This is a genomic window from Azonexus hydrophilus (genome assembly GCF_001956855.1).
In the GTDB taxonomy this organism is placed as follows: domain Bacteria; phylum Pseudomonadota; class Gammaproteobacteria; order Burkholderiales; family Rhodocyclaceae; genus Azonexus; species Azonexus hydrophilus_A.
The window spans coordinates 734790-848722 of the sequence record NZ_MTHD01000002.1 but is presented as its reverse complement, the minus strand read 5'-3'; the positions used below and the strand labels follow the sequence as shown (position 1 = coordinate 848722).

The 113933-nt window shown below is 60.0% G+C and carries 101 protein-coding genes, 4 tRNA genes and 1 pseudogene (2 of these 106 cut by a window edge); 62 read left to right on the top strand and 44 right to left on the bottom strand.

The features are described 5' to 3' along the window. The 3 genes from BJN45_RS17880 to BJN45_RS08595 form a co-directional block, all read right to left on the bottom strand. A protein-coding gene (locus BJN45_RS17880) for a hybrid sensor histidine kinase/response regulator (RefSeq protein ID WP_076094014.1) crosses the window boundary here: on the bottom strand, nt 1-1245 show its 5' portion. The gene continues 1131 nt to the left of window position 1, outside the view; only the first 1245 of its 2376 coding nucleotides appear in the window; the start codon lies at nt 1243-1245; the stop codon falls past the left edge of the window. A gap of 5 nt (nt 1246-1250) precedes the next feature. Beyond that, on the bottom strand, nt 1251-2009 hold the full coding sequence (locus BJN45_RS08600) for a substrate-binding periplasmic protein (RefSeq protein ID WP_170873054.1): 759 nt from the start codon (nt 2007-2009) through the stop codon (nt 1251-1253). Nucleotides 2010-2122: 113 nt separating this feature from the next. Then, a complete protein-coding gene (locus BJN45_RS08595) occupies nt 2123-2968 on the bottom strand; it encodes a 23S rRNA (adenine(2030)-N(6))-methyltransferase RlmJ (protein ID WP_076094009.1) in 846 nt (281 codons plus the stop codon). A 23-nt stretch (nt 2969-2991) separates the two neighbouring features. Here BJN45_RS08595 and BJN45_RS08590 point away from each other — a divergent pair, with 23 nt between their 5' ends. From BJN45_RS08590 to cowN, 4 genes are all read left to right on the top strand, one after another. Beyond that, nucleotides 2992-3342 carry a DUF3301 domain-containing protein gene (locus BJN45_RS08590; protein ID WP_076094006.1) on the top strand — a complete coding sequence of 117 codons (351 nt, stop codon included), beginning with the start codon at nt 2992-2994 and terminating at the stop codon, nt 3340-3342. Then, entirely contained in the window at nt 3326-4174 is an 849-nt protein-coding gene (locus BJN45_RS08585; RefSeq protein WP_076094004.1) for a D-hexose-6-phosphate mutarotase, read from the top strand. Before BJN45_RS08590 ends, BJN45_RS08585 begins: the two co-directional genes overlap by 17 nt. Before the next feature lie 91 nt (nt 4175-4265). Next, nucleotides 4266-4928 (top strand): Crp/Fnr family transcriptional regulator, encoded by a 663-nt coding sequence (locus tag BJN45_RS08580; protein ID WP_076094002.1) that lies wholly within the window; start codon nt 4266-4268, stop codon nt 4926-4928. A gap of 78 nt (nt 4929-5006) precedes the next feature. Beyond that, nucleotides 5007-5324: a N(2)-fixation sustaining protein CowN gene (cowN, locus tag BJN45_RS08575; protein WP_076094001.1), complete on the top strand. Its 318-nt coding sequence runs from the start codon at nt 5007-5009 to the stop codon at nt 5322-5324. Between the two features lie 25 nt (nt 5325-5349). On the opposite strand, the gene BJN45_RS08570 is transcribed toward cowN, so the two are convergent. Continuing rightward, complete coding sequence (locus BJN45_RS08570) at nt 5350-8334, bottom strand: bifunctional diguanylate cyclase/phosphodiesterase (protein WP_076093999.1); 2985 nt, start codon at nt 8332-8334, stop codon at nt 5350-5352. A 135-nt stretch (nt 8335-8469) separates the two neighbouring features. Here BJN45_RS08570 and BJN45_RS08565 point away from each other — a divergent pair, with 135 nt between their 5' ends. The 7 genes from BJN45_RS08565 (at nt 8470) to BJN45_RS08535 (ending at nt 15775) form a co-directional block, all read left to right on the top strand. Next, nucleotides 8470-8850: a hypothetical protein gene (locus tag BJN45_RS08565; RefSeq protein WP_139326324.1), complete on the top strand. Its 381-nt coding sequence runs from the start codon at nt 8470-8472 to the stop codon at nt 8848-8850. A 95-nt stretch (nt 8851-8945) separates the two neighbouring features. Continuing rightward, on the top strand, nt 8946-10169 hold the full coding sequence (locus BJN45_RS08560) for a TolC family protein (protein WP_076093995.1): 1224 nt from the start codon (nt 8946-8948) through the stop codon (nt 10167-10169). A gap of 5 nt (nt 10170-10174) precedes the next feature. Next, a complete protein-coding gene (locus BJN45_RS08555; RefSeq protein WP_139326323.1) occupies nt 10175-10681 on the top strand; it encodes a hypothetical protein in 507 nt (168 codons plus the stop codon). After that, the gene (locus BJN45_RS08550; RefSeq protein ID WP_076093991.1) at nt 10678-11787 is read left to right on the top strand and encodes an efflux RND transporter periplasmic adaptor subunit; all 1110 of its coding nucleotides are present in this window, start codon (nt 10678-10680) and stop codon (nt 11785-11787) included. Before BJN45_RS08555 ends, BJN45_RS08550 begins: the two co-directional genes overlap by 4 nt. 13 nt (nt 11788-11800) lie before the next feature. Next, entirely contained in the window at nt 11801-14905 is a 3105-nt protein-coding gene (locus tag BJN45_RS08545) for an efflux RND transporter permease subunit (protein ID WP_076093989.1), read from the top strand. Nucleotides 14906-14928: 23 nt separating this feature from the next. Further along, nucleotides 14929-15300, top strand: coding sequence for a hypothetical protein (locus BJN45_RS18010; RefSeq protein WP_076093987.1), 372 nt, complete (start codon nt 14929-14931; stop codon nt 15298-15300). A gap of 10 nt (nt 15301-15310) precedes the next feature. Then, a complete protein-coding gene (locus tag BJN45_RS08535; protein ID WP_076093985.1) occupies nt 15311-15775 on the top strand; it encodes a DUF411 domain-containing protein in 465 nt (154 codons plus the stop codon). Here the strand turns inward: BJN45_RS08535 and BJN45_RS08530 are convergent. Beyond that, nucleotides 15766-17715 (bottom strand): response regulator, encoded by a 1950-nt coding sequence (locus tag BJN45_RS08530; protein ID WP_076093983.1) that lies wholly within the window; start codon nt 17713-17715, stop codon nt 15766-15768. The genes BJN45_RS08535 and BJN45_RS08530 overlap by 10 nt on opposite strands. 75 nt (nt 17716-17790) lie before the next feature. After that, on the bottom strand, nt 17791-20031 hold the full coding sequence (locus BJN45_RS08525; protein WP_170873053.1) for a hybrid sensor histidine kinase/response regulator: 2241 nt from the start codon (nt 20029-20031) through the stop codon (nt 17791-17793). A 220-nt stretch (nt 20032-20251) separates the two neighbouring features. Between BJN45_RS08525 and BJN45_RS08520 the strand changes: the two genes are divergently transcribed. After that, nucleotides 20252-21826, top strand: coding sequence for a peptide chain release factor 3 (locus tag BJN45_RS08520; protein WP_076093978.1), 1575 nt, complete (start codon nt 20252-20254; stop codon nt 21824-21826). 2 nt (nt 21827-21828) lie between these two features. Beyond that, complete coding sequence (moaE, locus tag BJN45_RS08515) at nt 21829-22281, top strand: molybdopterin synthase catalytic subunit MoaE (protein WP_076093975.1); 453 nt, start codon at nt 21829-21831, stop codon at nt 22279-22281. Nucleotides 22282-22356: 75 nt separating this feature from the next. Here the strand turns inward: moaE and BJN45_RS08510 are convergent, their stop codons facing one another. After that, complete coding sequence (locus BJN45_RS08510) at nt 22357-23985, bottom strand: methyl-accepting chemotaxis protein (protein WP_076093973.1); 1629 nt, start codon at nt 23983-23985, stop codon at nt 22357-22359. Between the two features lie 175 nt (nt 23986-24160). On the opposite strand from BJN45_RS08510, the gene clpB reads away from it, so the two are divergent. Then, nucleotides 24161-26752, top strand: a complete 2592-nt coding sequence (clpB, locus tag BJN45_RS08505; protein WP_076093971.1) for an ATP-dependent chaperone ClpB — start codon at nt 24161-24163, stop codon at nt 26750-26752. Nucleotides 26753-26799: 47 nt separating this feature from the next. On the opposite strand, the gene BJN45_RS08500 is transcribed toward clpB, so the two are convergent. After that, a complete protein-coding gene (locus BJN45_RS08500; protein WP_076093968.1) occupies nt 26800-27096 on the bottom strand; it encodes a DUF2502 domain-containing protein in 297 nt (98 codons plus the stop codon). 80 nt (nt 27097-27176) lie between these two features. Between BJN45_RS08500 and BJN45_RS08495 the strand changes: the two genes are divergently transcribed. Next, on the top strand, nt 27177-27956 hold the full coding sequence (locus BJN45_RS08495) for a DUF1684 domain-containing protein (protein WP_076093966.1): 780 nt from the start codon (nt 27177-27179) through the stop codon (nt 27954-27956). A 68-nt stretch (nt 27957-28024) separates the two neighbouring features. Then, complete coding sequence (locus BJN45_RS08490; protein ID WP_076093964.1) at nt 28025-28444, top strand: DUF4395 family protein; 420 nt, start codon at nt 28025-28027, stop codon at nt 28442-28444. Between the two features lie 56 nt (nt 28445-28500). Here BJN45_RS08490 and narL read toward each other — a convergent pair whose 3' ends face one another. Together narL and BJN45_RS08480 are read right to left on the bottom strand one after the other, a co-directional pair. Further along, on the bottom strand, nt 28501-29145 hold the full coding sequence (narL, locus tag BJN45_RS08485) for a two-component system response regulator NarL (protein ID WP_076093962.1): 645 nt from the start codon (nt 29143-29145) through the stop codon (nt 28501-28503). Between the two features lie 10 nt (nt 29146-29155). Next, the gene (locus tag BJN45_RS08480; RefSeq protein WP_076093959.1) at nt 29156-31009 is read right to left on the bottom strand and encodes a HAMP domain-containing protein; all 1854 of its coding nucleotides are present in this window, start codon (nt 31007-31009) and stop codon (nt 29156-29158) included. A gap of 288 nt (nt 31010-31297) precedes the next feature. Here BJN45_RS08480 and napF point away from each other — a divergent pair, with 288 nt between their 5' ends. From napF to BJN45_RS18155, 10 genes are all read left to right on the top strand, one after another. Beyond that, on the top strand, nt 31298-31768 hold the full coding sequence (gene napF, locus BJN45_RS08475) for a ferredoxin-type protein NapF (RefSeq protein WP_076093957.1): 471 nt from the start codon (nt 31298-31300) through the stop codon (nt 31766-31768). Further along, complete coding sequence (locus tag BJN45_RS08470; RefSeq protein ID WP_076093954.1) at nt 31765-32016, top strand: chaperone NapD; 252 nt, start codon at nt 31765-31767, stop codon at nt 32014-32016. The genes napF and BJN45_RS08470 overlap by 4 nt, the downstream gene beginning before the upstream one ends. Before the next feature lie 2 nt (nt 32017-32018). Beyond that, nucleotides 32019-34592, top strand: a complete 2574-nt coding sequence (gene napA, locus BJN45_RS08465) for a nitrate reductase catalytic subunit NapA (RefSeq protein ID WP_076093951.1) — start codon at nt 32019-32021, stop codon at nt 34590-34592. Between the two features lie 62 nt (nt 34593-34654). Beyond that, nucleotides 34655-35455: a ferredoxin-type protein NapG gene (napG, locus tag BJN45_RS08460; protein WP_088179052.1), complete on the top strand. Its 801-nt coding sequence runs from the start codon at nt 34655-34657 to the stop codon at nt 35453-35455. Continuing rightward, the gene (gene napH, locus BJN45_RS08455; protein ID WP_076093946.1) at nt 35452-36324 is read left to right on the top strand and encodes a quinol dehydrogenase ferredoxin subunit NapH; all 873 of its coding nucleotides are present in this window, start codon (nt 35452-35454) and stop codon (nt 36322-36324) included. The genes napG and napH overlap by 4 nt, the downstream gene beginning before the upstream one ends. After that, nucleotides 36321-36782, top strand: coding sequence for a nitrate reductase cytochrome c-type subunit (locus BJN45_RS08450; protein WP_076093944.1), 462 nt, complete (start codon nt 36321-36323; stop codon nt 36780-36782). The genes napH and BJN45_RS08450 overlap by 4 nt, the downstream gene beginning before the upstream one ends. Before the next feature lie 22 nt (nt 36783-36804). Beyond that, complete coding sequence (locus tag BJN45_RS08445) at nt 36805-37440, top strand: NapC/NirT family cytochrome c (protein ID WP_076093942.1); 636 nt, start codon at nt 36805-36807, stop codon at nt 37438-37440. 203 nt (nt 37441-37643) lie between these two features. Beyond that, nucleotides 37644-38000, top strand: a complete 357-nt coding sequence (locus BJN45_RS08440; protein WP_076093939.1) for a c-type cytochrome — start codon at nt 37644-37646, stop codon at nt 37998-38000. 49 nt (nt 38001-38049) lie between these two features. Continuing rightward, nucleotides 38050-38652, top strand: a complete 603-nt coding sequence (locus tag BJN45_RS08435; RefSeq protein WP_088179056.1) for a NapC/NirT family cytochrome c — start codon at nt 38050-38052, stop codon at nt 38650-38652. A 159-nt stretch (nt 38653-38811) separates the two neighbouring features. Beyond that, nucleotides 38812-39933 carry a methyl-accepting chemotaxis protein gene (locus BJN45_RS18155; RefSeq protein WP_076093935.1) on the top strand — a complete coding sequence of 374 codons (1122 nt, stop codon included), beginning with the start codon at nt 38812-38814 and terminating at the stop codon, nt 39931-39933. Between the two features lie 28 nt (nt 39934-39961). Here the strand turns inward: BJN45_RS18155 and ilvN are convergent, their stop codons facing one another. From ilvN to BJN45_RS08415, 3 genes are all read right to left on the bottom strand, one after another. Continuing rightward, complete coding sequence (ilvN, locus tag BJN45_RS08425; protein WP_076093932.1) at nt 39962-40273, bottom strand: acetolactate synthase small subunit; 312 nt, start codon at nt 40271-40273, stop codon at nt 39962-39964. Between the two features lie 2 nt (nt 40274-40275). After that, on the bottom strand, nt 40276-41958 hold the full coding sequence (gene ilvB / locus BJN45_RS08420; protein ID WP_076093930.1) for an acetolactate synthase large subunit: 1683 nt from the start codon (nt 41956-41958) through the stop codon (nt 40276-40278). Nucleotides 41959-42264: 306 nt separating this feature from the next. Next, nucleotides 42265-42708, bottom strand: a complete 444-nt coding sequence (locus BJN45_RS08415; RefSeq protein ID WP_076093927.1) for a rhodanese-like domain-containing protein — start codon at nt 42706-42708, stop codon at nt 42265-42267. A gap of 141 nt (nt 42709-42849) precedes the next feature. Here BJN45_RS08415 and BJN45_RS08410 point away from each other — a divergent pair, with 141 nt between their 5' ends. Both BJN45_RS08410 and BJN45_RS08405 read left to right on the top strand, forming a co-directional pair. Beyond that, nucleotides 42850-43176 carry a hypothetical protein gene (locus tag BJN45_RS08410; RefSeq protein ID WP_139326321.1) on the top strand — a complete coding sequence of 109 codons (327 nt, stop codon included), beginning with the start codon at nt 42850-42852 and terminating at the stop codon, nt 43174-43176. Continuing rightward, nucleotides 43176-44015, top strand: coding sequence for an HDOD domain-containing protein (locus BJN45_RS08405; RefSeq protein WP_076093922.1), 840 nt, complete (start codon nt 43176-43178; stop codon nt 44013-44015). The genes BJN45_RS08410 and BJN45_RS08405 overlap by 1 nt, the downstream gene beginning before the upstream one ends. On the opposite strand, the gene BJN45_RS08400 is transcribed toward BJN45_RS08405, so the two are convergent. Further along, nucleotides 44008-44211 carry a hypothetical protein gene (locus BJN45_RS08400; RefSeq protein WP_076093920.1) on the bottom strand — a complete coding sequence of 68 codons (204 nt, stop codon included), beginning with the start codon at nt 44209-44211 and terminating at the stop codon, nt 44008-44010. The two genes, BJN45_RS08405 and BJN45_RS08400, sit on opposite strands and share 8 nt — an antisense overlap. An 11-nt stretch (nt 44212-44222) precedes the next feature. Beyond that, entirely contained in the window at nt 44223-44774 is a 552-nt protein-coding gene (locus BJN45_RS08395) for a DUF3617 domain-containing protein (protein ID WP_076093917.1), read from the bottom strand. 90 nt (nt 44775-44864) lie between these two features. On the opposite strand from BJN45_RS08395, the gene BJN45_RS08390 reads away from it, so the two are divergent. Together BJN45_RS08390 and BJN45_RS08385 are read left to right on the top strand one after the other, a co-directional pair. After that, a complete protein-coding gene (locus tag BJN45_RS08390) occupies nt 44865-45416 on the top strand; it encodes a YaeQ family protein (protein WP_076093914.1) in 552 nt (183 codons plus the stop codon). Between the two features lie 47 nt (nt 45417-45463). After that, nucleotides 45464-45949 carry an OmpA family protein gene (locus BJN45_RS08385; protein WP_076093912.1) on the top strand — a complete coding sequence of 162 codons (486 nt, stop codon included), beginning with the start codon at nt 45464-45466 and terminating at the stop codon, nt 45947-45949. 49 nt (nt 45950-45998) lie between these two features. Here BJN45_RS08385 and BJN45_RS08380 read toward each other — a convergent pair whose 3' ends face one another. The 3 genes from BJN45_RS08380 to BJN45_RS08370 are packed head-to-tail and all read right to left on the bottom strand — an operon-like array spanning nt 45999 to nt 49438. Beyond that, on the bottom strand, nt 45999-46712 hold the full coding sequence (locus tag BJN45_RS08380; protein WP_076093910.1) for a zf-TFIIB domain-containing protein: 714 nt from the start codon (nt 46710-46712) through the stop codon (nt 45999-46001). A 7-nt stretch (nt 46713-46719) separates the two neighbouring features. Then, nucleotides 46720-48609 carry a peptidase U32 family protein gene (locus tag BJN45_RS08375; protein ID WP_076093908.1) on the bottom strand — a complete coding sequence of 630 codons (1890 nt, stop codon included), beginning with the start codon at nt 48607-48609 and terminating at the stop codon, nt 46720-46722. A 7-nt stretch (nt 48610-48616) separates the two neighbouring features. Continuing rightward, complete coding sequence (locus BJN45_RS08370; RefSeq protein ID WP_076093906.1) at nt 48617-49438, bottom strand: class I SAM-dependent methyltransferase; 822 nt, start codon at nt 49436-49438, stop codon at nt 48617-48619. 120 nt (nt 49439-49558) lie between these two features. Between BJN45_RS08370 and BJN45_RS08365 the strand changes: the two genes are divergently transcribed. Next, nucleotides 49559-49837: a hypothetical protein gene (locus BJN45_RS08365; RefSeq protein WP_076093904.1), complete on the top strand. Its 279-nt coding sequence runs from the start codon at nt 49559-49561 to the stop codon at nt 49835-49837. A gap of 197 nt (nt 49838-50034) precedes the next feature. On the opposite strand, the gene ettA is transcribed toward BJN45_RS08365, so the two are convergent. Beyond that, complete coding sequence (gene ettA / locus BJN45_RS08360) at nt 50035-51699, bottom strand: energy-dependent translational throttle protein EttA (RefSeq protein ID WP_076093902.1); 1665 nt, start codon at nt 51697-51699, stop codon at nt 50035-50037. Between the two features lie 73 nt (nt 51700-51772). Then, nucleotides 51773-52354, bottom strand: coding sequence for a bactofilin family protein (locus tag BJN45_RS08355; RefSeq protein ID WP_430793415.1), 582 nt, complete (start codon nt 52352-52354; stop codon nt 51773-51775). Between the two features lie 251 nt (nt 52355-52605). Here BJN45_RS08355 and BJN45_RS08350 point away from each other — a divergent pair, with 251 nt between their 5' ends. The 3 genes from BJN45_RS08350 to BJN45_RS08340 are packed head-to-tail and all read left to right on the top strand — an operon-like array spanning nt 52606 to nt 55896. Beyond that, nucleotides 52606-54009, top strand: a complete 1404-nt coding sequence (locus BJN45_RS08350) for a sensor histidine kinase (protein WP_076093900.1) — start codon at nt 52606-52608, stop codon at nt 54007-54009. Next, nucleotides 53999-54517: a hypothetical protein gene (locus BJN45_RS08345; protein WP_076093898.1), complete on the top strand. Its 519-nt coding sequence runs from the start codon at nt 53999-54001 to the stop codon at nt 54515-54517. The genes BJN45_RS08350 and BJN45_RS08345 overlap by 11 nt, the downstream gene beginning before the upstream one ends. After that, complete coding sequence (locus tag BJN45_RS08340; RefSeq protein ID WP_076093896.1) at nt 54514-55896, top strand: sigma 54-interacting transcriptional regulator; 1383 nt, start codon at nt 54514-54516, stop codon at nt 55894-55896. Before BJN45_RS08345 ends, BJN45_RS08340 begins: the two co-directional genes overlap by 4 nt. A gap of 60 nt (nt 55897-55956) precedes the next feature. On the opposite strand, the gene BJN45_RS08335 is transcribed toward BJN45_RS08340, so the two are convergent. The 8 genes from BJN45_RS08335 to tig form a co-directional block, all read right to left on the bottom strand. After that, nucleotides 55957-56033: transfer RNA gene (locus tag BJN45_RS08335), tRNA-Arg, on the bottom strand. Nucleotides 56034-56084: 51 nt separating this feature from the next. After that, nucleotides 56085-56161: transfer RNA gene (locus BJN45_RS08330), tRNA-Arg, on the bottom strand. A 112-nt stretch (nt 56162-56273) separates the two neighbouring features. Next, nucleotides 56274-56349: transfer RNA gene (locus tag BJN45_RS08325), tRNA-Val, on the bottom strand. Nucleotides 56350-56382: 33 nt separating this feature from the next. Next, the gene (locus BJN45_RS08320) at nt 56383-56655 is read right to left on the bottom strand and encodes an HU family DNA-binding protein (RefSeq protein WP_076093894.1); all 273 of its coding nucleotides are present in this window, start codon (nt 56653-56655) and stop codon (nt 56383-56385) included. A 161-nt stretch (nt 56656-56816) separates the two neighbouring features. Beyond that, nucleotides 56817-59231: an endopeptidase La gene (gene lon / locus BJN45_RS08315; protein WP_076093892.1), complete on the bottom strand. Its 2415-nt coding sequence runs from the start codon at nt 59229-59231 to the stop codon at nt 56817-56819. A gap of 70 nt (nt 59232-59301) precedes the next feature. After that, nucleotides 59302-60564 (bottom strand): ATP-dependent Clp protease ATP-binding subunit ClpX, encoded by a 1263-nt coding sequence (gene clpX, locus BJN45_RS08310; protein WP_076094240.1) that lies wholly within the window; start codon nt 60562-60564, stop codon nt 59302-59304. Nucleotides 60565-60578: 14 nt separating this feature from the next. Next, entirely contained in the window at nt 60579-61208 is a 630-nt protein-coding gene (gene clpP, locus BJN45_RS08305) for an ATP-dependent Clp endopeptidase proteolytic subunit ClpP (protein ID WP_076093890.1), read from the bottom strand. A gap of 56 nt (nt 61209-61264) precedes the next feature. Then, nucleotides 61265-62569, bottom strand: a complete 1305-nt coding sequence (gene tig / locus BJN45_RS08300; protein WP_076093888.1) for a trigger factor — start codon at nt 62567-62569, stop codon at nt 61265-61267. A 164-nt stretch (nt 62570-62733) separates the two neighbouring features. Between tig and BJN45_RS08295 the strand changes: the two genes are divergently transcribed. Next, nucleotides 62734-62809, top strand: a tRNA-His gene (locus BJN45_RS08295). Nucleotides 62810-62862: 53 nt separating this feature from the next. Here the strand turns inward: BJN45_RS08295 and pelG are convergent. The 8 genes from pelG to BJN45_RS08255 form a co-directional block, all read right to left on the bottom strand. Further along, nucleotides 62863-64236 carry an exopolysaccharide Pel transporter PelG gene (gene pelG, locus BJN45_RS08290; protein WP_076093886.1) on the bottom strand — a complete coding sequence of 458 codons (1374 nt, stop codon included), beginning with the start codon at nt 64234-64236 and terminating at the stop codon, nt 62863-62865. Next, on the bottom strand, nt 64236-65768 hold the full coding sequence (pelF, locus tag BJN45_RS08285; protein WP_076093884.1) for a GT4 family glycosyltransferase PelF: 1533 nt from the start codon (nt 65766-65768) through the stop codon (nt 64236-64238). The genes pelG and pelF overlap by 1 nt, the downstream gene beginning before the upstream one ends. Next, complete coding sequence (locus BJN45_RS08280) at nt 65765-66766, bottom strand: tetratricopeptide repeat protein (RefSeq protein WP_076093882.1); 1002 nt, start codon at nt 66764-66766, stop codon at nt 65765-65767. Before BJN45_RS08280 ends, pelF begins: the two co-directional genes overlap by 4 nt. Next, nucleotides 66759-68156, bottom strand: coding sequence for a PelD GGDEF domain-containing protein (locus BJN45_RS08275; protein WP_076094238.1), 1398 nt, complete (start codon nt 68154-68156; stop codon nt 66759-66761). Before BJN45_RS08275 ends, BJN45_RS08280 begins: the two co-directional genes overlap by 8 nt. 16 nt (nt 68157-68172) lie before the next feature. Then, on the bottom strand, nt 68173-68724 hold the full coding sequence (locus BJN45_RS08270) for a penicillin-binding protein activator LpoB (protein WP_076093880.1): 552 nt from the start codon (nt 68722-68724) through the stop codon (nt 68173-68175). Nucleotides 68725-68751: 27 nt separating this feature from the next. Then, nucleotides 68752-72573, bottom strand: coding sequence for a tetratricopeptide repeat protein (locus BJN45_RS08265; protein ID WP_083651067.1), 3822 nt, complete (start codon nt 72571-72573; stop codon nt 68752-68754). Next, on the bottom strand, nt 72533-75313 hold the full coding sequence (locus BJN45_RS08260; protein WP_076093877.1) for a bifunctional glycoside hydrolase 114/ polysaccharide deacetylase family protein: 2781 nt from the start codon (nt 75311-75313) through the stop codon (nt 72533-72535). The genes BJN45_RS08265 and BJN45_RS08260 overlap by 41 nt, the downstream gene beginning before the upstream one ends. Before the next feature lie 200 nt (nt 75314-75513). Beyond that, complete coding sequence (locus BJN45_RS08255) at nt 75514-76239, bottom strand: class I SAM-dependent methyltransferase (RefSeq protein ID WP_076093874.1); 726 nt, start codon at nt 76237-76239, stop codon at nt 75514-75516. Nucleotides 76240-76485: 246 nt separating this feature from the next. Between BJN45_RS08255 and BJN45_RS08250 the strand changes: the two genes are divergently transcribed. Further along, on the top strand, nt 76486-77667 hold the full coding sequence (locus BJN45_RS08250) for a nucleotide sugar dehydrogenase (RefSeq protein WP_076093871.1): 1182 nt from the start codon (nt 76486-76488) through the stop codon (nt 77665-77667). 619 nt (nt 77668-78286) lie between these two features. Here the strand turns inward: BJN45_RS08250 and BJN45_RS08245 are convergent. Further along, complete coding sequence (locus BJN45_RS08245; RefSeq protein WP_076093869.1) at nt 78287-78784, bottom strand: serine O-acetyltransferase; 498 nt, start codon at nt 78782-78784, stop codon at nt 78287-78289. Nucleotides 78785-78814: 30 nt separating this feature from the next. Here BJN45_RS08245 and BJN45_RS08240 point away from each other — a divergent pair, with 30 nt between their 5' ends. From BJN45_RS08240 to BJN45_RS08150, 21 genes and pseudogenes are all read left to right on the top strand, one after another. Beyond that, nucleotides 78815-80104, top strand: a complete 1290-nt coding sequence (locus BJN45_RS08240) for an O-antigen ligase family protein (protein WP_083651064.1) — start codon at nt 78815-78817, stop codon at nt 80102-80104. Beyond that, nucleotides 80076-81308, top strand: a complete 1233-nt coding sequence (locus BJN45_RS08235) for a lipopolysaccharide biosynthesis protein (RefSeq protein WP_083651061.1) — start codon at nt 80076-80078, stop codon at nt 81306-81308. Before BJN45_RS08240 ends, BJN45_RS08235 begins: the two co-directional genes overlap by 29 nt. 5 nt (nt 81309-81313) lie before the next feature. Next, nucleotides 81314-81970, top strand: coding sequence for an acyltransferase (locus BJN45_RS17640; RefSeq protein ID WP_139326320.1), 657 nt, complete (start codon nt 81314-81316; stop codon nt 81968-81970). Continuing rightward, complete coding sequence (locus BJN45_RS08230) at nt 81930-82868, top strand: glycosyltransferase (protein ID WP_083651058.1); 939 nt, start codon at nt 81930-81932, stop codon at nt 82866-82868. Before BJN45_RS17640 ends, BJN45_RS08230 begins: the two co-directional genes overlap by 41 nt. Further along, nucleotides 82819-84069: a glycoside hydrolase family 5 protein gene (locus tag BJN45_RS08225; RefSeq protein ID WP_083651051.1), complete on the top strand. Its 1251-nt coding sequence runs from the start codon at nt 82819-82821 to the stop codon at nt 84067-84069. Before BJN45_RS08230 ends, BJN45_RS08225 begins: the two co-directional genes overlap by 50 nt. Before the next feature lie 2 nt (nt 84070-84071). After that, the gene (locus BJN45_RS08220; protein WP_076093856.1) at nt 84072-84809 is read left to right on the top strand and encodes a WecB/TagA/CpsF family glycosyltransferase; all 738 of its coding nucleotides are present in this window, start codon (nt 84072-84074) and stop codon (nt 84807-84809) included. Continuing rightward, entirely contained in the window at nt 84799-85740 is a 942-nt protein-coding gene (locus BJN45_RS08215; protein ID WP_076093854.1) for a glycosyltransferase, read from the top strand. The genes BJN45_RS08220 and BJN45_RS08215 overlap by 11 nt, the downstream gene beginning before the upstream one ends. Before the next feature lie 16 nt (nt 85741-85756). Then, nucleotides 85757-86797, top strand: a complete 1041-nt coding sequence (locus BJN45_RS17635; protein WP_139326319.1) for a hypothetical protein — start codon at nt 85757-85759, stop codon at nt 86795-86797. A 2-nt stretch (nt 86798-86799) separates the two neighbouring features. Next, the gene (locus tag BJN45_RS17510; protein ID WP_083651049.1) at nt 86800-88047 is read left to right on the top strand and encodes a polysaccharide deacetylase family protein; all 1248 of its coding nucleotides are present in this window, start codon (nt 86800-86802) and stop codon (nt 88045-88047) included. Nucleotides 88048-88105: 58 nt separating this feature from the next. Next, nucleotides 88106-88219 (top strand): annotated as a pseudogene (locus tag BJN45_RS08205) (cupin domain-containing protein); the annotation flags it as partial. A 33-nt stretch (nt 88220-88252) separates the two neighbouring features. After that, nucleotides 88253-89290: a hypothetical protein gene (locus tag BJN45_RS17780; RefSeq protein WP_170873052.1), complete on the top strand. Its 1038-nt coding sequence runs from the start codon at nt 88253-88255 to the stop codon at nt 89288-89290. Next, nucleotides 89290-89703, top strand: a complete 414-nt coding sequence (locus BJN45_RS08195; protein ID WP_076093846.1) for a 3-phosphoshikimate 1-carboxyvinyltransferase — start codon at nt 89290-89292, stop codon at nt 89701-89703. Before BJN45_RS17780 ends, BJN45_RS08195 begins: the two co-directional genes overlap by 1 nt. Nucleotides 89704-89834: 131 nt before the next feature. After that, complete coding sequence (locus BJN45_RS08190; protein ID WP_083651046.1) at nt 89835-91250, top strand: undecaprenyl-phosphate glucose phosphotransferase; 1416 nt, start codon at nt 89835-89837, stop codon at nt 91248-91250. Between the two features lie 24 nt (nt 91251-91274). Continuing rightward, on the top strand, nt 91275-92378 hold the full coding sequence (locus BJN45_RS08185) for a sugar phosphate nucleotidyltransferase (RefSeq protein WP_076093842.1): 1104 nt from the start codon (nt 91275-91277) through the stop codon (nt 92376-92378). Between the two features lie 112 nt (nt 92379-92490). Next, nucleotides 92491-95361, top strand: coding sequence for a type VI secretion system Vgr family protein (locus BJN45_RS08180; protein WP_076093839.1), 2871 nt, complete (start codon nt 92491-92493; stop codon nt 95359-95361). 4 nt (nt 95362-95365) lie between these two features. Further along, the gene (locus BJN45_RS08175) at nt 95366-96265 is read left to right on the top strand and encodes a DUF4123 domain-containing protein (protein ID WP_076093836.1); all 900 of its coding nucleotides are present in this window, start codon (nt 95366-95368) and stop codon (nt 96263-96265) included. Further along, nucleotides 96262-96789, top strand: a complete 528-nt coding sequence (locus BJN45_RS08170) for a DUF3304 domain-containing protein (RefSeq protein ID WP_083651043.1) — start codon at nt 96262-96264, stop codon at nt 96787-96789. The genes BJN45_RS08175 and BJN45_RS08170 overlap by 4 nt, the downstream gene beginning before the upstream one ends. A gap of 72 nt (nt 96790-96861) precedes the next feature. After that, nucleotides 96862-98475: a T6SS phospholipase effector Tle1-like catalytic domain-containing protein gene (locus tag BJN45_RS08165; RefSeq protein WP_083651040.1), complete on the top strand. Its 1614-nt coding sequence runs from the start codon at nt 96862-96864 to the stop codon at nt 98473-98475. 77 nt (nt 98476-98552) lie between these two features. Continuing rightward, on the top strand, nt 98553-99965 hold the full coding sequence (locus BJN45_RS08160) for an MBL fold metallo-hydrolase RNA specificity domain-containing protein (protein ID WP_076093832.1): 1413 nt from the start codon (nt 98553-98555) through the stop codon (nt 99963-99965). A 73-nt stretch (nt 99966-100038) separates the two neighbouring features. Then, nucleotides 100039-101499 carry an O-antigen ligase family protein gene (locus tag BJN45_RS08155; RefSeq protein ID WP_076093830.1) on the top strand — a complete coding sequence of 487 codons (1461 nt, stop codon included), beginning with the start codon at nt 100039-100041 and terminating at the stop codon, nt 101497-101499. 60 nt (nt 101500-101559) lie between these two features. Continuing rightward, nucleotides 101560-103014, top strand: coding sequence for an aminoacyl-histidine dipeptidase (locus BJN45_RS08150; RefSeq protein ID WP_076093828.1), 1455 nt, complete (start codon nt 101560-101562; stop codon nt 103012-103014). 198 nt (nt 103015-103212) lie between these two features. Here BJN45_RS08150 and BJN45_RS08145 read toward each other — a convergent pair whose 3' ends face one another. From BJN45_RS08145 to dapC, 6 genes are read right to left on the bottom strand one after another with little or no spacing between them, the layout of a single operon-like run. Then, a complete protein-coding gene (locus BJN45_RS08145) occupies nt 103213-104079 on the bottom strand; it encodes a hypothetical protein (RefSeq protein WP_083651037.1) in 867 nt (288 codons plus the stop codon). Beyond that, a complete protein-coding gene (prmB, locus tag BJN45_RS08140; protein WP_076093825.1) occupies nt 104076-104972 on the bottom strand; it encodes a 50S ribosomal protein L3 N(5)-glutamine methyltransferase in 897 nt (298 codons plus the stop codon). The genes BJN45_RS08145 and prmB overlap by 4 nt, the downstream gene beginning before the upstream one ends. Continuing rightward, nucleotides 104969-106102 carry a succinyl-diaminopimelate desuccinylase gene (gene dapE / locus BJN45_RS08135; protein ID WP_076093823.1) on the bottom strand — a complete coding sequence of 378 codons (1134 nt, stop codon included), beginning with the start codon at nt 106100-106102 and terminating at the stop codon, nt 104969-104971. Before dapE ends, prmB begins: the two co-directional genes overlap by 4 nt. Then, complete coding sequence (locus BJN45_RS08130; RefSeq protein ID WP_076093821.1) at nt 106099-107286, bottom strand: PilT/PilU family type 4a pilus ATPase; 1188 nt, start codon at nt 107284-107286, stop codon at nt 106099-106101. Before BJN45_RS08130 ends, dapE begins: the two co-directional genes overlap by 4 nt. Nucleotides 107287-107313: 27 nt before the next feature. After that, the gene (gene dapD, locus BJN45_RS08125) at nt 107314-108129 is read right to left on the bottom strand and encodes a 2,3,4,5-tetrahydropyridine-2,6-dicarboxylate N-succinyltransferase (RefSeq protein WP_076093819.1); all 816 of its coding nucleotides are present in this window, start codon (nt 108127-108129) and stop codon (nt 107314-107316) included. An 18-nt stretch (nt 108130-108147) separates the two neighbouring features. After that, the gene (gene dapC, locus BJN45_RS08120; protein ID WP_076093817.1) at nt 108148-109338 is read right to left on the bottom strand and encodes a succinyldiaminopimelate transaminase; all 1191 of its coding nucleotides are present in this window, start codon (nt 109336-109338) and stop codon (nt 108148-108150) included. A gap of 140 nt (nt 109339-109478) precedes the next feature. On the opposite strand from dapC, the gene BJN45_RS08115 reads away from it, so the two are divergent. Both BJN45_RS08115 and BJN45_RS17870 read left to right on the top strand, forming a co-directional pair. Next, a complete protein-coding gene (locus BJN45_RS08115) occupies nt 109479-110531 on the top strand; it encodes a lipid A deacylase LpxR family protein (protein WP_076093815.1) in 1053 nt (350 codons plus the stop codon). A gap of 62 nt (nt 110532-110593) precedes the next feature. Next, nucleotides 110594-110812: a type II toxin-antitoxin system HicB family antitoxin gene (locus tag BJN45_RS17870; protein WP_076093813.1), complete on the top strand. Its 219-nt coding sequence runs from the start codon at nt 110594-110596 to the stop codon at nt 110810-110812. On the opposite strand, the gene BJN45_RS08105 is transcribed toward BJN45_RS17870, so the two are convergent. Continuing rightward, nucleotides 110809-111672 (bottom strand): ParB/RepB/Spo0J family partition protein, encoded by an 864-nt coding sequence (locus BJN45_RS08105; RefSeq protein ID WP_076093811.1) that lies wholly within the window; start codon nt 111670-111672, stop codon nt 110809-110811. The genes BJN45_RS17870 and BJN45_RS08105 overlap by 4 nt on opposite strands. Nucleotides 111673-111831: 159 nt before the next feature. Here BJN45_RS08105 and BJN45_RS08100 point away from each other — a divergent pair, with 159 nt between their 5' ends. The 3 genes from BJN45_RS08100 to smc all read left to right on the top strand — a co-directional run. Further along, on the top strand, nt 111832-112686 hold the full coding sequence (locus BJN45_RS08100) for a hypothetical protein (protein ID WP_076093809.1): 855 nt from the start codon (nt 111832-111834) through the stop codon (nt 112684-112686). Nucleotides 112687-112775: 89 nt separating this feature from the next. Continuing rightward, entirely contained in the window at nt 112776-113804 is a 1029-nt protein-coding gene (locus tag BJN45_RS08095) for an amidohydrolase family protein (protein ID WP_170873051.1), read from the top strand. An 85-nt stretch (nt 113805-113889) separates the two neighbouring features. Next, nucleotides 113890-113933 carry the start of a chromosome segregation protein SMC gene (gene smc / locus BJN45_RS08090; RefSeq protein WP_076093805.1) on the top strand. 3466 nt of this gene lie beyond the right edge of the window, so 44 of the gene's 3510 nt are visible here — the first part of the coding sequence; the start codon lies at nt 113890-113892; the stop codon falls past the right edge of the window.

Sequence of the window (113933 nt, the reverse complement as noted above, 5' to 3'; positions counted from 1 at the left end):
GAAAGCGCTCTTCGCCAGCGTCGCGAGTTCGGCCTGGCGCTTGGCATTTTCCAGCTCGGCGGTGCGTTGGGCGACGCGCGCTTCCAGTTCACCGTTCAGCGCGCGGATTTCCGCTTCGGCGGCTTTCAATGCGGAGATGTCGGTATGCGTGCCGAGCATCCGTATCGGCTTGCCGGTGGTGTCACGCGACTGGATGCTGGCTTTGGATAGCAGCCATTTCCACCGGCCGTCGTGGGTACGCATGCGGAATTCGATCTGGTATTCCGGAATGCGGCCGGCGACGTAATCTTCGTAATTACGCAGGGTTGCCGGCAGATCGTCCGGGTGGAGGAGGGTTTCCCAGCGGGCGAAGTTGAGTTCGGCAAACTCTTCCGGCGGATAACCCAGCATTTCGGCGTATTCCGGGCTGACGCGGACGCGCCCGCTCAGCATGTCGAGATCGAACAAGCCCTGGTTGGCGCCGGCCAGGGCCAGGCGCTGGCGTTCCTCGCTGTCCTTCAGTGCTGCCTGCGTGTCCTGCAGCGCCTGCAGTGCATTGAATACTTCGGAGACTTCAAGATTGCGTGCCGACGGCAGTTTGTGCGGCGTGCCGGCCCCCGAGCGCATTGCGGCCAGTTGTCGGGAAACAGCCAGCAAGGGATCGATCAATTGCACTTTCAGGATGCGCAGCAGCGCCACCAGACTGAGTAGCAGCAGGACCGAGAAGGCCAGCGCCAGCAGCAGCATTTGCCGGGCCGAACGGGCAGCGGTGTCAGCCAGTTGTGTGGTGTGGGCGATCATGCCGCCCGAGGTTTCCTCGGCAATTCGGGTCAGTTGTTCGCGCTGGCTTTCCCATAGATCCATGATCGCGGACTCCGTTGCATTGCTTTCACGTAGCGCGAGCAGTTCCTCGGCTACCGAAAAGCCAGTGCGGATAACGGCTTCACGGCCATCCAGTTCCTGCAGCGACGGATGGTAGGTCAGGGCCTGGAAGGCACGGCCTGCGGCCTGCCAGCTATCCCGCCCGGGGGCGCTGCTCAACTGGTCGCCGAGCAGGATCAGGCGCTCGATATTGGTCACCGCCCGGACTTTTTCGCTCAGGCTCGAAGCCGCCTGCTGGCGGTGGGTCTCGGCCAGTGCCTGTAGATCGAGCATCTGCCGTGTCAACAGGAAACCGGCAGCCGACAGAATGATCAGCAGAACGGCCAGCACGACCGTCGATACCTGCCGCAGGCTGGGCGGTGCTCCGGTTTTCCGTTCGGCCATCGTGCTTACAGGATGCTATAGGGGAAGTGGCGACGCGAAAGACGTTCGTGAGTGCCGTCGCGGATCAGTGATTCAAGGGCGGCATCGACCTCGTCTTTCAGGTTGTCGTTACCGGGGCGCAGCGCGATATGGACATCGCCGCCGAGGCCGTTGTCGTCGAGCGGTGCGCCAATGTAGCCAAAACGCTGACCATCCTTGCCCTGCAGGAAGGACAGGGCCTGCTGTGTCGGCAACAGTGCGAGGGCGCATTGTTCCCGGGTGAGCTGCGCCAGCAACTCGCCGTTGCTGGCGGCCGGGATGGGCGCCCGGGCGGCATTTTCGCCAAGCCAGCCGAGCTGGCGCGAGCCCGAAATGGCGCAGGTCTGCTCGCGTGCCAGCAGTGTTGTCCGCTGGGCGCCGCCGAGTTCGCGCAGGCCAATCAGGCTGGAGGTCGAGCGCCAGATGACGCGGGTGAAACGGACCAGTTTTTCGCGTTCCGGCGTGCGCAGGGTGTTGGCGACGCCGAGATCGAAACGGCCGGCATTGACGGCCGGAATGACTTCGGGAAAGCGCAGTACTTCCAGGCGGCATTCGCGTTGCAAGCGCTGACAAAGCGCGTGTACGAGATCAACGTTGAAACCTTTGAGTTTGCCGTTTTCGTCACGGTAGGCGAAGGGCGGGGCGGAGTCGGTGATGGCAACGGCAAGAGCCTGATGTTGCGCAATCGCGCCCGGCGGAAACAACGCAAGCAGCAAGGCCGGCAGGCAGGCAAACAATCTGAACACCGTGATCCCTTCAGGTAGTGGTAGTCGGTGCTTTCCCCAGTGAACGTCTATTACGTTCGCTATATTTTTTTGCGACTATAGCATGGGGAGGCCGCCGGCTTCCGGCGGGGATTTCAGGTCGTCTGACTTTCCAGCGTATGTTTCGCGCCGGGCCCCTGGGCGAGCAGTGTCGCCAGCGCCGGCAGTGTCTCGTGCAGTGTCTTTTCCAGCGTCCACGGCGGGTTGATGATGAACATGCCGCTGCCGTACATGCCGAAACCGTCGTGCGGCGGGGCTTTGACTTCGAGTGTCGCGTTCAGCCAGTTGGCCGCCCCCAGGCGTTTCAGGCGATCCGGCAACTGGCGCGATTCGGGCTTCAGCAGCATCGGGTACCACAGCGCGTAGGTGCCGGTCGGAAAGCGTTTCATCGCTTCCTGCAGCGCCTTGATCACGCCGCCGTAGTCGGCCCGGGTCTCGTAGGACGGATCGATCAGCACCAGCGCCCGCCGCGGTGGCGGTGGCAGGATGGCCTTCAGGCCGGTAAAGCCATCGCCTTCGGTGATCGTCACCTGACGGCCGGCGCCGCGGAAACATTCCTGCAGCAGCTTGCTGTCGCTGCTGTGCAACTCATACAGGCGCAGGCGGTCGGATTCGCGCAGCAGCTGGCGGGCCAGCCAGGGCGAGCCCGGGTAGTGCTGCAACTGGCCGTGCGGGTTGAGCATTTTGACGAAATCGAGGTAGTCGACCGCAGCAGGCGGCAGGCTGGTCGCGTTCCACAGGCGGCCGACGCCGTCGCGCCATTCGGCGAGCTTGCTGGCGTGGGCCGAGTCGAGCGCGTAGCGGCCGGCGCCGGCATGGGTGTCGATGATCCAGAAGGGCGCAGGTTTTTCGCCCATGTACTGGGCGATCTGCAACAGGATCAGGTGTTTGAGCACATCGGCGTGATTGCCGGCGTGATAAGCGTGGCGGTAACTGAGCATGGCAGGCAGTATACTTCGGCCCCATGCCTATTTACGAAAGCATTTTCATCCTCGTCGCTGCAGCCGGTGTCTGGTTCTGGCTGGATACGCTGAAGGCCCGCGAAATCGGGATACTGGCCGCGCAGAACGCCTGCGCCGACGAGGGGCTGCAATTTCTTGACGAGACCGTCATCGGTCGCGTCAACGCGCTGGCGCGTGACGACGACGGCCGCCTGCGCCTGCGTCGTACGCTGACTTTCGAATACAGCGATACCGGCAACAACCGCCGCAACGGCAGCGTGACCCTGCTCGGTCATCAGGTCGAGTACCTGCATCTGCGTCCCCAACTCTACGTCGTCCCCAACTCCAAAGATTCCCATGAAAACCGGCATTGAAGACATCGAATTCCACGGCATCCCTGCCTTGCGCCTGCTCGGTCCGCAAGGCAGCAGCGCCGTCATCAGCAAACTTGGCGCCCAGGTGCTGTCCTGGATCACCCCGGATGGCCGCGAGCGCCTCTATCTCTCCGACAAGGCGGTGTTCGATGGCAGCGTCGCCATCCGCGGCGGCGTGCCGGTCTGCTTCCCGCAGTTTTCCGACCGGGGCGACCTGCCCAAACACGGTCTCGTGCGCACGCGGGTGTGGAGCGAGAGCGCGCGGCGCAGCGGCGACGACTACGCGCTGGTGACGCTGGAAACCGGTGACGATGACACGACGCGGGCGTTGTGGCCGCATGCCTTCCGTCTCGAACTGACGGCAATGATCGAAGCCGACCGGCTCGACCTGGAGTTGTGCGTGGTCAATACCGGTACCGCCGCCTTCGAATTCACCGGTGCCTTGCACACCTACGTGCGCGTCGTCCAGGTCGAGGATGCAGCGCTCGAAGGGTTGTACGGCCACGATTACCGCGATGCCGCCAACGGCAACCGGGTGGTCAACGAAAGCGGTACCGAACTTGCGGTCGACAGCGAAACCGACCGTGTTTACCGGCGCGTCCGGCGCCCGCAACTGCTGCGCGCCGGCAACCTCAGCCTGGGTATCCAGCAACAGGGATTCCCCGATGTCGTGGTGTGGAACCCGTGGGTCGAAAAGTGCGCAGCACTGGCCGACATGCCGGCCGACGGCTGGCGTCACATGCTCTGCATCGAGGCGGCGGCTGCCGATGACCGGCAGGAAGTGGCGGCCGGCGACGAGTGGTACGGGCGGCAGACACTGGTGGTTGTGTAGCCGATTGTCGCATTGTTGACGCAATGTAAATTTCCAGACGACTGATTTAACAGCGATTTTTCATGGTCCCTGTCTTGCTTTCAGACGGGGTATGGAAATCGATGCCTGCCCGCCGGCAACTGCTGCCAACCCCTTTCACCAGATCCCGGCCGGGTTGCTGGACGGCTTCGTCCGCCACGATCTGGCCCGTGGCTGCCTGTTCGCCGCGCCGGGAGATGTCCGCAACCAGGTCCTGATCATCGAAAGCGGTCGTCTGCGCGTTTACCTGGCGGGTGAAAGTCGCGAACTGAGCCTGAGTTTTCTCGAACCCGGCGACATCTACACGACGCACACGCCGACCTACGTCGAGGCGGTGTCTGCGACGACGTTGTGGTTGATGGATACCCGGGCCTTTGCCCGCAAGCTGGCGAGCGATCCGTCGGTGACGCCGGTGATGATGCGGGTGCTCGGGCGACTGCTGGCCAATGCCGTCAACCTGATCGAAGATCTGGCCTTCCGCGAGGTGCCGGCACGCCTGGCGCGTTTCCTCACCGGCATGGCCGAACGCCGCGGGCGTCCGCTCGACGGCGGCATCTGGCTGGTGCCGCTCGACCTCGGTACCGAAGATATCGCCAGCCTGCTTGGTTCAACGCGGCAGACCGTCTCGTCACTGCTCAACCAGTGGGAGCGCGACGGCATCCTGCAACGGCAGGGCCGCCGCGTGCTCTACATCCATTCGCTGGATTCGCTGCGGCGACTGGGCGCCGAAGCCTGAGACAAACTGTCGGCCAGCCGACGGACAGTTTTTGCCCCGGGCGTTACAGTTGGCCTCGTTGCGTACAGGGAACTTGAGATGGAACTCAATCAGGAAAAAACAGCGGATTGCGGCTGCCGGATGGGGACGGACCGCTACGTCAGCTTCGACGGCATCGACTGCGCCGGCAATGCGCGGCGGATCATGGACTGCATTGCCCTGAACATGCAGATCAGCGAGCAGGATCATCCGTTCTGGCAATACTTCATGGCCAAACGCACGCCGCGCAGCGGGCCGGCGCCGGACGACCTGTTCCTGGTGCATGCGCACATCAACCAGATCCGCGAATTTTTCGAGGAATGCGGCGATCAGGCCGCGCTCGACCTGCTGTTTCAGGTTGAGGAAGAGTGCTGCTGAGTTTTTCGCTCGCTTTCCCGTTGTTTCAGCCCAGCCAGCGTCTGGCGAAGGCTTCGGCAGTCTCGGGGCGGCCGAGCAGGTAACCCTGTCCTTCCTGGCAGCCGAGTTCGAGTAAGGCGCTGGCCTGTTCCGCTGTTTCGATGCCTTCGGCGATGGTGTGCAGACCGAGGGTTCGCCCCATGCCGATGATGGTGGCGACGATGGCGTGGTCGTTGCTGTTGTCGATCATGTCGCGGACAAAGGACTGGTCGATTTTCAGCTTGTCGGCCGGCAGTCGCTTGAGATAGGCGAGCGACGAGTAGCCGGTGCCGAAGTCGTCGATCGCCAGCGTGAAACCGGCGGTGCTTAGTTGCCCGGCCAGTTCGATGGCCAGGTCGATGTTGCGCATCATGCCGCTCTCGGTCAGTTCGAGCTCGAACAATGCTGGGTCCAGACCGTAACTGCGTACCCGCTCGGCGGCATGCTGCGGGAACGAGGCATCCTCGATCTGCTGGGCGGCAATGTTGATCGCGATCCGCCCCCTGAAGGCAACACCCGCTGCCTGCCAGGCCAGCAACTGGCGACAGCTGGCATCGAATACCCAGTTGCTGATCATCAGCATCATGCCGCGCTCCTCGGCAATCGGGATGAAGACACCGGGGCTGATGCCGCCGTGGCGCGGATGTTGCCAGCGCAACAGCGCCTCGGCGCCGACCAGTTCGCTGGTCGCGAGGTCGAATTGCGGCTGGAAGACCAGCGACAACTGATCGTCATCGCTGTTCAGCGCCGCTTTCAGGTCGCGGGCCAGCGCGATACGCTCACTGAGGCCGCTGCTCATTTCCCGGTTGTAGAACATGTAGTGCTGGGGGCCGCCCTTGGCGCGATACATCGCGATGTCGGCATTGCGCAGGAGATCGTCCGGCGTCATGCCGTCATTCGGGTAAATGGCGATGCCGATGCTGACGCCGAGCGAAAACACGTGCCCGCCGGTGACGATCTGCGCCTGCAGCGACTGGCCCAGGCGTTCGGCGATGTAGGCTGCACCGGCGTGGTCGGTGGCCGAGGCGACCACGGCGAATTCGTCGCCACCGAGGCGGGCCAGCAATTCGTTGTGGCGCAGCACTTCGCGGAAACGGCGGGCGACTTCGCGCAACACGGCATCACCGACTTCATGGCCCTGGGTGTCGTTGACTTCCTTGAAACGGTCGAGATCGAGGAACAGCACGGCTACTGTGTCGTCGTCACGGCCTGCCTGGCCGATGGCCTGTTGCAGGCGGTCAAGGAAGAGGGCGCGATTGGGCAGTTCAGTCAGCGTATCGTAGAGCGCCAGATGCTCAAGCGCCTGGGCCGCGCGTTTGCGGTCGGTGATGTCCTGCAGGCTGAATTGCAGCAGCAGGCGGTTGCCATGGCGAAAGGCCATGAGGTGTACTTCCGCATCCCAGCGCTCGCCGTCGGGCCGGCGGTGGCGCCACTCGAAGACCAGCGAGCCCCGTTCGATCGCCTGCTGCAGCTTTTCCCGGCTGGCAGCCAGGCTCGGGGTGCCGTCGCTCTGGTAAGGGGCGGAGACATCGGTCAGTGCCAGGCCGATGACGCGGTCGACGTCGTTCAGCCGGTAAATATCGGCAGCGGCCTGGTTGCAGTCGATGAAGCGGGCCGATTCCGGGTCGAGAACGACCAGCGGAATGTACGAGTCGGAGAACAGCACCTTGTTGTAGGCTTCGCTGTCGCGAATCTTGTCCTCGGCATCGTGCAGCGCTTCGATCTGCTGGCGCAACGCCGCAGCCTGGGCGGTGATCTGCTCGTGATTGTGCTGCAGCAGCATGCGCATCGTTTCGTGGGCATTCGCCAGCTGGCGGATTTCGGCGATGCTGCTGGGTTGCTGTTCGAGCGGGGCAAAGTCGAGCTGGCCGATGCGGCTGCTGGCAGCGGCAAGCTCTTCCAGCGGTCGGGCGATGCGCTTTGCCTGCTGGCGCGAGAAGAAGCCGCCGAGCAGCAGCATCGACAACAGGCCGCTGCCGATGATGCCGCTGGCTGGCAGCCAGTCCGGAGCGAAATCCCGGCACGGGGCGAGGGTGACGAGATGCAGTTTCTGCTCGCCAAGGGGATAGTCGACGATGCGGGCAAACCAGTCGGTGCCGTCGGCGCTGATCCGGAAAACCTGCTGGTTCGGGCGCCCCTGCCAGTCGCTCAGGATCCTGTCGAGCACCGGGAGGGCGAGTTCGCCGTAGGGTTTCAGTGTCCTTTCCAGCCATTTGTCGTTGCTTGTTCCAGGCGGCGGGGCGGGCAGGGCGAGGACGCGCAGGTCGTCGGTCAGCACCATGGCCAGGCCGCGTTCGCCGATGTCCGCGGTCATCGTCGTTTGCGACAGGTCGCGCAGCATCAGGTCGATACCGATGACCAGATCCCGGCCGTCCGCCAGTTGCAGACGCATTGCCGCAGTGATGCCGGGGTCGCCGGTGGTGAAGAAGGTGTAGGGTGCCGTCCAGCGCACACCGTTGCCACCGCCAGCTGCGGTGTACCAGTTGCGGCGGCGCGGGTCGTAGTCGAGGGATTGCCAGTATTCCCGGCTGTTGCCGATGGCATCGCGTTCGAAGAAATGATGCCGGTCATCCCAGCGCTGCAGGTCGGTGAGCCGGTTGCGCCAGCCGCCATCCGGCAGTTGCATCAGCATCCAGCCCCGGCCGGTGGAATCGCCGGCGACCACCGAGGTCGCTTTCGGCAGCGCACTGAGCACCGGTGTGAACAGGCGGTTGAAGGCTGCGGGATCGTCGGTGTCGGGCGGCGCCGTTGCCAGCCAGTTGCCCGCCATTTCGAGAACCTGGGCGGCAGGCTTGAAGGCAGCGTCGAGTTCGGCCTGCAGATGCGTTGTCGCGACGGAGAAATGACTCGCCGCAACGCGCTGCGCCAGCGGCCCGATACCGAGCAGCATGAATCCGGCCGCGACCAGCAGCACCGCGCCGGAAACAAGCAGCCCGACCCGTATGCGCAGGCTTTTGCGCAGTGGAACAGCGGTGTTTTCGGACGGATTCATGGCATGTTTGCTTCATCCGGATGCGTAGGAAAACAATAGCACAAAGGTGATATATCAACGAGATAGCTACGCAGCAGCAGGGCTGTACGGCATGGACAGTTTGCCGTTTCGGCAACTTCATCTATAGTGCTGACCATGCGTTCCAGACTTTCGTCCATTTCCCGGCTCCTCGCATTGATCATGCTGATCACCGTGCTTGCGCCCGGTTTCGGCTGGGAATCTGCCGGCGGAATGATGGGTCAGGCGATTGCCGCACCTGCCGCCATGGATGATCACAGTCATTCAGCCGATGCAGCTTGCGACGGTTGTGGCGATCATGCTGCCGGCGAATGTGTCGAACTGCATCATCACTGCTGCCCGGGCCACATCCTTGGTCATCTGCCGGGACATGTCGCCGGTGCCCTGGCGTTGCCGCTGCCGTCGGCCGGCAATCCTGCGGTCGACCGCGGCGATCGGCAATTTTCCTCGCGCGTCCCCGACGGTCTCGAACGACCGCCCAGATCAGTCTCTGCCTGAGCGCCGGCGACTGACCGTCTTTCCCCTGTAGACCGGCTCGTACGAGCCACCCCCGTCATGTCGCCGGCTGTGTTCCATTCAGCCGGAGATGTTGTATGCGCGTTCCCATGCGGATCGTTTGTTTGCTGGCGCTGGCACTGGTCAATCCGGTGCGCGCCGAAACTGCCCAAAACCTGAAACAGGCTTTTGCTGCTGCCTGGTCGCGGCAGCCTGTCACCCATGCCTTGCCCGAACAACGGGCGGCGGCCGCTGCCCGTGTGGCCGCAGCGGCTTCCTGGACCCCGGAGCCGGCGGCTGTCGAGATCGGCGGGCGCAGCGATCGTTTCAATCGCGATCGTGGTGCCGAAGAAGTCGAACTCGGCCTGGCCATTCCGCTGTGGCTGCCCGGCGAACGCAGCGGCAGCCGTGCCCTGGCGGAAGCCGGCAGCGGCCTGCTCGAAGGCCGGACGGCATGGCTGCGCATGCAGCTGGCCGGCGAACTGCGCGCAGCCTGGTGGGACTGGCAACTGGCTCGTGAAGAATACCTGCTGGCCGATGGTCAGGTGACTGCTGCCCGCCGTTTGCGCGATGACGTGACGCGCCGGGTAGCGGCTGGTGACCTGGCACGTGCCGACCTGCATCAGGCCGATGGAGCGTTGGCCGGTGCCCTGGCCGAGCAAGCTGATGCCGAGGCCCGCCGTGAGGCGGCAGCCGGACGGCTGCAATGGCTGACCGGCCAGCCGGCGGCGGATGTGCCGGCTGTGGCCGAGGCGGTGCCGGCCGAGCCGGCCGATGAAGCCTGGCTGGCAACACACCCGGCCCTGGCCGTACTGACTGCACGTGCCGAGGAGGCGCGGCAGGCGCAGGGGCTGGCGCGTGTGCGCAGCCGGACCAATCCCGAACTGCTGGTGGCCACCCGGCGCGAACGCGGGGCTACTGGCGAAGCGATCGAGCAAAGCTGGTCGCTTGGCCTGCGCATCCCGCTGTCGTCCGGCCCGCGTCATGCGGCAGCAATCGCCGAAGCCGGCGCCGGGCGGGTCGAAGCTGAAATCGAAGCCGGGCGCGAGCGCGAACGCCTGCTGCAGACGGCACAACTGGCGCGCAGCCAGTGGCAGGCTGCCGAGCGCCGGCGTCAGGCAAGCGACGAGCGCGCCCGGCTGGCGCGCGAGAGCCAGGGCTTTTTCGACAAGGCCTTCCGCCTCGGCGAGAGCGACCTTCCGACGCGCCTGCGCATCGCCCAGGAAGCCTTTGCCGCCGAACGCGCCGCCCAGCGCGCGCGCATCCAGCAGGCCGCCGCGTTGTCGGCCTACCGCCAGGCCCTCGGCCTGCTACCGGAATGAATGAAATGACCATGAAGAAATACCTGTTTGCCGGGTTGACCGCAGCATTGCTGCTGCCGGCCCATGCCGCCGTCCCTTTGCCGGTGGTTGTTGCCGAGAGCGAGGCCTTCGAGATCGTCGGCCGGCTCGATGAAAATTCGCTGGTTTTGCACGTCGACCGCGCACCGACCAACGCGCCGGTGCTTGGCGCGACCTTGTCGGTGGAAACCGGCGGCAAGGAAATCGCCGCGCCGTTTCAGGCTGCCAGCGGCGATTACCGGATCGAAGACGTCGCCTGGCTGCAGCCGCTGCGCGCGACCGGCGAGCACGGCCTGTCGTTTACCTTGATGGTTGGCGACGAAGCCGATCTGCTGGCCGGCGACCTGATCGTCGAAGGAGAGGTCCACGCCGACACCGAGGCGGGCTGGACGCTGTCGCCACTGCTTGGTGGTGCCTTGCTGGCCGGCCTCGGGCTGGCCGGCGCTTTCTGGGGCTGGCGGCGACAGCAGTCGCGCCGGGGAGGTGCGGCATGAAGCGCGAACTTCTGATCGGTTGTCTGGCCGCAGCCTTCGCGCTGCCGCTGGCGGCGCACGAAGGCCATGACCATGGCGATGAAAAAGCGGCCCTGCCCAATCTCGGCAACACGCCGCAGCGCCTGGCTGACGGCGTCGTCTTCCTGCCCAAGGCGGCACAGCGCCAGCTTGGCGTGCTGACCGCGCCGGTCGCTGCTGCCGAGGTGGCGCGGACGATCGAACTGCCCGGCCAGGTGGTTATGGATCCGCAGCGCGGCGGCCGCGTCCAGGCGATGCTCGCCGGGCGCATCGAGGCCGGGCCGAAGGGCTTGCCGGCGGTTGGCAGCCGGGTGCGCAAGGGCGAGGTGCTGGCCTGGGTGGTGCCCGCCGCCGGCCAGCTCGAGCGCGCCGACCTCGCCGCGCAGCTGGCCGAAACGCAGGCAGCGTGGCAACTGGCGGAAAAGCGCCTGGCCCGCCTGCGCGAACTCGCCGACACCGTGCCGGGCAAGGACATCGAGGCCGCCGAGAGTGAACTGGCCAGCCTCAAGGGGCGGGTCGCCGCGCTCGGCCACGGCGTCAGCGGCCGCGATGCGCTGGTCGCCCCGGTTGCCGGCGTCGTCGCCGCGGCCAACGCGGTGGTCGGGCAGGTCGTCGATGCGCGCGAGGTGGTGTTCGAGATCGTCGATCCCGACGGCCTGCAGATCGAGGCGCTGGCCTACGAGGCGCTGGCGCCCGGCGAGGTGCTGGCAGCTGCGGTCGGCGTCGGCGAGCGCAGCGTCGAGCTCGATTTCCTCGGCGCCGCCCGCCGCCTGCGCGAGCAGGCGCTGCCGCTGCAGTTCGGCCAGCGCGGCGACGGCCTCGGCCTGTTGCTGCCGCTCGGTCAGCCGGTGAAAATTCAGGTCAAACTGCGGTCGACCGCAAAAGGCTGGCCGGTGCCGCAGCGCGCGCTGGTGCGCAGCGCCGCCAACGTCGCCATGGTCTGGGTCAAGACCTCGCCCGAGCGGTTCACGCCGAAAACGGTGCGCAGCCAGCCGCTCGACGGCGGCCACGTGCTCGTCACCGACGGCCTGGCCGATGGTGATCGTGTCGTCGTCGACGGCGCGACGCTGATCAACCAGATCCGCTGAGCGAGGCCGCATCATGTTCCAGTGGTTATTGAACAACAGCCTGGCCAGCCGCCTGCCGGTACTGGTCGGCGCCGTGCTGCTGATGGCCTACGGCGCCTTCGAGGCGCAGCGGCTGCCGGTCGACGTCTTTCCCGACCTCAACAAGCCGACCGTGACGCTGATGACCGAATCCGGCGGCATGGCCGCCGAGGAAGTCGAACAACTGGTCAGTTTCCCGCTCGAGACGGCGCTCAACGGGCTGCCCGGTGTCGCCGGCGTGCGCTCGGTATCGAGCCCGGGTCTGTCCTTCGTCTATGTCTCCTTCGACTGGGGCGTTGATCTCTACCGCGCCCGGCAGATGGTCGCCGAGCGCCTGACCGCGCTGCAGGGCACCTTGCCGCCCGGCGTCGTGCCGCACATGGGGCCGGTGTCGTCGATCATGGGCGAGGTGATGATGCTGGCGATCCCCCTGGCTGCCGAGGGCGGCGACGCCATGGCGGCGCGCGAGTACGCCGACTGGGTGCTGCGGCCGCGGCTGATGGCGGTCGCCGGCGTTGCCCAGGTGATCCCGATCGGCGGCGAGGTGCGCCAGTTCCAGGTGCAGCCGGATACCCGCCGGATGGCCGAACTCGGGATCACGCTGGCGATGCTCGAAGGTGCGCTGAGTGGCTATTCGGCGAACACTTCGGGCGGTTTCCTGGAAGTGAACGGGCGCGAATACCTGATCCGTCACATCGGCCGCAGCGCCAGCCTGGAAAACCTGCAAAATCTCGCGTTGACCGCAAGAAACGGCCAGGCCGTGCTGCTCCGCCAGGTCGCCACGGTGACCTTCGCCGCTGCCACCAAGCGCGGCGATGCCGGCTTCAACGGCGCGCCGGCGGTGATCCTGAGCATCCAGAAACAGCCGACCGCCGACACCGTCGACCTGACCCGCCGGCTGGAAAGCGCACTCGCCGAGATGCGGAAAAGCTTGCCGGCCGGCGTGCTGGCGCCGGAAGTCGTCTTCCGCCAGAGCGACTTCATCGAGTCGTCGATCGACAACCTGCAGGCCAAGCTGCTGCTTGCCGCCTGTCTGGTCGCCGCGGTGCTGTTCTTCTTCCTCGGCAACCTGCGCACGATGCTGATCTCGCTGACGGCGATCCCGCTGTCGATCCTGATCGCCGTGCTGGTCTTCAAGTGGCTCGGCCTGTCGATCAACACGATGACGCTGGGCGGCTTGGCCATCGCCATCGGCGAACTGGTCGACGACGCCGTCGTCGACGTCGAGAACATCCTGCGCCGGCTGCGCAACGCTGCGGCGCGCGGCGAGCCGTACCAGCTCACCGAACTGGTCGTCGCCGCCTCGCTGGAAGTGCGCTCGGCGATCGTCTACGCGACGCTGATCATCGCCCTGGTCTTCGTCCCGCTGTTCGCGCTGCCGGGCATCGAGGGGCGGCTGTTCGTGCCGCTCGGGATCGCCTACATCGTCTCCATCCTGGCGTCCTTGCTGGTGTCGGTGACGGTGACGCCGGTGCTGTCGTGGTACCTGCTGCCGAAGCTGGCAGCCGGGCGGCACGGTGATACGGTGCTGGTCGAATGGCTGAAGCGGCATTATCGGCGGGCGCTGGAAGCGGTGTTGCGGACGCCGCGCCGGCCGGTGGCGCTGGCCGTCGCGGCGGTCGCGCTGGCCGCTGCCGCCGTGCCGTTCTTCCCGACCACCTTCCTGCCGCCGTTCAACGAAGGTTCGATGACGGTGATGCTGCGCCTCAACCCTGGCGTCACGCTGGCCGAATCGGTGCGCATCGCCAGCCAGGCCGAACGCCTGCTGCTGCCGGTGCCCGAGGTCGAGCACATTGGCCGCCGTTCCGGTCGCGCCGAGCTCGACGAGCACGCCGAGGGCGTCCATGTCTCCGAACTCGAACTGCGGCTGAAGCCGGGCGGGCGCAGCAAGGATGAACTGCACGCCGACATCCGCCAGCGCCTGAAGGACCTGCCGGGCAGCCTCAACCTCGGCCAGCCGATTTCGCACCGGATCGACCACATGCTGTCGGGCGTGCGCGCCCAGGTGGCGATCAAGGTCTTCGGCGACGACCTGGACACCTTGCGGGCCCAGGCCGCGTTGTTACAGCAACGCTTGCAGGGAATTGTCGGCGTCGCCGATCTGGAAATCGAGAAACAGGTGCTGGCGCCGCAGATCAAGGTCCATGTCGATTTCGACGCGGCGGCGCGCTACGGGCTGTCGTCCGGTGAGCTGCTGCGCAACCTGCAGATGCTGGTCGATGGCGAGAAGGTCACCCAGATCGTCGACGGCAACCGCCGTTTCGACCTGCTCGTTCGCCTGCCGGAAAGCGCGCGCGGCATCGACGGCCTGCGCGGGCTGCTGATCGAGACGCCGGCCGGACCGGTGCCGCTCGCCCAGCTGGCCCGTATCGAGGATGGCGACGGACCGAACCAGGTGATCCGCGACGACGGCCGGCGGCGCATCGTCATCTCGCTCAACGCGCAGGGGCGGGCGTTGTCCGATGTCGTCGCCGACATCCGCGTGGCGATCGCCGAACAGCCGCTGCCGGAAGGCTACTTCATCACCCTCGGCGGCCAGTTCCAGGCGCAGGAGGAGGCAGCACGGCTGATCGCGGTGCTCGCCGTCGGCTCGGCGATCCTGATCTTCATGGTCCTTTACGGCCGCTACCGTTCGGCGCTGCTCGCTGCGCTGATCATGGCCAACGTACCGCTGGCGCTGGTCGGCGCCGTCTTCGGCCTGTGGCTATCCGGGCAGCCGCTGTCGATCGCGGCGCTGATCGGCTTCATCACGCTGGCCGGCATCTCCACCCGCAACGGCATCCTCAAGGTCAGCCACTGGCTGAACCTGATGCGTTTCGAGGGCGAAAAGTTCGACACCGCGATGATCGTCCGCGGTTCGCTCGAACGCCTGACGCCGGTGCTGATGACCGCGCTGGTTGCCGCCTTCGCGCTGGCGCCGCTGCTCTTCGAGGCCGAACAGCCGGGTACCGAGATCCTGCATCCGGTCGCCGTGGTGATCTTTTCCGGCCTGATCGGCGCCACGCTGCTCGACACCTTCATCACCCCCGCGCTGTTCTGGCTGTTCGGTCGCAAGGCCGCGGAACGCCTGCAGCGCGAGAATTTCAACGAAGCCCTCTGACCATCAATCGCAAGGAGAAAACCATGAACAAACTGTTATCCATTTTTTGCCTTTCCGCCCTGTTGACCGCAACATCGGCCATCGCCCATGAACAACACGGCAAGGCGATGCACGGCGGCATCGTCGCCGAGGCCGGCCACGCCCAGTTCGAGATCGTCGGCAAGGATGGCGCGCTGACTGTTCATGTCAGCAATCACGGCGCGCCGGTCGCCACTGCCGGCGCCAGCGGCAAGCTGACGGTGCTATCCGGCGCTGCCAAACGCGAGATCGAACTGAAGCCGGCCGGCAACGACCTGCTGCAAGGGCAGGGCACGCTCGCCGCCGGTGACAAGCTGTTGCTCAACGTCGTCTGGCCGGGCCAGAAGCCGATGACGGCGCGCGCCGTCGTCAAGTAAGGAGACGATCATGGCCAATATCGAACGCCGCCGGCTGCTGCTGGCTTCGCTAGCGCTCGGCCTGCCCGGGCTGGCTTTGGCAGCGCCAGCCAAGGTCCTGGTCGAGGTCTGGAAGAGTCCGTATTGCGGCTGCTGCAAGGACTGGATTGCCCATCTCGAAAGCCAGGGCTTCGCGGTCCGCGCCCACGAAGTCGGCGACCTTGACGGCGCCCGCCGCCAGCTGGGCATGCCTGAGCGCTACGCTTCGTGCCATACCGCGAAGGTTGGTGGCTACCTGCTCGAAGGCCACGTTCCGGCCGCCGACATCCGTCGCCTGCTGGCCGGGAAGCCGAAGGCCATCGGCCTCGCCGTGCCCGGCATGCCGGTCGGTTCGCCGGGCATGGACGGGCCGGCCTACGGCGGCCGGCGCGATCCTTACGATGTACTGCTGGTGCAAGGTGACGGCAAGGCCGCGGTTTTTGCTTCCTATCGCTGAGCCGGTCGGGCGTCCAGCCATTTGAGCAGGACGGCGAACAGGTTTTCCGGCGTGCACGGCTTGGCAATGAAGTCGTCCATGCCGGCCGTCTTGCAGCGCTGACGATCTTCGCTGAAGGCATTGGCGGTCATCGCCAGGATTGGCGTATGGTCATGACCGGGCAGGCTGCGGATGTACCGGCTGGCTTCGAGCCCGTCCATTCGCGGCATCTGCATGTCCATCAGGATCAGCCGGTAGGGGTGTTCGCCAGCGAGTGCGACGGCGATTTCCCCGTCGCTGGCAACGTCGGCTTGCAGGCCGACATCCTCGAGCATCGCCAGTGCGATTTCCTGGTTGATCGGATCGTCCTCGGCCAGCAGGATGCGACTGCCGGCATGGCGGCTTCTCAGATTTTCCTCGACGATTCCGCTGGCTGGTGTCGCCTTGCCGCTGAGTCCGCCGGCGCCCTTGTCAAGGCGGGCGGTGAACCAGAACCTGCTGCCGGCGTCGGGGGTGCTGTCGACACCGGCGTCACCGCCCATCAGTCGGGCGAGACGAAGGGTGATGGCCAGTCCCAGACCGGTACCGCCGAAGCGCCGGGTCATCGAATTGTCGGCCTGCTCGAAGGCGTTGAACAACCGGGACAGTGCTTCGTGGCCGATACCGATGCCGGTATCCTCGACTTCAAAGTGCAGCAGTGCACTGGTCTCGTTTTCCATCAACTGGCGAACACGCAAGGTAATGGTTCCCTGCTCGGTGAATTTGAGTGCGTTGCCGGCGTAGTTGAGCAGGCACTGTTGCAGGCGGGTCGGGTCGCCCAGCAGATGCCGGCAGATCGGCTGGATATCGCAACGTAAAACCAGACCTTTGGCCCGGGCTCGATCATGCAGCAGTGAGACGACGTTGCCGAGCAGGCTTTCGACCTGCAACGGGATACGCTCCAGATCGAAGCGGCCGGCTTCGATTTTCGACAGGTCGAGAACGGCGTTGATGATTTCGAGCAGATGCTGGCTGGCCGTTTCCAGTTTGCCCAACCGCTCCATCTGGCCCGGATTCAGGCCGCTCTGGCGAAGCAGGTGGGCAAAACCGGTGATGGCATTGAGTGGCGTCCGGATTTCGTGCGACATGTTTGCCAGGAAGGCTGTCTTGGCAATGCTGGCGCTTTCCGCGGCTTCCTTGGCCAGTGTCAGTTCGGTCGTGCGCTGGGCGACCTGTGTTTCCAGCTCCCGCGAATGGTTGAGCAGGGCACGCTCGGCTTCAACCTTTTCGGAGACATCGCGGGCTACGCCGAACAGGCCGATGATTTCTCCGGCGGCATCATGGATCGGGTATTTCCGGTTATCGACCCAGCCGATCCGGCCATCATCATGCTGGAATTCCTGGATGTCGCGGGCGACCGCCTCGCCAGCGAAAACCCTTTTCTCCAGCTGGTAGTAGATGTCCGCGTAATGTTCGGGAAAGGCATCGTAATCGGTCAGGCCGAGCAGGTCGGTCCATGGCCTGCCGTGGATGGTGATGTTTGCCAGCGTCTGGCTGGCGCCGGTGAAAACGTGGTTGCGGTCCTTGAAATAGATGAAATCGTCGGTGTTTTCCATCATCGCGCGGAAATTCACCATCATCTGCCCGATATCGATCGTCACGGCCAGGGCCCGGGCATCCTGCAGGCGGATTTCCCGGATGGCGGGATCTGTCGCATCGACCGCCACGCATTCGCCACGACAGCAACGGATACGGCCATCGGCATGACGCAGGCGAATGTTGCAGATGGAGGGCAGTTGCGTGCCGACAGCAAACAGGCGGTGGGCGACATCGGCGTCGTCGGGGTGGATCAGCCCAAGGAAGTCCTGGCCTGGCAGCGACGGGTAACCCAGCAGCGCTTCGCTGCCAGAGACGGCCAGCATGACCGGGGCATTGCCGGCGCGAAAGCGGATGCAGCAGGTTTGAATTGCGGAATCAGACATTGGCCTGTCTCCTTCGTTTTCATCTTACATCTTTGCTGGCATCGCTTATGTGGTCCAGCACACATTGCCATCGTTTCAGCCCGACTTGCCGGCGCGGGCAACCGTCAGCCATTTGAGCAGGGTTTCGAACAACATATCCGGGTCGACCGGCTTGCTGACATGTTCGTTCATGCCGGCTGCTAGGCAACGCTGACGATCTTCCTCGAAAGCGTTGGCGGTCATCGCCAGGATCGGCGTGCGGCCATGGCCGGGTAGCGCACGGATGGCGAGGGTGGCTTCGATGCCGTTCATCTTCGGCATCTGCATGTCCATCAGGATCAGCGTGTAGGCGGTCGCGCCGGCCAGAGCAACGGCTTCTTCGCCGTCTTCGGCGAGGTCAACCTGCAGTCCGACATCCTCGAGCAGGCCGCGCGAGACTTCCTGGGTGATCGGCTCGTCTTCGGCGAGCAGGATGCGGGTGCCGGCGAAACGGCTTTTCAGCAATTCGGCCGCGGCGCCGGGGGTGATGCTGGCGGAGCGGGGCAGCCGGGCGGCGGACTTGTCCAGCCTGAGGGTGAACCAGAAGGTGGTGCCGATACCGGGTTCGCTGCGGATGCCGATTTCGCCGCCCATCAGTTCGACCAGATGCTTGCTGATCGCCAGTCCGAGACCGGTGCCGCCGTACTTGCGACTCATCGAGTTGTCGGCCTGTTCGAAGGCGCAGAACAGGCGCTGCTGGTCTTCCCGGGAAATGCCGATGCCGGTGTCCTCGATCTCGAAGTGCAGTTCGACCGAGGCATCATCCGCCGCCAGTTGCCTGGCGCGCAGCGAAACGCTGCCGGTGCTGGTGAACTTGATTGCATTGGTGGTCAGATTGAGCAGCACCTGGCCGAGGCGCAGCGGATCACCGCGCAGCGTCATGGCGGGTAGTCCCGGCTGGGCATCGATGCGCAACTGCAGGCCTTTTTCGGCGGCGCGCTGGCCGAGCATGCTGTTGAGGTTTTCGAGGATTTCGCCCAGCCGGAAATCGGTCTGCTCGAGCGTCAGTTTTTCCGCCTCGATCTTCGAGATGTCGAGGATGTCGTTGATCACCGCCAGCAGGTGCCGGGACGCTTGTTCGATCTTCTGCAACTGGTCGCGCAGCACCGGTTCCTTCGACTGGCGCAGGGCCAGCCCGGTCATGCCCATGATGGCATTCATCGGGGTGCGCAGTTCATGGCTCATGTTGGCAAGGAAGGTGCTTTTTGCCCGGCTGGCGCCTTCGGCATTGTCCTTGGCCTCCGACAGCGCGGCCGTGCGTTCGGCGACGAGCTTTTCCAGATGTTCGCTGTGCTCGGCCAGCGCCAGTTCGGCCCGCTTGCGTGCGGTGATTTCGATGTGCGTGCCGGCCATCCACAAGGGTTTGCCGTCGGTGCTGCGTTCGACCACCTTGCCGCGATCGAGGATCCAGATCCACTCGCCGTTCTTGTGGCGCATCCGGGCTTCGCATTCGTAGGAATCGCATTCGCCACTGAAATGGCGCTCAAGGGCCATGTCCGAACGTTCGATATCGTCGGGGTGGGCGTATTGCTGCCAGGTTTCGATGCTGACCGGGGACAACTCGGCCAGCGTATACCCGATGATGCCGGCCCAGCGCTCATTGAAACGAGCCTCGCCGGTCTGCACGTTCCATTCCCAGGTGCCGACATCGGTGCCCCAGAGAATATTCGCCAGGCGCTGGCGGTCTGCCAGATGCTCGCGCTCGATGCGGCGGCGCTGGCGTACATCCAGCAGCAGCGCCAGGGCAATCAGCGAGACAATGACGAAGGCCCCGGCCAGCACGGCGATGATCAGGCGGCTGCGGTGTTGAATATGGGCGGTCTGCAGGTCGACCATTTCTTCCAGACGTTGCTGGTAATGCCAGAGGTCCTGGGCAGCGTTACGTCCCGGGGTGATGTCGGTGATGACGGAAAACAGCAGGCGCTGGTCACCGAAATTGAACGGACGTGAATGGACCTCGACGGTGCGGACGCTGTTGTCGGCCAGCCGGTGACGGAAAATGAAATAGTTGCGGCCTTCCGATTCAGCCAGTTGGCGTTCGGCTGCGACCTGTTCCGGCGTGAACGTGTTGATCTCCTGGATCGTCATCGTGCGCAGGGTTTCCGCCGGGTAGCCGTAGAAGCGGCCGGCTGCCGGATTGGCATCGACGATCCGGCCGGAAGCCGGTTCGATCAGCAGCATGACGCTGCCGTGCTGGCTGAATATCTCGCCGAAATCGGGCGTTTGTGCCGGCGCCTGCGCCTGTGCGGTCGGCATCAGGGCCGCCAGCAGCGCCAGCATCTGCATCAATTTCTTCACCCAGGCTCCTGATGGTTCATAATCGTTTGATTTGACTGGCGTCATTGCCGGGGCGGTGTGCGGAAGTTCGCAGGATGTCGCTGTCGGGCATGAGTCGTCTTTAATTCGGATATTACTTTAGTAATAGTCTCGGTAGGGGTTATTTCGGCACCTTCCTTGCGCCGGTCGTGTGCGCCGGTGGCGGTTATAATTGCAAGCTTTTAGCAATTACCGGAATCCCGTGAGCCAGCTCGACCAAGAAATTTCCCGCCGTCGCACTTTTGCGATCATTTCCCACCCCGACGCCGGTAAAACGACGCTGACCGAAAAACTGCTGTGGTTCGGCGGCGCCATCCAGGTCGCCGGCGAAGTCCGCGCGCGCAAGGCTTCGCGCCACGCGACCTCGGATTGGATGGAGCTGGAAAAGCAGCGCGGCATCTCGGTGACCTCGTCGGTGATGCAGTTTCCGTACCGCGAGTGCATGATCAACCTGCTCGACACGCCGGGCCACGAGGACTTCTCGGAAGATACCTACCGCACGCTGACGGCCGTCGACTCGGCGACCATGGTCATCGACTCGGTCAACGGCGTCGAAGCGCAGACGATCAAGTTGCTGAACGTCTGCCGCATGCGCGACACACCGATCCTGACCTTCATCAACAAGCTCGACCGCGAAGGCAAGGAGCCGATCGACCTGCTCGACGAAATCGAGTCGGTGCTCGGCATCCAGTGCGCGCCGATGACCTGGCCGATCGGCATGGGCAAGCGTTTCCGCGGCGTCTATCACCTCTACGACGACGCCATCGCCTTCTTCGATCCGCAGGCCGAGAAGGGCACGGCCGAGATCATCCAGGGCCTCGATAATCCGCGCCTTGATGAACTGATCGGCACCCAGGCTGACGAATTGCGCATGGATATCGAACTGGTCCGCGGTGCGTCGCATGCCTTTGACGCCGAAGCTTATCTGGCTGGCAAGCAATCGCCGGTGTTCTTCGGTTCTGCGGTCAACAACTTCGGCGTGCAAAGTCTGCTCGACGCGGTCGTCGACCTGTCGCCGCCGCCGATTGCCCGGCCGGCGGTCAGCCGCCAGGTAGCGCCAGGCGAAGGCAAATTCTCCGGCTTCGTGTTCAAGATCCAGGCCAACATGGACCCCAAGCACCGTGACCGGATCGCCTTCCTGCGCGTCTGTTCCGGCCGCTTCGACCGGGGCATGAAGGTCAAGCAGGTCGCTACCGGCAAGACGCTGTCGATCAACAACGCCATCACTTTCATGGCGCGCGATCGCTCGACCACTGACGAAGCCTGGCCAGGCGACATCATCGGTATTCCCAACCACGGCTCGATCCGTCTCGGCGAAACCTTCACCGAGGGCGAGGACCTGCGCTTTACCGGTATCCCGTCCTTCGCGCCCGAACATTTCCGTCTGGCGCGAATTGCAAACCCTTTGAAGATCAAGCAATTGCAGAAAGGTCTTCAACAACTTGCTGAAGAAGGGGCGACGCAGCTTTTCCGCCCGTTGTCGGGCACCGACCTGATCCTTGGTGCCGTCGGCACGCTGCAGTTCGACGTTGTCGCCAGCCGCCTGGAAAACGAATATGGCGTCCAGGTCATCTTCGAAAGCTACAACTGTTCGACGGCGCGCTGGATCCACGGCGACGCCGGCGAGCTCAAGCAATTGTCCGAACGCTACAGCGCCAACGTCGCCCTCGACGGGGCCGACGACCCGGTCTACCTGGCACCGAACAATGTCTACCTGAACATGGTCAAGGAGAAATATCCCAACCTGCGCTTCCTCGAAGCGCGCGAGGTGATCTGACGATGAGCGTGCGTGTCCAGCAGGCGGATTTTGACGTTGGCGCCGAGTTGACCGCACTACGCGGCAGCGACACCCGGGTCGGCGCGCTGGCCAGCTTCCTCGGCCTGGTGCGCGATCTCAACGACGGCGCCAGCGTCGCCGAAATGACGCTGGAGCACTACCCGGGCATGACCGAGAAAGCGCTCGAAGAAATCGTCGCCGAGGCGAAGGGGCGCTGGGACATCTACGACGCGCTGGTGATCCACCGTGTCGGGCCGCTCAAGCCTTGCGATCAGATCGTGCTGGTGGCCGTGACCAGCGCGCATCGCGGCGAAGCCTTCGCCGCCTGCGAGTTCATCATGGACTACCTGAAGACGAAGGCGCCGTTCTGGAAGAAGGAAGTGACGCCGGACGGCGGCCGCTGGGTCGATGCCCGGGAAACCGACGATACGGCGGCGGCGCGCTGGCAGGAGTGAAGCGCAGCAGGTCATGAGCTGGAAATGAACAAGGGGCGCCATGGCGCCCCTTGTGATTTCTGGCAGACCGGAAAATCAGGTCTTGAAGCGGGCCACCGCTTCGTGCAGTTCGCCGGACAGCGAGTGCAGGCGGCGCGCTGCATCGGCGGTATGGCGTACGGCGATGGCGCTTTCCTCGGACATCTGGGCAATGGTTTCCAGCTTCTGCGCGATGTCGTTGCTGGCCATGCTCTGTTCGGTAATCGAATCGGAAATGCCGTTGACCACGAAAGTCACGCGCTGGGCGCCATCGCGGATGCGGTTGATCGAATCACCGGCCTGATTGGCCAGTTGCACGCCGCTGCCGACCTTGGCGACACCGGCCTGCATGCTGCTGACTGCGCTGCGTGTGCCGTTCTGGATCTTGCTGACCATGTCGGCGATTTCCTTCGTCGACAGACTGGTCCGTTCGGCCAGCTTGCGCACTTCGTCGGCAACCACGGCAAAGCCACGTCCCTGTTCACCGGCGCGTGCTGCTTCGATAGCGGCGTTGAGTGCAAGCAGGTTGGTCTGGTCGGCAATTTCGCGGATGGTATTGACGATGGAGGTGATCTGGTCGGACTGGCGACCGAGGTCTTCGACGATTTCGGAAGACGACTGGACCGCTTCGGAAATCTTGCGCATTTCGGTGGCGGCGCTGTGGATGACCGCTGCGCCTTCCTCGGAGATGACGCTGGATTCCTGGGAAATGCCATGGGCTTCGTCGGCGTTTTCCTTGACCTGGTCGATACTGACGGCCATTTCCTCGACCGATGCAGCCATTGACGATGCTGCGTCGCTCTGCTGGCGGGCACGGTCGGCAACTTCTTCGGAGGCTGTGAGCAACTGGTCGGCGGCACTGGCGACATGCTCGGCATTGCTGATGATGGTGGTGATCATCGTACGCAGTGTTTCCTGCATCGCGCGGATGTCGGCGAGCAGGTTTTCACCCGGTGGGCAATCGACTGGCGTGGACAGGTCGCCGGCAGCGATGCGACGGGTGATGACCGATGCCGCGGCCGGGTCACCGCCCAGCGTGCGGATGATGCTGCGCGATACCATGAGCAGCGAAATGGCGATGAAGCCGCAGATACCGATACCCCATAGCAGCAGTTTGATGGCGTCCTCGCGGAACTTGGCATCGACGTCGTCAATGTAGATGCCCGAGCCGATGACCCAGCCCCAGGGCTGGAAGCCCGTGACAAAGGATATTTTCGGAACGGGGGCATCAGCGCCTGGTTTGGGCCACAGGTAGTCGACGAAACCCGAGCCTTTGCTCTTGACGACACTGTTGAATTCCTGGAACAGGAACTTGCCGTTGGCATCCTTCAGCTGGTCGAGCTTCTTGCCGTCCAGTTCCGGCTTGATCGGGTGCATGACCATCAGGTCGTTGAGGTCGTTGATCCAGAAATACTCGATCTTGTCGTAGCGCATGTCGCGGATGGCTTCCATCGCCAGTTTCCGGGCTTCTTCTTCGCTGATCTTGCCGGCCTTTGCTTGCGCTTCGAAGTGTGCTGCCGTGTGGAGGGCAACCTCGACCAGATTACGCACCTTGTTCTGTCTGTCCTCCATCATCCGCTGCTTGCCGTCGATGAGCAGGACGGTAAACAGGATGATCAACGCGCCGATGGTGGCAATTGTCATGGCGGTCAATTTGCCGCGCAGTGTCATTGCTGATCCACTCATTTTTTTGCTTCCCCTTGTTTTCGCTTGTGATGTTGCTTTGTAACAGTTTGCCAAGCTTACCCGCAAATTACCCCTGCGCAATAGGGGAGACTCCCGACGACAAGAGTTTGCCCTTGAAATTTCGGAATGTGACCGCATTTTCCGAACATCAGATCATTCCCGACGGGAGCTTCGCATGCGTATCGACAAATTCACCACCAAATTCCAGGAAGCACTGGCTGACGCACAGAGCCTGGCCAATGGCAACGACCAGCAGTTCATCGAACCACAGCATCTGCTGCTGGCGCTGCTGCAGCAGGATGAAGGCGGCACGTCCTCGCTGCTGGGGCGTGCCGGCGTCAATGTACCCGGCCTCAAGCGCGATCTTGAACAGGCGCTGACCCGGCTGCCCAAGGTTGAGGGCCACGGTGGCGACGTTTCGATCGGTCGCGACCTGGGCAACCTGCTCAACCTGACCGACAAGGAAGCGCAGAAGCGCGGCGATCAGTTCATCGCCAGCGAAATGTTCCTGCTTGCGCTCTGTGAAGACAAGAACGAAACCGGCCGCATTGCCAAACAGCATGGCCTTTCCCGCAAATCCATCGAGGCTGCGATCATGGCCGTGCGCGGCGGGCAGGGCGTCGATTCCCAGGAAGCCGAAGGCCAGCGCGAATCGCTGAAGAAATACTGCATCGACCTGACCGAACGCGCTGCCCAGGGCAAGCTCGACCCGGTGATCGGTCGTGACGATGAAATCCGCCGCGCCATCCAGATCCTGCAACGGCGGACCAAGAACAACCCGGTGCTGATCGGCGAACCGGGCGTCGGCAAGACTGCCATCGTCGAAGGCCTGGCCCAGCGCATCGTCAATGACGAAGTGCCGGAAACGCTCAAGGGCAAGAAGGTGCTGGTCCTCGACATGGCTGGCCTGCTCGCCGGTGCCAAGTATCGCGGCGAGTTCGAGGAAAGGCTGAAGTCGGTGTTGAAGGAAGTGTCGCAGGAAGCCGGCCGGATCATCCTGTTCATCGACGAACTGCACACCATGGTCGGCGCCGGCAAGGCGGAGGGTGCCATGGACGCCGGCAACATGCTGAAGCCGGCGCTGGCGCGCGGCGAACTGCATTGCATCGGCGCCACCACGCTCAACGAGTACCGCAAGTACATCGAAAAGGATGCTGCGCTCGAGCGTCGTTTCCAGAAAGTGCTGGTCGACGAGCCGTCGGTCGAATCGACCATCGCCATCCTGCGCGGCCTGCAGGAAAAGTACGAACTGCACCACGGTGTCGACATCACCGACCCGGCCATCGTCGCCGCGGCGGAGTTGAGCCATCGTTACATCACTGACCGTTTCCTGCCCGACAAGGCGATCGACCTGATCGACGAAGCGGCGGCGCGGATCAAGATGGAAATCGATTCCAAGCCGGAAGTGATGGACAAGCTTGATCGTCGCATCATCCAGCTGAAGATCGAGCGCGAGGCGGTGAAGAAGGAGAAGGACGAAGGGTCGAAGAAACGCTTCGGCCTGATCGAGGAAGAAATCGCCAAGCTGACCAAGGAATACTCCGATCTGGAGGAAATCTGGAAGGCCGAGAAGTCGGCCGTTCTCGGTTCGGCGCAGATCAAGGAAGAGATCGACCATCTTAAGGCCGACATCGTCCGCCTGCAGCGCGAAGGCAAGTTGGGCGAAGTGGCCGAACTGCAATACGGCAAGCTGCCGCAACTCGAAGCGCAACTGAAGGCTGCCGAAGTGGCCGGCGAGAGCGGTGGGCAGAAGAACAAGCTGCTGCGCACCCAGGTCGGCGCCGAGGAAATCGCCGAGGTTGTCTCACGGGCAACCGGCATCCCGGTCAGCAAGATGATGCAAGGCGAGCGTGAAAAATTGCTGCACATGGAAGAGCGCCTGCACAAGCGCGTCGTCGGCCAGGACGAAGCCGTGCGTCTGGTTGGCGATGCCATCCGCCGCTCGCGTGCCGGCTTGTCGGACCCGAACCGGCCGTACGGTTCCTTCCTCTTCCTCGGCCCGACCGGCGTCGGCAAGACGGAGCTGTGCAAGGCACTGGCCGAATTCATGTTCGATGCCGAGGATCACCTGATCCGCATCGACATGAGCGAGTTCATGGAAAAGCACTCGGTTGCCCGCCTGATCGGCGCGCCGCCGGGCTATGTCGGTTACGAGGAAGGCGGCTACCTGACCGAGGCGGTTCGCCGCAAGCCGTACTCGGTGATCCTGCTCGACGAGGTCGAGAAGGCGCATCCGGATGTCTTCAACGTGCTGCTGCAGGTGCTCGACGACGGCCGCATGACGGATGGTCAGGGGCGCACGGTCGATTTCAAGAACACCGTGATCGTCATGACCTCCAACCTCGGCAGCCAGATGATCCAGCAGATGTCGGGCGACGATTACGGCGTGATCAAGATGGCGGTCATGGCGGAAGTGAAAAACTACTTCCGGCCGGAATTCATCAACCGCATCGACGAAGTCGTCGTCTTCCATGCGCTCGACGAAAAGCACATCGCCGGCATCGCGAAGATCCAGCTCGGCTACCTGGAAAAGCGGCTGGCCCAGCTCGACATGGCCATCGTTGTCGACGACAGTGCACTGGCTGAACTGGCGCAGGCCGGTTTCGACCCGGTGTTCGGCGCGCGGCCGCTGAAGCGGGCGATCCAGCAGCAGATCGAGAATCCGCTGGCGAAGGCGATCCTGGAAGGGAAGTTCGTTGCCAAGGATACGATTCGTGTCAGCTGCGACCCGGCGACCGGCGGGATCATGCGCTTTGCCAAGGGCTGAAACGGATCAGTAAATGACAAGGGCGGGTCGTCAGACCCGCCCTTTGTTCAGCAGTTGCCCTTCTTGGCCTGGCCCGGCGGGCAGAAACCCGGACCCTGGTGCGGTACGCCCTGCGGTCGCCCGGTATAGTATTTCTCGCCGCGTGGGCCGTGGTGCTTCTTCCAGTACACCGGTTCGCGCCATTCCTGGCCGTCCCAGTAGTAGCCGCGGTCGTTGCGGCTGCCGAAAGTGACAGTGACGCCACCGGTCTGGACGCGGAGTGAGCCGACGTCGACACGCACGTCGCTGGCACCGGCGAACAGCGGGGTAGCTGCGATCAATGCAGCCAGCAGGATTTTTTTCATGATTTGCTCTCTCGTTGATGTGGACCGTACGATGGATAACGGCCAAGCAGCGAAAAGGGTAACAGAAGGATTGTAAGCAAATGAAAGTTGCGCTGGAGAATTGGCGGCAGGCCCGTCACGCGGAACTGTCCGGGCCGGACAGCTGGCTTGGTCTGGTCGGCCTGTTCTGGCTGGAGCCTGGCAGCAACCGGGTCGGCAGCGGCGACGATTGTCCGGTGCGGCTGCCGACCGGTCCGGCCTGGCTGGGCGAGCTCGACTGGCAGGCCGGGCGTCTGCTTTGGCGGGCGGCCGATGGCAGCGAACGTGAATTGCAGACCGATCGTGAAGGGAAGCCTTCCACGGTCGACCATGAAAATCTGTCATTTTTCGTCGTCGACCGCGATAGCCGGTTCGCCGTCCGGCTGCGTGATCGCGACTGGGCCAGCCGCCGGCCTTTTGTCGGTCTTGCCTGTTTTCCGGAAGATCCGGCCTGGATTATCACGGCTGACTGGTTGCCGCTCGAACCACCGCTGATGATGGAAGTGCCCAACGTCAGCGGCGAACTGAAGCCGGTCAGCGTTGCCTTCCGGGCGGTTTTTGCGGTCGACGGGCAAAATGTCGAACTTTTGCCGATGTCGGTTGGCGAGCGCGAGGTCTTCTTCGTCTTCCGCGACCGCACGAGCGGCAAGGAAACGTATGGCGCCGGTCGCTTCCTGAAGGCGAATCCTGCGGTCGACGGCCGGATCACGCTCGATTTCAACCGCGCCTTCAATCCGCCCTGCGCCTTCACGCCGTTCGCCACCTGTCCGTTGCCGCCGCCGGAAAACTGGCTGCCGTTCGCCGTCCCGGCAGGCGAGAAACGCTGGCAGGGCGATCACTGAGGTGTTGCTGCCGTCAAACGCAATATGCTAATATAAGCGTCTAGTTATATTTAGTGCGGAGTTTTTTCATGCTGCGTTTCGACATTGCACCGGTCTGTTCCAATGCCTACCGTTTCCATGCGGCGATGAGCTTTGCCATCGCCGCACTCTACCTGTTCACGCCATACCAGTGGGTGTCGATCCTGCTTGCTTTCGGCGGCTTGATGCGCGGTTTCGTCTCGCCGCACAAGTGCATGTCGTACAAGCTGTTTGCCGGTGTCACGCAGAAACTCGGCATGCCGAAGATGCAGAACGCCGGTTCCAAGATGTTTGCCGACAAGATTGCCGGCATCGCCGGTACAGCGATGTTCGTGACCTGGCTGGCAGGTTCCGATATTGGCGTGATTCCGGCCACGGCCATCCTGATTTTCGCCTTCATCGACCTGGTGACCGGTTTCTGTGCCGCCTGCTGGGCCTACGGTGCGTATTACAAGTTCAAGCAGGCTTGAGTTTTCCGGCCAGTCCGAAAAAGCGCGGTGTTCCGCGCTTTTTTTTCGTCTGCATTTCAGGTGACGTGATTGCCCACGGCCCACACCGCGGCTTCGACACGCGAGCGGAACTTCAGCTTTTTCAGCAGGTTGCGGATGTGCACCTTGACCGTGCTTTCCATGATGTCGAGTTCGCGGGCGATCAGCTTGTTCGACATGCCGGCGGCCAGGCACTTGAGGATCGCCGTTTCGCGCTCGGTCAGGCTGGCCTGACTGCGTTGCTCGACGACGCTTTCCTCGCGCAGTGCGGTCGCCAGCAGGCTGGTCAGTTCCGGGCTGATGGCGTTGCGCCCGTGCATTGCGCTGTCGATCAGCTTGAGGATGTCGTCGGGGTCGTTGTCCTTCAGGATGTAGCCGTCGGAGCCGGCGCGGATCGCCGCGATCAGGTCTTCCGGCGCATCGGAGACGGTGATCAGGATGATGCGTGCGTCGATCTCCAGGTCACGCATCGTGCGCAGCGTTTCCAGACCGTTCATGCCTTTCATGTTGAGGTCGAGCAGGATCAGGTCCGGGTCGTGCAGTTTGGCCATCTCGATCCCTTCCTGGCCACTGGCCGCTTCGCCGATGACGATGAAGTTCGGGGAGAGGGCGAGCAACTGGCAGACGCCGCGGCGGAACAGCGGGTGGTCGTCAATGATCAGTACGCGGGTCTTGTCGGGCATGTCGGTGGCCTCAGTGTTCGGTTTGCCGGTATTTCTGCGGCAGGAAATTCAGGTTGATGGTCGTGCCGGCACCGGGTGCGGTATCCACGCTCAATTCGCCTTCGAGGATATGGGCGCGGTCGCGCATGATGCTGGTGCCGAAATGGTTTTCCGGAATCTCGGCGGGGTTGAAGCCCTTGCCGTTGTCGCTGATGCGGATGCACACGCTGTGTTCGGCATCGACCGAGATATTCACGGCGGCCTGTGTCGCGCCGGCGTGGCGTTCGATATTCGACAGCGCCTCGCGAATGATGCGGATCACGTGCATTTCCTCGTTGCCGGAAAGCACGATGCCAGACAGCGTGTTGTGCAGTTCGACCGGGAAAGCCAGCTTGGTCGAGAATTCGGCGATGGTTTCTTCCAGCGCGACGCCGAAGCCGCGTTCGTCGATGCGCAGGCGGAAGGTGGTGATCAATTCGCGCAGTTCGCGGTAGGCCGAACTCAGGCCGTCCTTCAGTTCCTCGGCGATGGTCCGGGCATCGCAACCCTGATCGATGCATTTTTCCAGACGGGTCACCTGGATGCGCAGATAGCTCAGCGACTGCGCGATCGAGTCGTGCAGTTCGCGGGCGATGACCGAACGTTCCTCAAGTACCGCCAGCCGGTGTTTTTCCTCGGTCCGCCGCATGTTGATCAGGGCGTTCGAGACATGATGGCCGACCGTCTCGATCAGGCGGGCAGTGTCCGCCGGCAAGGGATCGCGCGAACGCAGCATGATCGGTAGCGTGCCCTGCAGGCCGCCGGCCTCGCCGATCGGCACCACCACGACGTTGCTGGATTCGGCCTGTTGACTCAGCGTTTCCGAGGTGCGGGCAAAACACTGCCCGCAATCCTGTTGACCGCACCATTTGCTTACTTCGTCCGGGGTCAGGTCGCCAACCACCGGGTGTGCCGGCAGATGACCGTTGTCGCTGATGCAGATCATGCTGTGGCCGAGTTCCAGCGAGCTTTCGACTTCGCGCAGGATGCCCTGCAACTGTTCCAGCGTCAGGTCGCTCGCCGACAGTTTCTGGCTGACCTTGTACAGCAGTTCCAGCGACTCATTGGTCCGCGTCAGTTCGCGCGTCTTCTCGTCGACCTTTTCTTCGAGGTTGCCGTACATGCTGGCAATCTCGGCCACCATGGTGTTGAAGGCACGTCCCAGTTGTCCGAGCTCATCGCCGCTGACGTGACGGACGCGTACCGAAAACGAGCCGCGCGAGACTGTCTTCGCCGCCTTGAGCAACTGCGCCAGGGGTTGTACCAGTTGCCGGCGCAACATCCAGCTGGTCACCAGACTGACCAGAAGGATCAGCGTCAGCAGCGCGAATTGTGTTGCCCGCAGCCAGCGCACCTTGTGTTCGAGATCCTCCTCGATCAATTGCACGACGTAATCGATCTGCTGGACGAAGCCGGGGATGTCCTGTGCCATCTGGATCAACGCATCGCCATTGCCTTCGGCGGCAGCGCGCGCAATCGGGCGGATATGTTCGGTCCAGCGCAAGGTGACCACGTTGATGGCCTGTTTCGACGGTGAATCGCCCGCGGTCTTGCTCTGAACGTGGCGGTCCAGGCCATGCAGGCGGCGCTCGAACTGCTCGATGGTGTCGAGCGCCTGGGCCCGCTTGTCCGGTTGCTGGACCTCGCTCAGGCTGCGAAAGCTCATCATGCGCAGCGATCCCGAGACATTGATCGCACTCGCCTGGCCGCTGATGTTCTCGGCAATCACCGTCGATGTGACGATCGAAGCGAAAGAGAGCAGGGCCAGGATGCCCATCGCCAGACCGAGGCGTACCAGGACCGAATCGTGCAGCGCCTGCGAGATCGAAACGACGAAACGCTTCATGGCGTGTATTGGGGATTACCCCTTTTGAACAGCGGGGTATTCGGTTGCCCGGGGCTGAGTGCAATGGTTTTTTTCATGAGCTTGATTTTACGGGAAAAACTGATGTTTCTTTGGTCTGCTGTCCTACCTATTTAGGTGTAGATGGCGACTGTTTCCGGGCTTTTCGACCACTGTCGCACCCCCGTTTCGCCACGTAGTATGCATCGCAGAACAACTTTTCGAGCAATCAACGTGACGCTTTCCCGCCGTGCTTTCCTGGGTGTCGCCCGATCGGGCCGGGGAGATGCCATGCGCCCGCCCTGGGCGTTGCCGGAAGCCCTGTTTATCGATGCCTGCACACGTTGCGGCGAATGCCTCACTGCCTGCCCGACCGGTCTGCTGGTCAAGGGCGACGGCGGATTCCCCGAAGCCGACTTCACCGTCGGCCGGGCGCCGGAAGGTTGCACTTTCTGCGGCGATTGCCGCCAGTCCTGCAAGCCGCTGGCGCTGCGCGAACAGCCGGGGCAGTCGCCCTGGTCCTTGCGCGCCTTCTTCTCGGTGGATTGTCTGACCGACCACAACGTGGTCTGCCGGACCTGCGGCGAGCTGTGCGACGTCGGCGCCATCCATTTTCCCCCGACGGTCGGCGGTGTTGCCCGGCCACAGCTCGACAGCGCAGCCTGTACCGGTTGCGGTGCCTGTCTGGCCGATTGTCCGACGCGTGCCATCCGCATCGCGCCGCCGAATTTTCCTTCCCTAGCCCTTCGAGGTGCCGCATGAAGATCGTCAGTCTCGTCCTGAAATACCTGCCCGAGCACACCCGTGATGTCCAGCTTGGCGTCGAGGCCGTGCCGGGCGCTTCCGTGGCCCACGATCAGGGCGACGGACGGATGCTTGTCCTGATCGAAGACGGCGAGGGCTATGCCGTATCCGATTCCATCATTCAGGTCCATCACGTGCCCCATGTCATGTCGGTGACCCTGGCTTACGAATACTGCGACGACGCGCTTGAACCCGAGGAGGCTTGACCATGACCATGAATCGCCGTGATTTCCTGAAAACCCAGGCTGTTGCTGCCGCTGCAGCGACCGCCGGGATTCCCCTGACTGCCCAGGCCGCGAATCCGGCCGGCTCATCGACCGATGTCCGCTGGGACAAGGCCGCCTGCCGCTTCTGTGGCACCGGCTGTTCGGTGCTGGTCGGCGTCCAGAAAGGCCGCATCGTCGCCACCCAGGGTGACCCGGATGCACCGGTCAACCGTGGCCTGAACTGCATCAAGGGCTATTTCCTGTCGAAGATCCAGTATGGCGAGGATCGCCTGACCAAGCCGCTGCTGCGGATGAAGAACGGCAAGTACGACAAGAACGGCGACTTCCAGCCGATTACCTGGACCCAGGCTTTCGACATCATGGAAGCCAAGTGGAAGGAAGCGCTGGCCGCCGACATGAAGGCCAATGCCGGCAAGCCGGTCAATGAAATGACTTCGTCGATCGGCATGTTCGGCTCCGGCCAATGGACGATCTGGGAAGGCTACGCTGCCGTCAAGTTGTGGAAGGCCGGTTTCCGTTCCAACAACCTCGATCCCAATGCCCGCCATTGCATGGCCTCGGCCGTTGCCGGCTTCATGCGTACCTTCGGTATCGACGAGCCGATGGGCTGCTACGACGACATCGAGAACGCCGATGCCTTCGTGTTGTGGGGCTCGAACATGGCCGAGATGCACCCGATCCTGTGGTCGCGCATCACTGACCGCCGGCTGACGCATGCCAGCGCCGAAGTTCACGTGCTGTCCACCTTCGAGCATCGCAGCTACGAGCTGGCCGACAACCCGATGATCTTCTCGCCGCAGACCGATCTGGCGATCCTCAACTACATTTGCAACTACATCATCCAGAGCGGCAAGGTCAATCAGGACTTCGTCAAGAAGCACGTCAATTTCAAGATGGGCGAGACCGATATCGGTTATGGCCTGCGCCCGGCGCATGCGCTGGAAAAGGATGCCAAGTCGAACGGTTATCCCGGCGCCGACGGCAAGCCGAAGGGCGATACCGGTGCTGCCAAGCCGATCAGCTTCGACGAATTCGCCAAGTTCGTTTCCGAATACACGCTGGAAAAGACCGCCAAGCTGTCCGGCGTGCCGGCCGACCGCCTGAAGCGGATGGCCGAGCTGTATGCCGACCCGAAGAAGAAGGTCGTCAGCTTCTGGACCATGGGTTTCAACCAGCACACCCGCGGTACCTGGGTGAACAACATGATCTACAACGTGCACCTCTTGACCGGCAAGATTTCGACGCCGGGCAGCGGTCCGTTCTCGCTGACCGGCCAGCCGTCAGCCTGTGGCACCGCACGTGAAGTCGGTACCTTTGCCCACCGCCTGCCGGCCGACATGGTCGTCATGAACCCGGCCCACCGCAAGCTGACCGAGGATATCTGGCAACTGCCGGAAGGCACGCTGAACGCCAAGATCGGTTTCCACGCCGTGCTGCAGAGCCGCATGCTGAAGGACGGCAAGCTCAAGTGCTACTGGACGACGACCACCAACAACATGCAGGCCGGTCCGAACATCAACGACGAGATCTACCCGGGCTGGCGCAATCCGGCCGCCTTCGTCGTCGTCTCCGACGCCTATCCGACCGTCTCGGCGATGGCTGCCGACCTGGTGCTGCCGTCGGCGATGTGGACCGAGAAGGAAGGTGCCTTCGGCAATGCCGAGCGCCGTACCCAGTTCTGGCGTCAGCAGGTGTCGGCACCGGGTGAGGCCAAGTCTGACCTGTGGCAGTACATCGAGTTCTCCAAGCGCTTCAAGGTCGAGGATGTCTGGCCGGCCGAGCTGATCGCCAAGAAGCCGCAGTACAAGGGCAAGACGCTGTTCGATGTCCTCTACAAGAATGGTGCGGTCAACAAGTTCCCGCTGGCCGATCTGGAAAAGACCAACGGTCACGCGATCAAGGGCTATACCAACGACGAATCGAAGGAACTCGGCTTCTACCTGCAGAAGGGCTTGTTCGAGGAATACGCCGCGTTCGGTCGCGGTCATGGTCACGATCTGGCACCGTTCGACACCTACCACAAGGCCCGTGGCCTGCGCTGGCCGGTGGTCGATGGCAAGGAAACGCTGTGGCGCTTCCGCGAAGGCTACGATCCGTACGTCAAGGCTGGCGAGGACTTCAGCTTCTACGGTCACAAGGACAAGAAGGCCGTGATCTTCGCGCTGCCGTACCAGCAGCCGCCGGAAATGCCGGACAAGGAATTCGACCTGTGGATGTCCACCGGCCGCGTGCTTGAACACTGGCACACCGGTTCGATGACCCGTCGCGTCCCGGAACTGCATCGCTCGGTGCCGGAAGCCGTGGTCTTCATGCACCCGGAAGATGCCAAGAAGCGCGGCATCCAGCGTGGCATGAAGGTCAAGGTGGCATCGAAGCGCGGCGAGATCCAGTTGCGCGTCGAAACCAAGGGTCGCAACAAGCCGCCGATCGGCCTGGTGTTCATTCCCTTCTTCGATGAAGGCAAGCTGGTCAACAAGCTGATCCTCGACGCGACTTGCCCGATTTCCAAGGAAACGGACTTCAAGAAGTGTCCGGTGAAGATCACCCGCGCCTGACCGTCCATCGAGCCTGAATCGTGAGCACGAATCCCACCGCCAAGCCTGAAAGGAATCCCGACGTGTCGCCCGCATCTGCGGCACGCCGGAAGTTCCTCAACGGCATCGCTGCCGCAGCCGGCGGCGGGGCGCTGCTCACCTTCGGTTCTTTGCTGGCGGTACGGCCGGCTGCGGCCAACCCGGCGCAGGCCCTGCGTCCGCCCGGGGCGCTGGCCGAAGACGAGTTCCTGTCGGCCTGTGTGCGCTGCGGTCTGTGCGTGCGTGACTGTCCTTACGATACGTTGGTACTGGCCCCCGTTGGCAGCGATGTCGCCGGTGGCACGCCATATTTCCGGGCGCGCAGCATTCCCTGCGAGATGTGCGACGACATTCCCTGCGTCAAGGCCTGCCCGACCGGCGCGCTGAATCCGAAGCTGACCGACATTCACGACGCACGGATGGGGCTGGCGGTGCTTTCCGACCAGGAAACCTGCCTGAATTTCCTCGGCCTGCGTTGCGATGTCTGTTATCGGGTCTGCCCGGTGATCGACAAGGCGATCACGCTGGAAACCCTGCACAACCCGCGCTCCGACCGGCATGCGTTGCTGCTGCCGACGGTTCATTCCAGCCATTGCACCGGCTGCGGCAAGTGCGAGGCCGCCTGCGTGCTGCCGGAAGCGGCAATCAAGGTGATGCCGGTGAAGCTCGCCAAGGGCGCCTTGCCGGACCATTACCGCAAGGGTTGGGAAGAAAAGCAGAAACACGGTGGTTCGCTGATCGGCGATCAGCTTGAAATGCCGGTACGCGGACTGGAAGGCAAGGCCCACGGCGACGTTCGCGTCGATACGCCGCCGGCCGGCCTGGATTCCGGGTGGAAACCATGAGCGCAAAACGCAGCATCAGTCGTCCGGGCAGCGATGCGATCCGCGACAAGGGCTGGCTGGCCGCCAACCGTTACCTGGTTTTACGCCGGATTTCGCAGTTGACCGTACTACTGCTGTTCATGACCGGCCCCTGGTTCGGCCTGTGGATCGCCAAGGGCAACCTGGCCTCGTCGCTGACGCTGGACATCCTGCCGCTGACCGATCCCTACCTGTTCGTCCAGAGTCTGGCAGCCGGTTTCATGCCGGCATCCTCGGCGCTGATCGGGGCGGCCATCGTCATCGCGTTCTACGCGCTGTTCGGCGGGCGCATCTATTGCGCCTGGGTCTGCCCGGTCAATGTCGTCACCGACGTCGCCGCCTGGTTGCGCCGCCGGCTCGGCCTGAAGTCGGGCCGGGCGCCGGACGGCAATACCCGCTACTGGGTGCTGGCCGGTTCGCTGCTCGCAGCGGCGGTCACCGGCACCGTGGTCTGGGAGTGGGTCAATCCGGTGACCATCCTGCAACGCAGTCTGATCTTCGGACTGTCCGGCAGTCTGGTCGTGATCTTTGCCATCTTTTCCTACGACGTACTGGTCGCCTCGCGCGGCTGGTGCGGTCACCTCTGTCCGATGGGCGCCTTCTACGGCCTGCTCGGGCAGAAATCGCTGATTCGCATCACCGCCGACCAGCGCGGCCGCTGCGACGACTGCATGGACTGTTTTGCCGTCTGCCCGGAACCGCAGGTCATCCGGCCGGCGTTGAAGAAGGCCGGGCAGGAAAGTCCGCTCATCCTCGATCGCGACTGCACCAACTGCGGCCGCTGCATCGATGTCTGCAACAAACACGTTTTCCACTTTACTCATCGGTTCGATCAAAGGAGCGATTCATGAAAAACAAGAGCCGCCTGTTCACTGCTGCTTTGGCCGCGGCACTTATGGCTACCACGCTGTCCTGGGCCCCCGTCCATGCTTCCGAGGGAGGTCTCAAATCCCTGCGCGGCGCAGCCATTCAGGCCCCGGAGACCGAGTCGGCCGACCCCTTCAAGACGATGAAGGACAGTGCGCCGATCGAGCGCGACTACGTCCAGCAGCCGCCGCTGATTCCGCACAAGGTGGAGGGTTACAACGTCACCATGAAGTACAACAAGTGCATGGATTGCCATTCCTGGACGCGTTACAAGGAAACCGGCGCGACCAAGGTGTCGCTGACCCACTTCAAGACGCGTGACGGTCAGGAACTGTCGAACATCTCGCCGCGTCGCTACTTCTGCCAGCAGTGCCACGTGCCGCAGGTCGATGCCAAGCCGCTGGTGGCCAACAAGTTCAAGCCGGCCGAAGGCATTCGCTGAAGACGGCTGACGGAGAAGAATCATGGAAAACAACAAACCGGCGGGGTTGACCGCAAGAGTCAGGGCCTGGGTGGCGGGTATCGGGGTGCTGACGGTACTCGGGCTGTTCGTGGCCGGCATCGTCTTCTGGGGCGGCTTCAACACCGCGATGGAAATGACCAACCGGGAAGAGTTCTGCATCTCGTGCCACGAGATGAAGGACAACGTGTACGCGGAATACCAGAGCACCATCCATTACGCGAACCGTTCCGGCGTCCGCGCCACCTGTCCGGATTGTCACGTGCCCAAGGAATGGGTGCCGAAGATCATCCGCAAGGTCCAGGCGAGCAAGGAAGTCTGGGGCAAGATCACCGGCATCGTCGATACGCCGGAAAAGTTCGAGGCACATCGTCTGGAAATGGCGACCCGCGAATGGAGCCGGATGAAGGCCAACAACTCGCAGGAATGCCGCAATTGCCACAATTTCGAGTATTTCGACTATGGCATGCAGGGCCGGCGCGGTGCCAACACGCACCAGCAGGCCTTCAACGAAGGCAAGACCTGTATCGACTGCCACAAGGGCATCGCCCACAAGCTGCCGGAAGTCGACCAGTCGATCAGCGAAATCAACGCTGATGGCGCTGCCCCGCAGGTCTTCCATCCGCCTGCCGGCAAGTAAGCCTTTCCATCACTCCTCGGACCGCCAGGTAATGCAGATTGCCTGGCGGTTCTGCTTTTGGGCGGTGAAATTTCCCGGTTTATTTTGCTGTTGGCCGGCGATTGGCGACACAGATCAAGGAATTCCCCAGTCAGGGTACGGAAAATGGTGCCCGGAACCTGAGCAGTGACCTTGTTAGCAAGCAATATTCTGGGAGACCACACATGAAACAGCCGTTGAAGACATTCACCTCCACCCTGGTGGCCGGCATCGCCGCTGCCATGCTCTCCGGTGGCGCCCTGGCGCTTGACGTCGATGCCGCCAAGGACCTGATGAAGCAGAACAAGTGCACGCAGTGCCACGGCATGGCGAAGGATAAGGATGGCCCCGGCTTCAACAAGGTGGCCGCCAAGTACAAGGGCAAGGCCGACGGTGAGGATAAACTGGTCACGCACCTGTCGACTGGTCCGACGGTCAAGCTTTCCGACGGCACTGAAGAACAGCACAAGGTCGTCAAGACATCCCCGGCCAAGGATGTGGCCCAGATCAAGAACCTGGTGCAGTACATCCTGACGCTGTAAGCCGCGTCGCCCCGCCGGGCGGGGCGCTCACGATGCCTGGGGGGCAATGATGAACAATGAAGGAAAAAGCGGCTTGCGTCGCTGCTGGAGCGTACTCGTCAGACCGAGCGTGCGCTATTCGCTGCTGACCTTGCTGTCGGTCGGTTTCGTTTCCGGGATCCTGTTCTGGGGTGGTTTCAACACCGGGATGGAAGCGACCAACACGATGACTTTCTGTATCGGTTGTCACGAGATGCGCGACAACGTTTACAAGGAATACAAGGAAACCATCCACTACAGCAACCGCACCGGCGTCCAGGCGGTCTGCTCCGACTGTCACGTGCCGAAGGACTGGAGCCACAAGATCATTCGCAAGATCCAGGCGAGCAAGGAAGTCTGGGGCAAGATCACCGGCGTCATCGACACCCGGGAAAAATTCGAGGGCCATCGGATGGAAATGGCGACCCGCGAATGGGCGCGGATGAAGGCCAGTGACTCCCGCGAGTGCAGGAACTGCCACAGCTTCGAGGCGATGAGCGAGGAGTTGCAGCGTAAGACGCCGTACAAGAAGCACATGGCAGCCAAGGCCGATGGCAAGACCTGCATCGATTGCCACAAGGGAATCGCCCACCAGTTGCCGAAAGAATACGAAGAGCCCGAAGACGAGGAATGAAACCAGGTGGGGCCCGGTTGAATAAAACCGCGGCCCTGTCATGGGTATTGAAGCCTGCCTGTAGTAAGATTGCCGCGCCCGAAACCGATCATACGGTTTTGGAGCAAAAAACAATAAACAAGGCGCCGGCATGGCGCCGCATCGCGGGTGAGGGTAGGCATGTTCTGGAACAACAAGGAAAGGCTTGGTGCGCTTGAACGCGCACTGAGCGAAGGCGCACGTCGTGAAGAGGTGCTGGCAGTAGAAGTTGCGGCATTGCAGCAGGCACTGGCCGCACAGGCTGAAGAGCGGCAGCAGAAAGAAATGGAGTGCGACAATCTGCGCGCCATCCTGAGTAACCTGGCTTTGTTCAGCCAGTCGCTCGGTAGTTCGCAAGCCAGTCTGGGCAATATGGCCAACCTGCTGAAGGACGAAAAACAGCAGGCAGTCGAGGCGGCCCAGGTATCGGCCAGCAGCGGTCAGACGACCACCGAGATTGCCGCCAACCTGCACCGGCTGGCTGAAGGCTCGGCCAGGGCCGCCCGCGATGTTGATGCACTGGCGCATCAGGCGACCGAAATCGGTGCCATCGTCCAGTTGATTCACGAGATCGCCGACCAGACCAATCTGCTGGCGCTTAACGCCGCCATCGAGGCCGCGCGGGCCGGCGAGGCGGGGCGCGGCTTTGCCGTCGTCGCCGACGAGGTGCGCAAGCTGGCCGAGCGCACGGCCAAGGCGACCCAGGAGATCGACGGCCTGGTTACGAGTATTCGCGACGACTCCTCGCAAGCCCGGGAAGCGATGGAGTCCCTGGCGCAGATGGCGAACGAACACAGCGAGCGCGGCAAGCACGCCACCGAAGACATGAACCGGCTGATCGAGCTCTCGCGCAAGATGGAAGGCGTCATCGCCGGCAGTTCGCTGAAGAGCTTCGTCGAAGTCGCCAAGGTGGACCACCTGGTGTTCAAGTTCCGCATCTATCTCGGCCTGTTCGGCCTGGAGCAGGTGAATCCCGACCAGGTCGCCTCGCATACCGGCTGCCGTCTGGGCAAGTGGTACTACGAGGGCGAGGGGCGTGAATGCTTCAGTAAGCTCGACGGCTATCGCGAAATCGAAGCGCCGCACGTCGACGTGCACCGCTTCGGCATCGAAGCGTTGCGGGCCCGTCTGGCCGGCGACAGCACGCTGATGCTGAAGCATGTCGAGGCGATGGAACAATCCAGTTTCCGCGTACTCGACAACCTGCAGCGCATGGCCGAGGTCGCCGACAGGGACCCGGCGGTGCTGTGCATCAGCCACTGAAAAAAAACCCGGCCGAAGCCGGGTTTTTTCATGGTTTGAAGAAACTTTCCAATTGCTTGAACACCGCGTGCCCGGCGTGATGCCGGCGCACCGCGGCCACATCCTCCAGCTTTTCGACCTGCCGGATCATCTGCGGCAGGCGCTGGTCTTCGATGAGCAGCAGCCAGATGCGGCTGGCCTTGCCGTCGCCGACCGGCAGGCAAAGGATGCCCTCGACGTTGTAGGCACGGCGCGAGAACAGGCCGACGACATGCGACATCACGCCAGGATGGTTGGCGACGTCGATTTCCAGCACGGCCCGGGCAAGGGCGTTGTTTTCGTTGCGGTTGATGGCGTTCATGTTCAGGCTCCGATCATGTCGCGGTTGGCGGCGCCGGGTGGCACCATGGGATAGACCTTCTGTCCGGCATCGATGCCGGCGTGGATCAGGCACGGACCGGGGCGGGCGAAGGCCTCGGCGAGCGCAGCGCAGGGATTTGCCGCCTGGTCGAGGTCGACCGCAGCAATGCCGAGCGCACGGGCGACGCCGACGAAATCGGGCATCGCCTGGAACTCCGAGGCAAACAGCCGCTCCCCGTAAAACAGCGTCTGCTGCTGGTGCACCAGGCCGAGCACGGCATTGTTCATCAGCACGATCTTCAGGTTCACCCGCTGTTCGGCGGCGGTGACCAGCTCCTGGATGTTCATCAGGATCGAACCGTCACCGGTGAAGCAGACGACGGTGCGCTGCGGTTCGGCCAGGGCGGCGCCGATCGCCGCCGGCACGCCGAAGCCCATCGTCCCGAGGCCGCCGGAAGTCAGCCACTGGCGCGGCCGGCGCAGCGGATAGGCCTGCGCCACCCACATCTGGTGCTGGCCGACATCGGTGGCGATGATCGCGTCGCGGTCCAGGCAGGCGGCAATGCTGCGGATCAGGCCGAAATGCGAGCGCGGATCGTCGACATCGGGCAGCGGTTGCGGATGCGCTGCCTTCAGCGCATTGATGCGGTCAACCCAGGTTTTGCGCGGATTTTCCGGCACCAGCGGCAGCAGCCGGCCGAGCGCCTCGGCGACATCGGCAACGATGCCGACGTGGGCGGTCTTGATCTTGTCCAGTTCGGCCGGGTCGATGTCGATGTGGACGATCCGCGCCTGCGGACAGAAGGCGGCAACCTTGCCGGTGGCACGATCGTCGAAGCGGGCGCCGACGGCGATCAGCAGGTCGCACTCGTCGAGCGCCAGGTTCGTATAGGGTGCGCCGTGCATGCCGAGCATGCCGATCGACAGCGGATGGTCGACCGGCATCGCGCCTAGCGCCATCAGCGTCATCACCGTCGGCAAATTTGCCTTTTCGGCGAGGTCGACCGCAAGATTCGACGCGCCGGCATGGATGACGCCGCCGCCAAGATAAAGGATCGGCCGTTTGGCTGCGCCGATCAGCGAGGCCGCTTCGGCCAGCGCCATGCCGTCGGCCGGCGCCGGCATGATGCGGCGGCCCGGCTCTGGCCAGGCGTCGACGTCGATGGCGCGGCTCTGCACGTCCTTCGGGATGTCGATCAGCACCGGCCCGGGACGTCCGGAAGCGGCAATTTCAAAGGCGCGCGGGATGACTTCGAGCAGTTCCTCGGTCGAGGAAACGAGGAAGTTGTGCTTGGTGATCGGGATCGTCAGGCCGTAGGTGTCGACTTCCTGGAAGGCATCGGTGCCGATCATCGATTTCGGCACCTGGCCGGTGATCGCCACCAGTGGGATCGAATCGAGCTTGGCATCGGCGATGGCGGTCAGCAGGTTGGTCGCGCCGGGGCCGGAGGAGGCCATGCAGACGGCGACTTCGCCAGAGGCGCGGGCCATCCCCTGGGCGATGAAACCAGCGCCCTGTTCGTGGCGGGCGAGGACATGGCGGATTGCGGTCGACTGCCCGAGCGCATCATAAATCGGCAGGATGGCGCCGCCCGGATAGCCGGTGACCAGCGTGATGCCCTGGCGTTCGAGCAGGCGCACGGTGATCTGTGCGCCGCTCAGGGTTTCGGTGGGGATTTCGTTCATCTGGAGCTCCTTGGGGTTCTGGCGATTCCGGGAGGTCCAAACAAAAACCCCGCCGGTTGCGCCGGCGGGGTTTGGGGGAAACTGTCTGCTGCTTCTGCTTACCCGGTCCGCGACGGCGCGTGCGTAACGACGCCTACCTTAATTACGCGTACGACGACCAGCAGCGAAACTGCGCGGGCAGCAACGGAGCGGAAATTGTCGAAGGCGTTCATGCGGTTTCTCGGGTACAGTGAAAAATCAGCGAAGCGCAACTATCGCCGAAGTCGTTTGAAAAAACAACAACGGGATGCATAGGGTTATTTCCGGTCAGCAGGTTTTTGCCGTCCGGCAGGCGGCGATCGATTGCGTCGCCGGAACGGCCGGGCCACTGGCCCGCAGCCAGCCCATGATGCCGGCGCGCACGTTGTACACCTTGCTGTAGCCGGCCTGCTGCGACAGGAACTGGCTGACTGCCTTGGTCCGGTTGCCGGTGCGGCAGATGACGATGACCGGCTGCCCGGGGCCAGCAACCGGTTTCACCTTGGCCAGCCAGCCGGCAGGATCGGCACGGCCGCGTTCGTCGAAGAAGGTGAACAGGTGGCTGTCGGCGACGATGCCGGTCTGCTCCCACTCGGACTGCAGGCGGATATCGATGACCGGTACGCCCTCCTGGATCAGGCGGGCGAGTTCGCGGTTGTCGATGTCGATCACTTCGGCGCGGGCGAACAGGCAAAAGAAGGCTATGCTGGAGGCAATGAGAAATTGGCGCATGATGCTTGGCAAATCCGGTATCGAATGAAAATCAGTGACTGATTATATAGCTTGTCGCAAGGCAGGATTGCCTTGACCTTGATGTTAAAAAAATACAAAATTTGATTTAAATATCAACCTGAGCATGGGTATTCTGGAATCATGAGGCAACACCTGCGCTATCTCCCGTTACCAGAGGTCGTCGAGGGCATGGTGCTCGGTGCGCCGCTGGCCATTGCCGAGCATGGCGTGACCAATTTCACCCTGCCGGCCGGTCACGTCCTGACCGACTCAAATCTGCGCCAGATTGCCTTGCGCCACGGCGAATTCGCCTGCATCGCTGAAGACGATCCGCGCAGTGACGAAGCGCGTGAAGCCGAGCGCGCCCATCACCAGAGCCGTCTGGACACCATCTTCTCCCGGGCAGACCGGAGCAAGCCGGCGATTGCCGGCCTGTACGCCGCCGTGCTCGCTTACCGGAGCCTGTGATGCCGTTGCACCTGAGTGAAAGCGAGATTGTCGACCGGGCTGCGTTGTTGCCCGCCTTTCCCAGCGTGGTCAACGACATCCTGCAGACGCTGGATGACGACAACGCCACGCTCGGCGCCTTGATCCATCTGGTCGAACGCGATCCGGTGATCACCGCCCGCGTGTTGTCGATCGCCAACGCCGCGGCGATGGCCGGCCGGACTCAGCGCGACGTGCGCGACATGCAGGTGGCCGTCTCGCTGATCGGCTTGTCGAAGGTCAGGGAAACGGTGCTCGGCGTCAGCCTGGCCAACTTTTCCAGCGAAAGCCGGATGGGACGTCACTTCTGGGAGCACAGCGTGGCCGTCGGCGTGGCCGCGCAGGAACTGGCGCGTCTCGGCCGGATATCGACCGATTACGCACTGGTCTGCGGCCTGCTTCACGACATCGGCCAGTTGTGGATGGCACGCTGTTATCCGCTGGAATTCCAGATGGTGCGCCTGAGCCTGTCACTCGAACCGACGCTCGACATTCTTGAAGCCGAGCGCAAGCATTTCGGTATCGATCATTGCGCCATCGGCCGCCTGCTGGCGACGGCCTGGCGCCTGCCGACCTCTGTCGTGGCAGCGATTCAGCATCACCACGACGCACATCCGCCAGCCGACAAGCTGGTTGCCGCGACCCACGTCGGCGAGGTTCTGGCCAACGCGCTCGACCTGTCGCGCCAAGACGAGGCACGGGTCGTCAATCTCTCGGAAAGTGCCTGCGATCTGCTGGGGATCGACTGGAACGACGATCTCAACTACCTGTTCGGCAAGATCGAAGCCCGCGCCCGCTATCTGGCCCGGATTTTCAGCTAAGTTCCTGCCAGCGCAGCCAGTGACCGCAGGCCGAGCGGGCGCGGCGTTCCGAGCCGTGCCAGCCGCCGCCTTCGCACAGGCCGGTGACCGTTTCCGCTTCGATCTGCACCGTTTCCGGCGTATCGCCGGGCTGGCGCGGGCCGGACCAGCGCTGGCAACTGGCGCAACGCTTGCGGTCGACGGCCTGGAACAGCATCTTTTGCCGGTTCAGCGCGCCTGTTGCTGACGTTTCATCAGCTCGCGCATCTGCGGGTCCTTCATCATTTCCTGCATGTTGTACTTGCCCATGCCCGGCATGATGATGTCGCCGGCTTTCTGGCCCGGCTGGCAGGGGCCGAGCCAGCGTGCTTCCTGGACCATCTTCATTTCCTTCATGCCGTCCTGCGGCGGGCTGAAGCGGGTGATCATGTCGCTGCGGTAACTGCGGTTGAAGTCGCCAGTGATCTCGGCATCGGTCGTCGCCGTCGTGCCGTTGTGGCGGCAGACCGAATGGATGGTCATCTTGCCGATGCCGGGTTTGACCTGCATCACCGGGCAGTCCGGTTTTTCGCCGGGGGCGGACGAATCCTGCGTCATGTTGTCGCTGTTCTGGTCGATGCACATCTGGATCGGTCCCTGGCCCGGCATGCCGGCAGGCATGCCGGACATCTGCGTGCGGATTTCCCAGAGACCGGATTTGCGTTTGGGCAGGTCGGCGGCCCCGACGGTCGAGGCGATGCTGGCGGCGAGCAGGCACAAGGCGATGCGGGAGGTGTTCATGGCGGCGTCTCCGGTCGGTTAACAGCACTTATCGTAGTCTGCTTTGGCGGAGGCGTCATGGGATAATCGCGCCTTTTTCCGGGGCTGGTCATGGCGCTCAAATCAACGGTCTTCAAGGCCGAACTTCAGGTCTCCGATCTTGATCGCGGGCATTTCGCCGAATACGCATTTACCGTCGCCCGTCATCCGTCGGAAACCGATGAGCGGATGATGGTGCGGATCCTCGCCTTTGCGCTGTACGCCGGGCCGGATCTCGCTTTCAGCAAGGGCCTGTCGAGCGACGATGACTGCGCGCTGCAGGAAGTCGATCCGTCCGGCGTGCTGCGCACCTGGATCGAAGTCGGGCAGCCCGATGAAAGCCGCATCCGCAAGGGCTGCAACAAGGCCGACCGGGCGGTCGTGCTCAGCTACGGCGCACGTTCGGTCGATGTCTGGTGGCAGCAGGTTGCGCCGCTGCTCGCGCGCTTTTCCAATCTCACCGTGCTGCGCCTGACGGCCGAGGAAACGCAGGCGCTGGGGCGACTGGCCGAGCGCTCGATGAAACTCTCCTGCACCATCCAGGAAGGCACGATCTGGCTGGCCGGTGGCGAACAGTCGATTCAGCTGACACCTGAAACACTGTTGAGCGCACAAGCTGGGTAGAATGCCGGAGTGATTTTTTCCATTCTTTCCTAACGAGGTCAATCAGCATGTCTCAAGACGAAAACGAAACTCAGGGTGTGGTCTTCGGCGTTCTCGCCGGTGTGATTTTCGGCGTGATCGCGCTGGTTGTCGGACTCGGTGTTTGGAAGGCCGGCCAAACCGCCGCGCCGGCCACTGCTATGGTTGCCGTCGCTGAGGAAAGCGATATCGCACCGGTCGGCGAAGCGTTGGCCAAGGTGTATTTCGCCGTCAGTTCCGCCGCGTTGGGCGAGGGCGATCAGGCCGTCGTCGGGCAAACGGTCGCTGCGCTGGCAGCAAAGGCTGACGCCATCGTTCTGCTGTCCGGTTTCCATGACCAGTCGGGTGATCCGGCGATGAATGCCGAACTGGCCAAGCAGCGTGCGCTGGCCGTGCGCGATGCGCTGGTCGCCGGCGGTGTTGCGGTCGACCGCGTGAAAATGCGCAAACCGGAATCGACGCTCGGCAGCGGTAGCGCCGAAGAAGGTCGCTGCGTCGAGATCCGCGTCCAGTAAGCGACGCCGACAGGCGCCAGGGCGGACCCGCGGGGCCGCCTTTTTTACGTCAGCGGCGCAGGATGCGCGCGAGCAGGTCGACGCCGGAAACGATCAGGTCGCCGATATCGAGCTGGTTGAAATTCTCGCGCTGCTCGCGCTGGAAACGCGATTTTTCCCGCTCGCGCATGACGATCGCGTCGCCGAGCATTTCGACATCGCGCCGGCTGCGGACTTCCTCGGCCTGGTGCAGGCGATCCAGCGCCTTGTCCACGGCTTGCGGATCGAGGATCGAAATCGGTGCCCGGCAATGCCGGCAGGCGTGATCGTGGCGGATGTCCACCGGTGCGCCGCAGCCGGTGCAGCGGATGGTGCCGACCTTGCTGGCCAGGTCGTCGATTTCTGCGCCGGTCAACTGCCGGACGAAGCCCTTTTCGATCATCAACTGGGCAAAGGTCGTGAACCGGCCGTGCTTCTGCAGGCAGCGGTGGTAATTGAAGCGGCCGCCGTGTTTCGACACGTCCAGCCCGTGCAGCAGGCGCTCGTCGCAGCGCGGGCAGTGCAGCACGTCGCGCAGCGGCAGGCGTTGTTCGTCGCGATGCTCGTGGATCAGCCGGAACAGTTCGACGACGCCGCCCGGCGTGATCTGCACGCTCTCGAACTCGTCGAACCAGATGCCGTGGCAGTGAAAACACAGGTCTAGGATGACTTCGCCGTGCACATTGCGCTCGAAGCGGCGCTTGTGCATCGGCTGGCGGCAGGAAGGGCAGGCAGTCGGTTGCATGCCGTTATTATGCCGGGCGGATGGTGCCGAGGTTCAGTTTGACGCCTTTCTTCATCTTGCCGACCACGTGCATCTCGCAGGCCTTGCAGTCGAACTTGAGGATCAGCTTCTCGTTGCCGTTGATCAGCATCATCGGGTCCGGCTTCAGGTGCTTCACTTCCTTCGGGCACAGGTTGAAGCTGTAGCGCAGGCAATGGCGGGTGATCATCAGCGACACCATGCCCTTTTCGTTGCCGGCCTCGTAGGCTTCCTCGATCAGCTTGACGCCGTGCTTCTCGTAGAAAGCGCGGGCCTTGGCGTTGAAGACGTTGCCGAGATAGGTCAGTTCGTCCTGCGGGTAGGGCGCCGGGTCGGCTGCCGGCGCTGCGCGTGGCGGGCGTGGATGGCTGGCGATGCGCGCAGCTTCGAGCTTGCCGGCGGCTTCGCGGCGCAGCGCGTTGATCGCGCCCACCGGCAGGAACCACGGTTGCGTCAGTTGCACGTCGACCGATTCGGCAACGAACATCGTATTGCCGAATTTGCCGAGGTTTTCCTTGAGCTTGGCCAGCGTGGCATCCGGATTCTGGGCGAGTTCGCTGCCGGTTTTTGTGTCTTTTGGCAGGTTGACCGCAACATTGACGCCGTCCTCGTCGGTCAGCGTCAGCGCGAAGCCATTGGCAGCTTCAGCGAATACCGCCTTGACGGCCACGCGCCGGTCGGCCGATTCCTTCTCCAGCGCCCGCTCGAATTCCTGGTCGCGATTGCGGAACAGCGTCGCGCCTTCGGTCAGGTCGGCCGGGATTTCGGCGGGGTAGAGTTTCTTCCCTTCCGCCCGGTTGATGCGCATCCCCTGGACATCGCCATGCGCGTCGTGGAAGCAGACGCCGTCACCGTTATGGAAGGTTTCATCGGTGTTGACGACGATCCAGCCGGCGCCGATTTCGGCCACCTCGCCAACCAGTTCGCCGACAAAGGCCGGCGAATCGAAGGCGCCGATGTCGTCCTGGCGGTCGTTGGCGAAATAGTCGGTGTAGCCGCGGTTGAAGGTCTTGTCCGGCTGCGGCGTGAAGGTGAAGGTCGAACGGCCGCTGGAAGCGCGGGTGTATTGCGGGTTGGCAGCGATGATGTCGTCGAGCAGCGTGCGGTAATGCGCGGTGATGTTCTTGACGTAGGACAGGTCCTTCAACCGGCCCTCGATCTTGAACGACGACACGCCGGCCTCGATCAGCGCCAGCAGGTTCTCGGTCTGGTTGTTGTCCTTCATCGACAGCAGATGCTGGTTCTCGGTGACCACCTTGCCCTTGTCGTCGACCAGCGTGTACGGCAGCCGGCAGGCCTGCGAACATTCGCCGCGGTTGGCGCTGCGCCCGGTGTGGGCGTGGCTGATGTAGCACTGTCCCGAATAAGCGACACAGAGCGCACCATGGACGAAATACTCGAGCGCCAGCGTCGTCTGCCCGGCCACCGCCTCGATTTCCTTGATGCTCATCTCGCGCGCCAGCACGATCTGCGAGAAGCCCGCATCTTCGAGGAACTTGGCCTTGGCCGGATTGCGGATGTCGGTCTGGGTGCTGGCGTGGAGCTGGATCGGCGGCAACTCCATTTCCAGCAGGCCCATGTCCTGGATGATCAGCGCATCGGCGCCGGCCTCGTACAGTTGCCAGGCCAGCCGGCGGCTGTCTTCCAGTTCGTCGTCGTGCAGGATGGTGTTCACCGCGACGAAGACCTTTGCCCGGTAGCGATGGGCGAACTCGCACAGGCGTTGGATTTCGCCGACATCGTTGCCGGCACCGTAGCGGGCACCGAAAGCCGGGCCACCGATATAGACGGCGTCAGCGCCGTGACGGATCGCTTCGATGCCGAAATCGGCGTTCTTGGCCGGCGCGAGGAGTTCGAGAGGGTGCTGGATTCGGGTCATGGCGGACTTAGTAGGCGAAGCGCGGCGCAAGTTCCTCGATATTGAACTCGCGCAGGATGGCTTCAGCCCGCTCGCGGGCATTTTTTCTCGGGGCACCGCGTTTGCTGGCGATGATCAACTCGTTCTTCATCGAATGCTCCCAGCCGACCAGTTCGGTGACGGTGACGTCGTAGCCGTGCGATTCGAGCAGCAGGCAGCGCAGCACGTTGGTCAGGTGGCTGCCCAGTTCGCGGGTGTGGATCGGATGGCGCCACAGTTCGGACAGCGGCGTCTGGCCCAGCGATTCGTTCTTGCGGGCCCGCATCGTCGCGGCGACCTCGGCCTGGCAGCAGGGCACCAGCACGACGTGCTTCGCCTGTCGTGTCAGAGCGAAACGGATCGCGTCATCGGTCGCCGTATTGCAGGCATGCAGGGCCGTAACGACATCGACAGTGGCTGGCAACTCGCCGGAAGTCAGCGAATCCTCGACCGTGCAGGCAAGGAAGCGCATGCGCGGAAAGCCAAGCCGGGCGGCCAGTTCGCGTGATTTTTCGACGAGCTCGGTGCGCGTTTCGATACCGATGACGTCGCCGCTGGCACGCTCCTTGATATAGAGATCGTAGAGGATGAAGCCGAGGTAGGACTTGCCGGCACCGTGATCGACGAGGGTTTCCATGCCGTCGAGCAGCGGTTCGATGAACTGGGCCAGGTGATACACCTGTTTCAGCTTGCGTCGGCTGTCCTGGTTGAGTTTCCCGTCGCGGGTCAGGATATGCAGTTCCTTGAGCAGTTCAATCGACTGCCCGGGGCGGATTTCCGGAATGGCGGCAGGGGGATTCTGTTTTTTCATGGGCGACATTATCGCATTCAAACTTCCGTCACTTTTCTATCACTTTAGTGTCAACCGAATGCCGGGAAGGTCGTTATTCGACACATGGTGCCGCTGCACCGTAATCTAACGGAGACATAAATGGGTAGTCTTAGCAACGAATCCTTCGAGCAGTTCCTGGATTCCCTGAAGAAGGCCGGTATTTCCATTTCCAACGAAGCCCAACTGCGCGAGCGGCTGGCAGAGGCGCAACGCTGGCGTTTCGCGTTCCAGACGCTGGCCGCCAACGGCAAGAGCATCGGCATCTGTTTCGAGGATCGCTCGTCGGGTGACAACCTGGCCGAAATCGAACGTGCCTTCTCCGAATTCCAGTTTTCCGAAAAGAGCCGCGCGGTCTTCGCCGCCAACCTCAAGCATTGATTTTTTATCCTGCCTCGCAGCAGCGGGGCAGAAAACAGAAACGGGCGCTGATCAGGCGCCCGTTTTGCATGGTCTGTCATCGCGAGAGGCGCAGGCCTGGATTGCTTCACTACGCTCGCAATGACGGGGCAGTCCGTCATCGCGAGGCCGCAGGCCGTGGCGATCCATGAGCCCGGATCGCACACAGCCACCCGGTATCAGCGCGTGATCGGCTTGTAGCGGATGCGCTTCGGCTTGGCGCCTTCTTCACCCAGGCGCTTGCGCTTGTCTTCCTCGTATTCCTGGTAGTTGCCGGCGAAGAAATTCCATTGCGAATCGCCTTCGGCGGCCAGGATGTGCGTGCAGATGCGGTCGAGGAACCAGCGGTCGTGCGAGATGACCAGCGCGCAACCGGCGAATTCGAGCAGGGCGTCTTCCAGCGCGCGCAGGGTTTCGACGTCGAGGTCGTTTGACGGTTCGTCGAGCAGCAGCACGTTGCCGCCGGCCATCAGCGTCTTCGCCAGATGCAGGCGACCGCGTTCACCGCCGGACAGGTTGCCGACCAGTTTGCCCTGATCGCCGCCCTTGAAGTTGAAGCGGCCGATGTAGGCGCGGCTGGGCATCTCGAACTTGCCGATCTGCAGGATGTCGCTGCCCTGGGCCAGTTCCTCGAACACCGTCTTGCTGCCGTCGAGGCAGTCGCGCGACTGATCGACGTAAGCCATTTTGACCGTCGGGCCGATGTCGACCGTACCGGAATCCGGTTGCTGCTGGCCGGTGATCATCTTGAACAGCGTTGATTTACCGGCGCCGTTCGGGCCGATGATGCCGACGATGGCGCCGGCCGGGATGGTGAAGCTGACGTTGTCCATCAGCAGCTTGTCGCCGAAGCACTTGGTGACGCCGTTGAATTCGATGACCTTGTCGCCCAGGCGCTCGGCGACCGGGATGAAGATTTCCTGGGTCTCGTTGCGCTTCTGGTATTCCTGGCTGGACATTTCCTCGAAGCGCGACAGGCGGGCCTTGGACTTGGCCTGGCGCGCCTTCGGATTGCTGCGCACCCATTCCAGTTCCTGCTTCATCGCCTTCATGTGGGCGTCGATCTGCTTGTTTTCGGTTTCCAGGCGGGCTTCCTTCTGCTCCAGCCAGGACGAGTAGTTGCCCTTCCAGGGAATACCGTGGCCGCGGTCGAGTTCGAGAATCCATTCGGCGGCGTTGTCGAGGAAGTAACGGTCGTGGGTGACGGCGACGACGGTGCCGGGGAAGCGGACGAGGAACTGTTCAAGCCATTCGACCGATTCGGCGTCGAGGTGGTTGGTCGGTTCGTCGAGCAGCAGCATGTCGGGCTTGGCCAGCAGCAGCTTGCACAGCGCAACGCGGCGCTTTTCACCGCCGGACAGGTTGCCGATGACGGCATCCCAGGGCGGCAGGCGCAGCGCGTCGGCGGCCAGTTCCATCTGGTGCTCGGTATCGGAGCCGCCGGTGGCGATGATCGCCTCCAGGCGGGCCTGTTCTTCTGCCAGCTTGTCGAAATCGGCTTCCGGGTCGGCGTAGGCGGCATAGACCTCGTCGAGCTTGGCCTGTGCCTGCATGACTTCGCCGAGCGCCGATTCGACTTCCTCGCGCACCGTCTTGGCGGCGTCAAGCTGCGGTTCCTGCGGCAGGTAGCCAATCGACACGCCGGCCAGATGCTGCACCTCGCCGTCGTATTCCTTGTCCACGCCGGCCATGATCTTCAGCACCGTCGACTTGCCGGCGCCGTTCAGGCCGAGCAGGCCGATCTTCGCGCCTGGAAAGAAGGACAGGGAGATGTCCTTGATGATCTGCCGCTTGGGCGGGACGATCTTGCTGACGCGCAGCATCGACATTACATATTGAGCCATGGAATCGCCTGTGACAAAAAAAGGGAAGCTCCGCAGTCTACGGGGCTTCCCTGAAAATGACCAGTCTTTGCGTTCAGGCCGAGATTGCGTTCAGGATCGGTACGCTGCTCCTTTCTGCCGCCAGGGCGTTGATGTCGCCGCACAATTCGCCGCCCTCGGCGATCACCAGCTTGCCGTAGCGAATCTTGCCGCTGACCCGGCCGGTGGCGTGGATGATCAGTTGCGAGCGGGCGGTCAGTTCGCCATCGAAGCTGCCGTGGATCTCGGCGACATCGATGCTGACCTTGCCGGAAAAGGCGCCCTTGTCGGCGATGCGGATAACGCGGCTGTCCATCGTCGCTTCGACCCGGCCTTCGACGACCAGGGTGTCGCAATCGAGAATTTCCGCGCCCTTCAGCTTGACGTCGGGGCCGACGATCAGTCGGGCCCCCGTTTCCTTGGCGACGATCTGGGTTTCAGCTACTACGGGTGCTTCAGGTACTGCGTTCGACGGGATTTCACTGTTGCGGTTGCCGCTCTGTGGCGGCGGTGGCGCTTCCTGCCGGCTGCTGCCGGCGGGCGCCTTGATCGGGGAACTCCCCCCAAGCACCGATCTCGCCTCGTTGCGGGTAATCGGATCGTTGCGAACAACGGAAGGGCTGGATTTCATGAACATGGGCTCTCCTGGTAGCAAGGTCGGAAATGACGCTCGGAACCCCTATCGCGATAAGCGTGCCAGGAATTATTTGTTCATTTAAAACAGTAGCTTGTGTTTTTTGCTCGCCGGCTTTCCTGCTGCCATGTCGGCAAAAAGCGACAGGTATTTTTGCCCCCGGCTGCAAGCCAGTGCTGCTGCGGGGATAGAATGTCGCTTGTTGCCGACAGATTGGTTATATCCATGATTATTATGAGGATTGTTGATTTTTCATGAGGCGAATTTCGTTCCGTCAAGGCATGCTTGCCGGCTTCCTGCTGATCGTCATCCTGCTTGGCGGCGTGGCAGTGCACGGCTGGTTGCTGCTCGAACGCCTGGTCGGCCAGAGCCGGGACAACAGCACGCAGGCGCTGCAACTGACTGCCGCCGTGCAGACGCTGGCCGAACGCAGCATCGATATCGAGCGCAGCGCACGGCAGTTCCTGGTGCTCGATGATCCCCAGTTGCGGCTACGCTTCGACGAACACCTGGCGCAATCGCTGGCATTGCTGGCGCGCATCGATGTCCCCGAAGCAGCCAGTCTTGGCGAAGCCCTGGCCGGCTGGCGCGGCGTTGCCAGCGAGTTGAGCAGCGCCCTGGATCGCAAGGCGGGCACGGATGAGCTGGCAGGCATGCTCGACCGCCTCGCCGGCTTCAACGACACCATCCGGCTCGCCAGCCAGCGCTGGATCGAACATGAAAACGATCGCCTGCTTGGTGAACTGGAGCGCCGCCGGGCCCAGCTTGGCAGCCGCCTCGCGCTGGCCCTGCTGGGGGCCGTGCTGGCGGCGCTGGCCATGGGCTGGTGGCTGGTCCGGCCGGTGCGCCAGCTGGAAGACGTCATCGGCCGGCTCGGTGCCAGCCGCTTCGATCAGCCTGTCACGGTCGGCGGTCCGGACGACTTGCGTCGTCTCGGGCGGCGCCTGGACTGGCTGCGCCAGCATCTGGCCGAGCTCGAAGCCGACCGGGAGCGGACCCTGCGCCACGTTTCGCACGAACTGAAGACCCCGCTGACCGCGCTCAAGGAAGGCATCGCCCTGCTGGCCGAGGAAGTGCCCGGGCCGCTGTCCGCCAGCCAGCGGGAAGTGGTCGATATCCTGGCGCACAATGTCGGCGGCCTGCAGGGGCAGATCGAAAGCCTGCTCAGCCTGAATGCCGCCGCCTTCGAAGCGCGTCACCTGAACATCGCCCGGGTCGAGCCGGCGCGCTTGCTGGAAGAGGCCGCGCAACGCCACGAACTTCCGGCCCAGGCCCGCCAGTTGCAGATACATCGTCAGGCCGGGGAGGGCGCTGCCGAACTCGACGCCGGGAAAATGGCCGTGATCCTCGACAACCTGCTGGCCAATGCCATCGATTTCAGCCCGTCCGGTGGCTGCATCGAACTCCACGCCTCACGTAGCCAGCGGGGCTGGCGATTCGAATGCAGCGACCAGGGGCCGGGCGTGGCGCCGGAGGACGTGCAACGCATCTTCGAACCCTTCGTCCAGGGCCGCCAGCGCGCGCCCGTGGCTCGCCGCGGCAGTGGCGTCGGCCTCTCCATCGTGCGCGAACTGGTACGCGCCATGGGCGGCAGCGTGGCACTCGTGCCTTGCGCTCGTGGCGCCTGTTTTCAAGTGGATATTCCTGATGAAAGATAACTTGCGTACCTGTCTGTTGATTGTCGCCGTACTCGCGACCGCCGCCTGCACGGCCTTGCCGGAGAGGCCATCGCGTCTGAATGGCCAGGGGCCGCTGGCGGCACTTGCCTACCAGCAGGCACTGCCGGCACTGAGCGCCGGCGAGATTGTCCGTGACCGGGCTGAGCTGGCAGCGATGCCCGGCGACCCCGATGCCCAGATGCGGCTGGCGCTGCTGCTCGCGCATCCGCGTGGCACAGCCGATATGGCGCGGGCCCAGGCGCTGCTCGAAGCCATCCAGCGCAATGCCGAGCCTGCCGCCGTCAGGCTGCAGCCGCTGGCCCGCCTGCTTGGCGAGCAACTGGCCGAACGGCAGAAACTCGAAACCCACAACGAACGTCTCGCGCTTCAACTCAAGGAAGGCCAGCGCAAGCTCCAGGAGTTGCAGGAAAAGCTCGACCGTCTGGCCGAAATCGAACGCAGCCTGCCCAGCCGGCCGCGCAGCCCGTTGCCGGGGAGCCTGCAATGAAGCCCGTTGCCGCTGCCGGTGCGCACATCCTGATCATCGATGACGACGAAGACATCCGCCGCCTGCTGACGATGCGCCTGCAGGCCCGGGGCTTTCGCGTAACGCCGGCGACCTCGGCCGAGGAAGGGCTGGCGCATGTCGCCATCGATCCGCCGCGTCTGGTCATCAGCGATATCCGGCTGCCCGGCCGCGATGGCCTGTCGCTCTTTGAGGAACTGCGCAGTACCCGTCCCAGCCTGCCGGTCATCCTGCTGACCGCCCACGGCACCATCCCTGATGCGGTCGACGCCACCTCGCGCGGGGTTTTCGGTTACCTGACCAAACCCTTCGACAGCCAGACCCTGCTGGCGCGCATCGACCAGGCCCTGCTGCTGTCGGCAGCCCCCGGTCTGCAGCAAACCAGCGACGATGATGAAAAATGGCTGGAAGGGGTGGTCTACCGCAGCACGCGCATGGCCGAACTGCTGGCCGACGCGCGCATGGTGGCGGCATCGGAAGCCAGTGTGCTGATCCGCGGGGAAAGCGGCACCGGCAAGGAGGTCCTCGCCCGGGCCATCCATCGCGCCAGTCCGCGGGCGCAAGGTCCCTTCATCGCCATCAACTGCGGCGCCATTCCGGAACCGCTGCTCGAATCCGAACTCTTCGGCCATGTCCGTGGTGCCTTCACCGGCGCCGCCACGGCACGCAGCGGCCTGATCCAGGCCGCCAACGGCGGTACGCTGTTCCTCGATGAAATCGGCGACATGCCGCTGGCGCTGCAGGTCAAGCTGCTGCGCGTGCTGCAGGAGCGCGTCGTCCGCCCGGTTGGCGCCACCCATGCCGAAGCCGTCGATGTCCGCCTGCTGTCGGCCACCCATCGCGACCTAGAAGCTGCGATGGCCCAGGGCGCGTTCCGGGAAGACCTTTACTACCGTCTCGACGTCGTTTCGCTGACGCTGCCGCGTCTCGACGAAAGGCGCGAGGACATCCCGCTGCTGTCGGCGCATTTCCTGCGCCTGGTCGCCGCCAAATACGGCAAGCCGATCAGCGGCTTTGCCCCGGACGCGCTCGAAGCGCTGGCCACCGCCAGCTGGCCCGGCAACGTCCGGCAATTGTTCAATGTCGTCGAGCAGAGTTGTGCGCTGACCTCGACGCCGCTGATTCCGGCAACGCTGGTCCAGCGTGCGCTGCGGGCACCGGCCATGGAAGCGCTGACCTATGCAGAAGCCAAGCAGCGTTTCGAACGCGATTACCTGATCCGCCTGCTCAAGCTGACCGACGGCAACGTCGCCGATGCCTCGCGCATCGCCGACCGCAACCGGACCGAGTTCTACCGACTGCTGCAGAAATACGACCTGACGCCGGCAATGTTCCGTGGCGCAGGGGATGGGAGTGTCTAGGTTGTGGAGCGCGAAATGTGGACGAAAAAAAAGCACCGGAAACGGTGCATTTTTTTCGACTGGCGCGCCCGGAGCGATTCGAACGCCCGACCCCTTGGTTCGTAGCCAAGTACTCTATCCAACTGAGCTACGGGCGCGCTGTCTGTACAACGGTGGAATCTGTCCGGAGAAAGACTCCTTTTTCTGAATGGCGCGCCCGGAGCGATTCGAACGCCCGACCCCTTGGTTCGTAGCCAAGTACTCTATCCAACTGAGCTACGGGCGCGCTGTCAGAGCCGCGCATTATACGGAGAGTGCCAGAGATTGCAAGGGGTTTCGGGAAAAGATGAAAGTTGCTCGACAATAAAAAACCCCGCCGGAGCGGGGTTTCTGAATTTTGGTGGGTGCTGACGGGGTCGAACCGCCGACATTCGCCTTGTAAGGGCGACGCTCTACCAACTGAGCTAAGCACCCATCTGCGGCCAGCGCAGAAGGAGCGGCATTATATCAGTTAACGGCGTCCTTGAGGCCCTTGCCGGCACGGAACTTCGGCGACTTGGCAGCCTTGATTTCCAGGGTCTTGCCGGTGCGCGGATTGCGACCGGTGCGGGCAGCGCGCTCGCCGACGTAGAAGGTGCCGAAACCGATCAGGTTGACGCTGTCGCCTTCCTTGAGGGCGCCCTTGATGGCTTCAACGGCGGCATCCAGTGCACGGCCGGCAGCAGCCTTGGAAATGTCGGCAGCGGAGGCGATCTGATCGATCAGTTCAGTCTTGTTCATGTAAGTCCCCTAGAAAGGATTGGAGTGGTGAAAATTTGTTGAGGGGCGATTTATATCTCCCCCGAAATCCTTGTGTCAAGCGGATTTTGCCCGGGTTTACCCGGGTCTGGACGGTGCTTCCGGATGCCGGCGCTAGGACGCCGGCATCCAGCCCTTAAAAATCAATGGGTAAGCACGGCCTTTTTCACCGAATCATCGGTTGCGGCGGCCAGTTCGGGCGCTGCATCATTTGCTTCGGGCAACGGTTGCGGGAGGGTTTCCAGCGCCCGTTCCAGCACCTGGTCGATCCATTTGACGGGAACGATCTCGATGCGGTTCTTGATGTTTTCGGTGATCTCGGTCAGATCCTTGACGTTCTCTTCCGGGATCAGCGCCGTCTTCAGACCACCGCGAACGGCGGCCAGCAGCTTCTCCTTGAGGCCACCGATGGCCAGCACTTCACCACGCAGGGTGATCTCGCCGGTCATACACACGTCACAACGCACAGGAATGCCCGTGTAGGACGAAACCAGGGCGGTGGTCATGGCGATACCTGCCGACGGGCCGTCCTTCGGCGTAGCGCCCTCGGGAACGTGGATATGCAGGTCGGTCTTTTCGAAGACCTCGTCCTTGATGCCGAGACGACGGGCGCGGGCGCGCACCACCGAGCGGGCAGCTTCGACCGATTCCTTCATGACGTCGCCGAGCGAGCCGGTGCGCAGGATGTTGCCCTTGCCCGGCATGTTGGCGCATTCGATGGTCAGCAGTTCGCCGCCGACTTCGGTCCACGCCAGACCGGTGACCTGACCAACCTGGTTTTCCTTCTCGGCCATGCCGTAGCTGTAGCGACGCACGCCGAGGAATTTGTCCAGATTCCGGGCGTTGACCGTCATCTTGCTGTCGCGAGCCTTCAGCACCAGCGTCTTGACGACCTTGCGGCAGATCTTCGAAATCTCGCGTTCCAGCGCCCGCACGCCAGCTTCCCGGGTGTAGTAGCGGACGATGTCGCGGACGGCGCTCTCGGCAACAATCAGCTCGGTCTTCTTGACGCCGTTGTTCTTCATCTGCTTGGGCAGCAGATAACGCATGGCGATATTGACCTTCTCGTCCTCGGTGTAGCCGGACAGGCGGATGACTTCCATCCGGTCGAGCAGCGGGGCAGGGATGTTCAGCGTGTTGGCGGTGGCCACGAACATCACGTCGGAAAGGTCGAAATCGACCTCGACGTAATGATCCTGGAAGGTGTTGTTCTGTTCCGGATCAAGCACTTCCAGCAGCGCTGACGACGGATCGCCACGGAAATCCTGGCCGAGCTTGTCCACTTCGTCGAGCAGGAACAGCGGATTGCGCACGCCGGCCTTGGTCAGGCTGGACAGGATCTTGCCCGGCATCGAGCCGATGTAGGTACGACGGTGGCCGCGGATTTCGGCTTCGTCACGGACGCCGCCCAGTGCCATGCGCACGAACTTGCGGTTGGTCGCCTTGGCGATCGACTGGCCGAGCGAGGTCTTGCCGACGCCCGGGGGGCCGACCAGACACAGGATCGGCGCCTTGACCTTGTCCACGCGCTGTTGCACGGCAAGATACTCGACGATGCGTTCCTTGACCTTGTCGAGGCCGAAATGATCGGCGTCGAGAATTTTTTCGGCGGCGCGCAGATCCTTGCTGATGCGCGTCTTCTTGCGCCACGGCAGGCCGATCAGCGTTTCGATGAAGTTGCGCACGACAGTGGCTTCGGCCGACATCGGCGACATCAGGCGCAGCTTCTTCAGCTCGCCCTGGGCCTTGGCCAGGCCTTCCTTGCTCATGCCGGCGGCAGCAATCTTCTTGTCCAGTTCCTCGAGATCGGCCCCTTCTTCGCCTTCACCAAGTTCCTTCTGGATCGCCTTGACCTGCTCGTTCAGGTAGTACTCGCGCTGGCTCTTTTCCATCTGCCGCTTGACGCGGCCGCGGATGCGCTTTTCCACCTGCAGGATGTCGATTTCGGCTTCCAGCTGGGAGAGCAGGCGGTCGATGCGCTCGCGCACATTGTCCATTTCCAGCACTTCCTGCTTTTGCTCGATCTTCAGCGGCAGATGCGCGGCGATGGTGTCGGCCAGGCGGCCGGCGTCCTCGATGCCGGTGATCGACGACAGAACCTCTGGCGGAATCTTCTTGTTCAGTTTGACGAACTGGTCGAACTGGGCGACCACGGCGCGGCGCATCGCCTCGATCTCGTGATCGTCGGCGCCGGACTGCGACAGCGGCACGGCGGTCGCCATGAACACTGCCGACTGCACGTCGATGGCTTCGACGCGGGCGCGCTGGGTGCCTTCGACCAGCACCTTGACGGTGCCGTCGGGCAGCTTGAGCATCTGCAGGATGTTGGCCATGCAGCCGATCCGGTACAGATCCTCGGGTTCGGGTTCATCCTTGGCCGCCGATTTCTGGGCGACCAGCATGATCTGCTTGCCGGACTCCATCGCCATCTCGAGCGCCTTGATGGATTTCGGGCGGCCGACGAACAGCGGAATGACCATGTGCGGAAACACGACTACATCGCGCAACGGCAGCAGCGGCAGTTCGAGGGTTTCCGGAAGCGTGTTGGGGTTCGACATCAGTGTGCCTTTGAAATAGGTATGAGCCCCCTAAATGAGGGCAGGGAACCGGATTTCAAGAACCCCCGGCTCAGTTCGAGCCGGAGACCTTGGGCTGGTCGGCGTAGATCAGCAACGGCGGGGTGTCGCCGGTAATCATGTTCTCGTCGATCACGACCTTTTCGACATTCTCCATGCCCGGGAGTTCGTACATTACGTCGAGCAGGGCGTGTTCCATGATCGAACGCAGGCCGCGCGCACCCGTCTTGCGCTCCAGCGCCTTCTTGGCGATGGCGGCGAGGGCGCCCGGACGGATCTCCAGTTCCACTTCTTCCATGTCGAACAGCTTCTGGTACTGCTTCACCAGTGCGTTCTTCGGTTCAGTCAGGATCTGGACGAGGGCATCCGCCTCCAGCTCCTGCAGCGTCGCCACGACGGGCAGACGGCCGATCAGTTCCGGAATCAGACCGAACTTGATCAGGTCTTCTGGTTCGACGTCGAGCAGGATCTTGCCGACTTCCTTGCCGTCGTCCTTGCTCTTGACCTCGGCACCGAAGCCGATGCCGCCGCGCTCGGAGCGGTTGCGGATGACCTTTTCCAGGCCGGCGAAAGCGCCGCCGCAGATGAACAGGATGTTGGTGGTATCGACCTGGACGAAATCCTGGTTCGGATGCTTGCGCCCGCCCTGCGGCGGAATCGAAGCCGTGGTGCCTTCGATCAGCTTGAGCAGCGCCTGCTGCACGCCTTCACCCGAAACGTCGCGGGTGATCGACGGGTTGTCCGACTTGCGCGAAATCTTGTCGATTTCATCGATGTAGACGATGCCCTGCTGGGCCTTCTCGACATCGTAGTCGCACTTCTGCAGCAACTTCTGGATGATGTTCTCGACGTCCTCGCCGACATAGCCGGCTTCCGTCAGCGTGGTGGCATCGGCCATCACGAACGGCACGTTCAGCATGCGGGCGAGCGTCTGGGCGAGCAGGGTCTTGCCGGAACCGGTCGGGCCGATCAGCAGGATGTTGCTCTTCGATAGTTCCACCTCGCCGGCATTCTTGGCGGTGTGGCGCAGTCGCTTGTAATGGTTGTAGACGGCCACGGCGAGGATGCGCTTGGCAACTTCCTGGCCGATCACGTACTGGTCGAGGATCGAGCTGATCTCGCGCGGCGTCGGCAGGTCGGAGCGACCCGCCTTGGCCGACTCTTCCGGGAGTTCGTCATGGACGATGTCATTGCACAGGGCGATGCACTCGTCGCAGATGAAAACCGACGGACCGGCAATCAGTTTCTTGACTTCATGCTGGCTCTTGCCGCAAAAGGAGCAATAAAGCAGTTTTTCCTGGCCGTCCTTCGACATCCCGTTCTCCTTGATCAAGCCGCTTCGCGGCGGGTCAGCACCTGGTCAATCAAACCATATTCCACAGCCTCGGTCGAGGACAGGAAATTGTCGCGGTCCGTATCTTTCTCGATACGCTCCAGCGGCTGGCCGGTATGTTCGGCCATGATGCGGTTCAGCTTGTCCTTGATGGACAGGATTTCCCGGGCATGGATCGCGAAATCCGAAGCCTGGCCCTGGAAACCGCCCAGCGGCTGATGGATCATTACGCGCGAATTCGGCAGCGCGAAACGCTTGCCTTTGGTGCCTGCGCACAAAAGGAAGGCACCCATCGAGGCCGCCTGGCCGATGCACAACGTCGACACGTTGGGCTTGATGAACTGCATGGTGTCGTAGATCGACAGCCCTGCCGTCACCGAACCGCCCGGCGAGTTGATGTAGAAAGAGATGTCCTTGTCCGGGTTTTCCGCTTCAAGGAACAGCATCTGGGCAACGACCAGGTTGGCGCTGGCGTCGTTGACCGGGCCAACAAGAAAGATCACCCGCTCCTTCAGCAGGCGCGAATAGATGTCGTACGCACGTTCTCCGCGTCCGCTCTGCTCAACCACCATCGGGACCAGGCCCAAAGCCTGCGGATCCCAGTTGCTTGCGTTGTCGATAATCATGTTGGCCCTTGTTTGTTGCATTTAAGACGGTTGTCGTATTTCTGACGAGAAACAGCTTACTGCTGCTGGTTCATCAATTCATCAAACACGGCAGCCTTTTCGGTGACCTTGGCCTTGCCAAGAACCCATTCGACCACGTTGTTCTCGATAGCCACACCCTCGACATCGCTCAGGCGCTGCGGTTGGGCGTAGTACCAACGGACGACTTCTTCCGGCTGTTCGTAGCTGGCGGCCATGTCTTCCACCATCGTCCGAACCTGCTCCGGCGAAGCCTGAAGCTTCTCCGTCTTCACCACTTCAGCAAGGATCAGGCCAAGCGTGACGCGGCGCTTTGCCTGGTCGGCAAACCATTCCGGCTGCAGCGGCATGTCGTTGACCTTCATGCCACGCTGTTCCATGTCCTTGCGGGCAGATTGCATCAGGCGCTGAATTTCCATATCGACCAGCGCGGCCGGCACGGAAATCGGGTTGGCCTTGAGCAGGGCTTCCATGACCTGGTCCTTCAGCTTGGCCTCGATGCGGCGCTTCACTTCGCGACGCAGATTGGCTTCGATCTCGGCGCGCATCTTTTCCACGTCGCCATCGGTCACGCCCATCATCTTGGCGAAATCGGCATCGACATCCGGCAGACGCGGCGCCTGAACCTGCTTGACGGCAATCTCGAACTGCACGGTCTGGCCAGCCAGATCCTTGGCGTGGTAATCCTCAGGGAAGGTCAGGTCGAAAGTCTTCGACTCGCCAGCCTTGGCACCCTCAACCGCCTTTTCGAAATCCGGCAGCATCATGCCCTGGCCGAGAACGAACGGGTAATCGACAGCCGAGCCACCGGCGAAGGCAACGCCATCCTTCTTGCCGGTGAAGTCGATGACCACGCGGTCTTCCTTCTCGGCGCCACGGTCGGCATTGTCGTAACGGACACGTTGCTTGCGCAGGATGTCCAGGGTCTTCTCGATTTCGGCGGCGCCAACTTCCAGCGTCGGACGCTCGATTTCTGCGGTCGACAGGTCGCCCGGCACAAATTCCGGATACACCTCGAACACAGCGGTGAATTCCATGTGCGTGGTGCTCTCGGTTTCCTTCGCCTCAAGGCGCGGGTAACCGGCAACATTCATCTTCTGGGCAGTCACGGCCTCGCCGAAAGCACGGTCCAGCTGCTCCGACAGAACTTCGTGACGCGCCTGGTCGCCGTACTGCTGCTTGACCATGGCGTAGGGCACCTTGCCCGGACGGAAACCCGGAACCTTCATGTTGCGACCCATGCGACGGATGCGCGGTTCCATTTCCTTCTCGACATCGGCAATGGCGATGGAGAGATCAATGCGACGTTCGAGTTCGTTGGCTTGTACGGTAGTTGCTTCCATGAAAATTCCTTGTGCTTAAGGCGCCGAAAAATAAAGCTGGCAATAATATCACGCCGGGGCCACTACGGATTGGCAGCATGCACCGTAACGGCGCATCCAAAAAAATTGGAAAGCCTGTAGACACTCGCCGCAGAAGGACTTACAATGCGCGCCTTCCTGCAGCGGCGGCTGTAGCTCAGTTGGTAGAGTCCCGGATTGTGATTCCGGTTGTCGTGGGTTCGAGCCCCATCAGTCGCCCCAGAATTCAAAGCCCACGTAATCTCACGGTTACGTGGGCTTTTCCGTTCCTGCACTCACTGCAGCATGAACGTCTCGTACTCCAAGCGGTTGAGTTGGCGGGTCAGCATGACCAGGCCGGTGCACAAGGTGATCAGCACCGACAAGGTGAAGCCGTAGCCATACAGTGCGGCGCCGAAGGCGAGTGTGAAGGCGGTGAGGACGACGTTCAGCACGACGAACTCGATACACAGGAAAAGCACGATACGGCGCTGGTCGAGGTAGAAAAAGACGTTGAGGATGGCCATCAGGCCGACCTGCAGGCCGGCACCGATGACCTGCACGTACAGTAGCGGCAGGTAAAGCTCTGAAATATCCAGCGTGCGCAGCAGCGCCGGGCCAGCGACGAAGGTCATGAGCACGGCCAGCGTCTGGATCTTGGCAATCTCGCCAAGCCCCTGCTGGATCGAATAGACCATTTCATCACGCATGCTTTCGATGTATTCGAGCGAGCCGCCATCGCGGACCGCGTCGTAGAACTTGTCGTAATACTCGACGAAATCCGTTTCGATGCGGACCAGGAAAACCGCCATGCCCGGGATGATCGACAGATAAGAGAGGAAAACCGGCAAGTCGTAAATCAGCGAAGCGCGCAGATGGCCGATGATCGGGTCTGACGTAGCCGGGAAGTACCAGAACATGAACTTGTCGATCCAGATACCCAGGTTGTACAGGAAGCCGATGGCGATCAGGCTCGGATAAAGCAGCTTCCGGTCAGCGAAATCGAAGCTGACCAGGTGATGTTCCAGGCTGAATTCGCGCACGGTCATAACCCACATGCCGGCGAGAAGAACGAAGTTGCCAAAAACGAAACCGCCGAGCAGGCCCTCCAGGCCAAAGGGGCGCAGCCACAAGGCGCTGAGTACGATCAGCGCGTAAGAGATGCCGAACAGCGCAACGATTGCCTTGTAGCGCTTCATGCCTGAAAGCAGGATGGTCAATACCCAGACCCCGCACATCAGGACAAAGCCGGCCAGCATCAGCAACCGGTAGATCAGGCCGAGGCCGGGCAGCAACACGAACAGGCACAGCGTGCCGATCAGGCAGGCGGCAGCGACGACAATCAGCAGCAAACCATGCAGATTGGGCAGGATGGCATCTTTCTTCTTCTCGAACAGCCGATCGGAGACGAAGCGGGTGAAAGCCAGCTGGACCAGACCGGTGAGGATCAGGCTGCTGGCGACGAGATAGGTGACCGAAGTCTGGAACTGCGTGACGAGGTAGCTTGGAACGACGACGCTGGCGCTGAACAAGCCGATCAGCAGAATACCGATGATGGAAAACACCCACGGGCCGGAGCCGATGATCCCAGCGTAGGCGTAGGCCTCGACAAGACCGACCAGCGTGTTCTTGCGCAACAGGCGGCGCAGTTCGAATCCGATACCAGCCATCAGCGACAGGCTCCGGAAGCACTCAGCGCCTGCTCGTAGACCTCGCGATAGCGGCCGAACATCAAGTCGTCATTGTAATAACGCTCGACCCGGCGCACCCCGGCCTCGCTGGCAGCCTGCCAGGCCACCGGATCGCCGAGCAGGGCAAGGGCTGCATCGGCCAGCTCCTGCGGATCGGCGATCTTGACGACTCCGCCGGAGACGCCCAGCGCCCGGTCCTCATCGTCAAGCCCCTCGATCAACTGGCGACACGAACCGACATCGGTCGATACCGTAGGCACGCCGGCGGCGTAGCCTTCCAGGATCACCAGCGGCAGTGCCTCGCTGATCGACGACAAGATGATGAGGCCGATTTTCGGCATCAGCTCATCCACCTTCTGGAAACCGAGAAAACGGACATGGTTTTCCAGGCCCAGACTGCGGACGAGATCATGGCATTCCTGGGCGTAGGCCGGGTCCTCGTCCTCGGGGCCGGCAATCCAGCCCTCGGCTTCCGGCATGCGGTTGACCACCCGGCGCATGGCCCGGATGAAGGTCTTGATATCCTTGATCGGCACCACTCGGCCGATCAGGCACAACACCGGCGGCGTTGACGCCGGGCGGAGTTCACGCAGCGGCGCGAAGCGGGCCAGGCTGATGCCGTTCGGGATGTTGCAGGTACGTTCGGCCGGTGCACCATCGGCGATCTGGCGCAGGCGGTTGGCCTCGTACAAGGCGATGATCGGATCGGCGGCATCGTAGCAAAAGCGGCCAAGCCATTCGAAGAAGGCGATCCACATTCTGCGGAAGTAGGAAAGTTCGGTCGGGTCACGCTGGAAGACGTTGCGGTTGTCCCGGATCCACTCGCTCTTGAACAGATCGATCTTGCGTTCCTTCGTATAGATGCCGTGTTCCGACAGCACCAGCGGCAGATTGCGGGATTGATGCAGCAAGGCACCGAGGAAGCCCGCATAACCGGTCGATACCGAATGCAGCGCGCGTACCGGAATCAGGTGCTTGGCAACGTGCGCCAGCGTCCACAACGGCTGATGCATGATGCGCACGGTCCAGAAATAATCGACGAAGGATGGGTCCGAACAGAAGCGTCGATAGTGGTCGCAGATGATTTCCCAGGCAGCTTCGCTATGCAGGAAATCGTCAAGCGTCAGGCTGCCGCCGGGCAGCATCTCGCGGGCGATCTGGCGGAAAGAGGCGAGCGCCTCGCCATCGGCACTGCCGTGCATCAACTGCTCATGCATGGCGGCAGTCAGCGCGAAAGCCTCGCGGTTGCCGGCGCGTGCCGTTGGTTCGAAACCCGGGCCGAAGTTGTCGTAGAGGAAATACTCCTCAAAATGGACCACATTGGCAGGCAGCTCGTATTTCATCGCCGTGTAGTCCTCGCGCCGGCTACCGAGGAAGACGATGGCGAACGTGTATTCCGGATAGGCACGGATGATCTGGTTGACCCAGCTTGAAACGCCGCCGCTGACGTACGGGAATGTTCCCTCCAGCAGCAATGCGATATCGGCCTGGGCGGCAGTCGGGAAACTCATCGGTTGTAGGTCCAGTAGTCAATGACCGGGCGCAGTCGCGGTAGCGATGCCCAGTTGGCGAGCTCGTTCATCAGTCGGGCAGTGGCAGGGAAATCGCGGCGTTCGAAGCTGAGTTCGGCCTGGTAGGGCAGCACGCGTGTGGCCGGAAGTCCAAGCTCGATGGCCTGCTGGTAGGCAATCCCGGCGCCCTCGATGTCACCGGCCTCGTGGCGCAGGCGACCCTGGCGCAGGCGCAGCGGCGCGTTGTCGGGATCGCTGGCGAGCACGATCTCGCAATAGCGGCGGGATTCGGCGATGGCGTAATCGCGCAGGTCACCCTGCGCCAGCTCCTGATAAACCAGCTCCCAGTAAAGGTCGGACAATCGCTGGGTTATTTCCAGCCGCCCCCGCTCGCCGTGCGCCGGATTGGCAAGCGCCTTCAACTCCTCGTCGATGGCGCGGTTGATGCGTTTTTCCTGATTGTCCAGCATGCCGTAGGCAAGCAGTCGGATATCCTCGCTCGGATCGCTGAGGACATCCCGCAACAACGGCGTCGATACGCGACCGGATACATACTGCAAGGCAGTCATCGCACCGATGCGGGCATTGATCGGGGCAGCAGTGTTACCCAGAAAGGAGCGCAGGCCCGCCTGTCTGAAACCGGACTGCTGACGCTGGTGCGGATCGAAGGCCGGCAACTGCAGCGAATCGAAGGCTGGACGCGCCGGTTTCGCACGGTAGACACGCAGCAACAGCACGCCGACGGTGATGCCGATGAAACCGGCTACAGGCACCCCGTAGCAGCAGCCAGTCATCAGTGCCAGCAAACGCAGGCGCTGACGCGGTGGACCAGCCGGGAGCAGCATCGCCGCCGCCACCGCGAGCAGCAGGCTGGCCAGCAAATGTACGACCAGAAACCAGGCCAGTCGCGCATCGGCATCGACATCGAGCAGCCACACACCGCTCCAGGCGCCGATCTCCAGCATCAGCGCATAAAGGCCGAATTTCAGGCTAGCCATCCGCCAACTCCTGCACCCGCTTGAGCACGGTCAAAGGCGGTTCGCCATGCAAAGGCAGGATGTGCGGGAAAATGCCCAACTGCGCCAGCGTACCTTCCGACTTCTGTTGCGCCCAGGCCTCCAGTCGGGCCAGGAAACCCTCGGCAGTGGCGACATCGCCAAGTGGCATCAGGGTTGCCAGCACCATTTTTCCCGCACCGGCACAGAGCCAGTGTTCGTCCAGCGAGCGCTTCATGCGCATCAACTGCATCGGCAGGTCGGCATCGATAGCGCGGGGCAGGAATTCGAGTGCGACGATGATGCTGCCGATACCCGTCGTCTGTCGCAGATGCCACAAACGCTGTGTCTCGAAGGCAAACTCGGGCGGGCACAGCGGGATCTTTTCGCAAACCGAGGCGGCCAGCGCATGCACCGCGAGACCATCGGTGTAATAACCGAGCAGCAGGTTGATCGTCTGCAGGGTTTCGTCCTGCAACGAAAAAAACGGCAGGTCCTCGACCGTCAGCAGACCGTAAACATCGCCGTTCAGGTTGATCAGCGGCGCCACGATCAGGTAGCGGGTACGCTCCTGCTGTTCCGCCTGGACCTGGGAAATATGGCAGAGCGCCAAACTGGCCAGTGCCTGTGCAATCATCGGGTCGCCGTCAGCGAGCGGCGTCGTGGTGCCGATCGTCGCCAGCGGCCGGTCCTGCACCTCGCCATCAATGACCTGATGCAGGCTGGCACTTTCAAGCTGACAATACTGCGCCAGCAGGCGCAGCAGCGTATCGCCACCATGCGCCCCGTCAGGGTTTTCGCCGAGACCGCGCAAGGTCAGCAAGGCATCGCGCATCGACATCGGCCGGCTGATCAGATCCTGTTCCAGACGGTCGTGCGAAAGGCGCAACAGGTAGTACTGGCGGGTCAGGTGTTCGAGGCGCTGGTCGAGATAGATCTGCACAGTTTCGGCGCGCCGGGTCCGCGCCAGCCAGAGACTGGAAAACTCGCCAACGAGCATGACCAGAATCAGGCCGCCAAGAAAATACAGCTTCGGGAAAGTGTCATAGTGGCCGATATTGGCCAGCAACCAGGCAACAAGCAGGAGGCCGGCGCCGCCCAGGCCGGCGAGCGGCCCATAGCGCAACGCCAGGATCACCGGTGCGAACCAGCTCCAGGGAAAGCTGGCTTGGATCCACAACGGGTCGCCCGGGTTGAATATGAACCCGAGAATGACGGCAATCAGCGGCAGGAAAAGAATTTCCGCCGCCGCCGCGAGCGGGCTGACGCTTGTTGACGTCAGTTTCCCCAGCGCCGTGCCGGTGATCGTGCTGTCGTCGCGAACCGGGTGTGCCGGATTCGGCGAGCCGGTCAAGCCCTGCTGAAAACTGCCGGAAATTGGCCCGTTAGTCATGCGCCCGGACTCGGTTTCAGCGGGCACCGGCCAAGCCGGTCTTGAGCAGATCGCGGATCAACTGCTGGGCGACGGCGGAAAGCGCCTCGCGGCTCCAGCCACTCTTGCCGCCAGTGCCACTCCACAGCGTCTCGGTACTCTGCACATCGATGATCTGCAAGGTAACGCCAACGGCAGGTTCGCCATCGACGCCGACCTTGTAGCGCCACTCATCGACGCCGCCGGCCAGCGCATAACGAGCGCCCTGCTGGCGGGCCCAGGCCAGCGCCTCATCCTGCAGTTTTTGTTCGTTTGCCTCGAACAGTGCCTCCTGCTGGCTGGCACCCGGGAAGCGTTTGACGCGAGTGAGGCCGCTGGTCCGCAGCAGCGCTTCCGCGATCGATTCCGCGCGCTGTCCGGCGAGCGGTGTCTCCGTGTGATTCGAGAAAGGCAGGACAACCCAGACAGCCTGGCGTTCAAGTTCGGGCGACGTGCCGCGATCAAGCGTCGAGCAAGCGGCGAGGATCATGGCAAGGCTGGCAAGCAGCAGGTTGCGCAGGCGTAGCAGGCGATTTTGGTCAAAGGTCATGGTCGTTCCCTGTCATCGGGTTGGTGGTCAGTAGTGAATGCGGTAAGTCAGGCGCAGGTCGCGGACCGGCGCGTTGGTTTGAGTTCCGGCCTTGCCGAGCCCCCAGCTGAGGGCGAGATGATCAGCGCCGAGGACGCTGCCGGCAAGACCCAGGCGGATGTCGTAGCCGGCACCGAGTTCGCTGTGCCAGGTTCGGGCAATACTGGCGAAGGGGCGGGTAGCGCGGGTGTACTCGCGCTCGTGGCGCACATCGGTGGACACGCGGATGCCGTAGAAACTGAAGTTTTCCGGCAGGTAATAGTCGGCAGCCGGTGGCTCGTTGCCCCCCGGTGAAACAAAGCCGGCCGGGAATATCTGCTCGATCCGGGCATCGCGTGCGCTGAAGCTGCTGTAGTCGCCAACCCGGTTGAATTCATGTTTCGACCAGAAAGCGCTGAACTCGAGATCGCGGGCTTCCTGACGGTAAGTGTGGGCCAGGGTGACGCTGCTGTGGCGGCCATCGCCCAGTCGGGCACCCGTCTGCAGGTAATAGTTTTCGCGCCAGTGTTCGACAAGCACTTGATCCATCCGGGTCGGCCGGTAGCGCAAGCTGAATGATGCACGATCCTTCATGCCGGCAATCCGCAGCGGCTGGCTTTCCTGACTGGGCAGGTCGCTGCCGAGGCCGATGCGCAGTGAAAGCCGGTCGTCGATACGATGTTCATGCTCGATCTGCACCGGCGTATAAGTCGCGAAACTCTCGCGCCGGTCGATGCGGAAGATCGTTTCGCCGTCAGCATGCCGCCAGTTCAGACGGGCGCTGAAGACATCCTCGTCGGGTGCTGCACGGATCACCTCACGATTCCTGACCTCGCGGCGGATGCGTCCCCAGTCGAAATCCAGTGCCAGACGCGGGTTGACCGCAAGATGCCAGGCCGCGGTGCTTTCCGTCTCCACGATCGAATCGAGATTGTTGCTGGCGATGGCGAAACCGCCATGGTCGCTGAAGGCGAGCAGGGTTTCCGTCAATTGCAGGTGGGTCGGGTTATCGTCGGTCTGGTCCGACTGGGCCTCGAACGCAGCGCTCTGGGCCAGACGCAGGTCATCGACGGCACGCGCCGCATTGACCCGGTCGTAGCGTGGCAAACGTTCGTCGAAAGTTTCCAGCAACTGGCCGATGGCCGCCGTATCGCGTTCGGCCAGGGCCACCGTGATTTCAGCCCAGAGCGGACGATTAGCGCGGCTGCTGCGGGTTTTTGCGTACTGATGCCAGAGGAAGGCGCGCTCGGCACCATATTCGGCGTGGTCCTGCAGCCAGCCGATGGCGGTTTCGGCCGCCGCATTGGAAAAACTGTCGCGCTCGCTGCGGTCAAGGCGCAGCATCTCGCGCAGCACGTCGAGACCGGGGTTGCCCGGGCGTTGCGTCAGCATCAGGCGGGTTCGTGCGATCCGCCGGGTCTCGTCGAGACCTTCCTCGCTCAGCCAGCGCTGCCGGGCCTGGCGCAGGCTGTCCTTGCCCCGCACGCTGTCCCATTCCTCCGACAGCAGCAGGCGGCGCAAGCGCCAGGCAAGATCGCCCTGCTGGTTCTGGTCCAGCGCATCGGCGTAGTTCATCATCCACAACAGGTCGTTGCGATGATCGCCGGTGCGCGGTGTCAGGTAGCGTTGCAAGGCAACCTGCGGCAATGACAGTGCCTGATAGCTGGAAGCCAGCGCATCGTGCATCGCCGGGTTTTTCGCCCAGTTGCGCTCGTGGGTGGCGAGTACCTTGCGCAAGGCAGCCGCATCGTTGCCATCGATGAACAACCACAGCAGCGCCTGCTGCAGATCGGCAGCATCCGGCGCGAGCAGCAGGCCAGCCTCGAAATTGCCGCGTGCCAGGGCAAACTGGCCGATATTCTGCTGGTAGGTACCGAGCAGGCGCAGGAAGTCGGGCAGGGCGCGCAACTGCGCCAGCGCATGGCGGGAAGCACCCGGTGCCGTATCGATGCGCTGCAACAGCTTGCCGATATCGGCCCAGCGGTTGCGGCCGGCATAAATGGTCAGCGCCTGGATCAGATAGCGCGGTTCGTCGAATTTCTCCCAGGCATCGGCCGAGACACTCGCTGCATCCAGCGGTGCAGCCTGCACCAGCAGGCGGATCAAGGCATCGAAATCGCCGGCATTGGCCTTGTCAGCATCGATGATGCGGCGGAAGGCGTCGATCGCCTGGTTGTCCTTGGCGTGTAGTTCGGCCAGCTGGCCATTGAGCCGCCAGTATTCAATCTCTTCCTCGCTCGCGGTGCCAGCGCGGGTCTGGGCGCGTTCGAGCCAGACCAGGCTCTCGCTGTGTCGGCCCTGAATCAGCAGCATCACGGCAACGCGCAAGGCCCGTGCCGGCGTCAGCTGTTCCGGTACGGCGAACAGGCGTTCCCAGGTTTCCACCGCCAGGTCGACACGGCCGGCACGCTCTGCCACCTCGGCGAGCATTTCGAGAACCTCGGGAGAAAAGCGCTGCCGGCTCAGACGTTCCAGATAGCTGATTGCCGGCCCCGGCTCACCGAGGCGTTCATGCGCCGCCAGCAACTCGCGCACCAGGCGCAGATCGCCCGGCCGTCGCTCGATCTGATAGTGCAGTGCCGGAATCAGCGCCGCATCATCGAACAGGCCAGGCGCCAGACGCAGCACGCTTTGCCAAGCATCGTCACCATGACCCGCATGGGCCAGCTTCACCCAGTTTTCCAGCGCCACCTGCGGTCGTCCCGTCCATTCCGAAACACGCGCCAGGCGCTCGCGCCAGGCATTGTCATCGGGCATCTGGCGTACCGCCGAACTGGCCACCTGCCAGGCATCCTCAAGCTTGCGGTTTTCCAGAAAAATCTCATAGCCCAACGTATAGATCTTGTCGTCGAAGGCGATACCCGGGCCTTTTTGCGGCGCCTGCTGCGAAACCGCCCGGAAACTGCCGTCGCCCCAGGCGCGGGCAATCTCCAGTCTCTGCCACTGGCGCATCAGGGCCAGCCTCAACAACAGACGGACATAGCGGTCGGCGATATCAGGGCGCCCGGCAGCGCGAGCCAGGCGGGTCAGCAGCAGCAGGGTTTCCTGATCATCGACGAGGGCACCGAGGTCGCGTTTGCCAACTTCGATCGCCTCCTGCATCAGGTTGCCCGACTGCAGCGTACGCAACGCCGTATGGAAGTAACGCTTGGCCAGGAGCGGGTCGGAACTGCTGTTGCGCGCCAGCAGATAAAGCTCGGCGCTGCCCGAATAATCACCATTGGCCAGCGCCTTGACGGCAGCGTGCTCATAAAGCCTGACCGCCTCGGCCGGATTGTCGATACGCTGGCCCACCGACTTGAACAGGCGGGCACCGAGTACAGGCTGCTCCAGCAGGTAGGCCTTGCTGGCCAGTTCGATCTGCTGCTCGACCGTCAGTGGCGCATCGGCGAGCTTCTCGATCTGACTCAGCAACTCGGCCAGCAAGGCGCGCCGTGCCGGACTGTCGCCAGCCGGCAGGAGGCGATAATCCTGCGCATTCAGTTCCCAGAGCACCCATTCGGCCTGTTGGTGGATTTCCCGGTCGGTCGTGTCCAGTGCAGGCTGCAAGGTCGCCCGCGCCTCCATCGTCTTGCCGATTTCCGCTTGCCGGCGGGCGAGCAGCAAACGCAGCCTGGGGTTGTCCGGATCGCTGCGCAGCAAGTTGGCGAGGTAGCTGGCCGACAGCGCGGTATCGGGCGTTTCCGCCAGGCGACGTTCGAGGTCGGTGCGCGGGTAGAGCAGGAACAGCGCAACGCCGACGATCGCAGCCAGCAGCGCGATCAGCCACAGCGGCGCGAGCAGCGGACGCTCAGCGGGATGCGCAGTCGAGGCGAATCTGTGCAGTGGCATGGGAAGTTCTGAACGCCTGGATCGTCAATGCGTTACTGATACGGGTCGTTTTAACCGGAGAAAGCAGGCGGCCGTCAGCACGGACCTGGCACGCCTGGCTGTTGGCAAGGCTGAATTCGAGCGGCACATGCCCGCGCAAGGTGAAACTGCGTGGCGCATCCTGCCAGCTGGTAACACGGGCATTGGCTTCGTACAGATAGGGGCGGGCAGTCTGGTCGTTACCAGCAGCGAACCAGGCCGCAGGGCCGGTGAGGTGGATGTACTGCCCCTCCTGGTCAGGGCAATAACCGGCGACGCCGGCCGCATCCTGCAAGCGTGGTGGCAGACCGGCCCAGCGCAGCGTGCGCAGTTCGCCGTTGCCGTTGATCCGCCAGCCGCCGTTATCGCGGGCAATGGCGATATCGTGGAAATCGCGCACCTTGCGCATGTATTCCGACGCGAAAACCGGGTGTAGAGGCTGTGCCATCGCCCAGGCGAAAGCCTTGTGCACAGCGCTGAGCCCGGCCCGCTTGCTGGCGGAATAGGTGTGGTAATAAATATCCACCGGCTTCAGGCGGCGCGGCGCACCGGTCATTTCGAACGACTCGATGACCCGCTCGAAGCCATAGTAAGGACCGCGCCACAGATTGGTGTAGATGTTCTCGTTGGTGATCGGCGCGTAAACCTGCAGAAAACCTTCCTTTTCGATGCCAAAGGCGCCGACAGCGGTCAGGCTCGGATTCTGCCGGGTAATCGACGTGTCACCGCCGTTCATGTTGAGCAAGCCAGCATTTTCGGCGATGCGCAGAGCCCTGGCATCCGGCGCGGTATCACCGGACCAGAGCAGGATGTTCACCGGTTTTCCTGCCGGCGCCAGGCGTTTGCGGATGTACTCGGTCGAACCGACGATTTCCCGCTGCGGATCGAAGGTATAACCCGGCACATTGAGATGGTAATTGCCCTCAAGGCGGTTCTCGTTGCCGGTCAGCCCGCTGACGCCGGTATCCCAGATGAACGGATGGGCGTAGGTATGGCTGGCGATCTCCACATGCGGCAAGCGGAAAATCCGCCGTGCGATATCTTCAAGCGCCGGGCTCAGTTTCGGGAACAGCCCGTGCGGTGCCACTTCCGCCTCGATCACCGAAACCGTCGTAGGAATCCGGTACTTCTCCAGAATTTCGCTCAGCATCACCTGGGCCGCGATCGGGCTGCCCGGCAGCTCCGCCAGCGATGGAAAACCGTCGCCATCGACATGCGAGAAAAACAGGCGGCGCCCGTTCTCCGTCGTCACATCGGGCACCGGAATTGCCGGCAGGCGTAGCGCCGCCTGCAGGAAAGCGAACGGATCGACAACCCAGCGTGCCTGATCGGTACCGGGAATCTCCACCAAAGCGAACGGGTCGAGGATGAAACCGCCCCACGGCAGGATGGCACCACCCAGATAGCGCTGACGGCTATCGTCCTGGAGTTCAAGCAGGACATCCGCGCTGGCGGTGCCCAGCTGGAAAACCGGCAGGTCGCTGCGATTCGGCAGCGGTGCACTCTCGAAACCCATCATTGCATGCTGTTTGCTGATGCTCAGCGGAACTCGCGCCGGCGCAAGCGGCGTGCGCAAGCCGAGGCGGGCAGCAAACGCCCGATCCGGCGCAAAGCCCGGGTCACCGATGATGGCCAGCGGGAATTTGCGCTCGACCAGGCCGCTCAGCCAGCCCGCCAGCGCCCGCTGCCGGCCGGCCGGAATGCTCCCGGAAAACCACGTCACCACGCCGGCATGGCGATCACCGAACACCGTCTCCGGCAGTTCACCGGTGACATCCACATAATCGACAACATAACCCATGTGGTTCAGCGGCATCTGCAGGAAACGGTGGGCATTGGCGTAATTCAGCGCCGGCGACTCGTCGCCGTTATAGACCACCAGCACCCGGCGCGGCACCACTTCGATACTGCCGATGCCGATGCTGTCCAGGCCACCATCGGCAACCCACGGCGTGAAACCAAGCGCCGTGATCCGGGCCGCAGTCTCGCGAGCCAGCTGGCGGTCGTGCGGTGGAGTGTAATCGATCGCCAGAATCTCGATGCCATCGCGCTGGCGGATGGTGTTCAACTGGCCGAGCAGCCATTCACGGTCGCCGGCGGGAACCTCCACGTAACGCCGCTGGCCGGCATTCCAGCCACGAAACAGCGATTCGGCAGCCACCATGCGGATCTTGTCGCGCACCGCCGGCACGATCTCGAAACCACGGTTGAGAATCAACTGGATGCCCGGATAGCGCCGGTGCAAGGTCTCGATAACCCGGATCAGCCCCTGTTGCTGTGCCTTCTCGTCGAACTGGCGGGCCAGCCGGTAAGAGTCGAGCGTATCGAGAAAGAAACCCCGGTAGCCATGCGCCCACAACGGGCCGACAACCTGCTCGGCAAAGAAATCAGGCCAGGCAGCCGGCGTCTGGTCGATGACTTCCGAATCCCAATCCTGATTGCGGGCAAGCTTCCAGTCAGCCGGAATATTCCGGTAATAGGCACGGTCGCGCTGAACCTCGGCGACCGATACGTAGGCATACAACTCCCCCCCGAGCTTGCGCTGGGCGACGGGATCGTGCGGATGGTCAGGCTCGACGACAACGATGTCGAAGTTCCGGAATTCCTTGAGCGGGATGCCCGTGCCGTAATACAGCGCGACCGCAGTTGCGTGTGCAAGAAGGGGCGCAACGAGCAGGCAGAAGGGGCCCAGGAAACGGTAAAAGAATTTAGTGAGGCTCATAAGGCCCCAGAATTTAATCGCTAGCCTGCAATCTGCCTACGGATTTCTTGTGTATTTTTGTGCGGTGCGCAAACCGCCAACCCCTGTATTGGCGGCCTGTAACACTGTTTCGACCCGCGCGCGGCCCTCGAATGCATGGCTCGGATGGTCAAGGTCGCGTCATTGCGGGCGCAGCGAAGCAACCCATGGATCGCCCCGGCCTACGGCCTTGCGATGCCGGATCCCTTCACCAGCAAATCCACCCGCTGCGGCGTGTGGAAGGTAGCGCCTTCCGGGGTCATGAAGGAATCGAACTTCTCGCGCACTGCCGCGTACAGTTCCGGCGACAGGCTGTGGTCGGTGTGGGTGACCTGGATCATGCGCGTATCGAACTGATCGAAATTTTCAAAGTAACTGCGCGTATTGAAGAACAACTGCTGCTTCAGCAACAACGGGCCACGTGCCACAGCGCGCTGGATTGCCGCAAAAGCTGCCTCGCGCACGATCTTTTCATCATGGAACAGACGAAACACCTCGTTCAGGTTGCCCGCATAAACCGGCTCCGAAATCCACGCCAGGCCACCCGGCTTCAATACCCGGGCGATTTCCGCCAAAGCCGCATCCATCAATTCCACCGGTACATGATGCAGCGACTTGAACATCAGCACGATATCCACGCTCGCATCCGCCGCCGGAATCGCCTCCGCGCCGCCATGCGCAAACACCACGTTTGGCAAGTCGGTGAGCTGCTGGTTCTTGGCGTGCTGGATCGAATCCACCTCCAGTGCCACAATCTCCCGGATCCGCCCGGACTCCGCCAGGGTACGGGTCTTCTCGGCACGGCCGCAACCCAACTCAAACACCCGTGCGCCATCGAAGGGCAGGGTGTCCAGCATCAGTTTCACTTCGTTGACCAACATATCCTGGCCCGGATTGGCAATTTGCATGGTTCTGGATGGTTTTCAAGGAAGCCGCAATATTAACAGACGATGATTTACTGTCATCCCTGGCCCTACCCCTCACGGCTGCTATCACTAAGTGCATACCCCCATATGCCTCCGTGCTGCACTGCAAAATATTTCTTTATCATCATCCAAAGCAATGGCAGAATCGGGCAGCCGGATGCATGTGCAAGCCGTTTTCATGGCTTTGCCCATGGTCGAATCGCCACAATCAAACCAAGATCCAAACCCATGAAAATCGCCATCGCCGGAACCGGTTACGTCGGTCTCTCCAACGCCATCCTTCTCGCCCAACACAATGAAGTCGTAGCGCTCGACATCGTTGCCGAGAAGGTGGACATGATCAACCGCAAGCAGTCGCCGATTGTCGACACCGAGATCGAAGACTATCTCGCCAACCAACCGCTCAAGCTTCGCGCCACGCTCGACAAGCACGAAGCCTTTGTCGGCGCCGACTACATCATCATCGCCACGCCCACCGACTACGACCCCGAAACCAACTACTTCAACACCGGTTCGGTCGAAGCCGTGATCCGCGACGTACTCGCGATCAACCCGGAAGCCACGATGGTGATCAAATCCACTGTCCCGGTCGGCTATACGCAAAAAGTACGCGAAGCGTTTTCGCTGGCGCAGGGGCGGCCGGTCAACATCATCTTCTCCCCTGAGTTCCTCCGCGAGGGCAGGGCGCTCTACGACAACCTCCACCCCTCCCGCATCATCGTCGGCGAACGCAGCGCACGGGCCGAGACCTTTGCCAAGCTCCTCCATCAAGGCGCCATCAAGCAGGACATCAAGGTGTTGTTCACCGACAGCACCGAAGCCGAAGCCGTAAAGCTCTTCTCCAACACCTATCTGGCCATGCGTGTTGCCTTCTTCAACGAGCTCGACACCTACGCCGCCACGCACGGCCTCGACACCCGCCAGATCATCGACGGCGTCTGCCTCGACCCCCGCATCGGCAATCACTACAACAACCCGTCGTTTGGTTACGGTGGTTACTGCCTGCCCAAGGATACCAAGCAACTGCTTGCCAATTACCGCCAGGTGCCGCAGAACCTGATCAACGCCATCGTCGAAGCCAATACCACCCGCAAGGACTTCATTGCCTTCGACATCATCAAGAGAAACCCCAAGGTTGTCGGTGTCTATCGACTGGTGATGAAAGCCGGCTCGGACAACTTCCGCGCCTCCAGCATCCAGGGAATCATGAAGCGGCTGAAAGGCAAGGGCATCGAAGTCATCATCTACGAACCCAACCTGCCCGAAGAAGAATTCTTCCGCTCCAGAGTCATCAACGACCTGGCCGCGTTCAAGCAGGAAGCCGACATCATCATCGCCAACCGCATGACCGATGACATCCGCGACGTGGAAGCCAAAGTCTACAGTCGTGACCTTTTTGGTGGTGATTGAAGCTTGATCTGACAGATTCAGCCAAATACTTGAAAAAACGCATCTTTAGGATGCGTTTTTACCATGTTGCCCGCGTTTTAAAGTGAATTTGTCATATTCACTATGACTTTACGCATAGCTTCATATGCACGCATGCTGCACTGCAAAATATTTCTTTATCATCGTCCGGGTGAGTGGCAGAATCTAGCCAGATGCTGACTAATTCGACATGGTCGTCATTGCGAGCGAAGCGCGGCAATCCAGTGCTTGATCAAGCAAAAATTCCTGGATCAGCACCTCGTTTCGCTCTGCCCGATGTCGACAAATCAGTACTTTCCTAGCAGTCGACCGCAATAAATAGCGCGATTTGAGCGAGATGGGCGGCGATGCTTCGACTAACCAACGATTTTGACGACATGGCCCAACAAGCAAAAATTTATGTAGTTTGAAAGCGATGCTCTACAGGAGCAACCTAGTGGTCAATCGCATCAAAATCATCAACTAGTAGGAGTTTGGCGAGAGGATTTTAGCCAAAACGAATCGTCTTTATTGATGAACTGTCGATAATATTAACCAAAAATAATTATTCGGTTGGAGTGTAAATTAATAATTCAATTAGTCGTGCCGTTAAGGTTGCCATTTAATTCTCTAATTTTTTTAAAACTGCAGGAACTCCAACAGCTAAATGATTAGCTGGAACATTTGTTAAGACAACGGCATTTGCGCCGATGGTTACATCATCGCCGATAGTAATTCTACCAAGTATTTTTGCACCAGCACCGATGTTGACTCGATTGCCGATTATTGGAGCTCCAGTTGGGTCGTCAAGATTTTTATTTCCGATTGTTACTCCTTGTCTAATTATTACGTCATCGCCGATAATAGTATTATTGTGAATAATTATCCCGCCAAAATGCTCGATGATTAGTCGCTGCCCAATTTTTGCGTGTGCGCCGATATATATCCCGAAAAATATTTCGGAAATCTTTGAAAGAATTCGATGAATAATGGCAATGGGGTAACGAAATATCTTCGATCTAAATTTGTTTCTGGTTTGTCCAAATCGATATATTTGTAGCGACCAGAAACCTTGAGAAATTATTCCTTCTCTATAATTGCGTAAGTCATTGAAAAACATCTTGGTTCTCTGCGAATATAAGGTTGGTCTATGATAGCTTTTTTTGATAAGAAAGAAAAAAGTTTTTTTAATACAATTGCCCCGGTTATTCTAATTCTTGTTATGCTGGGTTATGTCTTCATTATACATCCAGTCACAACATACACCGATAGTGCAGTAGTTCCTGAATTAGATATAAATGCGGAAGTTGCTGAGGGTTCTGCTTCAAACAAAGCTTTTTGGGTTGGGTTGTTGATTTTAAATATTGTATCTTTGTATTTTGGAAGAAAAAAAATAGAAAAAATAAAAATAAACCCATCTGTTTACTTTTGTTTTGCTTATCTTGGGTTGGCGCTAATTAGTATTTTGTGGAGTGATGTTCCAAGTATATCAATGCGTCGATATATACAGCAACTAATATTGTTTGGTTCGATTGCTGTTCCGATTATATTGGTTTTCGACAAAATAAAACTGCTGTGGTTTGTTAGTGTATTTTTTGCTATTGTTGTTTTGATCAATACTCTTACTATATTGCAAGGCGGATTCACTGAATTGGGTTTTGCCGGAATATATCGACAAAAAAATGAAATGGGCCAAGTCTCAGCTTTGTGCTTTTATTTTATGATTTATGGATTCTCAGTGTCACTAGGCTTCAAAAGACAAATTTATGCGCTGCTGGCTATTGCATCGATAGCTTTGTGTGTCCTGAGCAATTCAAAAACAGCAATTGCATTAATGCTGATGGTTCCAGTAATTAGCTATTTTTTTGTTTATGTCTGGAAGAAGGCTTGGGGAATAAGGCAGTATGCAGCAGTTTGCATTATTGTTGTCGTGTTTTTTTGCTTGATCATGATTTTTGACGTCACAGTAAAAGGGGTATCGCTTTTTATATACGGGGACGATACATTTACGGGGCGTACAAATATTTGGGACTTTGCATTTTATTATATTAATAATAGTTTTTGGTTTGGGCATGGCTATGGGTCATTTTGGGGAGTTGGTGATAATTCGGAGTCGCTTGGCGAAGGGTTTATATCCGGTTTGATTCAAGCGCACAATGGGTACATAGATGTACTGCTTGAACTAGGCTTTGTGGGGTTGATGATATTTTTTATTTTAATAATAATATTTTTTGTGAATATACAGTCATCCAAAGTAATAGATAGGTCTAGTAGGTTTTTGTTTTTGAATTTGCTGATATTCTTTTTGCTAAATAACTTAATGGAGTCAAGTATATTCAGAAGCTTTGTCACTATGTGGGTTGTCTTCTTAATCGCACTATGTTTTTCCGGTATTGATAAAGGTATGTCAAATGGCAGGGTGGAAAAAATTAAGTTCTGATGCTGTATGGCATACTGCGGATTTGTATTTTCAAGTGTTTATACAAGCTGCCTATCTGATAGTTCTTTCCAGAGCACTGGGGCCAGTAGAATTTGGGGTTTTTTCTAGTGTTGCGGCTATCTCGATAATAATATCAACGTTTGTTGGCATTGGATGTGATCAATTGCTCATACGAAATTATGTTGAGGGTAAATCAAGTGTTTTGGATGGCTATGGAACTGGGCTGGGTTCCATTGCTTCGACATTTCCAATCGCTCTGTTGATCGGCTTCATTTCATGCTCTATTCTTAATGTAAAGCTAGAGCCTATATATATTGGGATGGTTCTAATATCGGATTTGCTTTTCACAAAAATCGTTTTTTTATCTTCCTCTTGTTATTGGGCCATAAATCATCCAGTAGGAAAAATAAAAATTAATTTGATAGCTACTTCTACCAAGATGGCATTCTTACTAGGAGCGTTTTTTCTGCTCGGCGACTTTGGTGTTAAGGAGTGGATCCCATTATATTTTATATCGATACTGATTGGTTCCCTCGTTTCGATTGGTTTGGTAATTAGCGAGTTTGGTAGGCCAAAAGTAAAGTTTTCATGGATGTCAATTAAGAGTGGTGTGGCATTTTGCCTAGAAATATCATCGTTAGCTGTATTTAAGGATATTGATAAGCCGTTGGTGGTTAAATTTTTAGGCCCCGAAATTGGCGGTATTTACACTGCAGGATTTCGTGTCGTAGATGCTGCCACAACTCCAATCCGAGGATTGTTAAATGCCGTCTACACAAAATATTTTAAGGCTGGCGATATAAATAAAGAGGATCTCGTTTTCCTCAAGTCGATGTATATGATTAATATCATTGCCGCGTTTGTAATTGGGTTAGGTATATATTTATTTTCTCCCGTGGTTGAGAATATATTTGGTGATAGATATCATGGGATTGATGAAATAGTTAAAGCTTTTGCGCTGTTTCCATTTTTTCTCGCTGTTATGGCTGTTTCTGCTGATGGTCTTCGGCTTGTTGGACTCCATAATGGGCGCGTGCTAATTTTGATTGTTAGCGCAGCTGTATTTCCAATACTATTGAGCGGGTTCTTGATAAATCATGATGTTCACTACGCTATCTGGATAAGATATGGAATACAGTTTATTGCCTGCGTAATTTCAATATACATTATAAGCAAGCATTTTAGACTTAACAAAATTCGGTGAGTTCTATGAAAAAAATTAGTTTTTTTGTTGCGGTTATTATTGCAATAGCACCATTTTCAGCTATAAGAAAGTTGCTTTACAAAATTATATTCGGATATTCATTTGGGGCGAATGTTCAATTGGGTTACCTAAATGTGATTCATGTACCAAAATTTGTTGTTGGATCAAACTCAAAATTTGCTTCATTTAATTTATTTAAGGGACCTTTTACGGTTTCTATTGGGGATGGAGTAAGAATTGGACGAGGCAATATTTTTACTGCCGCCTGGAGTATCTTAAATGACAAATTTAAGAATAAAAATTACAAGAGAGAGTTACAGTTATGCGATGATGTTTTGGTATTAGATTCACATTTCTTTGATGTGTATGGAAAGATATATATTGGAAAAGGAACTTGGATCGCTGGACGGGGGACTCAGATGTGGACACATGGTGTGAGCGTTATGGACCGAGATATAACTATTGGCTCTTACAACTACATAGGCTCGGCAGTTAGAGTTTCACCTGGTACTACTTTGGGTGATAGCAATATCGTTGCGCTGGGAAGTGTTTTAGTTCGAGGCGAAAGCATAAGTCGACATCTTATTTCTGGATGCCCCGCAAAACCTATTAAAATACTTGATGACGACAGTAAATATAAATTCTCATTTATGGACTGGTGATATGGGAGATCTTATTTCTATCTGCATAGCGAGCATCGGACGAAGAACATTAGTAGACACTATTTGCTCAGTCGATAAATCTGCCGCTAAATATGGCTTTAATATTGAATATATCATTGCTGATGACAGTCCAAATAAGGCTGTAACAACTCTTTTAAGCCAAGCAATGATGGTGAGAGAGAATATTAAAATTATTGATGTCGCATCACGCAATATTTCAATTGCAAGGAATGCCTGTTTGAAGAATTCCAGTGGAAAATATTTGGCATTTATTGACGATGACGAAATCGCTGATATTAATTGGCTAGGTACTTTGCACTCGGCGTTGACTTCAAATAATGTGGATGGTGTTTTTGGGGCAATTCTTCCGATTCATGATCCAGCTATTCCACAATGGATAGTAAAGTCGTCGCCATTTTTAAAATTTTTTAAAAATAATAATGCACGAGTTGAAACAGGGGGCACAGGTAATCTTCTGATGAAATCGCAGATTGTTAAGGAGACTGGCCTATCTTTCAACCAAGACTTTGGTAGAACAGGTGGAGAGGATACCTTGTTCTTCTATGAACTAAATAAAGCCGGCTATATATTTATATGCGAAAATAAATCAATCGTTAATGAGCATGTGACCCCTGATCGAGTTGTTCTCAGCAAGCTATTCAAGCGCTACTGCAGAGGGGGACAAACCTATGCTTATATAAATAATAAAGGTCACGGTCCCATTAGGCGCGCAAAAGAATTTGTTAATGGTTTGATTAAATTGATTGTTTCTTCAATATTTTTCGTGCTTGTTTTCCCGGTTAATAAATCAACTGGACTTGTATGGTATTTGAAGATGGCGGCGAATTATGGAAAAATTAAATATTTTGCTGGTGCTAAGATGGATGTTCTTTATTAGCATTGCTTGTTCTGAATTTTCTAGAGATTTAATTGCAAGTGAGTTAGATAAAAATTTTAACATTTCACGCGGCATAAATTTGTCGCGAATTTTTGCCTATCCAGATAAAAACGGTTCTCTTTATAAGTGGCCGCCATTTTTTAATGAGAAAAATCTTCGGTTTTCAGATGCCGAAATTGTTAAATTAAAAGACGTTGGGTTTGACTTTGTACGGCTGTCGGTCGATCCTGGGCCATATATTTATTTTGATCGCTACGACGATATTTTATACTCAGAACTATTTGATTTTATTAACAGGCTTCGGCGACACGGTTTTGTTGTCATCGTAGATTCGCATCCCGCTACATATAGCTCAAACTGGAAATCAAATGATATTTTATGGAATGAAATAAAATTTAAAAGCTACTTGCACTATTTGAGTAAGATTGCCTCCCGGATATCGGATATGGACGAAGGAGGAGTTATTTTACAATTGATGAATGAGCCACAAGGTGAGTGTTCTGCTTCGCTAATAGAGAATGATTGGCGGATAAAACAAAAGATTTTATTTGATGAGCTAAGAAAAAAATGGAGCAATCTACCAATTGCTGTTAGCGGAACTTGTTGGTCATCCATCGATGGTCTTTTGTTATTAGACCCAAGAGATTTTGATAAAAACACATTTTACGATTTTCATTTTTACGACCCGTATGTTTTTACCCATCAATCAATTATTTGGACAAAAAGTCCGATTTCAGGAATATTTGGGTTGAGCTATCCCTATAATCATGGAAACAAAAAATCTACGCTTGATTCGTCGAGATTTGAGTTTGAAAATAACGAACGCTCGAGAATCGGACAGATAAGTCCTTTGAGTTTTACAGAAATTGAGTCTGTTGTAGATAAATATTATTTAATTGATAAGCCAGAATTGTCATATATAAATAGTAGATTTAAAAAAATTTCCGATTGGTCAATTCGTTATTCTGTTCCGAAAAGAAATATCATTTTGGGCGAATTTGGTGCTGTGAAAACTACCTACACTATTGCAGATGGCAGTAGGAGACGCTGGCTCTACGATGTGAGAACAGTTGCGGAAAAAAATCATATTGCATGGGCGCTTTGGGATTATGGATATCTTTTTGGCTTGCTTCAAGCGGAACAGGGAAAAGAATATGATATGGATACCTTGATCTCCTTGGGTTTAATTAGTAAGGATTAGTTATGTTTGATAAGGTTTTTGGTTTGCCTGTTCTTAATGCTGATAGACATCTTGCTGTTGAGTACTTAGATTCCGAAATTTCTAAACGTCCTGTTGGCGTTGTTTTTGTAAATGCTAACTTGATTAATGTTTGCTGGAATGATAGTGGCTTATACGAATTTTTATTATCGAGCTCTTGTAATCTGAATGACGGCATAGGGCTGGCATTGGCAAATATTATATTTAACAAGAAGTTGTTTGCAGATAATTTGAATGGAACTGATTTTGTTCCATTTTTTTTGAATAATACAAAGCATCAATTTAAAATGTATTTGTTGGGGGGGGAGGCAGATGTAGCAGAAAAAAATATTAAAATATTCTCTGATAAATACCCAAATCATCTCGTTGTTGGGGCAAGTCATGGTTTTTTTGATGAAGCTGAGAAAGAAAATATATTTCGCATGATTCTTGATAGTAAAGCAGACCTTGTTCTAGTGGCTATGGGTAATGGACTACAAGAGTATTATGTTTCTGAGTTAATCAACAGAGGAGTTAAATCTGCTTGGGCAGTTGGAGCGCTGCTCGATTTTCATGCTGGGAAAGTTGCCAGGGCACCAGCCTGGGTAAGACTGATAAAATTGGAATGGTTATTTAGGTTGTTACAAGAACCGAAGCGTTTGTGGAGGCGATACATCCTCGGTAATCCATTATTCATTGCTCGTTGTTTTATTTTTAAAAATCGAGGTTCAAATGCTTTATAAGGTTGCGGTGGTGTGCATAACTTATAAAAGGCCGCATGGATTAAAGAAATTGCTTCTAAAGCTAGATGATTTGACCCTTGTTGCAGCGGATATATCAATTGAATTGACAGTGGTTGTTGTTGATAATGATTCGGAGATGTCATCAAGTACCATCGTTAATGAATGCTCTTCTGTTTATAAAAATGAAATTATTTATGTGGTTGCATCTGAGCAAGGTATTCCAATAGCAAGGAACCTGGGAGTTGATAGCGTTCCAGCTCAGTGTGACTATTTTTGCTTTATCGATGATGACGAGTACCCAGATGAATTGTGGCTGGTGAATTTAATAAAAACTATAAATAAATTTGGTTGTGATTGCGTAGCGGGTCCAGTTGTACCAATATTTCCAGTTGGTTCTAACCAGTGGATTGTTTCGTCAGGGATGTTTAATGGATGGATTTATGAAGATGGAAAGGAAATTTTTGAAGCAGCTTCTAACAATGTCATAGTAAAAACAGAATTCGTAAGAAACACGAAGGTTAGGTTTGAAGAAAAAATGAGAATGACAGGAGGTTCTGATTATCTTTTTTTTCGTCAGTTGGTAGAAAAAAATATCAAAATTCGGTGGTCAGCTAATGCTATTGTTTTTGAAGACATTCCTATTTCTCGAGTTTCTTGGCGGTGGGTATTTAATAGACAGTTTAGGCTTGGAAATACTTTTGCAGTAAGTCAAAGAATAATTGGGCATCGGTTTGGACTGTTTTTTTTGTTTGTGAAGGGCATGCTTCGTATATTGCTCGGAATTTCTTTGATGCCATTTATTTTTAATCCTAAATTAGGCGGCCGGGCTATTGTTCATTTCTTTCGTGGTTTAGGAATGGCAATAGGAGTATTTGGCGTTAAGTATGAAGAATATTCAAATAAGGCGCTATTGAAGGACCGACAAAACTAAAGTAATTTGGTGGATTATGAAAAAATTTCAAACTTCGCTGCAAGTAAATATTTATCCCCTTGATATCTGTCATCTGAAAGAAACTCTGCCACATCAGATTAGAGTTTTTGGTGATCAAGTTGATAGCATCTGTATTGTTCTTGATACTAAGCCTAGCTTGTCAGGGCGTTACGGGTCTGAATTTTATTCAGATTGTTTGCTTGAAATTCGATGCTATTTAAATGAGCTATCGGGCCACAATAATAAAATTGTGGTGAAGGAAGTTGATTATTCCGCGCAGACTAAGCAAGGGGTTTCCGATTTGTTTTTCGGCGGCAAGTATATTCCAGAGAAAGCGTGGGATGGCGGGCCCTTTTATAGCTATTTTTACGGGTTGTATATATCAAATTCTGAGTATGTATTGCATATGGACGGCGATATGTTATTTGGAGGCGGTTCTTCAACATGGATATCGGAAGCAAAGAAGATAATTGATGATGATGTAAAAGTTGCATTTGTTTGTCCGTGGCCTGGCCCCCCTTTTAAAAATGGTTTTATTTCGGAAAAAGTTTCTAATACTTTTGAAGGAACGCCAGCAAAAAATTATAAAACGCATCCGTTGTCAATTGTTCAGGATCACGTTAGCACAAGGATATTTTTCGCAAAAACTAGCCGATTGGTTGTGGATCTTGGTGCATTGGGTTTTTATCCATTGGGCGTACTGCGAAAATTTAAGGCATATTTGCTTGGGAACGAGGGGGTCGCACTTGAGGCGGAAAGTCTACTTTCGTTAAATATGAGGGAAAAAAATAAAATCAGAGTCGACTATCTAGGCGAGAATTCTGGAGTGTGGTCGTTACATCCAGTCTATCGTTCCGCTGAGTATATTGCTGCGCTGCCAATAATTATTCGTAATGTTGAACTGGGCGAAATTCCAGCCGGGCAAATTGGTGATTACAATTTAAACGATTCAATGGTTGATTTAAAATCGGCAAAAAAAAATGCATCGAAACTCAGTCGTATTCTAAAGCAAATAAATTTTGTTTTGTTTAAAAGGTTTTTTATCAAGCGAAATTAGGGATGATCTCTAGGCGATTTTTTCTAAATTTTGCTTCAAAACTCGGACTTTTCGCCTTGTTTTGTAAAGCGAGGTTTGTTTCATCAGAAAGTTATTGCATCGAAGATGAAGCACTTTGTAAAGTTTCGGAAGGGGGTTTTTTTTCTGCTTTAGGTAATTTGGATAGAGTATTTTCTCTCAGTGCCCCTATGACTAACCTTGTAGGTACAATTTTATTGAGGCGAAAAATTAACCTTCCAAAGCCCATTGCTGAATTAGGAACCTTGGTTTTTCGTGTTGATAAGTATATCGAAGGGGCTGATTCTATTTCATCCTATTTGCTAGAGATTAGATCGTCGAATCTGATTAATCAAGTGACATGTATGAATGATTCAGCCACAGTATCTCCTCCCGGAAGTCGTTGGGTGTGTGCCCATGTTTCAGAGTTTGAGGATTTTTTCAATAAAAATTTCGATAGCGTTTATTTGGCAATAAAAGCTTCGCAGCGTAGGCCCTTCTTAGGTAAGGTGGCATTCTCTCCAATTTTTCATAGTGTTAAAAGAAGGCCAACGGTTGTTATCACGTTTGATGATTTGCATAGTTCTATATATGATCTTGCATTTCCTTTTTTAAAGAAACGTAATCTGTGTTGTACTTTATATGTCCCAAAGGATTTTGTCGGTAAAGTTAAAAAATTACGGCTAGAGCAGATTGTCGATATGTACGAGTCTGGCTGGGATATGGCTTGCGATAGCACTCCAGATGATACTCTTACTAAGATCCTCGACATTGAGCGTTCTGTGCGCGATATTTTGATAAACCGAGATTTTTTAGTTTCTCAAGGGCTGACAAGAGCTGCCGATCACTTTTGTTGGACGTTTGGCCGCTGGGATATTGCGGTGGCAAATGAGTTTAGATCAGTCGGTTTTAAATCAGGGCGCTCAGTAGAGCCTCAAGCATTTTATGATGGATTTGGTTTGTTAGATATTGACATGACTATTCCAAGTTGTGGTGCCAGTGTCGGCAATGATACAACTCGGTTATATAAACAGCTAGACGAGGTTGTGCGTAGAGGGGTGACGCAGTTTTTTCATTTTCATAATATTGTCCAAGATGGCCAAAAAGACGGGTTTTGTTTTTCTGGTTTTTTGGATTTTGTAGAAAAGATATATTTTTTGAGAAATAGTGGTGCTGTTGATGTTTTGACTATCTCACAGTGGTGGAATAGAGTACGGAAAGATCGAATAGAAAACTCACCAAATATTATTTAGATTGCACGTTAATAATATTTATAATTTTAAGAAATTTTGCCCCAATGCATTAGAGGATACGCACCGCCTGGAAAACCCCGGCAAGTTGCCGCTGGAGATGATCGAGGTGCAGAGTGGTTCGTACCTGGGCGAGGACGACATTGTGCGGTTTGAGGATCGGTACGGGCGGTAGGGGCAGCATCGCCACTGGGCTTTGCCCCTCGCGATGACGAATGAAGGGCCTTGCGGTGATGGAGAAATTTGCTTTGCCTGTCGTGATGATGCTTTTGTGATGCCGCTTCGTTCCTGGTGGTTGATGTTGCTGGCGATTGTGGCGACGCTGGGCTTGTCGTTGCCCGGGGTGCGTTATGCGTCGCTGGCCGAGGTGGTGCCGTCGCTGGCGGATGAGATTTTGCGCCGGGTGGGGAATCCTGCGGTCGACGTGCTGCCGGGGGGATTTTTGCTGTCGGCGGTGGATGACCGGCAGCACCGTGGCTTGATCTGGACATTGCCGCTGGTGCCGGGGGCCTTGGCGGTTCGGGTGCAGGGCGAGGTGGTGCTGGATGCAGTGAGCGAGGGGGTCAAGCGCTGGGAGCGGGCCCATGTTGCGGTGCGGCAAATTGATGCGCAGAAGAAGGCGGTGGAGCGTTCGGTTTTTGCCGGTTCCGGGAGTTTGGCGCAGCATGTGGACGCAGTGGTTCTCTTGCAGCCGGATGTCGTTCAGGTGCAGTTGATGGCACGCTTGCTGAAGGTGTCCGGGGCCATGACGGTTTCGGATTTTCGGCTGGACTGGTTGGTGGAGCGCCCCTGGGTGCCGGTGGCGATGCTGGTTTTGTGGGTGCTGTGGCTGCTGGCGTTTGGTGATCTGATGGTTCGCTGGTTGCTGGGTGCGCGCTATCGTCCGGCGTTGATTCTGGTTTTTGTGCTGGTGATGGCGGCTATCCTGATGCCGGGTAGCTGGCGTGATGCGCTGGAGACGTGGGTAACGGGTTTGTTGCCGGTTCAGCCGGATGCGCTTGGCGGGCTGGGTTTGAGCAGTTTTGTCCATTTAGGCATGTTCCTGCTGCTGGGTCTGGCACTTGCGCTGGCGCGGCCGGATGTGTCGCCGGGCTGGCTGCTGGTGGATCTGGTCCTGCTGGCGGCGGGCACGGAGGTGGTGCAGTTGCTGGTGCTTGAGCGCCAGGCGGGTTGGGCGGATTTTGCGGTGGATTCCCTTGGTGCGGCGCTGGGTGTGCTGCTGGCTTTTCTGGTGGAGCGTAAGTGATGGGTGCAGAGGGCAGGGATTTGCGTGATGAGCCGTTTGTCCGGAGCTTGCTGGAAAAGCTGCCGGCCGGGGCGCGTGATTCGTTTTCGGACGAGCAGTTGCTGGCGCTGAAGGTGGCGCTCGGCGGGCGGGCCTGGGGCGTGCATGCGGTCGACTTGCGCTGGACCTTGAAACTGTGGCGCTGGCATTACTATTTTGTGTTGCTGGCCGGGCGTAACCGGCGGGATCTGTCGCGCCGGGAGCGCGAGATTGCCCGCATTGCGCTGGCACTTTTTCTGGCGGGATTTGTGGTGTTGTCGACCGCTTTTGGCCTGCTGGTGCTCTACCTGGCCAAGTCGGCGCTGGGGATCGACTTGCTGCCGGGATTTTCGTTTGGCATCTGGGGCTGGTTCCAGGAGTCCTTCCTGCGCTGATTCCGGCGGAATGTTGCGGTGCAATATTTTTTGCCGGTTTATGCCTTTCGTCATATAGGGTTTTAGTCGTAGTCGTGGCATGATTTGCACGTGATCACATTGTCACTGCTGCGCTGATTGGCTTCCCTGTTATGGCTTCAATGTCTTCCGGGCTGGTTCGGCCCCATAGTTCGAAAATCGGTTTTCTGCATCGTGCGCTGGATGCTGCTGTCGTCATGGTTTCGCTGGCGATGGCGCTTCAATTCACCCACGGCCTGGAGTTCGGGGGCCAGTACGCCCAGGCCGGCGTGTGGGGCGTGCTGATCTTCATGATGATCGGCGGTGCGCGGCATCTGTATTCTTCCTGGCGCCTGGTACCGATTCACGAAGCGGTTTCGGCAACGTTGGTGACCTGGTTCTGGACAGCGGTGGCGCTGGTTTTCCTGGCTTTCCTGAGCAAGTCGTCGTCGGAGTATTCGCGCCTGGCAACGCTGGTGTGGTTCGTGCTGGCGCCGGTGGGGCTGGCGACGGTGCGGGTGATGCTGCGGCTGACCCTGAATTCCCTGCGCGCCAGTGGCCGCAATACCCGGACATTGGCAATTGCCGGCAAGACCAAGCTGGGCAAGCAGGTGGTGGAGAAGGTGCAGCGGACGCCCTGGCTGGGGATGAATTTCATCGGTTATTTCGATGATCGCCTGGCGACCCGTGATTGCAAGCATGCGGCGAACGATGCGGCCGGGATCGGGCGTTTCGAGGAACTGGTGACGCTGGCGCGTGAAGGCAAGGTGGATTACATCTACATCACGCTGCCGATGAAGGCCGAGAACCGGATTGTGGAGCTGGTGAATGAACTCAGCGATACGACGGCGTCGGTGTATCTGGTGCCCAATTTCTTTATCTTCGATCTGCTGCACGGCAAGATGAGCAGCCTGGATGGCATCCCGGTGCTGAGCCTGCACGAAAGCCCGTTTTACGGTGTGGATGGCTGGGTCAAGCGGGTGGAGGATCTGGTGGTGGCGAGCCTGATTCTGGGGATCATTGCCTTGCCGATGGCGGTGATTGCGCTGGGGGTCAAGCTGACGTCGCCGGGGCCGGTACTGTTCAAGCAGCGTCGTTACGGTTTGAACGGTGCGGTGGTCGAGGTCTGGAAGTTCCGCAGCATGTCGGTGTGCGAGGACGGTGACCAGATCATGCAGGCGAGCAAGGGCGACATGCGGATCACGCCGTTCGGGGCTTTCCTGCGCAAGACGTCGCTGGATGAATTGCCGCAGTTCTTCAATGTGCTGCAGGGGACGATGTCGGTGGTCGGTCCGCGGCCGCATGCGGTGTCGCATAACGAGCAGTACCGCAAGTTGATCCGGGGTTACATGCTCCGCCACAAGGTCAAGCCGGGTATTACCGGCTGGGCGCAGATCAGCGGCTGGCGCGGCGAGACCGAGACGCTGGACAAGATGGAAATGCGCGTCAAGTTCGACCTTGAGTATGTACAGAACTGGTCGTTGTGGCTGGATATAAAAATCATCTTCATGACGGTGTTCAAGGGTTTTGTGAACAAGAACGCGTACTGAAGCAGATCTGACAGGGAGCAGTGAATGGCAAAGGGAATGATTCTGGCCGCTGGCCAGGGAACGCGGGTGCGTCCGCTGACGAAGTTTGTGCCGAAGCCGATGGTGCCGATTCTCGGCAAGCCGGTGATGGAGTACCTGATCGAACAGATGGCGCGTTACGGTATCCGCGACATCATGGTGAATGTGGCATTCAACCATTACAAGATCGAAAACTATTTTGGTGACGGCCGGCGCTGGGATGTGAATCTCGGCTATTCGTTCGAAGGCCAGCGCGAGCACGGCGAGATCGTGCCCAAGGCCTGGGGTTCGGCCGGCGGCATGCGCAAGATCCAGGATTTTGGCGGTTTCTTCGACGAAACGACGCTGGTGGTGTGCGGCGATGCAATTGTCGATCTGGATATTGGTGCGGCCTTGCACGAGCACCGGGCAAAGGGCGCCCTGGCCAGCGTGGTGACGCTGGAAGTGCCGATGGATCAGGTGCAGAACTACGGTGTGGTGGTTGCCGACGATACCGGGCGGATTCTTTCCTTCCAGGAAAAGCCGAAGCCGGAAGAGGCCAAGTCGCGGTTTGCCAGCACGGGCATCTACATTTTCGAGCCGGAAGTGCTGGACATGATTCCGCAGGGCGTGCCGTTCGATATCGGCAGCGACCTGTTCCCGATGCTGGTGGAGAAGGGCGTGCCGTTCTACGCGCAGAAACGCTTTTTCAACTGGATCGACATCGGCCGCCTGAACGATTACTGGGAAGTTTCCCAGCGCGTGCTGCGCGGTGAAGTGGCGCAGATGGAAATGCCGGGCACCGAGGTCGAGCCGGGTGTCTGGGTCGGCCTGAATACGTCGATTGCCTGGGAAAGCTCCAAGCTGGTCGGCCCAATTTATGTTGGTTCCAACGTGCGCATCGACCCCGGTGTTTCGATCATCGGCCCGGCCTGGATCGGCCACGGCAGCCATATCCGCTCCGGCACCCGCATCGAGCGTTGCATCGTCTTCGAATACACCCGCATCGGCGACGCGCAGACCATGAAGGAAATGATCATTTCCCCTCAATACTGCGTCGGCCGCGACGGCATCGCCCACTACCTGGGCGAAGACGCCAGCCCCTACCGCTGGGGCGACGCCAGAGGCTAGTCCGCCGTCATTGCGAGCACGGCGCGGCAATCCAGCTTGCTGTATGTCATTGTCAATATCGGTGTGCTGAAGTATGCTTCCGGTCTAATTTCGACCGACCGGTTTCCCCGCCATGCTTCCCGCCAGTGTGCTCAATCTGTTTTCCAGCGAATCCCGCCTGTATTCCCTGGCGTGGCGCGATGAGGACATGCCGTCGATGGCGGTGGAGTGCTGGTGGGGCAGGGAGCGTTTGTCGGGTGGGTTTGAGTACGTCATCGACCTGCTGTCGCCTGATGCCTTCATCGAGAAGGCGCGTTTTCCCGGGCGTGCGCTGACGCTGGAGTCGCGTCTGGCCGATGGCAGCACGTTCCGGCGCAGCGGGTTTGTCCGGCAGGTCGTGAAGATGGATGCCGACGGCGGTTTTACGCGGTACCGCGTGACGGTCGTGCCGTGGATCTGGCTGACGACGCGCGGGCGGCGGAACCGGGTGTTCCAGGAGCGTTCGGTTGTCGAGATCGTTGAAACCGTGTTCGCCGACTATGCCGACATTGCCGGCTGGCAGTGGTCGGATGAGGTGGCGGCGTTCATGGCCGACACGCGCAAGCGCAGCTATTGCGTTCAGTACAACGAATCGGACTACCAGTTTGTCTCGCGCCTGCTGGCGGAGGAGGGGTTGGGCTGGCGGGTTGATCTGGACGATGCGGCGCCCGGCGGCCATCGGCTGACGATCTTTGCCGACAGCTGCCTGTTTCCCGAGGATGTGATGTCGCAGTCCGGCGCCGGCGGGCGGGGTATCCGTTATCACCGGGCCGATTCGCAGGAGGACCAGGACGTGTTGCTGGCGTTCGGCGAACATCGCCGTCTGCTCAGCGCAGTGACCACGCTGATTTCGCACGACTACAAGGCCAAGCGCAGCATTGCTGCCAGTGTGCCGACGGTGCTCAAGCCGGGCGGCGAGCACGCCCCGCTGCTGGAGAACTACGACGATGCCGGCCCGTACGCCTTTGCCAATGCGGCGGAGGCGACGCGCTACGGCCGGCTGGCGATGGAGTCCCTGGAGGCGCGTTACCGGACCTGGCTTGGCCGCAGTACCGTGCGCAGCCTGAGTGTCGGCACCCGCATCGATGTCGTCGATCTGCCGCAGTCTGCCAATGCGCAGGCCGATCATCGCTATGCGATCACCGAAGTGACCCATCTGGGCATCAACAACCTGGTGGCCGATGCGATGGCGACGGTGGCCGAACGTTTGCGCGCCGGGCTGCCGCCGATCGATCCGGATACGCTGGCGAGCGGCGATGTCCTCCTGCCGGAAAGCGCACCCACGCAGTTTCCGTCGGAATTGCTGAATCTTGCGGTCGACCGCGGTTACGGCAACATTTTCACGGCGCAGCACAGTGACACCCCGTGGCGCCCGCAGCTTGCCGACGACACCGGCGCCCGCCTCAACCCGCGGCCGACCGCGCCCGGCCCGATGAGCGCCATCGTTGTTGGTCCCAACGGCGAAACCCGCCCGAACGGCACCGAGGAAATCTGGTGCGATGCACTGGGCCGCATCAAGCTGCGTTTTCATTGGCAACTGGCGGAAACGCCGGATGACCGCGACAGTTGCTGGGTGCGCGTCATGCAACGTCAGGCCGGCGCCGGCATGGGCTGGCAGTGGCTACCGCGCATCGGTCAGGAAGTGCTGGTGGGTTTTCTGAATGGCGACATGGATCGCCCCTATGTCATGGGCGCGCTGTACAACGGCAAGGGCGATGGCGGCATTCCGGCAACGCCGGGCGGTAATTCCGGCGACAGCGACATCTCGGTATTCGACGCCGCCCAGGACCATCGCCCGGCCGGGCAGGGCAACCTTGCCGGCGGCAACAGCCCGGCCTGGCACGGCGGTGCCACCGCCAGCCATCGCCATGCGGCAGCGCTGACCGGGTTCAAGAGCAAGGAATTCGGCGGTGCCGGCTACAACCAGCTGGTCCTGGACGACAGCGACGGCCAGCAGCGCATCCAGTTGAAGAGCACGCAGCACACCAGCGAGCTCAATCTCGGCCACCTGCTGCATCAGGCCGACAACTACCGGGGCAGTTTCCGGGGCACGGGGATTGAACTCAGAACCGACGCCTGGGGCGCATTGCGCGCCGGTCGCGGCCTGATCATGAGCACCTGGCCGCACGCCACCCCCGGCGCCCCCGCCGGCGACATGGCACCGGGCATGGCCCTGCTGCGCCAGGCCGCGCAGCTCGCGCAAACCCTTTCGCAAGCCGCCCAAACCCACCAGACGGTCCAACTGGCCAGCGCCATCGGCAGCAAGGCCACCGGGCAGAGCACCATCGACGACCAGGCCGCACCGTTGCAAGCACTGCTCAAGGTCGCCAGCGGCATGGTCGACGCCAAGGACGAAAGCGCCGCCATTGCCGACGCCGACGACAAGAACACCAGCGCCGCCAGCGACAAGCTTCCGCACCTGACCGACGCCGCCATCATCCAGGCCGCCCGCGCCAACTTCGCCCACGTCGCCGGGCAGAACCTGCAATACACCAACGACGAAACGACCACCTTCGAGAGCGGCGAAGACAGCAACTTCGCCATCGCCGGCAAGGCCAGAATCCACACCGGCCAAGCCATCGGCCTCCTCGCCGGCGCCATCCGCCCGGGTGAAGACAATACCGGCATCAAGCTCATCGCCGCCAAGGACGACATCGACCTGCAGGCGCAAAGCGATGAAATGAAATTCCAGTCCAGAGACAACCTGCGCATCGTCTCAGCCAACGCCAACGTGGATTTTGCAGCGGCGAAGAAGATTTGCCTGGCAGTGAAGGGCGGGGCGTCAATCATCATCGACGGCGGCATCACGGTGCAGTGCCCGGGGACGATTACGGTGCATGCGGGGAAGAAGTCGTTTAATGGGCCGGTGCGGGAGAACTACGCGTTGCCGCAGTTTCCGCAGCATGTTTGTGTGGAATGTCTGCTCAAGGCGATGAAGAGCGGTTCGGCGCTCGCCAGTGTCTGATGCGATGAACAACTACTACGCCGTCGACCCATACGAGCATGCCGCTGTACGCGACGCCATGCTGTTGAAAATCTCGGCTTTTCCTGCTGCACGGTGGTTTGCCTTGATTGATCGCGGTTTCGAGCATGGCCTGAAACACTTTGGCGCGAACGGGGAAAACGAATATTGCCTGTATCGGCATGGCCGTCTGGAAAGACTGGCTGAGGTGTCGCCTTGCCTTATTTCACTGAGTAACTTCAGCCCTGAAAGGCTCAAGGGTTTTTTGGGCAGTTTATTGGTCCATTGCCGCACACGACCGATGCTTAGCTTCATCCAGTCTGGCCGGACAGGAGATGAGATTGCAGATGGCTGGCAGGCGTTTCTGGAAGTCGAAACTGACGACGCGCAGCGCTTTCTGCTGCGCTTTGCTGATACGCGGGTACTGCCAGCGTTGGCACGGTGTACAAAAGCCATTTGGGATGGCCTCTCAAATGGGCTTGAGGAATGGTTGATCGTCAATCGCACCGGGGAAATGGAAGCGTTGCCATTGCTGAAGACAGGGACAGTTTCTCTTGGCAACACAGGCAAGGCAGTCATCGATAGCAACGAATTCGCCTGTCTGCTGGAATCCGGGTTGCCAGATGCCTTGGCTGACCAGTTACATGAACATTTCCCGAACCTTCTCTCGGAGCGCGGCGGGGCTGCCAATTATCAGCTTTTGCAAGCCACTTGCGATCTGGCGAAAAAGTATGGGCTGGAGGCTTTCCCTGAGCAGATGGCGTTGAGCGTTGCCGTCCTGTTCAGTCAGGGAAACCTGCTTGAAGATCCGCAATTTGAATCATGGATGCAACAGAAACCCTGGAGTGGTGGCTCGCTTGAAGCCGCACTGGGGGAGTATCTGGAAAAGATGGAGACAACGCAGTGAACCACTGTCGATACACCTGTCGCCCGCTGGGGCGATTGTCAATATTCCGCCTGGGTCTGGCTTTGCTGTTGGGCGTTTTCTTCTCTGGCTGCTTGGAAGAGGAAAAGGTCGGTCTCAGCTATCACGCCTACAACCATACGGACAAGTCGATTGTTTCTATCGTGATCAATGGCGAAGGTGGAATCTTGGGAGCTATTGACCACGGAGAAGGCGGTGGCGTTTGTTGCGTGGTACTGCCCAAGAAATGGCGCCCAGGTCTGATGGCGACGATCAAGTGGCAAGAAGACGACATTCCAATATTCAACCCTGATGGCACTCGGAAGATTATTGATGGGATTCCTGCGTCCAACGAATCTCCTTGGAAAGAACGCACAGTTGAGGTTCCGAAATACGGTCTTGAGATGGGGCTGTTTTTCATCCACTTCTTTCCGCATGACGAGGTAAAAGTCTTGGTTAATACCTATGGCGCGACCAGCTCACGTCATCCACTTCCCCATCCGTCTGGCATCAAGAGAGAGCCCTGATCTCCTATGACTACAACTTCTCCTTCTCCATTTCCCGAGTCTGGTCGACGCAATCTTTCCGCAAAGGAGAACATGCAACGCGCCAAGGCATTGGCGTGTAGATTGCCAAAGGACAACAAGCCGAGTTGTTCAGGGCAGGTTTTTGTAGGAATCTTCTTCGACGGTACTGGTAACAACCTGGATGATGATTACAAAGACCGGCTGGTGGAGCAGCGCAAACACAGCAACATTGTTAGGCTGTTTCATACATTCCGCAGTGATCCGCTCAAGGGTTATTTGAGCGTCTATGTTCCAGGTGTGGGCACACGATTTTCTAAAATCGGCGATGAAAATCGCTACCTGTTTGCCAATCGGGGGGCTGCTGCCGGGGAAAAAGGCGGTCACCGGATTATTTGGGGGTTGCTGCAGTTATTGAATGCACCGCACCAGTACGTAAGTAATTTGGCCTTGCTAATTACTGATGCTAAAGCTAGAACCATATGTAATACGCTCGCTGGCCCCGGATCGCTTGATACGCAACGACGATCAGTTCTGCGCTACTGGCAGGGGGAGTTGGCGAGTGTGCTAAAGGCAAGTAAACCTGCCGTAGAACAGATCAATGTGTCGGTGTTTGGCTTCTCTCGTGGTGCTGCTGAAGCGCGGGTCTTCGTCAACTGGCTGTTTGAAGTCTGTAAGCAGGAAAAAGGTGGCTGGACCTTTGCGGGCGTTCCCATTCGACTTCAGTTTCTGGGTATTTTCGATACCGTTGCTTCGGTTGGCCTGGCAAACCTTCTCGATAACGGTACTCTGGCCGGACACCAAGGCTGGGCTGACAATACGCTGGAAATTCATCCTGCTGTCGAGCAATGCGTACATTACGTTGCTGGCCATGAGGTTCGTGCCTGCTTTCCGCTGGATTCAGTCCGCGTGAAGTCCTCTTATCCGGCTAACGCCATGGAGGTCATGTATCCGGGGTCGCACTCCGATGTGGGCGGAGGGTATGCGCCGAAGGATCTCGGGGTTTCGCCGACAGTGGATTCCTTCATGTCTACCATTCCTGGTCAGAACATGTACCACGAGGCGTTCAAGGCTGGCGTGCCGCTGATCGAATGGAACGAACTAGGTAAAAGATTTAAGCGTTACCAGAAAGATCTTACCCCCTCACCATCCGCCATTCAGGACTTCAACGCTTATCTCAAGGCAGCCAAGGTTACTGCCGGCCCGGTCGAGGATCTGGGTCGCAAACACATGGCCCATTACTTCAGCTACCGTTTCAAGCATCGTGAAGTCTTCTACCAACGCCAGCCCTATACCACTGCCCCGGCCAAGCATCAGGGGTACTTAAAAACGACGCAGGATAGTTTCATGTCTCGTCTAGCTAGCTTGGCGTTATCGCTAGAGATTTCCAAACCACGTATGAGTCGCGGCGAATTGCCCATGGAGCCGGATTTTGACCCAGTTAAGTCGGCAGAGCGTTACGAAAAATTGCATAAGGCCTCGGGTCTTCCCCTGAGCCTGGCGGACAAGCATGCAATCGAGGTCGCCAAGCGAATTGACGCTAAAGCAGTGACAACGGAAATGGAAACTTTTTTCGATAAATACATCCACGATTCGATGGCCGGTTTCATCGATATGAAGATGAACGAATACAAGCTGAACGGCATTGGCCTGACAAAATTCCGCACCGTGTTCAAAGGCAATGACTAGCACACCGGAAGCAATCTGCATGTCGATATCCCCAAGGCCCGAGCCGAGGAAGCCAGAAAGGATTTGGTGGCCATGTGTTGAATGACTTTTCCATCCGCCATCACGGCGCGGTTCAGGGGGTGACTGGTTCATGCCACGAATTGCTGGTGGCGGATGGTCGGTCGTTGCTGGTGGATTGTGGTTTGTTCCAGGGGGCGGAGCTTTCGGGGGAGGGTGCTTCGGCGGGGGAGCCGGGGATCGATTTTCCGGTTGCTGCGATTCAGGCGCTGGTGGTTACGCATGTTCATGTCGACCATGTCGGGCGTTTGCCGTATCTGGTCGCGGCGGGTTTTCGCGGGCCGATCCTGTGCAGCGAGGCGTCGGCGGTGTTGTTGCCGCTGGTGCTGGAGGATGCGATCAAGGTTGGCATGACGCGGGATAGCCGCTTGATTGCGCAGGTGTTGCGGCAGATTGAGAGCCAGATCGTGGCTTTGCCGTACAAGCGCTGGCATGTGCTGGCGCCGGGGTGGCGGGTGAAGTTGCATCCGGCCGGGCATATCCTGGGGTCGGCGTTTGTCGAGGTGGCGTTGACTGGCGATCTGGCCAGGCATGCTGCGGACGGGGTGTGGCGGGTTGTCTTTTCCGGTGATCTCGGGGCGCCGCATACGGCTTTGCTGGCGGCGCCGAAATCGCCCTGGCGTGCCGATGTCGTGGTGCTGGAGAGTACGTATGGCGATCGTCAGCATGTGGGGCGCGTTGATCGTCGGCAGCAATTGCAGGGTGTGATCGAGCGTGCTTTGCGCAATCGCGGTACGGTGCTGATTCCGGCGTTCAGCATCGGCAGGACGCAGGAGCTGCTGTATGACATCGAGTCGATCATTGCCGGGTGCGGCAAGGCGGATGCTGCGGGTGGCGTGGATTGGTCGGCGCTGGAGATCATTGTCGATTCGCCGCTGGCGGCCAGCCTGACCGGGGCTTATCAGCGCTTGCGCCATCTCTGGGATGCGGAGGCCAGGCAACGCGTGGCGCGGGGGCGGCATCCGCTGGCGTTCGAGCAGTTGTACACGGTGGATGCGCACAGCGAGCATCTGGCGACTGTGGATTATCTGAGCCGTAGCGGGCGGCCGGCGGTGGTGATTGCGGCCAGCGGCATGTGCACTGGCGGGCGGATCGTGAATTACTTGAAGGCGATGCTGGGTGATCCCCGGCATGATGTTGTTTTTGTCGGCTATCAGGCTGCCGGTACGCCGGGGCAGGCTATCCAGAAATTCGGGCCGCGTGGCGGTTATGTCGATCTGGATGGGCAGCGTTTCGATATCCGTGCCGCAGTGCATACGCTGGGTGGCTATTCCGCGCATGCGGACCGGGATGATCTGGTGCGCTTCATCAAGCGCATGCGTCACCGGCCTTCGGAGGTGCGCCTGGTGCATGGCGATCCGGATGCCAAGGCGGCGTTGCAGGTGGCAATCAGGGAGGCCTTGCCGGCTGTCCGGGTAATCGTGCCGGTGTGAGGTTGGCATATCCCTTGTGTCTATTCCATCGGCTTACTACACTAGCCTGCTTTCCCTACCGGCGGTATTCCTGATGTCAGACAGTGTTGCGGTGCAGAGCCGTTCTGCGGAATCGGTCAACGATCTCTGGGTGTTCCGGGGGCTGCTTGCATTGCTGTGCTGGATTCCCTTGCCGCTGGGGAGTAACCGGGTCTTTGCCGGGGGCATCCTGATCGTCTGGGCGATGATCCTGTTGCTGGCCACGATGGTTGTCTGGCGGCATCACGGCGATGCCTTGCTTGAGCGTTTGCGCCCGTTCCGCTGGCCCATCATCCTGCTGGGGCTGTTCGTGCTGATCCCGTGGATACAGTTGCTGCCGTTGCCGGCCGGCGTGCTCGGGGCAATTTCACCGGAGACGCTGGCAGTGGTCGAGGGCGTGGCACCGCTGCGCCTGAGTCTGGATCCGCATCAGACACAGTTTTATGCGGCACTTTCCTTTGCTTACTGGTCGGTTTTCGTGATTGCGTTGCTGACGGTACGCAGCAGTCGCCGGCTCGATCTGCTGGCGGTGGTGATTGTCGGCAGCGGGGTGTTTCAGGCCATTCTGGGGGCTACGCTGTTTTCGGTCGGGGCAAGTTATACGCTGTTCTTTTCCGACGTGATGCATGATCGCGTCAAAGGGGCGTTCGTTTATCACAACCACATGGCGGGCTACATGGAGTTATGCCTGTCGATGGGTATCGGCCTGATGCTGGTGCGCCTCGGCAATGATGCCGGGACGGGAGCGCGGCATTGGCGTAGCCGGGTGTCGGCGGTCATGGATTTCATGCTCAGTCCCAAGATGCTGCTGCGCCTGATGCTGGTGATCATGGTCATTGCCCTGGTGCTGACCCGTTCGCGGATGGGCAATGGCGGCTTCTTTGCGGCGATGATCATCGTTGGCAGCGTTTATATCCTGCTTTCGCGCAAGACTGCGCCACGGGCTGTGGCGCTGATTGCCAGCCTGATCATCATCGACGTGCTGGTGATTGGTACCTGGGTCGGGCTGGAAAAGGTGGTCAGCCGGGTTCAGGAAACGTCGATGACCATCGAGGGGGAAGGGCGCGAGGAATCGGTCGAATTGCGCCTGATTGCAGCCCGCCATGCGATGGATATGGTTGAGGATTTTCCGGTACTGGGCACGGGCGCCGGCAGTTTCTATGGAACCTATATCCGCTACCGGACATCGCGCCATGGCTATTTCGATCACGCGCACAACGACTACGTGCAGATCGCCGCCGAGTTCGGGCTGACCGGGCTTGCCTTGCTGGGTGGATTTGTCTTGCTGACGCTGGTCACCGGGGTACGCATCCTGGTCCGCCGACGTTCCAGCCTGCCACGCGGTATTGCCTTTGGTTCTCTGATGGCGATGGTGGCCTTGATCATCCATAGCTGGGTCGATTTCAATCTCCAGATTCCGGCCAACGCGATGACGCTGGTGGTGATCATGGCCATGGCCTGGTGCGCGTATGCCTTGCCCAGTGGTGGCGCTTCGCGCAAATGCCCGGAGAGCTGACATTGCACGCGCTTTTGCCGGAAATTCGCTAAGCTTCGGTTTTTCCCCTTCAAGCCCGCCATGTCTGCTTCGAACGCCTTTCCCGATCTGCAACCGGCTGCCGTCTGGCAGCATTTCGCCACCCTTTGCGCGACGCCGCGCGCCTCCAAACAGGAAGCCGCCCTGCGCGATCAACTGCAGACGTGGGCCGGGGAAAAAGGGCTGAATGTTACGGTCGACCGCAGCGGCAACCTGATTTTGCGCAAGCCGGCAACGCCGGGGCGGGAGCGGGCGCCGGGCGTTGTGTTGCAGGCGCACCTGGACATGGTCTGCCAGAAGAACAGCGACAGCGCGCATGACTTTGCCAGCGATCCGATCGTGCCGGTGTTGCGCGATGGCTGGCTGCTGGCTGAAGGAACGACGCTGGGTGCCGACAACGGTATCGGCGTGGCACTGATTCTGGCAGCGATGGCCGACGACACGCTGGCCCATGGTCCGCTGGAGGCGCTGCTGACGGTGGACGAGGAGGCCGGCATGGGCGGTGCGCGCGGTCTGGCGCCCGGTTTGCTGCAGGCATCGCTGATGCTCAATCTCGACACCGAGGCCTGGGGCGAGTTCTACCTTGGCTGTGCCGGCGGGCTGGATGTCGATGTGCGCCGGGAAGGCAAGGGCGAGCCTGTGCCCGACGGCTGGAGCATCCGGCGCATCGCGCTGCAGGGGTTGCGGGGCGGGCATTCCGGCGTCGATATCCACGAGGAGCGCGGCAATGCGCTCAAACTGCTGGTCGGGGTGTTGCACGATCTGGCTGGTGTGATCCCATACCGGCTGGCGGCGCTGACCGGCGGCACGGCGCGCAATGCGCTGCCGCGTGAGGCTTTCGCGACGCTGGCGCTACCCGATGCAGAGATGCTTGATGCCTGGCTGGCGACGACGCAGGCTGAATTGCGCGAATTGCTGCGCGGCGTCGATGACGGACTGACGCTGCTGGCCGAGCCGGCGACCGCGACCGAGGTGATGTCAGGCGAGGAACAGTTCGCCTGGCTCGCGTCCCTGCATGCCGCGCCGCATGGCGTGCGCCGGATGAGCCGGGCGCTGCCGGGCGTGGTCGAGACATCGAACAATCTGGGCATGGCGGATATCGGGCCGGCCGGTGGTTCGGCCAATTTCATGGTCCGTTCGCTGGTCGACCGCGCGGCGATCGCGCTGGCCGACGAGATCGTCAGCCTGTTCGCGCTGGCCGGTACCGAGGCGGAAAAATCCGGTCAGTATCCGGGCTGGAAACCGAATCCGGATTCGCCGCTGCTGCAAATCTGTCAGGCCGTCTATCGCCGTGATTTCGGTGCCGACTCGAAGGTCCAGGTGATCCACGCCGGCCTCGAATGCGGCATCATCGGCGCCAAGTATCCCGGCCTGGACATCGTCTCCTTCGGCCCGACCATCCACGGCGCGCATGCGCCGGGCGAGCGGGTTGAAGTGGCGTCGGTGGAACGTTGCTGGCGATTGCTGCGGGCGATCCTGGACGAGGTTTCGCGTTAACGACGTCATCGCGAGGCGTGAAGCAAATTTACCGTCATCGCGAGGAGCGAAGCGACGTGGCGATCCATGAAGCTTGTACTGGATTGCTTCGCTGCGCTCGCAATGACGGGGTTGAAGGTGTCATCGCGAGGCGCGAAGCGATATGGCGATCCATGTAGCCGGTACTGGATTGCCGCGCTGCGCTCGCAATGACGGGATTCAGCGGCCGCGGATCGCTTCGCGTCGGGCGAGGCCGAGTTTGCTGGCGCGTTCCATCTTCTGCACGAAGGCCGGGAAGTCGAGGCCGAGGCGGGCGCGTAGTTCCTTGGCGTGATTGTGCAGCCAGCGCCAGCGCGGTTCGAAGTAGCGTTCCTTGAAGGCGTAGAGGATGTGATTGCCGTCGTCGGGGACGGAGATCATGATCGCCTGGTCGTCGAAGACGTGCATGACTTCACCGATCAGCCCGGCGAAACTTTCCTTGTCACCGGCCAGGTTGATGACCAGCACGCCGTTGCCGGAGAGTTTGGCGAAGGCGGCGGTGAGGAACTCGCGGTTGGCCAGCGACGGGGCGAAGCCGGTCTTGTCGAAGGCGTCGATGAGCAGCGCGTCGATGCCTTTTTCAACCTGCTCGATGTATTCGGCGCCATCGGCCTGCAGGATCTGCAGGCGTTCGTCGTCGGGCGGTATGAAGAAAGCGTCGCGCAGCGCGATGACGTCGGGGTCGAGTTCGATGGCGGTGAGCTGCACGCCAGGCAGCCGGCGGTGGCAGAACTTGATGATCGAGCCGCCGCCGAGTCCGATCAGCGCGATGCGCTTCGGTCGCGGATGGAAGAGCAGGAAGCCCATCATCTTCTGCGTGTAGCGCAGCGCCAGGTCGTGCGGGGCCTTCAGCGACATCTCGCTTTGCATCAGGCGGACGTTGAAATACAGGTAGCGCGACTTGCCGTCGTCGATGACGAAGGGTTTCGGGTAGCTTTCGTCGAGCAGCTGCGCGCGCAACTCACCGGCGCGCGCCCATTCGGGTTCGAGCATCAGCACCGTGCCCGTTTCGATTTCGAACGGGCTGGGCAGTTCGTAGAGTTTCAATCCGGCAGATCGCTGGCGCGCAGCATGAAGACGTATTCGTCGCCGGCGGCGGTGTCGAGCCAGGTGAAGGGGAGCGTCGGGAAGGCGGTTTCCAGTGCGTCGCGGTTGTGGCCGATTTCGACGACGAGGATGCCGTCTGCGTTGAGGTGCTTTTTCGCTTTGGCGAGGATGATGCGGGTGAAGTCCAGTCCGTCGTCGCCTGAGCCGAGCGCCATTTCCGGTTCGTGCCGGTATTCCGGCGGCAGCGCGGCAACGGCCTGGGCGTCGACGTAGGGCGGGTTGGAGATGATCAGGTCGTATTTGCGACCGGCCAGCGCCGTGAAGGCATCGGAATGCACCGGGCGAACGCGGCCGACCAGGTGGTAGTCGGCGATGTTGCGCTCGGCTACCTGCAGGGCTTCCTTCGACAGATCGACGGCGTCGACCGTGGCATTGGGGAAGGCCAGCGCGGTCAGGATGGCCAGGCAGCCGGAGCCGGTGCACAGGTCGAGGGCGTTTTCGACGGCCCACGGGTCATCGATCCACGGCGTCAGTTGTTCGTCGAGCAGTTCGGCAATGAACGAGCGCGGCACGATGACGCGGTCGTCGACGTAGAAGCGGTGTTCGCCGAGCCAGGCTTCGTGCGTCAGATAGGCGGCAGGCAGGCGGTCCTGGCAGCGGCGGGTGGTGATGTCGAGCAGGGCGACGCGCTCTTCCGGCAGCAGGCGGGCGTCGAGGAAGGGTTCGAGGCGGTCGAGCGGCAGGTGCAGCGTGTGCAGCGTCAGGTACACCGCTTCGTCCCAGGCGTTGTCGCTGCCGTGGCCGAAGAACAGGCCGGCGGCGTTGAAGCGGCTGACGGCGTAGCGGATGAAATCACGAACCGTGATCAGTTCGGTCTTGGCGGAAACGGTCATTTGAGGAGAATCTGTTCAAGGATGCGGCGATAGATGGCGGAGAGTTTCGACGGTGCGTCGATGGCGATGCATTCGTCGATCTTGTGGCTAGTCGCGTTGGACGGGCCGATTTCCAGCAACTGGTCGCAGATCGGTGCGATGAAGCGGCCATCCGAGGTGCCGCCGGTGGTGGACAGTTCGGTTTCGATGCCGCAGGTTTCGCGGATCGCCGTCATGGCGGCATCGGCGAGCGGGCCACGGCCGGTCAGGAAGGGGCTGGCGCCGAGCGTCCATTTGATCCCGTATTCCAGGCCGTGCCGGTCGAGGATGGCGCACAGGCGCTGCTGCAGGCCTTCCGGCGTGCTGGCGGTGGAGAAGCGGAAATTGAACTTGATTTCGAGTTGACCGGGGACGACGTTGGTCGCGCCGGTGCCGCCGTGGATGTTGGAGATCTGCCAGGTGGTCGGCGGGAAGTATTCGTTGCCCTGGTCCCACTCGGTCGCCGCCAGTTCGGCGATCGCCGGTGCCGCCTGGTGGATCGGGTTGCGGCCCTTTTCCGGGTAGGCGATGTGGCACTGGATGCCCTTGATCTCGAGTACGCCGGACAGCGAGCCGCGGCGGCCGTTCTTGATCATGTCGCCGAGCGTGTTGACCGAGGTCGGTTCGCCGATGATGCAGTAATCCAGGCGCTCGCCGCGCGCCTTGAGGGCTTCGACGACGGCAACGGTGCCGTCGTTGGCATCGCCTTCTTCATCGGAAGTGAGCAGGAAAGCGAGCGAACCGGGGTGCGCCGGATGGGCGGCGACAAAGGCTTCTGTTGCGGTCAACGCGGCGGCAACGCCGGTTTTCATGTCGGCAGCACCACGGCCGTAGAGCTTGCCGTCGCGGATTTCGGGGGCGAACGGCGGGCTGGTCCATTTGTCCAGCGGCCCGGTCGGCACGACGTCGGTATGGCCGGCGAAGACGAACAGCGGGGCGCTGCTGCCGCGGCGTGCCCACAGGTTGCGGGTGCCGTTGCGGTCGAGGAATTCGAGGGTGAAGCCGATGGCAGCCAGGCGGGCGCCAAGGATGTCCATGCAGCCGGCGTCATCCGGCGTCACGGACGGGCAGGCCATGATCTGGCGTGCCAGTTCGAGGGTGGGGTCGGTCATTGCGGTGTGTCTTCGTCGTCGGCAAGGCTGAGCTGGAATTCCTTGAACGAGGCACCGCCTTCATTGGTGCTGTCGAATTCCAGGCTGATGTCGGTCTTCTTTTCTTCCTTGCCGTTGTTGGCATTGAATTCAGAATTGTTGATCAGCCAGGACAGGTTGGTAGGCGAGTCGGCATTGGCCAGCGCTTCGTCCAGCGTGATGACGCCTTCGTGGTAGAGCTTGAACAGGTCCTGCTCGAAGGTTTGCGAGCCCGGCGCCAGCGTCTGCTCCATCGCGTCCTTGATGCCCTGGACTTCGCCGCGCTCGATCAGTTCGCTGATGTGGCGCGTGTTGAGCATGATCTCGCAGGTCGGCACGCGCTTGCCTTCCGGTTTCTTGACCAGGCGCTGGGAAACGATGGCGCGCAGGGCGACCGACAGGTCGAGGAACAGTGCCGGCCGGTTCTCCAGCGGGAAGAAGCTGATGATCCGGTTGAGCGCGTGGTAGGAGTTGTTGGCGTGCAGCGTGGCCAGGCACAGGTGGCCGGTTTGCGCGTAGGAAATGGCGGCCTGCATGGTGTCGCGGTCGCGGATTTCGCCGATCAGGATGCAGTCCGGCGCCTGACGCATGGCATTCTTCAGCGCTGTGCCCCAGTCGTGGGTATCCATGCCGATTTCACGCTGGTTGACTACCGATTTCTTGTGCTTGAACAGGAATTCGATCGGGTCTTCCACCGTCAGGATATGGCCGGTGCGCGTTGCGTTGCGGTAGTCCAGCATCGAGGCGATGGTGGTCGACTTGCCTGATCCGGTGGCGCCGACGATCAGGATCAGCCCGCGCTTTTCCATGATCAGTTCGCCGAGCAGCGAGGGCAGGCCGAGCGAGTCCAGCGGCGGGATGTTGCCGAGAATGAAGCGGACGACGATGCCGATCGAGCCGCGCTGGCGGAACAGGTTGATACGGAAATTCCCTACCTGTGGCACACCGAACGAGAGGTTCATCTCGCTGGTGGCTTCGAAGGTCTTGAGCTGGTCCGGCGACATCAGTTCGTAGGCGATCTTGTCGATCATGTCCGGCATCATCACCTGCTGGTTGACCGGCATGGTGGTGCCCTGGATCTTGATGTGGATCGGCGCACCGGCGGAGATGAAGATATCCGACGCCTGCTTTTCCGACATCAACTGGAACAGTTTGTCGAGGATCATGACAAGACCTTCGTGGCTAGGGTGGGCTTACGGGCGCAGCAGTTCGTTGATGCTGGTCTTCGACCGGGTCTGCGCGTCGACCTTCTTGACGATGATCGCGGCGTACAGGCTGTACTTGCCACCGTCCTTCGGCAACGAACCCGAGATCACGACCGAGCCCGGCGGAATGCGGCCGTAGCTGATTTCGCCGGTTTCGCGGTCGTAGATCGGGGTGCTCTGGCCGATGTAGACGCCCATCGAGATGACCGAATTTTCACCGACGACGACGCCTTCGACGACTTCCGAACGGGCGCCGATGAAGCAGTTGTCTTCGATGATGACCGGGCCGGCCTGGATCGGTTCGAGCACGCCGCCGATGCCGACGCCACCCGACAGGTGCACGTTCTTGCCAATCTGCGCGCAGCTACCCACCGTGGCCCAGGTGTCGACCATCGTGCCTTCATCGACGTGGGCGCCGATGTTGACGTAGGAGGGCATCAGCACACAGTTCTTCGCGATGAACGAACCCTTGCGCGCGAAGGCGCCCGGCACGACGCGGAAGCCGCCGGCCTTGAACTGTTCTTCGGTCCAGCCCTGGAACTTGGTGTCGACCTTGTCGTAGAAACGAATCTCGCCGGCTTCCTGGACGCGGTTGTCGCGCGTGCGGAAGGACAGCAGCACAGCCTTCTTGGCCCACTGGTTGACGACCCATTCGCCATTGACCTTCTCGGCGACGCGCAGCTTGCCGCTATCGAGGTCGCCGATCACCGATTCGATGATCTTGATCGCATCGGTCGATTGGGTGGTCAGCTCGGTGCGCTTTTCCCAGAGTTCGTCAATGGTGGCTTGCAGCGGATGGCTCATGTGGGTTCTCTCTTTTGTTTACAGTTGTTGGGTGAATTCACGGATGCGACGGGTCGCCTCGAGGCATTCGTCGAGCGATGCGACCAGTGCGATACGGATGAAGCCGGCGCCGGGATTGATGCCGTTGACCTCGCGGCCAAGGAAGCTGCCGGGCAGCACCACGACATTATAGTGTTCGAGCAGGCCGCGGGCGAACTCGGTGTCCGGGATCGGTGTCTTCGCCCACAGATAGAAGCCGGCGTCCGGCATGGCGGTGCCGAGCACTTCGGCGATCTGCGGCGTGCACGCGGCGAACTTCTCGCGGTACTGGTCGCGGTTGTCGAGTACGTGGTCTTCGTCGTTCCAGGCCGCCACTGAAGCGCTTTGTACCGGCGGTGCCATGGCGCAGCCATGGTAGGTGCGGTAGAGCAGGAATTTCTTCAGGATCTTCGCGTCGCCGGCAACAAAACCGGAACGCATGCCCGGCACGTTGGAGCGCTTGGACAGGCTGGAGAACATCACCAGCCGCTCGAACGAGCGACCGAGCAGCTTCGCCGCCTGGAGGCCGCCGATCGGCGGATTGGCTTCGTCGAAGTAGATTTCCGAGTAGCACTCGTCGGAAGCGATGATGAAACCGTATTTGTCGGACAGTTCGAACAGGGTTTTCCAGTCGGCCAGCGACAGCACCTTGCCGGTCGGGTTGCCGGGTGAGCAGACGTAGAACAGCTGGACGCGTGCCCATTCCTCTGCCGACAGCGCCGCGTAGTCAAAGGCAAAATCGTTGTCGGGCAGGTTGTTGAGGAAGCGCGGTTCGGCGCCCGACAGGTAGGCGGCGCCTTCGTAGATCTGGTAGAAGGGGTTCGGGCTGACGATCAGCGGCACGTAGCCACGGCTCGGATCGATCACTGTCTGGGCGAAGGAGAAAAGTGCCTCGCGCGAGCCGTTGACCGGAAGAATCTCGGTTTCCGGGTCAAGGAATATCTCGTAGCGGCGGTCACACCACTTGGCGATGGCCTGGCGCAGGGTCGGCACGCCTTGTGTCGTCGGATAGTTGGCCAGGCCTTTCAGGCCGCCAGCCAGCGCATCAATGATGAACTGCGGCGTCGCGTGCTGCGGCTCGCCGATGGACAGCTTGATTTCCTTGTATTGCGGATTCGGGGTGACGCCGGCGAACAGGGCGCGCAGCTTTTCAAAGGGATAGGGCTGGAGTTGGGCGAGATGCGGATTCACGAGTTTGCTTGGTCAATCGAAAAAAGGATTATCGCCGAAATCGGCTGGACAGGGATGGCGACAAAAGGGATGGCACGGCGATGTTGTCTCTGCAATGACCGGGGGTGGTTACAATGATCAGGTCCGTCATGAGGTTTTCCATGTTGCCATCCACTCCGCAGGTTTTTTACGCCGCCGCCATCGCGCTGCTGGCAACTGCCGCATTACCGCTCTCGGCAGAGGAGTGTCCCGACCGCAGGAACTGGGCTGTCGCCTTGCGCGTGGATAACGACCTGTTTGGCGGTCGCGGCCAGGATCAGGGGTACAGCAATGGTTTGCAGGTCACGGCAGTCTCGCCGAATATTGCCAATTACCGGGATGATCCCTGTCTGTCGCTGGCGGCCCGCAGCCTGAACGGCTATCTCGACTGGCTGCAACCGGGGGCTTTCAGCCGGCGCAACATGGTCGTCAGCATGCAGCACGCGCTGTACACACCCGCCGACAAGACGGCGGTGAATGTCCTGCCGGATGACCGGCCCTATGCCGCCGCGCTGTTGTTCAGCGTCGGTTACAACGCCCGCGAGGGCAACAGCCTGCGCGCCAGTCATCTGCGTCTGGGTGTGGTCGGGCCGGCGGCGTACGGGCAGGAAGTCCAGGATGCCTGGCACAAGCTGATTGGGGTCAGTCGATTCAAGGGGTGGGACAATCAGTTGCACAACGAACCGGTGTTCCAGTTCGTCCATGAACGGTTGCAGAAACACGTCTTCGCCCCGCCGTCGGGGGCAGGCCTGGGGCAGGATTTCATCTGGCATTGGGGTGGTGCGCTGGGCAATTTCGGCACGCACGTCAATGCGGGTTTCGAATGGCGTCTCGGCTGGCGTCTGCCTGACGACTTCGGTAGTGCGCCGTTGCGTCCGGCCGGCGAGAACGCGGCGCCGCGAACGGGCGCTGGCGTCGATCAGGGCTGGGGCGGCCATTTGTTCGTCAATATGGACAGTCGCTGGGTCTTGCGCGACATCACGCTGGACGGCAATACCTTCCGTTCCAGCCACCATGTGGACAAGAAGAAGTTCGTCTCCGACCTCGGGTTCGGCCTGGCCGTCACGTACGACAACTGGAAGTTCGCCCTGGCGCGTTATTTCCGGACCCGGGAATTTGACGAACAGCGCGAGCGCCCGGTGTACGGCAGCTTCACCATCGGGCGGCGCTTCTGACTTGCCGCCTCCCGGAGGCTGGCCGATAATCCGCGACTTTCGTTTTTTTGCCGCTATCTGCCATGAACGACGCCAAACGTTTCACGATCAAATACGAAGTTTACCCTGAGGACGGAATGTTCATCGCCCGTTGTGCCGACCTGGACATCGTCAGCGACGGGGAAACCGATGCCGAGGCCGTGGCCAACCTGCGCGAGGCGATCGAGCTCCATTTCGAACGCAATGCCGAAGCAGCGATCATGGCAGCCGAGCGCGAGCTGGCCGAAAACGACGAAGACTAGCCGGCGTCAGCACTTTTCAGTGCCAGGAATTCGTCGATCAGACGGACCAGGATTTCTTCCTCGTCGCCGTCGCTGAGGCCGAGCAATTCCGCCACTTTCCTGACCTTGCCCGGATTGACCCGGCTGCGCGGGGTGGCTGGTACGGATTCAGCTTCCCAGGGCGGCGTCGCACTACCTGCTTCGATCACGGCAACATCCGGCGCATCGGCCTTGCGGCGGCGGCTGGTTTCGGCAATTGCGCGGTCGACGAGCTTTTTCGCGGTTTTTTCACCTTCCGGCAATTGCTCGATTTCATCGATCAGCGATTCGGCGCGGGCTTCGTCCTTTTTCGCCAGTTTTTCGATTTTCAGCGCGGTGCCGGTACTCGAAATCTTGCCGGTTTCGAGCAGGGTGCTGACTTTCTCAGACAGATTGGCGGCGGCGGTGGCCTGATTCAGCCAGGTTGGCGGCCGGGCGAAGTGTTCGGCGGCGGCTTCGGTGTTTTCGAAACGGGTGGCGATGGCCTGAATGGCGCCGGCCATGTCGCGCGGTTCCAGCGCGCTGCGCACGCCCAGACCCATGTTCTCGAACACCTGAACTTCCAGCGCGGCGTCGGCGGCGCAATCGCGGATCACCACCGGTACGGCGGTTTCACCGGCCAGCAGCGCGGCCTGCCGGCGACGTTCGCCGGCAATCACCGTGTACCGGCCAGCGGCGGCCGGGCGGACGACGATGGGATGGATCAGGCCCATCTTGCCGATCGAGTTGACCAGGCCCTTCAGGCTGTCGGCCTCGATGTTGCGGCGCGGATGCCCGGCGTCGGGCAGGAGCAGGGCGGGATCGACGATCTGGAATTGGGCCGGGCTGTTCTTGAAGGTCATGGGTGTTTCTTGATGAGGTGTGTCGGGCGGCCGCAGCATGGTCGGCGAGGGGGCAGCATGGTCGTTCCTTTCGTGACTTTTTTCAAGTCCGGTGCATTCCGGATGGCATGAGCCTTGCTGTAAGCGGTCATCAGAATTGCACTTCGAGGGAGCTTGTCCATGTTGTCGATTACACGTGTGCAGGGAAGTACCGATCTTTTCCGCAGTCTGGCGACGCAGCGCGCGGCAGCGGTCGCGCCGGTGGCTGCGGCGGCAGCGAGCAGCGCTGACAGCGTGACCATCTCCGCGGCAGCGCGGGAGGCGCAAAAAAATGACGCAGCGGCAAAAACGACCGGCATTCCTTTGCCGCAGGCGGTCAGGGAATGGTTCACCAAGGATTTCCCGGCCGATGTCATCGATGAGGCGATGAGTCGTCTGGCGGCCAACAAGGCGCAGGGCGTGCTGGGTGGCGACGGTCCGCTGGGCTTGCCCCTGCTGCCGGAAAACCAGGCCCTGCTCGACGGCTTTCGCGAGGAAATGCGCAGTTTGTCGGCCAATGGGCACGCCAACATGGACAGCGAGCAGTCGGCCCGTTTCAACCTGCTGATGAATCTCGGCATGCGCGTGCAGATGGTGGGCTGGAAGGCGCCGATGAGCGAAGCCGATGTGCAGCGGGAATTCGACGTCAGCAACGCGATGGCCCGCCTCGGCCATGAAAACCCCGACTTGCTGCCGGAGGTTGTCGAGGAGCCAGTGCCCGACACGAAGATCATCGACATCAATGCGCAGTCGGTGCCGTCGGTCTGGCAGGAGCGCTGGGCGGCCGCCGGCCTGGAGATGCCGGAACCCACCATTTCTCCGCAACGCTCGCTGTGGCTGCAGATGGCTACGGCGGCGGGGTTCAGCGAAGACGAATTCATGACGACGGTGCGCGATCTCGGCCAGCGTCTGGCCGGCCATGATCTGACCCGTGCCGTCGAAAGCCTCATCTCCGTGCGTTACGGTGAATTGCTGGCAGAGGAAGAAAACGCTTGAGTACCTGAACGATCGTACGGCCCTGATTTTCAGATAGCCCGGCAAGCGCTAGGATGTGCCGACCATTATTGCGGTCGACCGGGGAAAAGATGAATATTCGAACTCTGTTTCTGACTTTGCTGATCGGTGTCTCCATACCGGCAGCGGTATCGTCTGCCGAGATGATCGATACCCACATGCATTTCCAGCTGGCACCGACGCGCGATCCCGAGGGGTCGCTGCGCACCGCGCTGGCGATCATGGACAAGCACGGCATCGGCCGTTCCCTGCTGATGCCGCCGCCGATCGTCAGCGCCAGCGCCAGAACCTACTACGACATTGATGACATGGCCTTTGTCGTTCGTCAGCATCCGCAGCGTTTTGCGCTGCTTGGCGGTTCTCGTCTGAACATCATGATCCACGAAACGCCGGCAGCGTCTGTCGATGCGGCGAAGAAGGCCAGCTTCCGGGCGCAGGCCGACGCCGTGGTCGCTGCGGGGGCAGTGGGTTTTGGCGAGATCGCGATTCATCATGTATCGATTCCGGCGATGGGCAGTCAGCATGCCTACGAATCGGTGCCTGCAGACCATCCGCTGTTGCTGCAACTGGCCGATATCGCCGCCGAGTTGAATATGCCGGTTGACCTGCATTTCGATCTGGTGCCGGAAGACATGCCGCTGCCGGAAGTGCTGCGCCCCAATCCGCTGAACCCGGCGAAGCTGGAGGCCAACGCCGAGCCCTTCAAGCGCTTTCTCGCCCATAACCGGCAAGCGAAAATCATCTGGTCGCACGTTGGCTTCGAACCTTTGCTGAACCGGCAGCCAAAGCGGGTGGCTGCATTGCTTGATGCCTTTCCCAACCTGTACATGAGTTTCCGCCTCAATCGAGGCGGGCCGAATCCAGCGGCGGCGATCGACCCGGAAGGGAAGCTGAAGGCGCAATGGCAGGAACTGATCCTGCGTTATCCCGAGCGTTTCATGCTGGGGAGCGATTCGTTTTACGACCATAACGGGATCAGTCGGGGAAGCAGCGAGGAGGGCTTGGCGAACTTGCGCATGCTGGTCGAGTCCTTGCCGGAGCCGGTCAGGAGCGCCGTGGCATCAGGCAATGCGGTCAGGCTTTATCGCCTGGACCGGTAAGTTGCCGCGGCGCCGGGGATCAGCGGCGACGATGCTATCATACGGCCCCCAATGAGGCGGGCATGTCGTCCCGCCGTGACCGCGCATGCGCCTGACCAAACTCAAACTCGCCGGCTTCAAGTCTTTCGT

Coding starts and splice junctions, on each gene's coding strand:
- BJN45_RS08595 (WP_076094009.1), bottom strand. CDS start 2,968: ATGCTCAGTTACCGCCACGCTTATCACGCCGGCAATCACGCCGATGTG.
- BJN45_RS08590 (WP_076094006.1), top strand. CDS start 2,992: ATGCCTATTTACGAAAGCATTTTCATCCTCGTCGCTGCAGCCGGTGTC.
- BJN45_RS08585 (WP_076094004.1), top strand. CDS start 3,326: ATGAAAACCGGCATTGAAGACATCGAATTCCACGGCATCCCTGCCTTG.
- BJN45_RS08580 (WP_076094002.1), top strand. CDS start 4,266: ATGGAAATCGATGCCTGCCCGCCGGCAACTGCTGCCAACCCCTTTCAC.
- cowN (WP_076094001.1), top strand. CDS start 5,007: ATGGAACTCAATCAGGAAAAAACAGCGGATTGCGGCTGCCGGATGGGG.
- BJN45_RS08570 (WP_076093999.1), bottom strand. CDS start 8,334: ATGAATCCGTCCGAAAACACCGCTGTTCCACTGCGCAAAAGCCTGCGC.
- BJN45_RS08565 (WP_139326324.1), top strand. CDS start 8,470: ATGCGTTCCAGACTTTCGTCCATTTCCCGGCTCCTCGCATTGATCATG.
- BJN45_RS08560 (WP_076093995.1), top strand. CDS start 8,946: ATGCGCGTTCCCATGCGGATCGTTTGTTTGCTGGCGCTGGCACTGGTC.
- BJN45_RS08555 (WP_139326323.1), top strand. CDS start 10,175: ATGACCATGAAGAAATACCTGTTTGCCGGGTTGACCGCAGCATTGCTG.
- BJN45_RS08550 (WP_076093991.1), top strand. CDS start 10,678: ATGAAGCGCGAACTTCTGATCGGTTGTCTGGCCGCAGCCTTCGCGCTG.
- BJN45_RS08545 (WP_076093989.1), top strand. CDS start 11,801: ATGTTCCAGTGGTTATTGAACAACAGCCTGGCCAGCCGCCTGCCGGTA.
- BJN45_RS18010 (WP_076093987.1), top strand. CDS start 14,929: ATGAACAAACTGTTATCCATTTTTTGCCTTTCCGCCCTGTTGACCGCA.
- BJN45_RS08535 (WP_076093985.1), top strand. CDS start 15,311: ATGGCCAATATCGAACGCCGCCGGCTGCTGCTGGCTTCGCTAGCGCTC.
- BJN45_RS08530 (WP_076093983.1), bottom strand. CDS start 17,715: ATGTCTGATTCCGCAATTCAAACCTGCTGCATCCGCTTTCGCGCCGGC.
- moaE (WP_076093975.1), top strand. CDS start 21,829: ATGAGCGTGCGTGTCCAGCAGGCGGATTTTGACGTTGGCGCCGAGTTG.
- BJN45_RS08510 (WP_076093973.1), bottom strand. CDS start 23,985: ATGAGTGGATCAGCAATGACACTGCGCGGCAAATTGACCGCCATGACA.
- clpB (WP_076093971.1), top strand. CDS start 24,161: ATGCGTATCGACAAATTCACCACCAAATTCCAGGAAGCACTGGCTGAC.
- BJN45_RS08500 (WP_076093968.1), bottom strand. CDS start 27,096: ATGAAAAAAATCCTGCTGGCTGCATTGATCGCAGCTACCCCGCTGTTC.
- BJN45_RS08495 (WP_076093966.1), top strand. CDS start 27,177: ATGAAAGTTGCGCTGGAGAATTGGCGGCAGGCCCGTCACGCGGAACTG.
- BJN45_RS08490 (WP_076093964.1), top strand. CDS start 28,025: ATGCTGCGTTTCGACATTGCACCGGTCTGTTCCAATGCCTACCGTTTC.
- narL (WP_076093962.1), bottom strand. CDS start 29,145: ATGCCCGACAAGACCCGCGTACTGATCATTGACGACCACCCGCTGTTC.
- BJN45_RS08480 (WP_076093959.1), bottom strand. CDS start 31,009: ATGAAGCGTTTCGTCGTTTCGATCTCGCAGGCGCTGCACGATTCGGTC.
- napF (WP_076093957.1), top strand. CDS start 31,298: ATGCGCCCGCCCTGGGCGTTGCCGGAAGCCCTGTTTATCGATGCCTGC.
- BJN45_RS08470 (WP_076093954.1), top strand. CDS start 31,765: ATGAAGATCGTCAGTCTCGTCCTGAAATACCTGCCCGAGCACACCCGT.
- napA (WP_076093951.1), top strand. CDS start 32,019: ATGACCATGAATCGCCGTGATTTCCTGAAAACCCAGGCTGTTGCTGCC.
- napH (WP_076093946.1), top strand. CDS start 35,452: ATGAGCGCAAAACGCAGCATCAGTCGTCCGGGCAGCGATGCGATCCGC.
- BJN45_RS08450 (WP_076093944.1), top strand. CDS start 36,321: ATGAAAAACAAGAGCCGCCTGTTCACTGCTGCTTTGGCCGCGGCACTT.
- BJN45_RS08445 (WP_076093942.1), top strand. CDS start 36,805: ATGGAAAACAACAAACCGGCGGGGTTGACCGCAAGAGTCAGGGCCTGG.
- BJN45_RS08440 (WP_076093939.1), top strand. CDS start 37,644: ATGAAACAGCCGTTGAAGACATTCACCTCCACCCTGGTGGCCGGCATC.
- BJN45_RS08435 (WP_088179056.1), top strand. CDS start 38,050: ATGAACAATGAAGGAAAAAGCGGCTTGCGTCGCTGCTGGAGCGTACTC.
- BJN45_RS18155 (WP_076093935.1), top strand. CDS start 38,812: ATGTTCTGGAACAACAAGGAAAGGCTTGGTGCGCTTGAACGCGCACTG.
- ilvN (WP_076093932.1), bottom strand. CDS start 40,273: ATGAACGCCATCAACCGCAACGAAAACAACGCCCTTGCCCGGGCCGTG.
- ilvB (WP_076093930.1), bottom strand. CDS start 41,958: ATGAACGAAATCCCCACCGAAACCCTGAGCGGCGCACAGATCACCGTG.
- BJN45_RS08415 (WP_076093927.1), bottom strand. CDS start 42,708: ATGCGCCAATTTCTCATTGCCTCCAGCATAGCCTTCTTTTGCCTGTTC.
- BJN45_RS08410 (WP_139326321.1), top strand. CDS start 42,850: ATGAGGCAACACCTGCGCTATCTCCCGTTACCAGAGGTCGTCGAGGGC.
- BJN45_RS08405 (WP_076093922.1), top strand. CDS start 43,176: ATGCCGTTGCACCTGAGTGAAAGCGAGATTGTCGACCGGGCTGCGTTG.
- BJN45_RS08400 (WP_076093920.1), bottom strand. CDS start 44,211: ATGCTGTTCCAGGCCGTCGACCGCAAGCGTTGCGCCAGTTGCCAGCGC.
- BJN45_RS08395 (WP_076093917.1), bottom strand. CDS start 44,774: ATGAACACCTCCCGCATCGCCTTGTGCCTGCTCGCCGCCAGCATCGCC.
- BJN45_RS08390 (WP_076093914.1), top strand. CDS start 44,865: ATGGCGCTCAAATCAACGGTCTTCAAGGCCGAACTTCAGGTCTCCGAT.
- BJN45_RS08385 (WP_076093912.1), top strand. CDS start 45,464: ATGTCTCAAGACGAAAACGAAACTCAGGGTGTGGTCTTCGGCGTTCTC.
- BJN45_RS08380 (WP_076093910.1), bottom strand. CDS start 46,712: ATGCAACCGACTGCCTGCCCTTCCTGCCGCCAGCCGATGCACAAGCGC.
- BJN45_RS08375 (WP_076093908.1), bottom strand. CDS start 48,609: ATGACCCGAATCCAGCACCCTCTCGAACTCCTCGCGCCGGCCAAGAAC.
- BJN45_RS08370 (WP_076093906.1), bottom strand. CDS start 49,438: ATGAAAAAACAGAATCCCCCTGCCGCCATTCCGGAAATCCGCCCCGGG.
- BJN45_RS08365 (WP_076093904.1), top strand. CDS start 49,559: ATGGGTAGTCTTAGCAACGAATCCTTCGAGCAGTTCCTGGATTCCCTG.
- ettA (WP_076093902.1), bottom strand. CDS start 51,699: ATGGCTCAATATGTAATGTCGATGCTGCGCGTCAGCAAGATCGTCCCG.
- BJN45_RS08355 (WP_430793415.1), bottom strand. CDS start 52,354: ATGTTCATGAAATCCAGCCCTTCCGTTGTTCGCAACGATCCGATTACC.
- BJN45_RS08350 (WP_076093900.1), top strand. CDS start 52,606: ATGAGGCGAATTTCGTTCCGTCAAGGCATGCTTGCCGGCTTCCTGCTG.
- BJN45_RS08345 (WP_076093898.1), top strand. CDS start 53,999: ATGAAAGATAACTTGCGTACCTGTCTGTTGATTGTCGCCGTACTCGCG.
- BJN45_RS08340 (WP_076093896.1), top strand. CDS start 54,514: ATGAAGCCCGTTGCCGCTGCCGGTGCGCACATCCTGATCATCGATGAC.
- BJN45_RS08320 (WP_076093894.1), bottom strand. CDS start 56,655: ATGAACAAGACTGAACTGATCGATCAGATCGCCTCCGCTGCCGACATT.
- lon (WP_076093892.1), bottom strand. CDS start 59,231: ATGTCGAACCCCAACACGCTTCCGGAAACCCTCGAACTGCCGCTGCTG.
- clpX (WP_076094240.1), bottom strand. CDS start 60,564: ATGTCGAAGGACGGCCAGGAAAAACTGCTTTATTGCTCCTTTTGCGGC.
- clpP (WP_076093890.1), bottom strand. CDS start 61,208: ATGATTATCGACAACGCAAGCAACTGGGATCCGCAGGCTTTGGGCCTG.
- tig (WP_076093888.1), bottom strand. CDS start 62,569: ATGGAAGCAACTACCGTACAAGCCAACGAACTCGAACGTCGCATTGAT.
- pelG (WP_076093886.1), bottom strand. CDS start 64,236: ATGGCTGGTATCGGATTCGAACTGCGCCGCCTGTTGCGCAAGAACACG.
- pelF (WP_076093884.1), bottom strand. CDS start 65,768: ATGAGTTTCCCGACTGCCGCCCAGGCCGATATCGCATTGCTGCTGGAG.
- BJN45_RS08280 (WP_076093882.1), bottom strand. CDS start 66,766: ATGGCTAGCCTGAAATTCGGCCTTTATGCGCTGATGCTGGAGATCGGC.
- BJN45_RS08275 (WP_076094238.1), bottom strand. CDS start 68,156: ATGACTAACGGGCCAATTTCCGGCAGTTTTCAGCAGGGCTTGACCGGC.
- BJN45_RS08270 (WP_076093880.1), bottom strand. CDS start 68,724: ATGACCTTTGACCAAAATCGCCTGCTACGCCTGCGCAACCTGCTGCTT.
- BJN45_RS08265 (WP_083651067.1), bottom strand. CDS start 72,573: ATGCCACTGCACAGATTCGCCTCGACTGCGCATCCCGCTGAGCGTCCG.
- BJN45_RS08260 (WP_076093877.1), bottom strand. CDS start 75,313: ATGAGCCTCACTAAATTCTTTTACCGTTTCCTGGGCCCCTTCTGCCTG.
- BJN45_RS08255 (WP_076093874.1), bottom strand. CDS start 76,239: ATGCAAATTGCCAATCCGGGCCAGGATATGTTGGTCAACGAAGTGAAA.
- BJN45_RS08250 (WP_076093871.1), top strand. CDS start 76,486: ATGAAAATCGCCATCGCCGGAACCGGTTACGTCGGTCTCTCCAACGCC.
- BJN45_RS08245 (WP_076093869.1), bottom strand. CDS start 78,784: ATGTTTTTCAATGACTTACGCAATTATAGAGAAGGAATAATTTCTCAA.
- BJN45_RS08240 (WP_083651064.1), top strand. CDS start 78,815: ATGATAGCTTTTTTTGATAAGAAAGAAAAAAGTTTTTTTAATACAATT.
- BJN45_RS08235 (WP_083651061.1), top strand. CDS start 80,076: ATGGCAGGGTGGAAAAAATTAAGTTCTGATGCTGTATGGCATACTGCG.
- BJN45_RS17640 (WP_139326320.1), top strand. CDS start 81,314: ATGAAAAAAATTAGTTTTTTTGTTGCGGTTATTATTGCAATAGCACCA.
- BJN45_RS08230 (WP_083651058.1), top strand. CDS start 81,930: ATGACGACAGTAAATATAAATTCTCATTTATGGACTGGTGATATGGGA.
- BJN45_RS08225 (WP_083651051.1), top strand. CDS start 82,819: ATGGAAAAATTAAATATTTTGCTGGTGCTAAGATGGATGTTCTTTATT.
- BJN45_RS08220 (WP_076093856.1), top strand. CDS start 84,072: ATGTTTGATAAGGTTTTTGGTTTGCCTGTTCTTAATGCTGATAGACAT.
- BJN45_RS08215 (WP_076093854.1), top strand. CDS start 84,799: ATGCTTTATAAGGTTGCGGTGGTGTGCATAACTTATAAAAGGCCGCAT.
- BJN45_RS17635 (WP_139326319.1), top strand. CDS start 85,757: ATGAAAAAATTTCAAACTTCGCTGCAAGTAAATATTTATCCCCTTGAT.
- BJN45_RS17510 (WP_083651049.1), top strand. CDS start 86,800: ATGATCTCTAGGCGATTTTTTCTAAATTTTGCTTCAAAACTCGGACTT.
- BJN45_RS17780 (WP_170873052.1), top strand. CDS start 88,253: ATGACGAATGAAGGGCCTTGCGGTGATGGAGAAATTTGCTTTGCCTGT.
- BJN45_RS08195 (WP_076093846.1), top strand. CDS start 89,290: ATGGGTGCAGAGGGCAGGGATTTGCGTGATGAGCCGTTTGTCCGGAGC.
- BJN45_RS08190 (WP_083651046.1), top strand. CDS start 89,835: ATGGCTTCAATGTCTTCCGGGCTGGTTCGGCCCCATAGTTCGAAAATC.
- BJN45_RS08185 (WP_076093842.1), top strand. CDS start 91,275: ATGGCAAAGGGAATGATTCTGGCCGCTGGCCAGGGAACGCGGGTGCGT.
- BJN45_RS08180 (WP_076093839.1), top strand. CDS start 92,491: ATGCTTCCCGCCAGTGTGCTCAATCTGTTTTCCAGCGAATCCCGCCTG.
- BJN45_RS08175 (WP_076093836.1), top strand. CDS start 95,366: ATGAACAACTACTACGCCGTCGACCCATACGAGCATGCCGCTGTACGC.
- BJN45_RS08165 (WP_083651040.1), top strand. CDS start 96,862: ATGCAACGCGCCAAGGCATTGGCGTGTAGATTGCCAAAGGACAACAAG.
- BJN45_RS08155 (WP_076093830.1), top strand. CDS start 100,039: ATGTCAGACAGTGTTGCGGTGCAGAGCCGTTCTGCGGAATCGGTCAAC.
- BJN45_RS08150 (WP_076093828.1), top strand. CDS start 101,560: ATGTCTGCTTCGAACGCCTTTCCCGATCTGCAACCGGCTGCCGTCTGG.
- prmB (WP_076093825.1), bottom strand. CDS start 104,972: ATGACCGTTTCCGCCAAGACCGAACTGATCACGGTTCGTGATTTCATC.
- dapE (WP_076093823.1), bottom strand. CDS start 106,102: ATGACCGACCCCACCCTCGAACTGGCACGCCAGATCATGGCCTGCCCG.
- BJN45_RS08130 (WP_076093821.1), bottom strand. CDS start 107,286: ATGATCCTCGACAAACTGTTCCAGTTGATGTCGGAAAAGCAGGCGTCG.
- dapD (WP_076093819.1), bottom strand. CDS start 108,129: ATGAGCCATCCGCTGCAAGCCACCATTGACGAACTCTGGGAAAAGCGC.
- BJN45_RS08115 (WP_076093815.1), top strand. CDS start 109,479: ATGTTGCCATCCACTCCGCAGGTTTTTTACGCCGCCGCCATCGCGCTG.
- BJN45_RS17870 (WP_076093813.1), top strand. CDS start 110,594: ATGAACGACGCCAAACGTTTCACGATCAAATACGAAGTTTACCCTGAG.
- BJN45_RS08105 (WP_076093811.1), bottom strand. CDS start 111,672: ATGACCTTCAAGAACAGCCCGGCCCAATTCCAGATCGTCGATCCCGCC.
- BJN45_RS08100 (WP_076093809.1), top strand. CDS start 111,832: ATGTTGTCGATTACACGTGTGCAGGGAAGTACCGATCTTTTCCGCAGT.
- BJN45_RS08095 (WP_170873051.1), top strand. CDS start 112,776: ATGAATATTCGAACTCTGTTTCTGACTTTGCTGATCGGTGTCTCCATA.